Below are 113,500 nucleotides of genomic sequence, written 5' to 3' on the forward strand. Positions count from 1 at the left end.
CCTCGTAGTGCTCTTGCAGCTTGGCGTATGCGCGCGCCCTGCGCTCCTCCTCGGCCCGGTCGAGCTGCGCCTTGATGCCGTCCGCGGCCTCGTCGATGATGGCCGTGATCTGCCTGCACCTCTTCTCGAAGGCGTCGAGGGGCTTGCTGTACTCGCGCTTTACGGCCTTGCGGCGCTCCTCGATCTCCTTCTTCAGGCCGTTGAGGTAGCTGCGGTCGTGCTTGGCCTCGCGCACCGCGTCGGCGCTCGCGAGGTCGTACACCGCCCCCTCGTAGTCGGCCACGACGGCCCGCACGCGCTCCTCCAGCGCGTCGAAGTTCGCCTGGATCACCGACGGCGTGTACGTCACGGAGAGCGACCTCTCCTCCACGGCCCCGGCCTTCTTCTCGGTTCCCATCTGCTACTCCTCCTCTTCCAGAAGCTCCGGCCCTCCCGCGAGCATCGCCGCGAAGGTCCTGAGCGTCATCGTCACGTACTGCTCGGCGGGGTCCGCCGTGCCCCGCCTCTTCCAGACCACCACGCCGTAGGCGGCGTCGGCGTTGCCGCGCTCGGCCTCGGCCTCGCGCAGCCACTGCGGCAGGTCGTGCCTGCCCCCGTAGTCCTTGCACTCGACGGCCACCCTGCCGCCGCGCATGAGCACGCCGCGGATGTCCCCGACGTCGCGCCTGCCCACCTTGACCTGGCGGTCGATGCCGCCGTCGCCGAGCAGGCCCGCGAGGTAGTCGGCCACCGCGCGCTCGAACCTGGTGCCCGCGTCGCGGGCGCTCCTTCTCGTCCTTCCCATCTGGCCTCCCATCACAGCCCCCACAGCACGGCCGCGGCGAGCGCCGCGCCCACCGCCAGCGCCGTGAGGACGCCCCAGGCGAAGCCCGAGGCGAAGATGCGCCGCTCCCTCGCGAGCCTCACGTCAGAGGGCAGCGCGTAGTGCCTTCCCCGATCTCTCAAACCGACCTCCTAGCAGCGCCCCAGCGCCCTCGCGACGGCGATGACCGCCGCCTCGAACAGCTGGATCCCGGCCATCAGCAGGCCCGCCGAGGCGAGCGCGATCAGGCCGCGCAGCACTCTCTCATCCACCTGTCCACCTCCTTCACGCTTATGAGCGCGCCCCTCGAGTTGCCCTCCGGCAGCACGAAGCGCATGCGCCCCTCGTCCCTCTCGCGGTACAGCTGCTTGACGCTCACGCCCGTGTACCGGGACGTCTCGCTGACCGTGTAGGCCATCTGCGGGGGCAGCCCCGCCGCGACCGCGTAGCCGAGCGCCTCGCTGCCGCACATCTCAACGCCGCGCGTCTCCACCGTCCGCCTGAAGGCCCCCAGGGCCTCGTCCAGGGCGTCCGACAGCGCCTCGTAGGCGTCGCGCGGCACCGCCGCGATCCTCGTGTCCATCCCATATCTCCCTTCATAGTCCGCAGCCCCGGCCGGGCGGCGCGCCGGAACGGCCCCGGGCGAGGGGGAGACACGTCCCTCCCCCGGGGCCCGCGCCGTCCGGGCGGGGCTGCGGCCCTCCGGCTACTCCCCCGCCTCCGCCTCGCACGGCCTCTCGACCTCCGGCGAGGCCTTGCGCCGGCGGCGCAGCCACCGGCCCTCCTCGATGCGCACCGAGCGCGGCGCCACGCCCGTGTCGATGGCGTCCAGCGCGCTCATCGTGACCGTGCGGTCGATGTAGAGCATCGACGCCTCGTCGCCGCCCGCCAGCTCACCCAGCCTCACGCGCGCGTCGGCGAACCGCTCGAACGCCTCGCGGTGCCAGGTCCCGTCGGCGACGAGCCACCCGACGATCGCCTAGATGGCCCCGAAGCCGTCCGGGCACGCGATCTCGAAGTGCCCTCCCGTGTGTCTGCTGTCAGTCATTGTTTCCTCCGTCTCAATGCAAACTTTAACTTTCCTCTGTGGTCAAAAAAATATCCCCGCGGGAGACACCAAGAAACGAAAGAACCCTTTCAAGGTCTTTAGCCCGCATCTCTCCTGGATACAGTTCATAGCGGTCGTAGGTCGGCTGACTTACACCAAGCATGCGCTGAACTGCGACTTTCTTAACCCCTTTGTTCTCGCGAACTTCACGCAGGGTCTTCACTTGCCCTCCCTTCTCTTGCTGCCATCAATAGTAAGTCTTTCTTTGCATCGTGTAAACAAAAACTTTTCTAGATTGAAAGATTTTCTTTTCTAAAATGATAAGTAAAGTTTTGCATAGGCAAGGAGACGCCCATGGAGATTGGTGACAACCTGCGACGCTTGCGCACGTGTGCTGGATTAACTCAGCAAGAAATCGCCGACAAACTAGATGTATCGAGAGTGGCAATCGGTCAATGGGAAGCCGACAAGTCCATGCCTCGAAAAGGAAATCTTGAACAGCTCGCCGACCTCTTCAACGTCACCGTCGCCGACCTCATGGGCGAGGAGGCCCAGGGCGTGCGCCCGCGCCCGGCGGAGTACGCGACGCTGCCCGTGCTCGTGGCGGGCCACGCCGGGGAGTTCACGGACGAGTTCGGCCCCGACGAGGTTGCCGACGTGCCGCTGTCGGTCCTGGAGCGCGTGAACGACCCGGACGCCTACCTCATGCGCGTGCGCGGCGACTGCATGAACCGCCGATTCTGCGACGGCGAGAACGCCCTGCTCTCCCCCAGGTGCGAGCCTCGCAACGGCGACGCGGTGGCCGCGGAGTACAACGGCGAGATGATCCTGCGCAGCTACTACCGCGGGGCGTCGACGCTCGTGCTGTCGCCCGACAGCTACGAGGAGGGCTTCACGGACATCGTGTTCGACGACCCCGAGAGCGCACCGGTCGAGCTCCGCGGCGTCGTCAAGTGGCACCAGGCCAGCGAGGTGCGGAGGTACTAGGGGCGGGGATGGAAATCCGGTGGTGCGTTGACTCGCGCGCCGGATTCGCTATAGTTGAGGCAGTGATGAGTCACCCCTAATCTACGTGAATCGGTGACAAAGGAAGGGTCGCTGCCCCGATGACGGGCGGCGGCCCTTCTGATTTTGGAGCATCATGAAAGAGTTCAAGACAGTAGACGAGCAGATACTCCTCCTCGAGTCCAGGGGCGTGCGGTGCGGCGAGGGGACGGCCGACGCGCTGAGGCGCGAGGGCTACTACGCGATCGTGAACGGCTACAAGGACACGTTCCTCGACCGCGACGCGATGCAGAGGTCGCCGGGCGACGTGTACCTGCACGGCACCACCTTCAAGATGATCTACGACATGTTCCTGTTCGACCGCGCTATGCGCAACGCGGTCATGCCCAGCCTCATCGAGGCCGAGTCCACGCTCAAGAACGCCGTGGTCTACGCGTTCTGCAACGAGCACAGGGGAACCGCCGACTACCTCGACAGGGCCAACTACGTGTCCGCCCGCGACATGCTCGTACCCAACGGGTTCAGGGGAGACAAGGCCAAGGAACACGCCAGGAACCTCAACTCGCTCCTCAGCCGCCTGAACAACAAGCTCACCCCCAGCAAGACCATGAAGCCCTTCACGAGGCACTACGTAGAGACGTACGGAATGGTCCCCCTGTGGGTCCTGCAGAACGACCTCACCTTCGGGAACATATCCCACTTCTATCAGCTGCAGAAGCGCGGGATACAGAACGCCGCCGCCAGGTCGGTATCGGCCTCGAGCGGCGCGAGAGGCAGGATCGGCGCGAAGGAGCTTCTCAGGATATTCGACGTCCTGGTCGGTTTCAGGAACATCTGCGCGCACGACGACCGCCTCTACTGCGCAAGCGTCAGCGGGGCTCACTTCGACGCCGCCCTGACGTCCCTGTACCGTATCCTCAACGATAGCCAGCGGGCAAGGCTGTCCGCCTCGATAGGAGAGGTCACGATGGAGTTCATGGGAAGGATACGCCCCTCCTCCCTGAACTCCATGTACACGGATCCCGATGACATCCCGGAGGAGTTCAGGGAGCCCAACGGGTCCGGACCGCTTGGAAGCCGGGCGGGTGCCCAAGTTGTCAAAGAATCTTTGGCAGCTCCAGACATAAAGAAACCCCGTGCGTCGATCTAGGCGGATCCTCACGATCAAGTAAGGTCCGCCTAGGCATTCAACGGAAAGGAAGACATATGGAAGACCCCATTCAAGCCGAGATCGTCCTGTACCAGTCCGAGGGGGCAAACGTGCCGGTGCAGGTGCGCTACATGGACGAGACGCTCTGGATGCCCCAGAAGGAAATCGCCGAGCTGTTCGACAAGGACAAGTCGACCATCTCGCGCCACATGAAGAACATCTTCGAAGAGGGTGAGCTTGCCCGAGACTCAGTTGTTGCAAAAATTGCAACAACTGCCTCAGATGGCAAGACATATACGGTCGACTTCTACGCGCTCGATGCCATCATCGCCGTCGGGTACCGTGTCAACTCTATGCGCGCGACCCGCTTTCGCCAGTGGGCGACGGCGACCCTCAAGGAGTACATCACCAAGGGATTCGTCCTCAACGACGACATGCTCAAGAACGGCCGAGCCTTCGGCGAGGACTACTTCGACGAGCTGCTCGCGCGCATCCGCGACATCCGCGCGAGCGAGCGGCGCGTGTGGCTCAAGATCACCGACATCTTCCAGGAGTGCAGCTTCGACTACGACAAGGACTCGGCCATGGCCAAGAACTTCTACGCCGCGGTCCAGAACAAGATGCACTACGCCGTCACCGGGCACACCGCGGCAGAGATCGTCCAGGGGCGCTCCGACCCCTCCAAGCCCAACATGGGGCTCACGTCGTGGAATGGAGGCCCCGAGGGCCGCATCCACTCCTCGGACGTCACCGTGGCCAAGAACTACCTGTCCGAGGACGAGATCAGGCAGCTGAACCGCCTCGTCACGATGCTGCTCGACACGCTCGAGGACAGGGCCGAACAGCATGTCCTGACGAGCATGGAGGACTGCGAGCACCTGCTCGACGGCTTCCTGACATTCAGCGGGCGCGAGGTGCTCAAGGGCCTCGGCAACCGCAACAAGAAGACGGCGGACAAAATCGCCAAGGAGCGCTTCCACGAGTTCCAGAAGCTCCAGGACAAGACCTACGAGAACGACTTCGAGCTCATGGCGAAGCGCCTGGACGGCAAGGAGTGAAGGGCCTCCGCCGAAGCGTAAAGAAAAAGCCCCTCGCGCGAGTTCCGGATCATCGCGAGGGGCCTATCCCGGAGACGGAGAATCTCAGAAGGGACGTGACCATTATGCCACACGGGACGCGCTCGTCGTGGGGATGCATTCAGAAGATCGGGCCGCGCGACTTCCGGCTGCGCTGGACCCAATGGGAGGGCCGCGAGCAGCGCAGACGGTCCAAGACGCTGCACGGCGTGTGCAGGCGCGAGGCGGACGCGGAGATGCACCGCCTGTGGGAGCTGCACCACGTGAAGCCGTGGGAGGCGGAGCGCCCGTGCCCGACCTTCAGGCAGTGCTGGGACGAGTGGTACATGCCGGAGATAGCGTCCAGGCTCGAGTCTGGCGAGATCGCGAGGAACACCGCGAGCAACTACATCGGGCTATGGCGGAAGCACGTCTCGCCGCTCTGGGGCGCGACCGTCATGTCGTCCGTCAGGGAGGAGGAGTACCAGGCATGGCTCCTCTCGCTGTCGAGGTCGAACGCCCGCCTGTGCAACATCCTCGTCGGGAACATGGTCAACTGCGCCCGCCTCCACGGGATACGGGACGTAACGTTCCGCGACGCGAGGTACAAGATGCCGCAGGACAGGGAGAGGCCGTCCGGCCTCGAGGTCTACACGCTCCCCGAGACGGACGCCTTGCTCGAGGACCTGCGCGGCAGCGGGCTCGAGGCCATGGCCATACTCATGGCCAAGGGGTCGTGCCGCAACGGCGAGGCCCTGGCGGCGTCGACATCGGACATCGGCTACGCGACGCGCGGCGAGGGGAAGCGTGAGCGCCTGTACGCCGTCTACGACCTCACCCGGCAGTACGAGAGCGCGAAGACCGGCTTCATGCCGTGCAAGACACCTGAGAGCGTCAGGCCCGTGATCGTGCCGCCGCCGTGGAGCGGCCGGATACGCGAGATAGCCGCCGAGCGCGAGGCGCATGGCCTCGCCTTCCTCACCGACGGCGGGAAGGGCGCGCCGATGGCGCGCGGGCGGGCGAACTGGGCCTGGAGGAAGCTCTTCTCCGACGGGGTGACGACGCAGCGGTACCTGCCGATGCAGAAGCTGCGCAACAGCTGGGCCACGGCGATGCTGTGGAAGCACGGCATGCCCTCGCAGATGGTGGACAAGATGATGGGCCACAGCGTGGGCACGGTGCTGGGCAGGCACTACGACAGGCCGGACGAGGAGCTGTTCATAGAGGCGCTCGACCGGGCGCTCTTCCCGGATGAGCCGGAAAACCAGTTAGGTACCCTCAGGGACATTTAAGGACGAAGGGGCCTCGAAAGGCCCCTTCTAGCTGCGCTTTTGTCAGTAGGAGATACTACTGGATGTTGTCGCGAATACCGAGCTCCTTGATGAGGGCACGATACTCGAAGACGTCGTTCTTCTTGATATAGGAGAGAAGACGACGGCGACGGCCGACGAGCATGAGCAGACCACGACGGGTGTGGAAGTCCTTCTGGTGGCTCTTCATGTGCTCGGTGAGCTCCTTGATGCGCTCGGAGAGGATGGCAACCTGAACCTTGGGGTTACCAGTGTCGACGGGGGTGTTGCCGAACTGAGCGGTGAGCTCGGCCTTGCGCTCCTTGGAAACAGTCATGTTTCACCTTTCGTTTACGGCTTTGCAATCAAAGCCTCGATTCGCCCCGGGCTGGGAAGCCGCCGGTGATGCGTGCATCCAAGATCGGGGTACCAACAGGTCGATATAATAGCACAGCCGCGGCCCTTCGCACGAACTGCACATGTACTTCCCTACCTGCCCAAAGCGAACTCAAGCGCACGAAGGCGACAATCGAGATGCGTAGCCGCCCATAGGTGAGCAAATGAAAGAAGCATCGACGCCGTCGAGGCATCGATATCAACTTTGGCCAGTTCGTCGAAACGCAAGGCAATGAGCGAGCGCAGCCAGTTAACGGCCGCGGCGTCGACAGGCTCCGCCGCAGGAACGCTCGCCGCGCACGAGGCGCACAGGAGTCCACCCGCAAGCGGTGAGAAATAGGAAAGCGCGGGGTCACCGCAAGATACGCACGCCGAAAAATCAGGTCGATAGCCGATATGCGACAGGAGTTTGAATACGTATGCCGCTAGCAAAAGATCGAGATGAACCTCATCGAGCTGCGGCGAACCCAAAAGCTCCAGAGCGCGCTGAGTAATGGGAAAGATATATCGATCCTCGGCGTCCTCAAATGAGCAGCGCTTGGCGACTTCTGCCACCGCACTCGCCGCCATAAGCCGTGCGTAGTTGGGACCCGCCCCCAAAGGCGCTTCCAGCAACTCGGCCTGAGAGACGATATCCAACGAGCGGCCACGGGCAAGCAAAAGGTCAACGGTGCAAAAAAGCTCACAACGTGCAGCCAGCCGTCCGCCCGGTTTACGAGCCCCCTTTGCAACTGCCTGAAGCTGCCGACCATCAGAAGCAAGGAGCGTCAGGATAAGGTCACACTCTTTGAGTTTCACCTTATCGAGGACGACCGCAGATACACGATATGTCTTTCCGCCCGCCAAGAATTACTCGTCAGCCGCATACCCGAAGCGACGAATCTGCGCAGCATCATCACGCCAGCCCGCCTTGACCTTGACGTCCAACTCCAAGAACACCTTGGAATCAAAAAGTCGCTCCAAATCCAAACGAGCATCGGTTCCGATACGCTTGATCATCTCGCCCTTATGGCCGATGATGATGCCTTTTTGGCCATCGCGCTCGACAAAGATGATGGCATGAATGCGCACGACTTTCTTTGTACGCTCAAAATAATCGCAGATAACGCCTACAGAATGCGGGATTTCTTCGCGCGTGTGAAGCAGCACCTTCTCGCGCACGAACTCGGCAACCTGAACTTCATCGGTAGTATCGGTACCCATTCCCTCCGGGAACCACATGGGTCCCTCGGGAAGATAGGAGCATAGCAAGTCGATGAACTCATCGACATTGAAGCGCTCGTTGGCCGAGGTTACGATGACGTCTTCGAAGTCAACCTCCTCGCGGGCCGCATCGATTTGAGCCATGACCTGAGCCTGATCGGCGCGATCGGCCTTAGTGATAACGAGCACCTTGTGGGCAGAAGACTGCTTGACCCTTTCCGCAACCCAGGCATCTCCACGCCCAAATGGCTTAGTGGCATCGAGGGTGAAACACACGACGTCGACATCATTGAGCTCGGACAAGGCACTGCGATTGAGCTCGGAGCCCAAACCGTCTTTAGGCTTGTGGATACCGGGGGTATCCACAAAGACAAGCTGATAGCCCGGACGGTTGACGACGGCACGCATGCGTCGACGGGTCGTTTGAGCCACCGGCGAGGTGATGGCCACCTTTTGACCATAGCACGCGTTCATCAGAGTCGATTTGCCCGCATTCGGACGACCAACCAGCGCGACAAAACCACTTCGGAAGCCTTGCGCGCGATCTGCAGCAGGAGCCTCCTCGACGTCGATACCATCAAAACCAGCACCCTGCGCGAGCAGGGCATCGAGCTCGTCGTCGCTCAGGTCCTCAAAGGGATCGAACTCTTCAATATCAGACATGGGAACTCCTAAATCAGGTGTAGGGCGTGAGCGAACACGAGAATGCCCACAACGGCAGCGGTAATCGACAACACATACACCGAAGCCGCGGCGATATCCTTGGCGCGTTTTGCCAAAGGATGCATCTCGCTCGTGGCAAGATCGACAACGGCCTCGATGGCGGTATTGCACAGCTCCGCATGAATAACAAGTCCGCAGCAAATAGCGATAATACACCACGAGGTAAGGTCAAGGCCGACAACAAGGCCTGCAATGACGGTAAGGGCGCCAACGAGCAGCATCACGTTGATGTTGCGCTCCGTGCGCACCGCAGTAATAAACCCCTCGATGGCATACCCAAATGAACGGACAAACGACGGATGGTCCTTGGAAGAACCGGGGATCATGGGTACTCCTTAATCGTGAGTATGGCGAGTAATGGGGCCAACCTCTATTGAGGCGGGGTCATCGCCGCGTGCCGCGGCCAAAAGGCGCAATAGTTCGTCCTCACGCGCCTCCATCGCCTCAGCCTCATCGTCTTCAATGTGGTCGTAGCCAAGAAGATGCAACATGCCATGCACGAGCATGAGGCGGCACTCATCTTGAGCCGAGTTGCCAAATTCCGGGGCCTGGCGTGCTATCACCTGGGGTGCCAAGATGATATCACCGAGTTCGAGCGCCTCATCAAGAGGAATATCCTCGTCAAAGGCGGAATCGCATTCAAACGACAACACATCCGTAGTCTTATCTATGCCGCGCCATTGACGATTGAGACCGTGCATCTCCTCTTCGTCGACAAAGGAAAGGGATATCTCGACCTCGCGGGTGACTCCCTCCGCCTCGAGAACAAAATGAACGATATGTTCGATCTCGGCAGTATCGAGCAGCTGCTCGAGCTTTGCATCGTTACTGATGAGCACGCCCATGAACGCTCCCCTTTCCGTGTCGCCCGCCCCCGGCGGCGCGTTTTTGTTCATAAGAGTCATATGCCTCGACGATGCGTCCCACAAGCGAGTGGCGCACGACATCGGCACTGTCCAGGTGAATGAAAGAAATCTGATCAAGATCGCCCAAAATGTCTTGAATATGAGAGAGGCCATCAGGCCGCCCGATAAGGTCGCGCTGCGAGGCGTCTCCCGTAATCACGAACGTCGAATTGAAACCCAGGCGAGTCAAGAACATCTTCATCTGCTCGGGCGTAGTATTTTGCGCCTCATCCAGGACAACGAAAGCGTCGTTGAGTGTACGCCCACGCATATACGCCAAGGGGGCGATCTCGATAACGCCTCGCTCCACCAGTTGGGACGCGCGCTCGGAATCCATCATATCGAGCAGTGCATCAAAGAGCGGACGCACATAAGGATCAACCTTGTCTTCAAGCGTGCCAGGCAAGAAGCCGAGGTTCTCGCCGGCTTCGACAACTGGTCGGGTTAGGACGATTCGGCCAACATCGTGGCGCTGAAGTGCAGCGATGGCCATAGCCATGGCAAGGTATGTCTTGCCAGTGCCCGCCGGCCCAATGCAAAAAGTCATGGCATGGGAACGTATGGCTTCGATGTAGCGTTTCTGACCCACCGTCTTTGGGCGAATGCACTTGCCGCGATAGGTAAGGATAACGTCTTGAGCCATGCCCGATGCGTCTCCGCCTCGCTTGAGAAGCGAATCAAGAAGGCGCACGGAATCCTCGACATTAGGAGCATCACCAAAGGCGGCAAGCTCAAATAGATGCTCAAATAGCTTGACGAGCGCCTCGCAGCAGCGCGCTGGACCCATTATAGAAATGGTCGCGCCGCGTACGGTTATCTCAGCCCGAGCACGCTTCTCGAGAGCACGGATCAAGCTGTCTTGCGGACCGGTGATGAGACCGGCATCGATTCCCTCGGGCACCGTTACGCGCACTTGAGTCGAATTCAAGAAGCTCCCCCTTCCCAAGCGTCATCAAACCAGATGGGCATGAAGCATCCCAGAGTCGTCCAGCGAGTCAATGCAAACATGGACCAGCGATCCCTCTTGCGCCACGTCCGCATCATCCACGACAACGCGATGGAACGACCCCAGTGTACCGCGATTCCCATATTCGAGCACAGCGCGCTCAATCGTGGAGATGCGCCGTACGGCGTCGCGTTGCGAAGACCGCTGCACAAGCTCGCGAACGCGAGCAGAACGAGCAGCTGCAACCTGTGGATCGATCTGATCGGGATACGTTGCAGCGGGCGTACCCGGGCGTGCGCTATAGCGAAAAACATGGAGCCGGGCAAAGCCGATCTTCTCGATAACCTCGAGCGTGGCATCGAATTCCTTGTCGGTTTCACCCGGAAATCCCACGATCAAATCACCCGAAAGGGCGATTTCGGGAACGTAGCGGCGAATCTTAGCAATGAGAGCAAGCAGGTCTTCGGCAGAATAGGGTCTGCCCATACGACGAAGCGTCTCGGAGCAACCAGATTGAATGGGCAGATGCAAAAACGGGGCTACACGATCGGGCGACTCCCCCATACGCTTAAGCAGGGCTTCGGAAACGTCCATCGGCTCGATGGAAGAAAGGCGAACCTGCTGCACAGAGGTCTCACGCAAAATGCGATCGAGCAGCTCGTCGATCTCGACGTGTGCATCTCCCGAACCCTCCGCGTCATAAGCGCCGAGATTCACACCCGTAAGAACCACCTCGGGGATATTGGCCTGGACCGCATCGTCAATCTGTTTCAAAACAGCCGAAACGGGAACAGAACGCTCGGGACCACGCGCTTTCCAGACAATGCAATATGTGCATCGGTGGTTGCATCCGTCCTGGATCTTGACGCCCCAACGCGAACGACCAAGCATATCAGCAAGATCGCGGGGAGCCGGTCCTTGAGAAGTGCAGGCTAAAAGACGTGCATCATACGAAAGGAGCTCACGCGCACGGTCGACAACAGCAACCTTGGAAGGCTCTGCGGTGACACGCGGCGAGATGTCGGTAAGGACATCTGGATGCAGGTTAACCACGCAACCCGTGACGATAACAAGAGGCTCATTCGGAAGTGAGAGCGTATGACGAACTGCCTTGCGCGTCTTTGCCTCGGCCTCCCCCGTCACGGCACAGGTGTTGATAACAACAAGCTGCGCATCCTCGGGGTCAACAAGGCAAAAACCCGCACGGGCCAAATCCGCGCTGATACGGTCACTTTCGACACGGTTGACACGACAACCAAGGTTGATTACAGAAACAAACGGTGCAGCCACGTACTTCCTCGCTAGTCGATGATGTCGTCGATGGCGTCACGAATTCGATCGCCCACGGACCGCGGAGCTTCGAACTCATCGCCCACAGCACGAGCATACTTCTCAAGAGCTTCACGAGCCTCGCGGTTGAGCTTCTTGGGCACGGTAATAACAACGCGAGCGTACAGAGAGCCGCGCGCGCCGTCGCCGGAGCGCGGCATGCCAAACTCGGCGGCCTTAACCATCTCACCATACTGAGTGCCAGCAGGAACGGTCACGGTCGCAGTCTCGTCGGGCATGATTCCCGTCACCAGGACTTTGCAACCCAGTGCCGCTTGCGCGATTGAAACGGCGACATCGCAGTACAGGTCGTCGCCGCGACGTACGAAGCGTTCATGCTCCTCAACCTGAATGGTAACGATAAGGTCGCCGGAAGGCGCCCCGCGAAGGCCCGCCTCGCCGTAGCCCTTAACGCGGAGTTGACGGCCGGTGGAAACGCCTGCAGGGACATCGATATCGAGTTTTTCGTGCGTGGGAACCCTGCCCTGACCTCCGCAGACATCGCAGGGATGATCGATGATGCTGCCCTCGCCATGGCAATCCGGGCAAGGAGAGGAAGACTGAACATAGCCAAAAAGGGAACGCTGGGCCTTGGTCACATAGCCCGAGCCGCCGCAACGCGTACAGGTGACGAGCTTGCCGCCGTCGGTGGCACCGGCGCCGTTACAATCTTCGCATGTAGCAAGTCGCTCATAGTTAATGGTCTTCGTGCAGCCACAGGCGGCCTCTTCAAGCGTTACAGAAAGAGCGATGGCCATATCGCGACCGTTCTTTCGAACACTTGCACCGCGTCCAGAGCGCGCATTGCCCCCAAAGAAGGACGAGAAAATATCGTCGCCCATTCCGCCAAAGATATCGCTGATGTCAACGAAACCAGAACCCATGGGGCCGTCTGCCGTACCGTATTGGTCATAGTTCGCGCGCTTCTGCTCATCAGAAAGAACGGAATACGCCTCGTTAAGCTCTTTGAATTTCTCTTCGGCCTCAGGATCGTCCGAGACGTCGGGATGAACGAGACGAGCCTTCTTGAGGAACGCTTTCTTGATAGTTCGCTGATCGGCATCCTTATCGACACCGAGTACCTCGTAGTAGTCCCTGCTCTCCGACACGACTTATATCCTCCCCAAACCATTACAAACACAGGGCGCATCCGCGCCAACGCAAACGTCTATACCCATATCATGCAGGCCCAAAACACTCAAGTGAACCAAGCGCACTGCTAGCGAATACCCGTCATCATCGATGCCCCGCAACGTGTGAAGCCGACGGACATGATAGCGAACAAAAGTCCGTTAACAAATCCATTGACAAGCTGCGCGCCGCCCCGCTTCCACCAAAGACCACTGCGATGCATGATGCCATCGGAGACAACAAGAACCACGCCAAAGATCAGCGGCAAAACAAGCACGCTAAAATAGGCAAACACGCCGGTTAACGCTGAGAGAACCAAAAATGGCAAGACGACGCCCGTGATATAAAAACCAATGGCCGCCTTTCCCTCAAGGCGTTCCGCCGAAACGCGCGCGCGGCCAACGAGGTCGCCGCCGCTCGCTCCGTTGGTGCCGGCATGACCCATCTGAGAAACGCGAATAAGGTCGCCGTCATGAGTGCCGGCAGGAAACTCAATAACGGCCTCGGTCACAACGGGTGTGCGCCCCGTGCCTGCGCAGTCCGGGCAAGGATCGGAAATGACCTTGCCGGAGCCGCCGCACTCGGGGCATACGATCCTAAAGGTGCCGCCGCCAAAGAGGAAGGTCATATCGGTCTCGATGGCACCCGAACCCCCGCAACTAGGGCACGTGTGCGAATGCTCAGAGGATACAGAGCCCATGCCCGAGCAGCGCGTGCACGGTTCATATCTGCGATATTTGACCGCACGGCGGGCGCCGTTTTTTGCCTGCTCGGCGCTAAGGTCAACATCCACCACAACGTCGGCACCTGCCTCGGGATTAAATGCCGAGGAACCTCGGCGGGAGCCATAGCCCGCTCCATCAAATGGGAAGCCAAAGGGGAACCCGCCCATGCCGCCTGCATAGCCGCCCCGATACGGAGATGCAGAGGGTCCCTGCGCGCCCGCGAAGGGGTTGCCCGATCTCATGGCATCGTATCGAGCGCGCTTCTGCTCGTCGGACAAGACCGCATAAGCCTCGGAGACCTCTTTGAATTTCTCCTCGGCATCGGGCTCTTTGTTGATATCGGGATGAAGCTTGCGCGCTTTGAGCTGAAAAGCCTTTTGAATCTCTTTCGCCGTGGCGTCTTTGGATACGCCCAGGATGGCGTAATAGTCTTTTTCGTTCATCGTAGCCATAGAGGGCTACCTTTCTAGCCGAGTCCAGCCTTACCGCAGATGAACGCTATTGTAGCGAACCATCATGCCAAATTCCAAAAGAGCCCAAAGAGCTCATTGCCCTCAAGCCACCCTTGTTGTGTGGGGGCAAGCGCACCAGGGAAAAGGCCCACGCCCCCGCTTGGGGCATCAACGTAGTTTTCCCCGTCAGGCGCCTCCCATGTCGCCAAACCGAGTTCGATCGCCCGTGCGCACGTATCCGCCACAATTTGCTTCCCAAAGACAGCAGAAGCCCGAAGAAGCAGCTCTTGAGGTATACCACGAGTCATACGGCATGCAAGCATCAAGTCCTCGGCCATGGCCTCCCGAATGCCAAGCTGCTCAATCTCAAAGGCAGAAGCAGCATCATCCGTTTGGAGCACGCGAATGCGAGCTGCGCCGTCGCGAGGCGCAAGATCGGAAAATAACGATGAAGACATCCGAAACGTATCACGAGAAAGCATGCTAGCAGCCGAGCGACCAAGCCCCAGATACTCAATGCCGGTCCAATATGCGATGTTGTGTCTGCAAGCATGCCCTGGCAAGGCATAACTTGCAACCTCATAGGGGGCAAAACCCGCCTCCACAAGAAAACGCCTCGCGAGCTCCATTTCGTCTGCCTGTTCATCCTCATCAGGAAGAACCAGCCTACCCGAATCCACCTTCAAGGCAAGGGGCGTACCGTCTTCGACAGTCAAAGGATAGATTGAGATATGGCAAGGTCCGGCTTCGATCAAGCCAGCCACGCTCTTTGCCCAGCTGTCTCGAGTCTGGAGAGGAAGTCCGCACATCAAATCGCACGAAACATCGAGTCCCGCATCTTTCGCATAGCAAATCGCATCGAGCGCCTGCGTTGCGCTATGGATACGGCCAACGGCCTTGAGCTCCTCCTCCTGCAGGCTTTGGACACCCAAAGAGATACGCGTTACGCCGGCGCGTGCAAGTTGTAATGCAAGCGAGCTCGTGAATGACTCGGGGTTTGCCTCACAGGTAAACTCCTCGGGTGCACACCATTGCATCACCGAACGCACCAGTTCGACCAAACGCATCCCTAAAAGCGAAGGCGTGCCTCCACCTATGTAGACGGTGCGAACGCCATCGAGCAAACCCGCGGTACCAAAAGCATCGACACGATTTGTGAGCCGATCAAGATAGCAAGCTTGCGCCGTGCGAGCATCATCGAGGCTGCATGCAGCCACCGAGTCGAAATCGCAATAGGCACATTTCGATTGGCAGAAGGGAATGTGCAGATAAAGGGCCTCAATCGCCATGGTTTACATCTCAAAGAGCGCAGGCACGGCCTGTCCCTCAGCCTTGAGGGCGGCACAAACGCGCACGTCTTCCTCAATAAGATCGACCAGCTGCATGAAGTCCTCAAACGTCTGGCAGCGAACAACCCGCCCGCGCCATGCGGCGGCGTGCGCCATCCCTTTGAGATACCACGTTGCAAAGGTGCGGGCACGGGCCATATGGGCATCGTGTGCATGAAGAAGGCGAAGGTGCTCGCGCAACGCATCAAGACGTTCCAGCTCCGTATGAGGCCGCACGGGATTACTTTGAAGCATATTCATGGCATCTTCGAACACCCATGGGTTGCCATAGGTACCGCGCGCAATGAATACGCCACTCGCTGCAGTCGTCGTCAGCATGCGGACGGCATCCTCAGCAGAAAAGACGTCGCCCGAACCGACAACGGGAATATCGATGCGCGACGCCACATCGTCGATAATCGACCAGTCGGCGTCGCCGGTATACAACTGCGTCGCAAACCTACCATGAACGGCAACACCGGAAACTCCAGCCTGCTCCAAGCGTGCCGCGAAATCGGGAGCAACACGCTCGCCGGCGGCATACCCGATACGCATCTTGCAAGTCACGGGAACATGCGCCCTGCCTACAGCGGCAGCCGCAATCTGGGCCGCAAGCTCAGGATCTCTCATAAGCGCCGAGCCCTCGCCCTTGGTAACGACCTTTCGAGCAGGACACGCCATATTGATGTCGATGGAGGAGAGCTTCTCCCCCACCCGTTCCTCAACAGCCTCGACGGCAGAAGCGAACTGCTCGGGCTTGGAGCCAAAAAGCTGTACGCAAATCTGGGGCTCCTCCGCCGCCGGCAACACAAGATCCCAAGTCTTTTCGCTCTTGTAAGCAAGACCCGCGACGCTCACCATCTCGGAAAAGGCCATTTTTGCACCATGGCGACGACACATGATGCGATATGCAGCATCGGTCACGCCCGCCATGGGCGCAAGCAAAAACGGCTGCTCGCGATAATAGAGACGCATGCGCTCCGATGCGGAAGAAACCGTCTTCAATTATTCGTCCACCTTGAGAATCGCCAGGAATGCTTCTTGCGGGACCTCGACAGAGCCGATGGCCTTCATGCGCTTCTTGCCCTCTTTTTGCTTCTCGAGCAGTTTGCGCTTACGCGAGATGTCGCCGCCGTAGCACTTGGCAAGAACGTCCTTGCGGCGCGCCTTGACCGTCGAACGAGCAATAACCTTGTTGCCGATAGCACCTTGGATGGGAACCTCGAAGAGCTGACGCGGGATAATCTCCTTGAGCTTATCGCACAGTCCACGAGCAAGACCGTATGCCTTGTCCTTATGGACAATAAAGGAGAGCGCGTCCACCTCGTCGCCCGAAAGCAAGATATCAAGCTTGACAAGGTCGCTCACGCGGTACTCCGAGAACTCGTAATCAAGCGAGGCATACCCCTTGGTACGGCTCTTAAGCTGATCGAAGAAATCAAGAATGAGCTCTGCAAGCGGCATGTCGAAATGCATCTCAACCGATTTGCTCGTCAGATGGATCATATCGGTAGTGATGCCGCGATGCTCAATAGCAAGCTGCATGACCGCACCGGTGTACTCGGGCGGGCAGATGATCTTGGCGTGCAAGAACGGCTCCTCGATATGATCGATGCGCGTGACATCGGGAAGGTCTTGCGGACTGCGAACGTCCAGCATCTCGCCATCGGTCTTAAAGACGTGATAGTCCACACTGGGGCTCGTGGCGATAAGCTCGAGGGCAAACTCTCGCTCGAGTCTCTCCTTGACAACCTCCATGTGCAGCAAACCCAAGAAACCAACACGGAAACCAAAGCCAAGCGCCACGGAGGTCTCCGGCTCCCAGATAAGCGAGGGATCGTTAACGTGCAGCTTCTCGAGCGCGTCGCGAAGATTCTCGTAATCCTTGTTGTCGATGGGGAAGATGCCGGTGTAGACCATAGGCTTGGCCTCGCGGTAACCAGGCAAGGGAGCGTCGCAAGAGCGATCCCGAGCCGTCAGGGTATCGCCCACATGAACAGCCTCGGGGTCCTTTAGGCCCGTGACGACAAAGCCGACTTCGCCCACGGACAGCGAATCGACGGGGACCTCGGCAGGGCACTTTACACCCACTCCATCCACCATGAAGGGAACATCTGCCTGCATCATCACAAGCTGATCGCCCTTTGAGATCGAGCCATCAAAAACGCGTACCGTAGCGACGACGCCACGATACTCATCGAAATAGGAATCGAGGATAAGGGCCTTGAGCGGAGCGTTGGCATCGCCCTTCGGAGGCGAGATCAGAAAAACGATAGCCTCAAGCAAATCGTGGATGCCCTCGCCGGTCTTGCCCGAAACGCACACGGCGTCATCGGCGGGAATGGCGAGCTCATCTTCAATCTCGGTCTTCACCTCATCGGGATGGGCGCTGGGCAGATCGATCTTGTTGATTGCGGGAACAATGTCGAGATTGGCGTTCATGGCAAGCGAGGCGTTGGAGACCGTTTGGGCCTCAACACCTTGCGTGGCGTCCACAACGAGCACCGCACCTTCGCACGCCGCAAGGGAGCGCGAGACCTCGTACGTAAAGTCAACGTGGCCGGGTGTGTCGATCAAATTGAACTGATAGGTCTCCCCGTCGTCGGCGGTATAGTCGACACGAACGGCATTGCTCTTAATGGTGATGCCGCGTTCGCGCTCGATATCCATCGAGTCGAGAAGCTGCGCCTCCATGTCACGCTCATCGACCGTATTCGTCAGCTCGAGAATGCGGTCCGAAATCGTCGACTTACCGTGATCGATATGCGCGACGATGGAGAAATTTCTGATATGTGAAGTATTTTGAGTATCCATGCGGCATATCATACCCGAACCATAGGGAGCAAAACAGCTACGCGCTCATGCATATATCGTGAGAAACACGGCTATTCCATAGCATTCGCGCTTCTCATGCAGCATTTCCCGTGCTATACTTCCCGCTTGTGACCTCAATAACCGTGTCTCAGAGGCCGGATAGAAGGCGGAAGAGAAACCGAAAGGAAATCCAGAAGTGGCAAACATCAAGTCTCAGAAGAAGCGCATCCGCACCAATGAGATCGCTCGCGTTCGCAACAAGGCGATTCGTTCCGAGCTGAAGACCCTGACCAAGCACGTTCAGGCTGCTGTCGAGGCTGGCGACAAGGCCGCTGCCTCCGCTGCTTGCACCCGCGCTTCCCGCGCCCTCGACAAGGCTGTCGCCAAGGGCGTCATCCACAAGAACCAGGCTGCCAACCGCAAGTCCGGTCTCCAGAACCTGGTCAACGGTCTTAACTAACCTACAGGTTGCACATATTCGTGCGCTATACGGGTCCGCAGCAATGTGGGCCCGTTCTTTATGAAACCCGCGAAACGTGACGCTCACGCTTCGCGGGTTTTTCTAGCTTCGTTCGATGAGCGATATAATCCAAAGGCGCAAGGCAAGCTCGGAATCTGCAGACCCCTTGAGTGCCGCCTCAACATCAACGGCAGTACGCAAGGCGCAAACGAGCTCATCCATACTGTACTTGCGCGCCCAGCCAACATGGTTTCGGACCTGCCAGCCCTGGAGGCCCAAAACCTGTGCGAGGTTCCTGCCCTCCCCGCGAGCATCAAGCGCTTTGGCACAGATAAGCTCGCGTAGACGCGTAACCAAAAGCGAAAAAAGTCGAACCTCGTTGCGCGGCGGCTGGAGCTGATAGAGCTCAAGCGCCCGCTTCATATCGCGCGCCGAAATCGCGTTGAGCAAGTCCCATGGCTTGACCTCGGCGGTTCGAGCGACCAGCGCCTCGATATCGGAGCGCGAGATGCTCTCCCCCTCCAACATGGCGGAAAGCCGCTTGAGCTCGTTGTCGAGCATGCGGGAATTCTCGCCGACTCTGCTCACCAGTTCCTCGGCGCCCATGATGTCGATCGTCTTGCCGTAGGCCCGAGCCATAGAGACAACTTGCTGCGGAACTTCTCGGCCCTTTTTGGGCGCGCAATCAACAAGGGCTTTGGGCCCAAGCTTTGCCACCGCCTTGTATAGACGTGTGCTTTTTGCAAGGGTGTTGGCCACAACCAGGCAAACGGTTGTGGGCGAAGGGTTCTCAAAATAAGAGACCAAAGGCTCACTTACCGCCTTGGGCAACTTGTCGCAACCATTGAGAATCACAAGACGAAAATCAGACCCCATGGGAAGGGTGTTTAGAGAGGCAATGATGTCGGCAATCTGCGGATCATGCGTCATATCGCGCTCATCGAGATTGAATGCGGCCATGCCGCTTCTCTCCAAGCGCGCTTTCATGCGGGCCACGGCGCGAGAACGCTTGAGCTCATCGGCACCGACAATCAGATAGCCGCAAAGCAGTGGAGCTTCCGCCACGATACCTCCTCTATATCATCGTTTCGCTGTGCCTATTCTAACGCGGCGCTCCTTGAGCCAGAGCAATGCACACGTATTCCCCGTGCGTCAGGAAAAAACGAAACCGAGCCATCGTCAATCGTGCAGTAAAAGCGCGCACCGTAGTTTTGAAGTGCAGCGACGCACTCGTCCGCAGGATGACCGTAGCTGTTACGAGCCCCCGCCGATGCTATCGCAACCTCCGGATCGAGCACCTCAAGCAACGACATGTCAACCGATTTAGCAGAGCCGTGATGCCCCAACTTCAGGATATCGATATCACCTACTGCGGGCGCATATTCATGCTCCTGATCAACCTCGGAGTCTCCCGTTAACAACATGCTGAGATGTGCCGAACCTTCGACATATCGCGCAAGCAGTACAAGGGAGTCCTCGTTATCGTCCCCGTCAACCGTCTCACAGGGCCACATTACGGTGCAGTCAAACCTACCCACATGGATAGTATCGCCTCGTTCGACCTCAACGAGATTCAAACCGCTACCTTCAATCTCGGAAGGCGCCTGCTGAGCAGCCCCTTGAGCCACGATGACCTCTCCCACAGAATATCGTTTTGCAATATCGCATAGCCCTCCGTAGTGATCTTTATCCCAATGCGTTACCAAAACGGCGTCTAAAGAAAGGACGTGCTCGGAAGCCAACGCTTCAAGCACGGTATCGTCTACCCCCGCATCAATCAAAACGCAGCGGTCCCCATCACGAATAAGGATGGAATCGGCCTGACCAACATCGAGAACGGTGATTTGCGGTGGAGCAAAGTGCCCCCAATAGAGGAGGTCGATGCCAACAAACGCAACCACAAGCGAAAACAATACGAGGACAATTCGTCCGCTTGGCCGAGGCCACGACCAATAAAGCAAAACAGCGCAAGCTAGTGGTACAAGCCAGGCATAAGGTAGTGGAGAAACATACAGGCTCGCAAAGGGGACCGCAGCCAAAGCGCTAACAAAAAAGAGAATGACACGTGAGCACAAATGAAGAAGCAATGCCATAAAAGCCGATATGCCAGGAATCCAAAGGACCGTCGCCGCAACGACCCCTAAAACCAAAAGAATCGAAATAAGAGGCGCGATAATCACATTCGCAACCGGCGCTAAAAGAGATATCTGGCCGAATACCGACGTCGTCAAGGGAAGCGTCGCGATCTGGGCCGTCAGCGTAATGCCCATGCCCTCGGCAATAAACGATGGAAGCCGCAGCACGTGCAATGCATAGGACACGTAGCGTCCAAATATCAAAATCGACGCGACGCTCAACGCCGATAGCTGAAACCCCAAATCGAATACGAGATTTGGCCAGATGACCAACATGACGATCAGCGTTAAAGAAAGCGATGAGAGGGCGTGAGAGCGGCGACCGGATCCCATCGAAACATTTGTACAGCCAACCATACAAGCCGAACGAATTGTCGATGGCGCCGCACCGGTAAGCAATGTGTAAAAGCAACAGGCTCCAAGCATAAGGACACGCGATTTACGCGAATCGAGACCGCACTGCCAAAGCACGTTTTGTACAAGACACGCAACAATCGCCAGATGGCTTCCCGAAACAGCAATCAGATGAGATAGGCCGCATGCAGCAAAATCTTCCCGAATCGACCCGCGATTCAGCTCGGTCGTATAGCCACAAAGAACACCAGTGATCAAAGAGCCCTCTTCAGTAGAATCCGGATTCAGACGATTCAAAAGAAAACGTCGTACCCGCTGGACAACATCGTTGGACACCTCATGCTCTGCCGGATAACACGTGCGCAGCGATAGACGTGCCACCTCACCTTTAAAAAACCGAGAACGCGCCCAATCGGAATCGCCAAGAGCAGCAAAGTTGCCAACAGCGCAAAACCGATCGCCGCGCATTTGGCCCTTCTCTCCCGTCGCACGTACGCGAAAGGTCGTGCCTGATCCGTCTTTTCGTTTTGCCACTGCAGTATAGGAAAAACCGTGCTCCCCTGGATTAGAATCGCCGATAACCTCAAAGACATAGGAGCTTGCCGTCCCTTTGACCTCTTCAATCTGAGTGGCCATACCATTCGACCACAGGCATACCGACCAGACGAGCGCAATCAAGCACAGACAAGCAAGATGCAACGCCTTCAATAAGCTTGCAGCCTTGCAATGACGCATAACACGGGTGCACACCAGACAGGCAATGCAAACCAAAGAAACAACAACCGGCAGGATAAAAGAAAAGCCGCACCATCTTCCCGCCCCAGCTCGTTCCCATGTATTCTCGAGCATTGTCATCGATATAACGATGGAACCTAGCGCGCACCAGAAAAGCGGCGGTATAAAGGGGCGTGGAGGATACTCGGGCAGGCGCTTCACACGCATATCGCGTCCTTGATCTTCGCAAACTTCTTATCACCAATGCCCGAGACGCGCATCAGGTCTTCTGTGGTAGCAAAAAGGCCGTTTTCCTCACGGTCGGCGATAATCGCCTCGGCCGTCGATGGGCCAACCCCATTCAGTGTTTGAAGCTCTTCTGACGAGGCGGTATTGATATTGATCAGAGATTTTGCCGTAGATGCATCCGAAGAAACCTGTGCATCTCCAACAGCCGGAGAGCCTTCCCGAGCCGCCTCTCCTTGGCGAGGAACCGTTATCTTCATCCCATCAGATAGAAGTGAGGCACGATTGAGGACAGAAGTGTCGGCATCTTCTGACAATCCCCCCGCCGCCTGAATGGCGTCGTCAACCCGAGAGCCTTCCTTAAGTTTATATACTCCGGGATTCAAAACGGCGCCCGAAACATCGACAATAAGCACAGCGCTCTCCGAAGAAGAATCCGGAGAGGGAGATGCCTTTGACTCAGCGGACGGCAATGGCACGGCCTCGTCACTCGAGCACTCAATTAAAGCATCGCGATCTCCGCGAGCGGCAGCGGTCCCACAAAAAAGTGCAATAAGAAAACCAAGCAAGACAAGCAGCGCAAGCAAAAGATAGCGCGGCCTTTGACGAGCAAGCGCAAATGCCCTCGTGAGCAAAGCCTTGTTATGAACATGTTGAGCCAAGAAACATCCCCCTCCTCTCTACCCATATTTGCAAAGGAAGAGAAAAGGGGGATGGGCAACATCAAATACCGAAGCGCAACCTTACAAGAATCTCAACGAAATCTAACAGGCCTGCTCAGCGGGGGCAAGACTGGTATGGATCTGTGAAAGCTCCTTGGGACGACGGTAACATGAGGTCTTGAAGTCGATATATTCGACATGCTTGACCAGATGCTCAATCATCGCCTCATGGTCAAACATATCCCAGGCTTCATGCACGGCATCTAAGCGTGCGTGGGTCTCGGGGCGCTTGGGCATAAACAGCGTGCAACAATCCGGAGCAGACTGCGTGGAAATATCAAACGTACCGATGGATTGGGCGCGCTCGATAATCTCTTGCTTGTCGGAACCGATAAGCGGGCGAAAAACAGGAATATCCACAACCTCGTTGACCGCCATAATGTTCTCGAGCGTTTGCGAGGCAACCTGGCCCAGGGACTCTCCGGTGACGATTGCCTTTGCTCCCTCAATTTGAGCGATGCGTTCTGCCACAGAATACATGATACGTCGGTACATGATCACGCGCAGGGCGTTAGGACAGGCAATCGAAATCTCGCGCTGACAATCGCCAAACGGAACAACGTAGACGCGACCGATTTGAACCTCGGGTCCAAGTGCACGAACAATATCCTGAACCAGGTACTCACTGGTATCGGCAGTCTGCGGACGGCCGGAGAAATGAACAGGCACCGGCACGGCACCGCGACGAGCGAGCATCCAGGTAGAAACAGGAGAATCGATACCAGAGGAAAGAAGCGTAACAACCTTACCGGCACTCCCCTGAGGAAGACCGCCACAGCCGCGTTCGCTCTTTGCGTACACGTACACGCTTCCTTGCACCACGAGTACGTGAACCGTGGCATCGGGATCATGCATCTGCACTTTTTTATCGGGAAAAGCCTCGCAGAGCACCTCCCCCACCTGACGATTAAGATCGATTGACGTCAGGGGGTAATCCGTATTGGAGCGCCTTGCCGCGACTTTAAACGTTTGAAACTCGCCAAACTCGCCAAGAGCCTTAACGGCCGCATCGCAATACTCCGCAGGCTCACGGTTAGTATGGAACGCCAGCGATACACGAGCCACACCGGGGACACGAAGCATGTGGTCAAATGCCTCTTCTGCCTGACCCGCCTCGGAAAACGTGACGAGAATATGCCCAGAGATTCGAACGATGGTCGAGACTGAAAAGGCGGCCAAGGCCGCCTTCAGGTTATCCATGAGGATGCGTTCGAAATGGGCGCGATTCTTGCCTTTAAGCCCTATCTCGTGATAGTGCACCAGACATACGCGACTTGCCATCGGCTACTCCGAGACCTTATGACCCATAGCGGTTTCAAAACGGTCATGATCGTAGGAGATGTTACCGTTTTCAATCTCTTCCATAGCCATAGAAATCGTGTCCTTGCCGGACATGGCGATAGTGATATCGTCGACATCCTGGACGGCAAGCACGCGATTGTGCTGGCCGCGCAGCATGCTATTGATATCGCATGCGCGCTTAGAAGCGAGAGCGGCGAGCAGGAAACGGTTCTCGTCGGTCTTCTCAAGCAGATCGTCAATACGAGGCTTAACAACAGACATGATGGCCTCAATTCCTTTCGTGCTGTTGGATGACATTCAGCAACTCGGCTGTCGCATCGTCCAAATCGTCGTTGACCACAACGTCATCGTAGCGGTCGCTCAGTTCAATCTCGTGGCTGGCATTGGCAAGGCGAAGCGAGAGGGACTCCTCCGTCTCGGTGCCGCGATTGCGCAGGCGCTCGGCCAAAACCTCAAGAGAAGGAGGCATGATAAAAATCAAAACAGCTTCGGGGAAACGTTCCTTGACCTGGAAGGCTCCCTGAACATCGATCTCGATAATCAGGGAATTTCCCGCATCGAGATTCTTTTTGACCTCAGAAGCAGGAGTGCCGTACATATGTCCATGGACATTTGCCCATTCGATAAATTCATCGGCATCGATGCGATGGCGGAAGTCTTCCTCGGATAAGAAGTGATAATTAACCCCATCGACCTCGCCGGGACGAGGCTCTCTTGTGGTAGCGGAAACCGTCAGGCCCAGGTTAGGGTGAAGGTCGCGCACCCGCGCGACCAACGTTCCCTTTCCTGCACCTGACGGTCCGGAAATCACAAAAAGCTTGGGCGTGAAAGCACTCACTTACTTGGTGAGCTGCTCAAGCAGCTGCTCGCGCTGACGAACGCCGAGGCCCTGAACACGACGAGTGGCGGAAATGCCAAGCTCCTCCATGATCTTTGCAGCCTTAGCCTTGCCATAGCCGGGAAGGGACTCGATGAGGGTGGAAACCTTCATGCGGGAAGCGATGGGATCATCGGAGTTGAGCACGGACTCGAGGGAGACGTCACCCTTCTTAATCTTCTCACGAAGCTCTGCACGCGCATGGCGGGCAGCAGCAGCCTTCTCGAGAGCGGCCTTGCGCTGTTCATCAGTGAGCTGAGGGAGCGGCATTCGAACCTCCAAATAGGATTGGTTTTATGAACGATAGTAGCGTTTTGCAGGGAAAATGCCTGTCAAACGGCTTTTGCAGGAACTTACTTTAGACGAACGGGGCATAAAGTACAAGCAGGCAAATAAAAACATGCAGCTTATGGACGTTATTCCATAGAATGCACGCGCACTGCCTGCATATTTAATGCCCCGTATTCGCCTTGTGCCCTATTCGACCTTCTCAACCAGCTCGGAAACAATAGCCTCGTAGGCAGCAAGGGGGTCGGAAGATGCAGTGATGGGCCTGCCAACAACAATATGGCTGGCACCGGCGCTGATCGCGTCGGACGGCGTAGCGACGCGGCTTTGATCGCCCAAATCCGCGCCCGCAGGGCGCACGCCCGGAGTGACGACGAGCGCATCGGGCCCAAGAAGCTCACGCATGTGTGCGGCCTCGCGCGGAGAGCAAACGACGCCGTCGATGCCTGAGGCCTGCGCCAGACGTGCAAGACGATCCGCTTGCTCGGCCACGGGATGGTCAACACCGATCTCGGTCAGGCAATCCTGATCCATGCTTGTAAGAACGGTGATGGCAACTAAGCGCGGACGATCACCGCGAACGGTTGCAGCTTGCTCGGCACCCTCACGACAAGCGCGCAACATAGCGGAAGCGCCGGAGCCATGGACGGATAGCAAGTCGGCGCCGGCAAGCGCCGCAGAGCGCGCAGCGCCCTCGACCTGATGCGGAATGTCATAAAACTTGAGGTCCAAAAAGACCTTGAACCCAAGGGACTTGAACTCCTCGACGATCGCAGGACCCTCGGCATAATACAAGGTCATGCCAATCTTGATCCACGATGCCTTACCGGCAAGGGCATGTCCAAGCTCCAATGCTCGATCGCGGTCGCAATCGAGGGCGATAATCACGCGATCGCGTGCGTCTGCGTCTAGCATTCGAATGCACCCACCAGCTCGTTAATATCGGATACGCCCTGGGACTCTGCCCACTGCTCGAGCTCGCCTGCGATGCGCAAGGAGGCCGTCGGATCGACGAAGTTTGCCATGCCAACAGAAACGCAAGTAGCACCCGCAAGGATAAACTCAGCGGCATCCTCGCCGGTCATAACGCCACCGACGCCGTTGATGGGCAGGTCGACCGCCTGGGCAACCTCCCACACCATTCGGACCGCGATGGGATGACAAAGGGGACCCGAAAGGCCGCCCTTAGGCTTTGCGACCCTGGACCTACGAGTATTGACATCGATAGCCATACCCTGGATAGAGTTGATGATGGAAAGGCCATCGGCACCCTCAGCCTCGAGAGCGCGCGCTACATCGACAACGTTGGCCGGAGCCATCTTTACGAAGAGGGGGCGATCGGTAACCTTACGGCAGGCACGCATGACCTCGCCCGCACCCTCGGGAGTAGAACCGCAGGCAGCGCCGCCGGCAGCGATATTGGGGCAGCTGACATTGATTTCAAAGCCCGCAGCCCAAGGGCACAGCTCATCAAAGAGTTCGAGCGCGCGCACGTACTCGGGAGTAGAATGGCCGCACACCTGGCAGATAACCTGGCAGCCATCTTTGCTCAGCTGGTTAAGCCAAGGACCGGACTCCTCGGCAAACGCGCGAACGCCGGGGTTTTGCAGACCGACGGAGTTGATCATGCCGCCACGGACCTCAGCCATACGCGGAGCGGGGTTGCCAGGCCAGGGCTCGGCAGCGCAGCCCTTGGTGGTGATGGCTCCAAGCTTGGAGACATCGAAGAAATTTTGGAACTGCCAGCCGTAGCCAAAGGTGCCGGCTGCGGTGTTAATGGGGTTTTGCATCTTAACGCCGCCGAAATCGACAGCCATGTTAACGCTCATTTAGAAGACCACCACCTTGGAGGCATCAAAGACGGGGCCGCACATGCAGGCACCCTTCATGCCATCGACCGTTTCGACATTACAGGTATTGCAGGCACCAAAGCCGCAGCTCATCATGCGCTCGAGGGAGACCTCACAGTAGACGCCGGCATCGGCAGCTGCCTGCGCGACCTTCTTCATCATGGGAGCAGGACCGCAAGAGGCGACATAGTCGTAGCCGCCCTTGGCAAGAAGCGCCGCAGCGGGATCGGTGCAAAAACCGCAAGTGCCGGCAGTGCCGTCATCGGTGGAGATGCTCACAGACTCGGCACCAAGCGCACAAAGCTCGTCGACGCCCACGATCTTGGAAGCGCTAGCCGCACCAAGGCAAACGTCAAAAGCCACGCCCATCTGGGAAAGGATGGTCGCGGCGCCCAGAATGGGCGGAACGCCGATGCCGCCGGCAACGAGCAGCGCACGGCCCGCACCCTCGGGAACGCGCCAGCCATGGCCACCAGGGCCCAAGAGGTTGGAGGTGGAGCCGGGCTCCATAAGAGAAAGGTTACGCGTGCCCTCCCCTACAACGGCATACCAGATCTCAACGGTTCCGGCTTCAGGGTCTGCCTTGGCGTAGCTCAACGGTACGCGAAGCAGATTTGCCGAGACGCCGGGGACGGCGATGTTGACGAACTGACCAGGCTCGAGCATTGTAGCGAGCTTGGGAGCCGAAATGACGATCGAGTAGATGCCGTCGGCGATCTTGTCGTTCGAAACGACCTCGAAGTCATGGATTCGGGCAGGAGATGGTGTGGGCATGGACACTCCAATCCTCTCACAGACGCATTGGATCGAAATAAAAATGGGCGGCATCCCATCAAGGGCGCCGCCCATGTGACGAAAGCAATCTTAGCAGACTGCGCCGCCAGCGAGGGTCTGCTTGCCGCCAACAAACACGTCGGTAGCACGTCCGGTAAGCTCAACGCCGGTAAAGCCGGAATTAGCAGCCTTGGACTCAAAGCCGTCCTCGCCCACAGTCCAGGTGAGCTCAGGATCGAACACGGTAATATCGGCAACGGAGCCAGGACGGATGGAGACGGGATCTAGGCCCAGAATACGGCGAGGCGCGATGCTCATGGCCTCGACCAGGCGATCATAGCCCATCTTGCCGGTACGCACCATGTTGGTGAGGACAAGTGCAAGGGAGGTCTCCAGACCGATCATGCCAAAGGGAGCGAGCTCAAACTCACGCGACTTCTCCCATGCGGCATGGGGAGCGTGATCGGTAACGATGGCGTCAACCGTACCGTCGATAACGCCCTGGCGAATCGCCTCGGCATCTGCCTGGGTGCGCAGCGGAGGATTGACCTTGAGAGAGGTGTTGTAGGTCTCGTCAAGATCGTCCTCGGACAGGAACATGTGATGCGGGGTCGCCTCGCAGGTAACCTCGACGCCCTCTTCCTTGGCGCGGCGAACAAGCTCGAGTCCGTAAGCGGTGGAAATGTGCTGGATATGCAGCTTGGCACCGGTAAGCTTAGCGAGCTCGATATCGCGAGCGATCTGAATCTCCTCACCCTGCGCCGGCCAGCCGAGCAGGCCCAGACGCGTGGAAACGGCGCCCTCGTTGATTTGGCCGTCGCCCACAAGGTCCTCGTCCTGGCAGTGGCTCATAAAGACCTTGCCGAACATCTTGCCGTAATCCATGCAGCGGCGCATCATGCCAGCACCCTGGACACCGCGGCCGTCATCGGTAAAGGCAACGGCACCGTGAGCGACCATGTCGCCCATCTCGGAAAGAGCCTCGCCCTTAAGGCCACGCGAGCAAGCGCCCGAAGGGAAGACGCGGCAATGGCCGACAGCGGCAGCGCGAGCCTTCACATACTCGATAACAGAGCCGTTATCGGCAACAGGATCGGTGTTGGGCATGGAGCAAACGCCCGTGAAGCCGCCTTTGGCAGCAGCGCGGGTACCGCTCTCGATATCCTCTTTATGCTCGTAGCCGGGCTCGCGAAGATGAACATGCATATCGACAAGACCGGGAACAAGATACTTGCCCGACATATCGAGGACGGTGGCGTCCCCGGCTTCGAGGCTGGGTGCAACAGCAGCGATCTTGTCGCCCTCGATCAAGACATCGCAGACTTCGTCAAGGCCGGCAGCAGGGTCGACCACATGGGCGGATTTAAGCAGAAAGGCCATTATCGGAACCTCCAAGCAGCAAGTATAGGGCAGCCATACGCACGCAGATACCGGAGTAGACCTGCTCCAGGATCACCGAGCGCGACGGGTTATCGGCCATATAGGAATCGAGCTCGACGCCGCGATTGATAGGACCGGGGTGGCAGACGATCGCATCGGGCTTCATCAGCGGCTCGCGAAAACGCGTAAGACCAAACAGGTTGTGGTACTCGCGAATGCTGGGGAACGGCGAGCCCTCGAGACGCTCCTGCTGCACGCGCAGCATGTAGACAACGTCAAGCTCGGGAAGGACGTCATCGAGCGAAGAGGAAACGTGATCGATGCCCAAAACCTCCGGCGCGGGCGGAAGAAGGGTGCCCGGAGCGATGGCGTACGTCTCGCAGCCCATGATCTTCAGCGCGGGAAGCAGGGAGCCGCAAACACGGGAGTGGTTGATGTCGCCCACTAAGCCGACCTTCAGGCCCTCGAAGCTGCCCTTGTGCTCCCAGATGGTGTAAAGGTCAAGCAGAGCTTGGGTGGGGTGATTGTGCTTGCCGTCGCCAGCGCAGATAACGCTTGCGGGTGTATTCTGGCTCACGATGTAGGGAGCGCCCGCGTGCTTGTCGCGCACAACGATGCAATCGATCTTGTATGCGTTGAGCGTCTCGACGGTATCGATCAGGCTCTCGCCCTTGACCGTCGAGGTGGAAGATCCGCCAAAGTTCAGGCTGTCGGCCGAAAGGCGCTTCTCGGCAAGCTCAAAAGAGCTGCGCGTGCGCGTAGAGGGCTCGTTGAACATGTTGACGATGGTCTTGCCCTTAAGGGTCGGGACCTTCTTGATGGCACGCTCATTCACAGCCGAGAACGCCTTTGCGGTCTCGAGAATCGTCATGATATCGACATCGGAATACTCAGTGATGTCGATGAGGTGTTTATGGTTGAAGGACATTCGCTACTCCCCTCCCAGCGGAGCTGAACCGACGCGGTCGCCCGGCTTAACATCGAAGATCTCGACCGCGGTGTGCGAGTCGGGCCCCTTCAGATACAGACGTACGTTCTCCTCATGGGACGAGGGGACGTTCTTACCAACAAAATCCGGAGAGATGGGCAGCTCGCGATGACCACGATCGACAAGGACAGCCAACTCGATACGAGAGGGGCGACCCAAGTCCATCAGCGCATCAAGAGCCGAGCGGATGGTTCGACCGGTGTAGAGGATGTCGTCGACAAGCACGATGCGCTTATCGTTAACATCGAAGGGGATGTCGGTCGCGTGAACCTCAGGAGAGAAATGCGTGAGGTAATCGTCGCGATAGAAGCTGATGTCGAGGCGTCCCAGAGGAACCTTGACGCCCTCGATCTCCTCGATCTGGCGTGCAAGCTCCTTTGCCAGCAGGTCGCCACGGGTAACGATGCCAACGAGTGCGAGGTCTTCGCATCCTTCGTTGCGCTCGACGATCTCATGCGCGATGCGTTTGATAGCACGCGAGACGGCGACTTCGTCCATGATGATCGCTTTGGGTGAAGACTGTTCCATCGATCTCCTTCCCGATTCATGCGTACAGGGCGCATAAAAAATAGATGCCGACCACCAAGGCGAACGGCATCTCGAAAGACAGATGAACACTCAATGAGGTTGTCTCCATGCGAGCATCTCGTACGCGCTTAATGGTCGTATTCAGTCTAGACTGCCCCGCACGCTTGTCAAGCGAACTTAGACGAAAGCATCAAGGCAACGACAAACGGCCTTTCCCGCCAAACGGACGGCAACCAATTGATTGAATTCCGGTTCAACAGTAACTAAAAATGAATGCCAAAAAAATTTTAAAATAGTTCTTGCATCCCCAAAACTTTCCCCTATACTAAATTTTGTTGCTCAGCAGCACACACCATTCCTCGATAGCTCAATGGTAGAGCACGCGGCTGTTAACCGCGCTGTTGTAGGTTCGAGTCCTACTCGAGGAGCCAGAAACTTCAAGCCCGCCTTTCGAGGTGGGCTTTTTTATTATCCCCCGATTTTCAAACTCAAAACAGGAGCGATATCACCCTAGATGTCGCTCCTGTTTTCATAAAAAAGCCCCGTCATAAGACAGGGCTTTGAAATTTAGGACTCGATATAGTCCTTGAGTTTGCTCGAACGGCTAGGATGGCGCAGCTTCGCCAACGTCTTGGACTCGATTTGACGAATACGCTCACGCGTAACGCCAAATTCGCGACCAACTTCCTCGAGCGTACGAGGATGCCCGTCAACAAGGCCAAAGCGAAGCTCAATAACCTTGCGCTCACGATCAGCCAAGCTATCGAGGACCTGCGTGAGCTGCTCCTGAAGCATCGAGAAGCTCGCCGCATCGGGCGGAACGACCGCTTGGGAGTCCTCGATGAAGTCGCCCAGCTGAGAATCCTCTTCCTCACCGATAGGAGTCTCAAGGGAAACGGGCTCCTGGCTGATCTTTTGGATCTCGCGTACGCGGTCGGCGCTCATGTCCATCTCGGCGCCGATCTCTTCCGGGGTCGGGTCGCGACCGAGGTCCTGCAAAAGCTGACGCTGCACGCGGACAAGCTTATTGATGGTCTCGACCATGTGGACCGGGATACGAATGGTACGAGCCTGATCCGCAATGGCACGGGTAATAGCCTGGCGAATCCACCACGTGGCATACGTGGAGAACTTAAAGCCCTTCTCATAGTCGAACTTCTCGACCGCGCGAATCAAGCCAAGGTTGCCCTCCTGAATCAAATCGAGGAAGAGCATGCCACGGCCAACATAGCGCTTGGCGATAGAAACAACCAGACGCAAGTTTGCGCTGATAAGCGCCTGCTTGGCCTCAAGGCCCACGTTCTCGACACGTGTAAGACGGCGCATCTCGGCGCGCGTGAGCTCGATCTCGCCATTCTCGGCAGCCTCAAGCTTGTTCGACGCCTCAAGACCAGCCTCGATCTTCATAGCCAAGTCGACCTCATCGGCAGCGGTGAGCAGGTCAACCTTACCGATCTCTTTGAGATACATGCGCACCGGGTCGCCGGTGAGCATGACGGTCGAAGCGTCAACGCCACGCGTGCGAGAACGAGAACGGCTCGTACGCGAACGCGATTTCTTTTTAGGCTTGGCAGCAGCCATCTCGGCATCAGCGCGCTTAGCTACCCTGATGTCATGGTCCTCGTTGTCCTCGTCATCCAGATCGTCGTCAAGGTCATCGGTACCGGCGCTAAGGTCATCGTCATCGGCACCAATCACAGCGTCGTCGTCATCTGCGGACACAACACTGATACCCTGTTCACGGAGAATGCCATAGACGGCGTTGAGCTGCTCTTCACTGACGCTGATATCCTTGAGCATTCCCTGGACATCGTCTTCGGTAACACTACCGTTCTCAGCACCCTTGAGAAGAAGCGTGGCGATTTGAGATTTGATCTCGTTCCCCATGCTCTCAGTCTTATTTGGCACAGATTCTCCCTTCATAGCACACAGGACACATTACTTTAGCACAGGCTTGTATACCCCATGTGGGATAATTCAACCTGCCCAACACAACTTCACGCATTAGACGCGGCGCTTGGTTGATTCAGTTGCTCTGAAAGCGTCCGAAACGGGTCGGCAACGCCCTCGACGGCAGAGGCAAGCTCGCGAGCGCGGGCGGCATCTTGCGTTGCCTGAATTGCCAGCTCTCGACGCGTCGCGGCGTCCATGCCCGAATCTGAACGCAAGCGCGCCTGCGCCGTTCGCATGCGGCGGCGCAACGTGTTGAGTTCAAGCGTATCGAGCAGAAACACGATGTTCGTCTCGGTTGGGTGCTCGCTGGTCACGCCAATGGTACCGGCACTCACAAGGGAGGCCGCATCCTCGCAAACGGCACGAGCCGCATCCATGACCTCGGCGGGTCCGGCACCTTCCGGTGTTGCAAGAACAGCCCAAGCGATAGCCTCATGGCGTGGATCGACCCAGTCGATCTCGCAGATTCTATCCCCATACGGTCTAAAGCTATCCAGATGACTCGTCATAAGACAGAGCAGCTCACGCTCCCCCGCAAGCGAGCGACGCTCGAGGTCCGTATAAATCGGGGCCGCGGCAGCTGGCGCCACGGGCAAGACGGAAGACTCGGCAAAAGGAACAGACACCGCACCCTGGGCCTCTGCAGGTAGATAGTCATAAGGCTCATAAGGCTCTTCGTCGACAGGAGGGATGCCGGGGGCAAAATCGGCAGCGGGCATCGGCTCTCGGCTAGCGCGCAGCGTAGATCTTGAGGCGTTTTGCTGATAGCGTTCCCGAGCAGCCTCACGCTGCTGAGCCTGCTCTTCCTCACGAGCAACGTCATTGAACACGCGCTTGGAAGCCGTGCGCACCATATCGACATCGACACCCAAAAGATCGGCAATACGCACAAAATACGTGTCGATCATATAGCTTGCGCGCAGCGGGTAGATCAAACGGCACGCATCCTCAAGGGCGCGTGCACGCCCCGCAGGAGTAGAAGCGTCGGCACGCTGTTCGAGTTTGCGAAACACAAAGTCGAGCAACGGTTCGGACTCGTCGAGCAGCTGGCGCAAAGCAGAACCGCCGTTGGCGTTAACGTAGTCGTTCGGGTCCATATTGTCTGGCAAAATGACGCAGCGCAAATCAATAGAGCCCGTCTCGACAAACTGGATGGCGCGCTCGGCTGCCTTCTGACCTGCATTGTCGCCGTCGAACAGGTAAATAATCTTCTTGGCAAAACGCGTAAGCGTCTTGACGTGATGCTCTGTGAGCGCTGTGCCCAATGTGGCGACGACATTTTTAATGCCGCCTTCCCAGCAGGCGATGGCATCGGTGTAGCCCTCGACCACAACGGCCTCGTTGGCGGCAACGATATGCTCTTTTGCCCAGTTAAAACCATAGAGATTTCGCTTCTTATGAAAAAGCGGGGTCTCGGACGTATTGAGATACTTGGGCTCCCCCGCCCCCATGATGCGCCCACCAAAGGCAATGCATTTTCCCTGCTCATCAAAGATGGGAAACATGTCGCGATCGTAGAAGCGATCGGCAAGGCCTCCGCGGCGGTCGATGGCAACATTCGCATCGATCATCTCACGAGGCGAAAAACCCTGGGAGCGCAGATGGTTGACGAGTGCGCCACGACCCGGAGCAAAACCGAGTCGATAGCGCTGACACACATCCGAACCCAAACCGCGGCTCGCAAAATACTCGCGTCCGCGACCGTCCTTGCCGCGCATGAGCATCGTATGGTAAAAGTCGCACGTCGCCTCGCACACTTCGACAAGACGCGCGCGCTTCGTACCGCGACGCGTAAAGGATGCTTCTTCCTGAAGCTCGATGCCCGCGCGCTCCGCAAGATAGCGAATGGACTCGGGAAACGAAAGGTTCTCGCGCTTCATGATGTAGGTAAAGCAGTCTCCACCCTCACCGCAGCCAAAGCAGTGCCACACCTGCGTCGCAGGGATGATATGAAACGAAGGGGTTTTCTCGCCATGGAAGGGACAGCAGCCCCAAAACTCATGGCCGCGGGGACGAAGCTCCACGGTCTCTTGAACGAGCGCAACCAAATCGGTCGCTGCGCGAACACGATTTTTATCTTCATCACTGATCATGCGCGAAGATCGTACCTCCCCTCGCCATAGAGATCGCGAACATCTTGAATATTGCCCTCGACCGTCGCGATAAGCTCGTCGAGCGAATCGAACGGACGGGAGCGGCGCAACTGTTTAGTGAACGAGAGGGCGATGTCTCGTTCATAGATATCGGCCGAAAAACCGACAATATTGGCTTCGAGCTTTGCCGAGCCTGGGGCACCCTTGAACGTCGGCGGCAAACCAACGTTGATAGCCGCAGGCCATGCCTCCTCGCCAAGACAGGCAAAGCCGGCATAGACCCCTTCTTGAGGAGCGAGAATGTTCGAATCAATCACAACATTGGCCGTAGGAAAGCCCATCTTGTGCCCCTCGCCGCGACCGCGAGCGACACGTCCGCGCACCGCATACGTACGGCCAAGCTCTGCCGCAGCCATCTCCATAGAACCAGACGAGATTAGCGAACGAATACGCGTTGCGCTCACAACGTCACCGTCATCACACACAAGCTCGTGTCCAAAAACCTCGATCCCTCTGCCACGCGCCCAATCACGGATAGCATTCACATCGGAAGCCCCACGATATCCCAGGCGGAAGTTCGAACCCACATGAACTGAACGAATATCGAGAACCGGAAGGAGAACGCGCGTAAAAAAGGCATCGTGGTCCAAGGACGCGAGGGCGGAGTCAAAGGGAACCACACAGACGGCATCGACACCCGACGAGGCGAGCAGACGAAGTCGGTCGGCGACGAGCGTCAGCTTGGGCGCAGGAGCAGCAGACACTACGGTATCGGGATCGGGATCGAAGGTTACCGCAATAGCAGCGATTCCGTGCTCATGTGCATCGGCAACCATCTGGTTAATAAGATGCCGATGTCCACGATGCACGCCGTCAAACGCACCGATAGCGACCGCACATGCGCAACGCGAAAGAGCGGCGGCGTCCTTGAGGGCATAGATAGGTGCCAAAGCTTTGCCGAGTATGAAGTCGCGCCTTAATGAAAATGCATCGGGATGACTCATGACACACCTTCGATACCCTGCGGAAACACGTCGCGCATAACATAACGCCGCTGCTCTAAGCAGGCAATGGCGCGCATCTGCCCTTCGATCACAAGAGCACAAGGAGACCCCTCGGGCAGACATTCACCAAAAGAGCCAGCGTCGATGGTCCGACCGTTAAGAATGCGAGCGAGCGCTTCGGACGGCAAATCGACTCTACCCAAGCCCAGCGAGGAGACAGGATCGATGGCATGCGCACGAAGAGCATCTGCACTCACGCCTTCAAGCTCAATTGCATGAGCCAGGGAAATGGAGCCCGAGGCGCTACGTCGCAGCGAGACGATATGAGCCGCACTCTGGGCAGCACGCCCGATATCGCGCGCAAGTGAGCGGATATAGGTGCCCTTACTCACCGTACAGGCGATATTCCAAACTACCTGCTCCCCGTCAACCAGAACCGAGAGGAGCTGAAGCTCGAAAATCTCGACAGGACGGGCGGGAAGATCCACGTTCTCTCCCGCTCGCGCACGCTTGTAGGCGCGAACGCCATTGACGGAAATCGCCGAGAATGCTGGCGGAACCTGCATCTGAGGCCCCACAAACGAATCCAAGACGCCGCGGGCATACGCCTCGTCCTTGAGCTTAGCGTCAACAGGTGCCGTGCGCGTGACCTCGCCCTCGGAGTCATCGGTGTTGGTTTCGCTTCCAAAGGAAACGGAAGCAATATAGCTTTTGCGATCGAGCGTAAGCATGCCAAGCAGACGCGTCGCCTGCCCAACACCAAGCACCATGACACCGGTGGCCAACGGGTCGAGCGTGCCCGCATGGCCCACACGACGAACCCCCAAGGCCCGCCTCACGCGCGAAACGACATCGTGAGACGTGCACCCGAGGGGCTTGTCGACGGCAAATAAAAGATTGATATCAGAAGGAATGCGCTTAACCATGCATCACCTTTACGCATCGAGCGTGTGAACAAGTTCGATCAGCTCGGGAAGAAGGGCGTCCAACGCCTCCTCCACCGTGCCATAGAAAGTAAATCCGGCAGCGGCCGCGTGGCCACCGCCATCGTGCCGAGCGGCGATTTGCGAGACATCGAGCGAGCACTTTGAACGCAAGTTGCCGCGAATCTCGCCCTCCCCCACCTCGCGCAGGAACAAGCAGACAATAGATCCATCGATGGCCCTCACGACGTCAACCAAGCCATCGCACTCATCGGGAGAAACGCCATGCTTGGCAAGATCGGAAGCAAGCGCATAGCTATAGGTGATGCGCCCCTCCGCTGCAGCCTCGATACGGCCCATGACGACGCTTTCCAGGTGCAGATACTCCAAGCGCTGGCTCTGATAGACGCGAAGGGCTACAAGAGCGGGATCGGCACCGGCATGGACCAGTCGCGAAGCGCAGGTAAACGCCTCGCAATTGGCATTTTGATACTGAAAGCGTCCTGTGTCGGTAACAAGGCCCGTAAGCAGGCAGTTTGCCACATCGGGATCAACCGGATAGCCGGCAAAGATCAAGAAATCATCGATGATGACCGCGCAGGCAGCAGCCTCGGGACGACGCACTACAACGTCACCGAATTCCGAGCGGGCGGGATGATGGTCGATCGTGACCACATACTCCGAGCGCATCGCAATCGCAGCCGCATCGCCCAAACGCTCAATCGTCGGAACATCCACCGAGATGAAGAGGTCAGGATCGAGCGGATAGGAAGATGCCGGGGTCATGTCGGTCGCTCCCGGCAAGAAGCGATAAACGCGCGGAACGGGCGCCTCGGTGGGCAGAAGACATGAAATGGCCTTCTGAGGATAGCGCCGGCGCAAGGATTGACCAAGCGCCAGCGTCGAACCGATGGCATCGCCGTCGGGATTGACATGGCCGCAGATGACGATCGTCTCGGCATCTTCGATTTTTTCGACAACACTGTCCCACACGAAGGAAGGCTCGGGAGCGTCCAAGCCCTCTTCGCCGCAGGAGCAGGAGATACTACTCATGGTCGGTATCGCCCTCCAGCGAAACGAAATCCACGATGGGGTAGCCTTCCTCATCTTTCTCGATCGACATAGTCTCGGGCACGACCTTGAGTGCCTCGGCGATAGCCTCGGCCTGATCGGTGGAACGGTCAATCTTGAAATCGAGCTGAGGAACCACACGCCAATCGAGTGCGCGAGACAACAGCTTACGAATCTTGCCCTTAGCGCTATCCAGCGCCTCGAGCACTTCATCGTAGCGATCGGCTTCACATGAGACGTAAACGCGCGCGAAGGAGCGGTCCACGCTGACCTCGCAACCCGTAAGGGTCACAAGGTCAAGACGCGGATCGGAGATCTCGAACAGCAAGATGGTGCCGAGCTTTTCGCGCAGTTGCTCGCCAGTACGGCGAGTGGCGGCGTTTTGCTTCACGATACCCTCTGTTTCCTACTCGGTACGGGCAACCTGATCGATGCGGTAACCCTCGATCTGGTCGCCAGGCTTGATGTCCTGGAAGTTCTCGAGGCCGATACCGCCCTCGGTACCGCTGCGAAGGCTCTTGGCCTCGTCCTTGTAGTGGCGCATCGATGCGATCTTACCGTTGAAGACAACGATACCGTCGCGCACGAGGCGCACGGAGTCGGTTGCGGCAATCTCGCCCTCTTCGACGCGGACACCGGCGGCAATGCCAACCTTGGGCACCTTAAAGGTGTCGACAACAGTGGCAAGACCGGTGGAAACCTCAACCTCGGTCGGCTTGAGCATGCCGATACGAGCAGCGTCGAGGTCCTCAAGCGCCTTATAGATAACATCGTAGCAGCGAATCTCGACACCCTGATGCTCGGCGGCAGAACGGGCCTTGCCGTCGGGACGCACGCCAAAGCCAATGATAATGGCGTTGGAGGCATCGGCGAGGACGACGTCGGTCTCGTTGATGGCACCGACGGCGGCGTGGATCGTGTTGATGCGGACCTCGGACTGGTCCATCTTGTCCAGCGAGTCCTTGAGGGCCTCGATGGAACCCTGGACATCGGCCTTGATGATGAGGTTGAGTTCCTTGACCTCGGCATCGGCCATGGTGTCGAAGAGGTTTTCGAGCGTAACGTGCTTAACGTGGCTCTGCTCCTCGATACGCGCCTTGAGCGAGCGCTGCTCGGCAAGCGCGCGGGCCTCGCGCTCGTCCTCGAACACACGGAATTCGTCGCCTGCGTTCGGGACGGACTGAAGACCAAGGATCTCGACAGCGTCGGAGGGGCCTGCCTCGGTGACGGGACGGCCCTTGGGGTCGAGCATGGCGCGAACACGGCCATAGGTAAGACCGGCCACAAGAGTGTCGCCCACGTGCAGGGTACCGCGGGTCACAAGCACGGTGGCAACAGAGCCGCGGCCCTTGTCGAGCTTGGCCTCGAGGACATTGCCCGAAGCGAAGGTGTCGGGGTTGGCCTTAAGCTCAAGGACGTCGGCCTGGAGAATGACGGTTTCGAGAAGCTCATCGATACCGATCTTCTTCTTGGCCGAGATGTTGACGAACATGTTCTGTCCGCCCCACTCCTCGGGGATGATGCCGTACTCGGTGAGCTCCTGGCGAACCTTATCGGGGTTCGCACCGGGCTTATCAATCTTGTTGACGGCAACGACAATGGGTACGCCAGCGGCCTTCGCATGGTTGATGGACTCGATGGTCTGGGGCATAACGCCGTCATCGGCAGCAACGATCAGGATGACGATGTCGGTCACCTTGGCGCCACGGGCACGCATTGCCGTAAAGGTGGCGTGACCAGGGGTATCGATGAAGGTGATTTTGCGACCGTTGATAAAGACCTGGGAAGCACCGATGGCCTGCGTGATGCCACCGGCCTCGCCAGCGGCGACGCCGGTGTTACGGATGGCGTCGAGCAACGACGTCTTGCCGTGGTCGACGTGACCCATGACGGTAACAACCGGGGCACGGCTCTTAAGGTCTGCCGGGTCGTCATAGAACGAGAAGGTGTTCTCCTCCTCCGGAGTGATGATCTTGACCTGACGGCCCAGGTCGTCAGCCACGAGCTCGACAAGGTCGTCGCTCATGGTCTGCGTCATGGTAAGCGGAGTGCCCAGCAGGAACAGGCGCTTGATGATGTCGTTGGCGGGGACCTCGAGGGCCTCGGCGAGCTCGGCTACGGTCACGCCCTGGGAGACGCGGACGGCATCAAGCTCCTCGGGATTGATGCCCTGAGCCAAAGCCTCCTCGATCTTCTTCTCCTCCTGGACGCGAGCTGCCTCGCGCTCACGCTTCTCCTTGCGCTTTTTGCGGCGACCGGTAGACTCACGCGAAGCCTCCTCGACGGCGGCACGAGCCTCCTCGAGAACCTTCTCGCGGCTGTATTCCTCAGCCTCGCGAGCCATACGGGAGTAGCGGTCCTCCTCGCCAGCTGCGTGACCCTTGTGCTGCTTCTTGCCCTTGCCCTGCTTATCGGGGTTGGGGAAGTCCATACCGGCAGGCATAGAGGGAGTGCTTGAACGACGGGGGCTGCGAGCGGGAGCGTCCTCGGACTTCTGGGGAGCACGGCGACCGCCACGACGGTTGTTGTCGCGGTTGCCACGACGATCCTCGCGAGTCTCCTCCTTCTTGGCGCTCTCCTGCTTCTTCTCCTTCAAGACCTCTTCCTGAGCGGCGATCTGGTCCAGAAGGGAGCGGAAACGAGAGCCGGAATCACTTGCGGGAACGGCGCGACGCTTCGCCTCGAGCTCTGCCTCGCGGCGCTCGGCCTCGGCCTTCTCGCGGGCAATGCGCTCTGCCTCGGCGGCAGCGGCGCGGGCGGCCTCCTCGGCAGCACGCGCAGCCTCGGAAATCTTGCGCTCTTCCTCACGGCGGGCCTCGGCAGCAATGCGCTCGCGCTCGGCCTCCTCGGCGGCACGCTTTGCCTCCTCGGCAGCAGCCTCCTCCTCGGCGCGCTTCTCGGCCTCGATCTCGGCAGCACGGGCCTCAAGAATCGGAGCGAGCTTCTTGCGCACCATGGATACGTATGCGTCCTCAAGGGCAGACGATGCGCCCTTGGCGGGAATCTTCATCTCCGCGAGATGCCCCAGCATCTCTTTGGAGGTCATTCCAAATTCTTTGGCGAGGGTTGAAACACGAACCTTTGCCATAAACACCTACCTTTCGGGCGCACAGGGCGCCCATGATCTTGCGGGTTCCTTTCAGACAAGCGGCTGGGCGCAATCGCGCCTTCCCGCTAGATCAGATCCTCGGCTTCCGAGATGTAATCGGACTCGCCCTCACCCATGTTCACGGGATCGTGCACGCCGCAGAATCGCGAACCGGGACGAGCCTGGTTGCGGCAGCGGATGCCGTCCTCGTTGACATACGCACAGCGCTCGGGCTCATCGTCGGACAGCAGGTCGTCTGCCGGCTGCTCCTCGATAACGGGAACGTTCTTCAAGATATCGGCTGCGAGCGTCTCGTTCTTGATGTCGATGTGCCAGCCAGTCAGGCGGGCAGCAAGGCGTGCGTTTTGGCCCTCTTTACCAATGGCAAGAGAAAGCTGGTCGTCGGGAACGATGACGCCGGCGTAGTTCTTCTCCTCGTCAATCAACACGCGAGTGACCTTGGCCGGGGACAATGCGTTGGCAACGTAGACGGCGGGATCGGCATTCCACAAAATGACGTCCACGCGCTCACCGCGAAGCTCACCCACGACAGCGCGGACGCGGCTGCCCTTGGGGCCAACGCAGGCGCCCACGGGATCAAGACGATCGTCCAGGGAGTGGACGGCGACCTTGGATCGCTGGCCCGGCTCGCGGGCGATGGACTTGACCTCAACGGTGCCCTCGTAGATCTCGGGCACCTCCTGCTCGAAGAGACGCTTGATGAGGGCCGGGTGCGTACGGGAGATGACGATGGGCGGACGGCTGTGCTCGCCGCGCACGGGCGGCACGGTGGAGTTGGGGTCGCGCACGTCGATGATAACGGCCTTCAGACGCTGGTTGTGCAGGTAGCGCTCACCCATGGGGCGCTCATTGCGCTCGTCCTCGTAGCGGTGAAGGTCGAAGTGCGGAAGCTCGGCCTCGACGCCCTCGCGGATCTTGACAATCGTGAAGTCGGGCGTGGACTGCAGCACGGTACCGGTGATGATATCGCCGATACGGCCAGAGAACTCCTCGTAGATCTGCTCGCGAGCAGAATTGCGCACGATGGCGTTGATCTCTGCCTTGGCGTGCTGGGCTGCGATGCGAGAGGTGTCCTTCGGGGTGACGTCAATCTCCTCGAAACGAGTGTAATTGCCCTCTTCGTCCATGGAGTCGTCGTCGGGAATCAGCTTGTACACGTAGATCTTGCCGGTGGAGCGGTCGATGGTGACCTTCGCGCCCCAATCCAGGTGAAGAATCTCAGCGTAGCTCTTAGCGAGCGACTGCTCCAGACGATCGATGAGGTAAAGCTGATCGATATGCCTCTCCTGGCACAGGGCCATGAGGGCTTCCATCATCTCGGATGCTGCCATATCTATTTACCGCCCTTCTCTTTCTTGAAGTCGAAGGTCGGCTTCAAGGTACCTTTCTTCACGTCGTCAAAGGAGATGCTCGTCTGCTCCCCATCCTCGGTCTCGAGGGTGACAGAAGCCTCGTCGGCCGCAGCGATGATGCCCTTATATCGACGCTGGCCCTCGGTTGCAATGGCCGAAAGCTCGCAGCGCTCACCAATGAACTTCTGGAAGTCCGAAGGACGACGCAGGGGACGAGCCATACCCGGGGAAGAGACCTCGAGCGTATAGCTGCTCGAAATGGGATCCAAACCCTCGACAACATCACTTACCCAGCTGCTCTGCGCGGTCACCTCATCGAGCGAAATGGACTCGCCATCGAGATTATCGATCCTCACGCGGACACACGGCGCCTTGGTGGCACCTACGACCTCGACGTCGACGATATCGACACCGTGGTCGGCGGCTACTGCCTCGAGCGCATCGATGATGCTCTGCTCTACCTTGGTCTTGACCATGCAACACCTCCTCATACAAAAAAGAAGCGGGGTCGAAACCCCACTTCTCACGGCTTAACTTCAATTGCTAAGCAAGTATAGCAAACCTGCAGCTAGATGCAAAGAAATCAAATGATACCAACGTTGGCGGCACCGATTTGCATCACATTATTTGCACAAATCGCTATTTAACCACCAGGTTCACAAGCTTTCCGGGAACGCAAATGGCCTTGACGACCGTCTTGCCCTCAAGCCACTTGGAGGCAACGCTTTCGGCGGCCGCCTGCATCTGCTCGGGCGTGGCACCGGTCGGAACCTTAGTGTGTGCGCGCATCTTACCGAGCACCTGGACTGCAATCTCCACCTCGTCCTCAACGGCCTCGCTCAAATCGAACTCCGGCCAAGGAGCGGTGTAGACGCTGCCCTCGTTGTGAAGGGCCTCATGCCACAGCTCGTCTCCCCAGAAGGGGCACACGGGAGCCAAAACCGACACGATGTCGGTGGCAACAAGCCTGCACAGAGCAGCGTTGCGCTCGCCAGCAGCCACGGCATTGAGATAGGTGCTAGCGGCATTGACGAGCTCCATTACGGCAGAAATTGCCGTGTTGAACTGCTGACGGTCAAAGTCCTGGGTGCAGCGGGCAATCGTGCGATGACGCTCGCGATAGAGCTTCATGTCGGCATCGGAGAACACGGACGTGTCGAGCACAGCGTTCGCGTCGCCATCGTTTGCAAGCCGCCACACGATGTTCCAGGCGCGCTTGATAAAGCGATTGGCACCGGCCACAGCCTTGGGATCCCAGTCGAAGTCTTTCTCGGGCGGAGCGATGAAGAGAATCGCCAAGCGCATGGTATCGGCACCATAGGGCTCGATCACGCTCGAAGGAGGTACGACGTTGCCCTTCGACTTGGACATGGTGTCGCCGTTCTCGTCCTTGACCATGCCCTGGCACAGCAGGTTGGTGAAAGGCTCGTCCACATCGAGGAAACCCATATCGCGCAGCGCCTTGGTAAAGAAGCGGCTGTAGAGCAGATGCAGGATAGCGTGCTCGATACCGCCGATATAGTTATCGACCGGCATCCAATGGTTCGCGGCATCCTTGCTAAACGGGAGTTCGGTGTTGTGCGGGTCGGTATAGCGCAGATAGTACCAGCTGGAACACGTAAAGGTATCCATGGTATCCGTCTCACGACGAGCGGGGGCACCGCACACCGGGCAGGTGGTCTCGTAGAAATCGCGACACTCGGCAAGCGTCTCGCCAGCACCGAGGTCGAGGTTCTCGGGCAACGTCACCGGCAGCTGGTCCTCGGGAACAGGAACGATGCCGCAGTGCTCGCAGTGAATGGCAGGGATGGGGTTGCCCCAGTAGCGCTGACGCGAGATGAGCCAGTCGCGCAGGCGATACTGCACGGAGCGCTTACCGGTGCCGGCAGCCTCGAGGTCGGCGACGATAGCCGCTTCGCCCTCGGAGTGCTTGCCACCCACCATGCCGGTGTACTTACCAGATTGGACAAGTGTGCCTTCGCAGGTAAGGGCCTCATCCCAGTCAACCGAGGTGACAACCGTGGACTTCTCGTCCTTGAGCTGGTCATACAAGGGGTCGTCATCGGAGAGGATGATGGGCACGATGGGAAGATCGTACTTCTTGGCAAACTCAAAGTCGCGCTGGTCGCCGCAGGGAACGGCCATAACGGCACCGGTGCCGTAGTCGGAGATGACGTAGTCGGCAACCCAAACCGGCACCTTGGCACCAGAAACAGGGTTCACGACATAGCGACCCGTAAAGGCACCATGCTTTTCCAAGGTACCCTGAGCGCGCTCGACGGCAGAGATGTGCTTGGCACCCTCTACGACCTCGCGCACAGCGTCCTCGTACTCGGTACCCTCGACCATCTCCATCAGGCCCTTGTACTCGGGCGCAAGCAGGAAGAACGTATTGCCAAACAGAGTGTCGGCACGCGTGGTGAAGACGGTGATCTTGCCCTCGTCGCCCTCGATGGGGTTGCCCTCGGCATCGCAAAGGGTGAAGTCTACTTCGGCGCCCTCGGAACGGCCGATCCAGTTTGCCTGCATCTGCTTGACGCGCTCGGGCCAACCGGGAAGCTTCTCCAGGTCGTCGAGGAGCTCCTGTGCGTACGCAGTGATCTTGATGTACCACTGCTCGAGATCGCGCTTTTCCACCTCGGAATCGCAACGCCAGCAACGGCCCTCGGTCACCTGTTCGTTAGCAAGTACCGTCTCGCACTTGGGGCACCAATTGACCGGGTTCTTCTTGCGATAGACCAGTCCGCGCTCCCAAAGCTTCTCAAAAATCCACTGGCCCCAGCGATAGTAATCGGGGCTGCAGGTCTTGACCAAGCGATCCATGTCATAGGAAAAGCCCATGCGCTTCATCGTGGCGAGCGCCTGATCCATATTCTTATAGGTCCAAGCCGCAGCCTGGGTATTGTGCTTGATAGCGGCGTTCTCGGCGGGCAGGCCAAAGGCGTCAAAACCGATGGGATGCAGCACGTCAAAGCCACGCATGCGAGCCTGGCGCGCCATGGCGTCGCCAATGGTGTAGTTGCGCGCATGGCCCATGTGAAGGTCGCCCGAGGGGTACGGGAACATCTCGAGCACGTACTTCTTGGGCTTAGCCGGATCGGTATCGACGGCAAAAAGGTTCTCGTCGTCCCAGGCCTTCACCCATTTTTCCTCAATGGTTTTCGCATCGTAGGCAGGAATCTCTTCCTTATGATCTGTGCAGTCGCACATATCGGCTCCTTTTAACTTGATTGGGGTCGGTCGGCCAGGCTTTACTCACCGCTGCGGACAGTCCTGCTCGCACGAAGGCCACATTAAGTGACCTTCGGCTCGTGCGGAACTTGCAGCGAGCAAAGCCTGGCCGACCGACCCTAGGGTTAACTTGGTTGATGATAGCAAATACGACAAGCGAGATGCCTGCGACTTGCAGGCATCTCGCTTTATCTCAATAACGTGGCGAAAATTCAGCCTTTGCTTGAAACCCATTCAAAACAGACGGGCTTCTCGGTACCGCAGATGCACCAATTGAAGGTGCGCTTAGCGATAGCTCACCGTCTGCTGAGTGTCCTTGACCACGACGTCGTGGGCGCCGCCCTCGACGATAGAGGTGGAGGAAACTAGGGTTAGGCGGGCCTTCTCCTGCAGCTCGGGGATGGAAAGCGCACCGCAGTTGCACATCGTGGACTTGACCTTGTAGAGCGTACCGTTGACGCCGTCCTTAAGGGAGCCGGCGTAGGGCACATAAGAGTCGACACCCTCGACAAAGCTGAGCTTCGCGGCGCCGCCCAGGTCATAGCGCTGCCAGTTGCGGGCGCGCGCAGAGCCCTCGCCCCAGTACTCTTTCATGTACTGGCCGTTGACGTTCACGCGATCGGTCGGGCTCTCGTCAAAGCGAGCGAAGTAACGGCCGAGCATCATGAAGTCGGCACCCATAGCGAGCGCGAGCGTCATGTGATAGTCATAAACGATGCCGCCGTCGGAGCACACAGGCACGTAAACGCCGGTCTCCTCGAAGTACTCGTCGCGAGCACGGCAAACGTCGATCAGAGCGGTGGCCTGGCCACGACCGATGCCCTTGGTCTCGCGGGTAATGCAGATGGAACCGCCACCGATACCGACCTTGATGAAGTCGGCACCGCAGTCGGCCAGGAAGCGGAAGCCCTCGGCGTCGACAACGTTACCGGCGCCTACCTTGACATCCTCGCCGTAGTTGGCGCGGACCCACTCGATGGTGCGCTTCTGCCACTCAGAGAAGCCCTCGGAAGAGTCGATGCACAAGACATCGGCACCGGCCTCGACCAGCAGGGGCACACGCTCAGCATAATCGCGGGTATTGATGCCGGCGCCAACCATGTAGCGCTTGTTGGAATCAAGCAGCTCGTTGGGATTGGTCTTGTGGCTGTCATAGTCCTTGCGGAACACGATGCCAATCAGGTGATCGTAATCATCGACGACAGGAAGAGCGTTGAGCTTGTTCTCCCAGATGACGTCGTTTGCCTTTTTAAGGGTGATATTCTTGTCGCCCACGATGAGCTTCTCGCGCGGGGTCATGAAGGTTTCGACCAAAGCGGAGTGATCGTCACGGGAAGGACGGTAATCGCGGCTGGTCACGATACCCAGAAGCTTGCCACGAGGGGTGCCATCGTCGGTGACGGGCATGGTGGAGTGGCCCGTCTTCTCCTTAAGGGCCATGACCTCGGACATCGTCATCTTAGGGGTGAGCGTGGAATCGGACTCGACGAAGCCGGCCTTATGATCCTTAACGGCCTTGACCATAGCGGCCTCGGACTCGGGGGTCTGAGATCCGTAAATGAAGGACATGCCACCCTCGGTGGCCAGGGCAACGCCCATGTCCACGCCGGAAACGGACTGCATGATGGCCGAAACCATGGGGATGTTAAGGGTGATTGCGGGCTTCTCGCCGCGCTTGAAACGCGTCAGCGGCGTCTTGAGAGAAACGTTGTTGGGGATGCATTCCGATGAGGAATAGCCAGGTACGAGCAGATACTCAGAAAAAGTGTGGGACTCACCGGGAAAGAACGTTGCCATGTTTCTCCTTCTAACATCGCCGACGACTAGCTGCAAGCCTCGTGGACCCAGCCCTACCGTCGCGCCCTATATATAGCTTTGTTATCTTAACGCGCGACGCCATGACAAAACAGCTTTTTGCCTAAAGTCCACGGAGTCTTCGACACCGGAGATGAAACTTGGTACGCAGGCTAAATGGCGCATCCAAGCAGTCACTATCCCTTTGCAGAAATTAGATGAGCAGCGCTTTAAGACCGATGCAAACCAGCACCGCGCCGCCCGCCACCTGAGCATGGACGCCAAAACGCTCTCCAAGCTTTTTGCCCAGCACAAGCACCGCAAGGCAGCATCCAAAGGTCGTGGCACCGATCATCGAGCCGTACAGGACAATGCTCTTACCCGTTGCGGCAAACGAAACGCCAACGATAAAGGCATCGATGGAGGTGGCGATGGATTCGACAAAGAGCCCACACCAGGTAAGGTGCGAGGATGCGGCTTCACCTGGGCTGCGCATCTCCTGTAACGCTTCCCAAATCATCTTGCCGCCCACGATGCCGAGGATAACAAACGAAACGATACCGGCATAGGCATCGATATACGAAGCCACCAGCATACCGCCAAAGTATCCAAGCACGGGCATGGCCATCTGAAAGACGGCGAATGCAAGCGGCATGGCAATCTTTTTTGCCTTCGGCATATGAGGTTCTGCCAGCAAGTTGGCCAGCGTGACCGCCATGGCATCCATGGCAAGCGCCACGCCTAAAAAGACGCTCTCAACAATATCGGCGCTATCAAAGAACATTGCCGCCCCTCCCCAGAAGCAAACGATGAGCGCAAGCGTATACACCGCACGGTGACGCTATCTGATTAGCTAACTCAAACCTTACGAAGAGCGTTATCAACCTGATCGATAAGCTCGAACACGTTACCTTCACCCATGTTGAAAAGAAGATATGAGCCGCTCTCCCCTTTTATAAGAGTCACCGTCGTGCCACCCAAAAGATGTAACTGTTCCGCCTCGGTGCCGCCAAGAAGCTGAAAAACTCGAAGTGAACTGCTTTCGCCAGAAAGTCCAATAGAAACAAGAGAGCCAAAACCATGACGAAGCAGGCTTGCTGCGGCAGCATGGTCGGGATGCGAAGCTAGCCCCGGATACCAGCAGGAATCAATTAGCGGATTCGCCGCGGCGTACTCAGCAAAGGCACGCGCAAAGTCAAACCGCTTCTGAAGACTTTGTTGATACGAAGAGCTGCACACGTGCTCAAGAGCATCCCGACAGGCGGGAGAGATATCTCCTTCTGGCACGAGCGAACGGAATGCCTGCTCGGCATACGAGTCGAAAACACGACCTCGCTTTCCCGAGCGTGCTACACAAACTGCATAGACCCCGGCGCGCAAGCGCTCAACGCAAACCGATGCGCCGGCATCAAGCGGATCACAACCAAATGAAGTAAGACTGGAGATATCGAGCACCAAAGAGGCATGCGCCTCATGCGCGGCAGCAGCCAACGAACGCATATCGGGCACCCGAAGATGCTCGCCATGCACGGCATCTTCAAGGAAAAAGAGCGGTGGTTCGCCCACCAAAGAAAACGCAGGCTTGCATATCTCGGGAACTTCTCCGTTTACAAAGACACCAACAACGGTGCCCTCCCTCAAGATACCAACCTTCCGCAGCGCCTCCAGAGAGCTTGCTGCCTCGCACACCCGCACGGCGCGGGCATGCAGCCGATTTGCATAATGTTCCAGCGCAGTCAAAAAAACTCCTCTATCGACCTATACGCAAAACGCCCGGCGGAATAAATCCGCCGGGCGCATCAATTACATCATTCGTTCGCCAAGGCAGAATCGCACAAAAGCACTACGCGCGCGTGCGAATCTCCTCGGTAACCTTGGCGATAAACTCGTCGACCGTGGAGGGAACCGTCTCGTTGGAGCGATCGCGAACGGAAATGTTGCCGGCCTCGGCCTCTTTCTCGCCCAGGATGAGCATATAGGGAACGCGATCGATACCGCGAGCCTCGCGGATCTTGTAGCCGATCTTCTCGTCGCGGTTATCGACCTTCACGCGAATACCAGCGGCATCGAGCTTAGCTGCGACCTCGTTGGCGTAGGCGCGGCTCTTCTCAGAGACGGGAAGGACATCCACCTGCACCGGAGCAAGCCACGTGGGGAACTTGCCCGCATAGTGCTCGATCAAAATGCCAATAAAGCGCTCGATGGAGCCAAAGCACACGCGATGCAGCATGATGGGGCGCTTCTTGGAACCATCGGCATCGGTGTACTCGAGGTTGAAGTTGATAGGCATCTGGAAGTCCAGCTGCACGGTACCGCACTGCCAGGTACGACCGAGCGAATCCTCCAGATGGAAGTCGATCTTGGGGCCGTAGAAGGCGCCGTCGCCCTCGTTGACCTCGTAGTCCTTGCCAAGCTGTTTGAGGGCATCGCGCAGGCCCTGCTCGGCACGCTCCCAGTCCTCATCCGAGCCCATGGAGTCATCGGGGCGCGTGGAGAGCTCCAGGTGATACTTGAAGCCAAACTTCTGGTACACGGAGTCAATCAGATTCACGACGCCCACGATTTCGTCGGTGAGCTGGTCGGGGCGTACAAACAGGTGCGCATCATCCTGATTAAAGCAGCGAACGCGGAACAGGCCATGCAAGGCACCGCGCAGCTCATGACGATGGACAAGGCCAATCTCGCCCGCACGAATGGGCAGCTCGCGATAAGAGTGCGGCTTAGCGGCGTACACAAGCACGCCACCAGGGCAGTTCATGGGCTTGATGCAGTACTCCTCGTCATCGATAAGGGTGGAGTACATATTGTCCTTGTAGTGATCCCAGTGACCGGAGGTCTTCCAAAGCTGCTTGTTCATGATAAGCGGCGTAGAAATCTCGACGTAGCCGGCATCGTGATGGATCTCGCGCCAGTAATCGAGCAGGGTATTCTTAAGGACCATGCCGTTGGGCAAGAAGAACGGGAAGCCCGGTGCCTCATCGCGCATCATGAAGAGGTCCATCTCGGCGCCAATCTTGCGATGGTCGCGCTTCTTGGCCTCCTCGAGCAGGCGCATGTGCTCGTCAAGCTCCTCCTTGGTGGCAAAGGCAACGCCGTTCACGCGCGTGAGCATCTTGTTGTCCTTGTCGTTTTTCCAATAGGCACCGGAAACGCCGGTGAGCTTGAAGGCCTTGAGCGCTTTGGTATAGCAGACGTGGGGACCGACGCACATGTCGATGTACTCGCCCTGCTGATAGAAGGTGATGCGAGCGTCCTCATCGAGGTCGCCGATGTGCTCGACCTTATACTTCTCGCCGCGCTCCTCCATAAGGGCGATAGCCTCGGCGCGGGGCAGCTCGTACACGCTGAACTTGAGGTTCTCCTTCACGATCTTTTTCATCTCGTCCTCGATGGCGGGGAAATCGTTCTCGGAGATCTTCTGGCCATCGGGCAAATCGATATCGTAGTAGAAGCCGTTGTCGGTAGCAGGACCATAGGCAAAATCGGCCTCGGGATAGAGGCGCTTGATAGCCTGGGCCATGACATGGGCAGCAGAGTGACGAACAACGTGCGTTACCTCGTCCTCGGGCAGCTCGGCCACCGTTCCATCGTTATAGAGGGCCTTCATACGATTGTTCCTTCCGTATCGAGTAATCGCTCACGTTACGCAAGCGATGATTATACAAGTGCCCGCCGCTCCGTGTTGGAGCGGCGGGCAAACACTGGCGCACTTTTACAACCGGCAAGCGGCGCGTGCGCTATTGAATGTGAGTTCGGCAGTAGGGGCACACCTTCCAGTGGGCATCGAGGGGACGATGGCAGCTGGGGCAGACGTTGCGCACCTGGGTGTTGCACACGGGGCACACCACAAAGTCCTTCTCGATGGGGCTGCCGCACTTGGGGCAGCTGCCGTACTGGGCAAGCTGGCGCTCGCGCAGCGCCATATCGAGTTCTTGCTCCTCGCGGTCTGCAATATAAGAGTTGGGACGCAGCACCAGATAAGCGATAAGACCCACGAACGGGATAAGAGAGACGATGCCCCAGGCCCAAAAAGCGTTAACGCCACGGCGCTTGGCATCGATAAACACATACACCACGGAAAGGATGTACAGAGCGGCGATAAAACCAACGAACAGATAAATCGCCATCATGAGTTGCGGCGACATGAGCTCTTGGATGTACTTAGACATGCGAGTTACCTTTCGAATCCCCCAGCGAGCAGGAAGGTCAGAATTGCTTTGCTATTCTACTCCCCCTCTCGCCAATCTCCTAATGCAGACACGCTATTGACATAGATACCGGGAAAATATCTGCAAGAATCCCTAGCGATGCGTCAGCGGTCCGTATGCCCAAACGACGATTTTAATAGCCTACATGGGGTACCATGGAAGGCAGAGTTCGGCATCAGGGAATCGAGGCCTCATGCAACGCTATGACATCGCAATTATCGGCGGCGGTATCGTTGGATGCTGTATCGCTCGCCAGCTTGCCCGCTACGACGTGAATGTCGCCGTGGTCGAAGCCGCAAACGATATTGCGTGCGGCAGCAGCAAGGCCAACGGCGGGCTGGTCCACGGTGGATACGACCCCAAGCCAGATTCTATGAAAGCCCAGGTCAATGCACGTGGATGCGAGCTCTATTCCCAATGGTCCCAAGAACTCGGCTTTGCTTTCGAGCGTCCAGGGTCCATGGTTCTCGCATTTAATGACGAAGATAGGCACACGCTCGATCGCCTGCGCACACAGGGCGTGAAAAACGGGGTACGCGGTCTTGCAATCGTTGGTCCCAAGCGCATCCACGAACTCGAGCCCCGTGCAAGCGAGATGGCGGTTGCCGCCCTTTGGTGTACGCAGACGGGCTATGTCGACCCCTTTGACGTTGCGATCAGCGCCGCAGAAAACGCCGCAGCGAATGGAGTCGATTTCCTACGCGGTCACAAGGTCACGCAAATCGCGGCGAAAAATGATGGATTCGAGATCGAGACGAGCGCCGGAAGTCTCTGGGCACGGCGTATCGTCAACGCCGCAGGTAACGGTTGCGCCGAAATCTCGCGCATGGCAGGTGCCGAGAAATTCAATCTCGTATGGAGACAAGGCAATATCCTCGTGCTCGACCGCGAGGTGCACCCGTACATGCCGCTCTACCCCACCCCCACTCCCGTGAGCAAGGGCGTGATCGTTACCGGAACCGTTCACGGCAACACGGTTGTCACCGCCACCGCCGCCATCCGCGAGCCAGGCGATACCGACACTTATGCAGCCGATATGCAAAAGCTGCTGGACGGAGCGCAAAAACTCGCTCCCTCGCTCGATACGCGCCGTGTAATCCGCGCCTTTGCCGGAGGACGCGCCGTCATCGATGGCCTCAACGACTTCCTCATCCGCCGCTCCACACTCGTGCCCGGTTTTATTCAAGTCGCAGGCATTCAGTCGCCCGGCGTGGCGAGCGCGCCCGCCATTGCTCAAAAGGTCGAGGGGCTGCTGCGCGAAGACGGAGCCGTACTGCATGAGCGTGCAGACTATCAGCCCCTCCGTCGGCCGCCAGTCGACTTTGACCAGCTGGATATCGACGCGCAAGACGAGCTCATCCAAAAAGACCATTTCTGGGGAAAGATAGTTTGCCGCTGCGAAACCGTGCCCGAGGCGGAGGTCATCGCAGCCATCCATCGCACACCCGGGGCGGTTTCGGTCGAAGGCGTTAAGCGCCGTTGCCGTGCGGGGATGGGCCGCTGCCAAAGCGGTTTTTGCCAAAGCCGCGTCGTCGAGATTCTTGCTCGCGAGCTCAATTGCACACCGGAGGATGTGCTGCTCGAAGACGCTGGTTCGCAGATTGTGAGCGGTCCCGTAAAGTAATTGCCCATCCAAGCATCACGATGCAGTAAACCCGATTGGAGTTTTCTCATGGCACAGGTGAATATGGAGCGCGTCGAGCGCATGCTGAAGAATCTTGAAGCATCGCATGCCGATGCCCAGATATTGATTAATGATCCGTGGTCGATTTATTACCTCACGGGGTTTTATGCCGATATGTTCGAGCGCTTTTGCGGTGTGCTACTTGCGCGCGGCAAAGAGCCCGTCATCATGGTTAACGCTTTGCATCAGCTACCAGAGTATGAAAACGCGCGCGTTGCCTACCATACCGATACCGATGTTGTTGCCAAAGCCATCGCGCAAGAAATCGATCCCGCAAAGCCGCTCGGAATCGATGAAGTCATGCGCTCCGGCTTTTTGATGCCCCTGATCGAGCGCCATGCCGCAAGCGAATTCTTCCTGGGAAGTTCTGCCGTCACCGCCGCGCGAGCAATCAAAGACGAGGAAGAGCAAAACCTGATGCGTATCTCTTCCGCTGCAAACGACGCTGTGATAGCCGATGCCATCCAGCTTGTGCACGAAGGCGTAACGGAGCGCGAGATAGCCGATCAGATGCTCGAGCTCTATCGCAACCACGGCTGCAACGCGTTCTCGTTTCCTCCCATCGTGAGCTTTGGCGCCAATGCGAGCGACCCGCATCATGAGCCCGATGACACTGTGCTCAAGCGAGGCGATGTGGTGCTGTTCGATATCGGTGGACGCTACCGCAATTACTGTTCGGACATGACGCGCACGTTCTTTTGGGGAGAGCCCGACGAGGAGACGACGCGCGTCTATGACGTGGTACGCCGCGCAAACGAAGCCGCCGAGGCGCTCATTGCCCCCGGTGTGCGGTTCTGCGACCTCGATCGTGCTGCACGCGACGTTATTGAGCAGGCAGGCTACGGAGAGTATTTCACGCACCGCCTGGGTCACTCGATTGGCCTGCAAGACCACGAGCCGGGCGACGTCTCGCTTGCCAATACCGATACGGTACAGCCAGGCATGACGTTTTCCATCGAGCCGGGCATCTATCTTCCCGGCCGCACCGGCGTGCGCATCGAAGACCTAGCCCTCGTCACCGAAGATGGCGTAGAGATTCTCAACAGCTACTCTCACGCCCCCATCACCCTCCGTGACAGCTAGTCGATATGTGACAAAAAGACGACAGGTTTAATCTGTCACATTCTGCCATTTGACGAAAGCTGATGAAAAAGGACCGCCGATACAATCGACGGTCCTTTTGACGTTTTATGTAAGCAGTCGCCTTAGAGGAAACGGTACTGAACAGTGCCCACGCCCACGGAAAGGAACCCGAGCGCGCGCGCCACAGCGGGCTGCATGTCGATCACACGCCCATGAACGTACGGGCCGCGGTCATTAACCACCGCGATAACAGAACGTCCACCATAGCTGATCTCGACATAGGTGCCGAGCGGCACGTTGAGCATGGCTACGCCCATCGAAGACTCGGTAACAATAGCACCAGACGCAGTCGTGCCACCCATAAAGCCATCGCCGATGCCGTAATACGAAGCAACGCCGGATTTCCAGCTGCTCGTGGACGTAGTGCCAGAAGAAGAACCGCCGGTACCGGAAGGCTGCTGAGTCGAAGAACCGGAGCTAGCACTCCCAGCATTTCCACCATTTCCAGCATTGCTGCCCTGACTGCTACCGTTAGAGCTAGAGACGCTACCCTGCTGCTGCATCTGAGCGGTCGTAGCGGCTGCCTCCTCGGCGGCCTTGCGAGCTGCCTCAGCCTCAGCGGCATCCTCGCTCTGTGCGCGAGCTGCCATCTGGGCCTGAGCGGACTGAGCGGAAGTCAAGGCGTCGGAAGCCTTTTGCTGCTCCTGCTCGGCCTCGTCCTTAGCTGCAGAGAGTTTTTCCATCTTTGACTCAAGCTCTTCATGCATAGCATTGAGGCGCTCGAGCTCGGCAGTATTGTCGTCCTGAATAGTGGTGAGGTACTTGCCCTGCGTGATAAGGTCGCCCAGAGAAGCGGAATTGAGCAGCATCGACATGACATTGGGAGATGCAACGTGCAGCTTATAGAGATTGGCCGCAGCATCAGATGCCTTCTGCTGCTGCTCAGGCAGCTTGTTCTGCTCGAAATCCAGAATCTCATCAGCCATTTCGCTGATCTGCTCGTTGAGCTCGTTGACCCTATCGGTTGCCTGCTGATACGTGGTGGCAGCAGAGTTAACCTGCTGGGTCAAAGCTGCAAGCTCTGCCTCGGTCTGCGCGGTGGCAGCATATGCGCTACGCGGAGCCACACCCAGGCAGCTTCCCCCCACAAGCACAGCCGTCAGACCGGCAACGCACGCGATGCGCGCAAAGCCACTCTTACGGGAGTTAGAGGTTGCCGAATACACATGCATAGGAGACGTACCACCTTGATAGTCGTTATTTCGTCGATATCAGTATAGCGTTACGACTCAACTTCAACCTGAGCTTCAAGGTTCTATACAGATGCACCATATCTCAACCTCAACTTTAAGGTTAATTTGACTTGAGGTTGAACCTTAAAGAACAATTTGCCCGCGCGCAGGCAAACGCGAAAGGCTAGCCACGCATGATGCCCGCGACCTCGCCGGCAAGGGTGATGGTGCCGGCAGCCACAAAGGCCTCCCCCGCCGCGGCCAAACGCTCCACCGCATCCGATACGGACGGCACGACTTCTATCAGATCGGAGGAGGGACGGCCAAGCTCCTCAAGCTTATCAAGAACAAGTTGAGCCAGGTCCTGGGCGGGAATCGCTCGATCGCTCATCGTCTGTGTCACAACAATGCGCGGAAACGCAGGAACCAAAACATCGACAATACCGCTCACGTCTTTATCGGCAAGGGCCGCGGTAAGCAACAGAGGGCGCAGCGCCGCATTGGGATTGATCTCGTCAAGCGAGGAGACAAAATTCTCGCAGCTCTGCGGGTTATGGCAAGCGTCGATAAGAATCAGCGGCTCGTTTTGCAGCACATCAAAGCGACCAGGCGTAGGACATGCGGCAAGCGAAGCGTCCAACGCCTCCGTGTCGAGGGCACGGCCCAAATACTCCTCCGCAACAAAAATGGCACACGATGCATTTTGCGCCTGGTAGAGAGGCTTATAGAGGGAACATTCATAACGGGCTCGTAAAGTCTCGCAGGCAAAATCAAGCGTGTCGCCCAAATGCGCCGGACGCTTCAAAATCTCATGCGAGGACACGACGGGTGAAACCTCGCACTCATGGCAACGATCCTCCATAACGCGCCACACACTGGGCTCATGCACGCCCTCGCCCAAGATGACAGAGCGTCCCGGCTTGATAACGGCAGCCTTCTCTCCTGCGATCTCGGCAAGCGTGTTACCCAGGATACGCATGTGATCGAGACCAATGCCGGTGATGGCAACAACATGTGGGTCGGTAGCGCTCGTGGCATCCCAGCGGCCACCCATGCCCACCTCGAGCACGGCAACGTCGACACCTTCGAGAGCGTAAACAGTCAAAGCTGCCACCGTGAGCAGGTCAAAGGGTGTAATGGTAAAAATATTCTCCCCCGCCGCGGCGCGTCGCTCGTTAACGCGTCGGCCAGCCTCATATGCAGCCGAAATACCCTGCGTGAACAAATCATCCGAGATGGGAGCACCGTCGATCTCCATGCGCTCGGGGTAACGGACGAGCTGTGGAGAGGTATAGAGCGCACAACGCAGGCCCTCGCCGCGAAGAATCGCTGCGGTAAAGCGGGTCGTAGAGGTCTTGCCGTTGGTACCTGCAATCTGAATGCAATCAAAGTGAGCATCCGGTCGTTCAAGCTCATCGAGCATCTCGACGACCGTTTCCAGCAACGGTCCCGCATCGCTCGAAATCACGCCGGTATCGCAGGCAAGCGAAACAGCCTTCTCGAACGAAAGCACGGGATAGGAAAACGGAACCGTATACATAGGGCGCAAGACCTTTCGTTGGCGATGAACAAAGAGCGCGCCAGCCAAGCCAGCGCGCTCTCAATTACCCAAAACGTGACACTTAGAAGACAGGTTTATTCTGTCACATTTTCACATCGAGTCCCCACATGTGGACAAGTGATGAAAATGTGACGAATTAAACCTGTCGACTTTCTGTCACATCTGTTATTCGAAGTCGGCGAGCTGGGACTGGAGAGCGGTGATAGTCTCCTTGAGCTCGGCGGCACGGTCGCGCTTCTTTTGCACGACCTCGGGGGCAGCCTTAGCCACAAAGCCCTCGTTGGCAAGCGTACGCTCGGCAGCGGTGAGCTCCTTAGTGGCAGAGGCAATCTCCTTCTCCATGCGAGCACGCTCGGCAGCCAGGTCGACCTTGCCCTCGAGCACGATGAAGACCTCGACGCCGCCGTCAACCACGCCGATAGAGGCAGCCGGTTTGACAGCATCCTCACCTGCAACCGTAAGCTCCAGATTGCCCAGGCTTGCAGCAAGGTCGGTCATGGTCGAGAAACGCTGCTGATCCTCGACGCCCATGCGAGCGAGGGCAACCAGCTGCTCCTTGGGGCTCAGGCGATAGCGAGCGCGCGTAGAGCGGGCAGCAGAGACAACGGAACGAAGCAGCTCGAAGGAACGCTCGGCGTCCTCGTCGATGAACTTCTCGTACTTCGCGGGCTCGGGCCAAGCAGCGATCATCAAAGCCTCGGCGCGCTCGAGCACACCATCCTTCTCGTCGAGCACAGAGGCGGGCATGGTGTCCCAAATGGCCTCGGTTACAAACGGCATAAGCGGATGCATCAGGCGCAGGGACGTATCGAGCACGAACATGAGGTTGCGCTGAGCCTGCAGGCGGGTGGAATCGTCCTTGAGACGCGCCTTGGTTACCTCGACGTACCAGTCGCAGACCTCATTCCAGAAGAAGGTCTGAACGCCGCGCGCCATGTCGCCAAAGGTGTAGTTCTCGATACCCTCGGTAACCATCTTCACGGCCTTGGCCAGGCGGCTGAACATCCAGGCATCGGCTGCGGTCTCTGCCACAGGCTCGCCGGGCGTGTAGCCCTCCATGTTCATAAGCAAAAAGCGGCTTGCGTTCCAAATCTTGGTTACAAAGCTCTTTGCCTGATCGGTGCGGGGGCTGTCGATGAGCTGCTTGGTCTTCTTATCGATATTGGCGTCGAACTTTACGTCCTGATTGGTGGTGCACAGCGTAAGCAGGTTGAAACGCATAGCGTCGGCGCCATACATACCGATAAGGTCCATGGGGTCCACGCCGTTGCCCTTAGATTTGGACATGCGGCTGCCGTCCTTGGCAAGAATCGTCGGGTAAATGACAACGTCCTTGAAGGGGACCTCGTCCAGGAAGTACAGCGAGCTCATGATCATGCGAGCAACCCACAAGGCGATGATGTCGCGCGCGGTGACAAGTGCCGTGGTGGGATGATGGCCCTCAAGCTGCTCGGGCTTTTGCGGCCAACCCTGGGTGGCAAAGGTCCACAGCTGAGAAGAGAACCAGGTATCAAGCACGTTCTCGTCCTGATGCACATGGTGTCCGCCACACTTGGGGCACACGTCGGTATCCTCGAGCAGGGCATCTTCCCAACCGCAGTCGTCGCAGTAGAAGACAGGGATGCGATGGCCCCACCACAGCTGGCGGGAGATGCACCAGTCTTTAAGGTTCTCCATCCAAGTGGTGTAGGTCTGCGTCCAGCGCGCGGGGTGGAACGTCACCTTGCCGGAGTTGACGGCATCGAGCGCCGGCCCTTTGAGCTTATCGACAGCGACAAACCACTGCTCGGAAAGCCAGGGCTCAAGCGCAGCGTCGCAACGATAGCAATGCATAACGGAGTGGTCGAGATCTTCAACGTGATCGAGCAGGCCGTGCTCCTCGAACCATGCGACAACGGCCTCGCGGCACTCATCTCGGTTCATGCCCGAGAACTCGCCGTAGCCCTTGACGACCACCGCATGCTCGTCAAAGATATTAATCTGCGGCAGGTTGTGAGCCTGGCCCATAGCATAGTCGTTGGGGTCGTGCGCGGGAGTGACCTTGACGAAGCCGGAACCGAAGTTCGCGTCCACGTGGTAATCGGAGAAGATGGGGATCTCGCGGTCGACGATAGGCAGCTTGACGGTCTTGCCCACAAAGGCGGCCTTCTCGGGATCCTTGGGAGAGACGGCCACGCCGGTATCGCCCAGCATGGTCTCTGGACGCGTGGTGGCAACAACAATGTAATCCTGACCATTCACCGGCTCGGTGAGCGGGTAGCGCAGGTGCCACAGATGGCCGTGCTCGTCATGGTATTCGGCCTCGTCGTCCGAGATAGCGGTGGTGCAGTTGGGGCACCAGTTGACGATGCGCTTACCGCGATAGATCAAGCCGTTATGATACCAATCGCAAAACACGCGACGCACGGCCTCGGCATAATCGGCATCCATGGTAAAGCGCTCGTTGTCGAAGTCGACCGAGCAGCCCATGCGCTTGATCTGCTCGACGATGATGCCGCCGTACTCATGGGTCCAATCCCAGCAGGCGTCGATAAACTTGTCGCGACCGATCTCCAGGCGGCTGATGCCCTCGCTCTTGAGCTTCTTATCGACCTTGGTCTGCGTGGCAATACCCGCGTGATCGGTACCGAGCACCCAGCGCGTGGACTTACCGCGCATGCGCGCCATACGGATGATGGCATCCTGGATAGAGTCGTCGGTAGCGTGACCCATGTGGAGCTTACCGGTGACATTGGGGGGCGGAATGGTGACGGTGCAGTCGCCCACGCCAGCGCGACGCTTGTAGTAGCCGCCATCGAGCCACTTTTGCAAGATCTTGGGCTCGTTCTCAGACGGGTCGTAAACCTTTGGCATTTCTTCAGTCATATCTCGCTCCCCTTCTCGGGGAGAAATCCCGTTTTCCTTTCGCTCGGTCAAGTCCTGCTCGCACGAAGGCGCCACCGGCGCCTTCGGCTCGTGCAGAATCTACGAAAGGCAAACGGGATTTCTCCCGGGCGTCAAGTACTTCGTAGCAATAAAAAATGAGCGCGCCACACGTGGCGCCCATAGAAGAATACCACACGTCAACGACACAAAAGCAGCGGTACGCACGGCAACAAAAAACGGGTTCAAAAGGGTGAACCTCTTGAACCCGTTGATACGTGTGAGCCGCGGCGAGCCGCCTCGCGAGCGCTTACGCTGCGATGATGCGACGCGGTTGCTCTTCACCGCGCACGGCGGCGGGAGTCACCACGACCTTGACAACATTCTCCTCGCTGGGGAGGTCGAACATCGTCTGCTGCAGCAGGTCCTCGCAGATAGAGCGAAGGCCGCGAGCGCCCGTCTTGCGTGCGAGTGCCAGCTTGGCGATCTCGCGCAGGGCCTCGGGCTCAAACTCAAGCTCGCAGCCCTCCAGGCGAAACATGCGGCGGTACTGCTTGACGATGGCGTTCTTGGGCTCGGTAAGAATCGAGATCAAGTCGTCCTCGGAAAGCGCGCAGGTCTGTGTGATCACCGGCGTACGGCCGATAAACTCGGGGATCATGCCAAAGGCGTTGAGGTCCTCGGGCAGCACCTGGTGAAGCAGGGTGTTCTCATCGGTGGAAGAGGGGCCGGCGATCTCGGAGTTAAAGCCAACGCCCTTGTTGCCCACGCGGTCAGAAATGATCTTATCCAGGCCCACAAAGGCACCACCGCAGATAAACAGGATGTTTGTGGTGTCAATCTGCAAAAGCTCCTGTTGGGGATGCTTGCGTCCACCCGTAGGCGGAACGCTCGCAACGGTGCCCTCGAGAATCTTGAGAAGCGCCTGCTGCACGCCCTCGCCCGAAACGTCACGCGTGATGGAGAGGTTTTCGGCCTTGCGAGCGATCTTATCGATCTCGTCCACGTAGATAATGCCAATCTGCGCACGCTCGATATCGCCATCGGCGGCAGTGATGAGCTTAAGCAGGATGTTCTCCACGTCCTCTCCCACGTAACCAGCCTCGGTAAGAGCAGTGGCGTCGGCAATGGCGAAGGGAACCTCAAGAATGCGCGCGAGCGTCTGTGCAAGCAGGGTCTTACCGGTACCGGTAGGACCAAGCAGCAAGATGTTGCTCTTTGCAAGCTCGACGGTGTCCACGTCATCCGCAGCATCGACCGCATGCTTGCCCAAAGGAGCGTCGTCGGTCGCATTCTCAGATGCAGCCTCGCCCTCAAGTACGCGGCGATAGTGGTTGTATACCGCCACGGACATGGCGCGCTTGGCGTCCTCCTGACCCATCACATAAGCGGAGAGCTCATCGTAAATCTCGTGCGGGGTGGGCACGCGCCTGATGAGACTCGAGGCGACCGGAGTCTCATAGCCCTCGTCCTCAACCTCAAACTCCTGCTCGAGCTCGGAAAGGTCAGGCATGCCCTGGGCCATAAAGTCCTGGGCAAGCGACTCCTCGAGAATCTCGGAGCAGGCAGCTACGCACTCATCGCAAATAAAGATATTGCTGGGACCGCGAACGAGCTTGCGTACCTGGTCTTGGGTCTTGCCGCAAAACGAACAATGGATAGGAGCGAAGTTGTCCTGATCCGGCGTCGTATTCTTTGCCATCGTTAGTTAGTTCCCTTCGCGGCCTCGGCGCGGGAAGAAACGATGCGGTCAATCAGACCATACTCAAGAGCCTCATCGGCGGTGAGGTAATGATCGCGCTCGGTATCGGCCTGGACCTTCTCGAAAGGCTGACCAGAGGTATCGGCCAAGATCTTGTTGAGCTTGGCACGAGTGGCCTTGATCTGCTGCGCAGCAATCTCGATCTCGGTCTGCTGGCCCTGGGCGCCACCGCTGGGCTGGTGAATCATCACGAGCGAGTTGGGCAGGCAGAAACGCTTACCCGGAGCACCGCAAGAAAGCAGGACAGCAGCCATAGAAGCAGCCATGCCCACGCAAATAGTGGAGACCTGCGGCTTGATGAAGTTCATGGTGTCGAGGATAGCCAGACCGGCCGTGACCTCGCCGCCAGGCGAATTGATGTAGATCGAGATGTCCTTCTCGGCATCCTGGCTCTCCAGGTGAAGCAGCTGGGCAATCACCAGGTTGGCAGAAACGGAGTTGATCTCTTCACCCAAAAAGATGATGCGATCGTTCAACAGGCGCGAATAGATGTCGTAGCTGCGCTCACCGCGCGGGGTCTGCTCGATAACATAGGGCACGAGCGAAGACTGAATGTGCTGCATGGCAACTCCTTTCATACATACTCGATAGAAACGTACGGTGCCCCGGATGCGCCGGAGCGCAGAGTCGAAGCACCGTACAGATATACCGGCTTGCCGGTATCATAGCCTATTTTTAGGAGCGAGAGTTACTCAGCGTCCTTCTTGGCGTACTCGTCAACCTCGGTAACCTTGGCGTTCTCGACCAACCAGTCAACAGCCTTGGAACGACGGATGGAGTCGCGCACGGCGGGCATACGGCCGTCAGCCACGAACTGAGCCTTGGAAGCCTCGACGTCCTCGACGCCAGCGTCGACAAACTCCTTGTCAACATCCTCGTCGGAGACCTCGATCTCCAGGTGGCGGGCAAGAGCGTCGAGAGCCAGGGACTCACGGGCAACATCGTTAGCCTGACGATGCAGGTCAGCGATGAAGGCCTCGGAAGTGAGGCCGGAGGCCTGCAGCCAGACGTCGAGGGTCATGCCGCGAGAAGAGAGGTTCTGCAGGAAGGTCTGACCAAGCTCGGAGAAGACGGACTGCTCGTAATCCTCGTCGACCTTCTCGAGCTCCAGGCGCTCGGACAGAGCGGCCACGGCGCGATTCTCCTTGAGGCCGGGGAGCTTGGAGGTCTTGTCGCCCTCGAGCTCTTCCTTAACGCCGTCACGCATGGCAGCGATGGTGTCGAAGCCAAAGTTCTCCTTCACGAACTCATCGGTGAGCTCGGGGAGCTTGCGCTCCTTGACGTTGTTGATGGTGACCTCAATGGTGATCTCCTCGGCGTCCTCGCCCATGAGAGTCCAGGAGATCTCCTTGGACTCGTCCTTCTTCATGCCCACGAGACCCTCGTTGACCTCGGTCGGGAAGTTCTCGGAACCAACAACGAACATGCGATTCTCGCCAGCAAAGCGGGTAGCGCCCTTGATGTCCTTGACGGCGGCGGTGACGTAGTCGTCGTTCTGGACGGGACGGTCAACCTCCTCGAAGGTGGCGTGATAGCCCATGAGCATCTCGATTTGAGCGTCAATCTCGCCCTCGGTGACCTCCGCGGGAGGCATCTCGATCTCGACGGGCTCATAGGAGTTGAGCTCGACGGACTGACGCAGAGAGAAGGTCACGGTGTAGGTGTAGTCCTCGTGATCCTTGACGAGGTCCAGCTCCTTGTAATCGCCCTCCTTGAGGGGAACGATATCCAGCTCATTGAGAACGGCAGGCTCGTTAGCAGCGAGGATGTCGTTGGTGGCCTGAGCGAGGGTGGCCTCCTTGCCCAGCATGTTATCGATGACGGGACGCGGAGCGCGGCCAGCGCGGAAGCCCGGGAAGCGGTACTTGTTGGCAGCGTCCTTGTAAGCCTTCTTGATGGCGGCATCTACATCGGCGGCCGGGATGGTGACCGTAGCGGTAAGCTTGGCGTCTTGCACGTCAGAAGCGGTGATGTTCAACGTTCCTCCTATAAAACCTGCTCGGCAAACGTCGGGTGCCGATAGCCCTTGGTAACAAAGTTCGTGCGATTGGTGCGGGCGAAAGGACTCGAACCTTCACGGGAATCCCACCAGAACCTAAATCTGGCGCGTCTACCAATTCCGCCACGCCCGCATAAAGACGCACAGCCTAAGCATGATAGCAGATAGCAAGCCACTTTGGTGAGCAAAGCTTCAGCTAACGTAGGCAACACGAGGGATACACGATATGGGGGTCGATTACCCCCTGCGCAGATGTCTAGATGGCGCTCTTGCAGCGCCTCGCGTGCGAGCCGTTGGCCCTCGATAGACTGGTCGAGCTGACGCTGATAGTACGTAAGCCCCGCATCGATCAGATGGTAGTAGCCTACCTCTGCCTGCACGTAGAGGCCGAGCGCGCGCTCGGGATCGGGCCCCATCACGCCGTCGATACCGCACATGAGGTAATCGGCCATATGGTGCGCCGCGCGGGCAGCAAGGGGGCTCTTGCCGGCAAGCTCGTAAGCCTTTGAATAGAGCTGCCACGCAATACGGTCGCTCTTGCGCACGCCCTTACCCGAGGCGTAGAGGTCGCCGAGCTTCCAACAGGCCTCGGGGTTGGTGTCGGTGAGCGCCGCGCGAGCATAGCACTCGTAGGCACGTGTGTAATCCCTCTCGCACCCACGGCCGTAGTAATAGATGTAGCCCAGGTTGATCATGCTTTGCGTGTCGCCGCGATCGGAGCCCAGCTCGTAGAGTTCAACCGCATGGGTGTAATCCTCCGCACTCCCCCGCCCGCTCGTATTGTGATAGAGATTTGCCAGGTTGCAGCAGCAACCGGCATCGCCGCTGGCCACGCCGTGCTCATACAGGCGTTTGACGATGCACGCAAAAGCGCCTTTGGCATCCATCTCGCGCGCAAGGAGAGCCTGGTCGAGGTAGAGGTCTTGAAGCATCTCTTCAAAGTAGCCGCTCTGGGCGTCGTCGCAGGCATTGGCAAGAACGTTGTAAGCTTTCTCGCTCATCTCCCCTGCGTAGGCAGAATCCTTGTATTCCACGTCGAAATTAGGCAGGGTTGCAAATTCCTGAGCATCGATCTTCTTAAGCTCCATGACGGACCTTCTTTCTCAAATGGCACGCGGCCGATGCCGGCTGCATTGCCATTGAGTGTACGCGCTCGTGGAGACATGGGATGCATATCGTTTCGCAAGAGAAGAAGAGCGCAAACAACCCACGGCATCTGCGCCCACCTCAAACATATAGCCAATTACTCGGTCCCCTGAATTACATTGAGCAAGTCTTGATAGCTATGAACAACATCGTAGCGCACGTCCTCGCCAGAACACACCACTGCACAATTGACGCCGGCCCCGACAACGCCCGCATCTACAGGATCGAGTTCGACGTGTTTTATCGATAGCCGTTTTCTTGCCTCGACCGCAACGAGTGCGCCGTGCAAGTAATCTGCATGGCGCCCTCGTCTATTAGCATAAGGGCTCCTTGACAAAGACTCACTTATGAGATGCTCGGCCCTTTGCCCTTACAGGTACAACCGTACACAACATCACCGGGGCGCTCGACCGTCTGCTTGCCGCACGCGCGACACTTCACAAGCAGCAGGTCATCCCCCGATTGCTTTCCAGAGATAAGGTCGATCAGATCGAAACCGTTTTCCTCCGCAAGATCGCGCGCCTGGGAAAGACGCAAGGCGGTTCCTTCGTCCATCACGCCCTGTTTAACCAGGTCGTTATAACTGTAACCCTGAGAAAGCAACGATTGAATCGCCTCGTCTCTCAAAACGCGGCAATCGGCATACCAGTCCGTCCAGTAGCAAGCGCGGCAAACCTTCTCGCCTATATCGTTTTTATCCAAGATGTACTTGAGACGGTAATGAGCCTGAGTCCCACACGTCTTGCAGCGAGTGAACAGGTACTGGCCCTTTAGGTATTTCCCTTTCTCATCATACGGTTGCGCGAGCTCAAGCCCCGCTTTATCAAGGATTGAATCAAGTTCCACATTCGTCAGCTCCATTGCCCTACCCCCTACTTAGGCTTAACCGTAAACTCGCGGTGACACGACCTGCAGATCATCTTGTTCTTACCAGGGTTTTTAAAGCCGCAGAGCGCACCCAGCGCCGCACTGCCCGAAAGCATGCCAAACACGAGCACGTGCCCGACCGAATACGACTTGCGCGTGGTTCCCAGCTGGATGACGTTTTCCGAGTCGCAATACGGGCACATAAGACCAGTCCTCTTCATGCACTTCTTGTATTCCTGCTCGCGCAATTTTTCTGCCTGGGCCTCGTATTCGATACGTTTTTTCTCGTCCTCGATACGTTTTCTCTCACGCTCAAGCTCCTTTTGCTGGAGCTCCTCGGCAGTGGGTACGGTCTTGAACGCTTGCCCCACAAAGTAGAGAACAATGCCCGAGACAAACCAGACCGACGCGCTGGCATAGTTGCCGCGCACCATGCAGATAAACGCCATGATCGACGAGGCAAAGAGAGCCAATGCAAGCGCCAGCCTAAACGCAGCTCCCAAAAGCCCTCCGATAAGAATGGCAAAGTATTAAGCGGCACCTCTGAGACCATAACTCGCGATCGTGAACAAGATGAATCCCAACAGCGGCACGGCAAGGCCCAAGCTTATGTACATAGAGGTATTGGCCCTATAGGGCGCAGCTGACCCGCTAAATGCATGGGCGCACGCCGCAAAGAAGAGAAAACCAACCCCCGCAACGAGCGAAAGCCCAAAGATTATTGCAGCCACTTGCTCAAACAAGCTTTTCTTATCCTTCACGGAACATCCTTAGCTTAGGCGACACTTTGATTCTAATCCCTTGCGCAGACACGATTCGCGAGTTCGTGCAGTGCAGGCTCAGGCGGCGTGTCCAGGCGAAAGACTATTGTTTAGAGGGGTTATTATGGGTTTCCATAAATCGATAAGAACGGACAGCGCCATGGCAACCGACAAGAAGAACAATCTCAGCGCTCGCAAGCGAGCACTGCTCGTAATCGTTGCCATGGTGATTATCGCGCTCGATATCTGGTGGGTTGTCAGCGGCCAGACTCGTGACGTCTTCTTCCCGCAGCCCGTCGCCGAGGCCAAGCCCGCGCGCAAGATGTATGTCGAACTGCGCGGTCCTCTCTCCGGAGATATGGAGTGGGGCATCACCCTGCGACCGGAGGTTTATAACTTCCCGCAAGGAGCCATCGAGTCCCGGTCTTGGGAGATCTCGCGAGATCTAGGCGCCACATGGCAGCCCTGGGATTGCGAACCCGATGAGCTCACACAGTGGGTGGTTGCATCGGAAGATACAGTTGGCTGTTTGATTCGTGTTACCGAACATGCCAAGCTTGAAGACAGCTCGGACGTTTCGTGCACAAGTGCGCCTTTTGGCCCCATCGAGGAGCAGCGGGGTTTTGGCCTTGGAGGCCCGGCCGCGCAGGGCAAGGGGGAGTCTGCTTCGTCCAGCAGCAGCGTGCCCGCCGAGCCCGTGGTCTACGTTTGCGAGAGTGCAGGAAACGCCTACTATCACGCCTACGATTGCGACGAGCTGAGCCTGCTTCGCCAGCGCGGCTATCCCACCAGCGAGATAACTTTGAGCGAAGCAAGCAAGCTCTACCAGCCGTGCCCTGTCTGCCAGAGATAGTTTCCGCTGACGGGATGTCGCGCAGTACAAGTGGTAATCCAGCTCTCAGTGCCACCTCCCCCCCTGCCGCTCACGGCCCGCTTTCAACCATGCCGCATGATCTGAGTATATTTCACCCTCGTAGGTGGCATATGGCTATCAAACCAACTTGATGCGAGGGGACCATGGCAAAATCAACGCAACCAAGCCATATCATCATCTGCGACGCTTCTGCCTTCCGCGCCCTGCGCTGCGAGCGTCGCCGATACCAAAACCTTGGTTGGACGCCTCTGAGTTCCCGAGAGATTCAACTTGCCGTTTCCCGCAGCAGCGCTAACGCCGATTGCATCGATTACGACCTTTTGGAACAGCTGGGCGTCTGGAGTCCAGGTGAGAAGCTGCATTTGTTGGTTGGCAGTTCAGCCAAGAGGAGATACACCAAACCCGTATATCCACACGCTCTCACAAAACCGTTACCCGCAGGATCTCTTTACATTATTGCTCCGGGGATTGATGTTCTTTCGCCAACAATGATTGCGACACAGTATGCAAGCCGTCATTCATTTGGACAAACATATGCGTTCTTCGAAGAACTCTGTAGCGAAATTACGCTGGCTGAACCGGGCTATGAAGAATGGCTCCCGGGAGATATCGAAAACGAAATGTCGACCGCAGAAGACGACACATCAAACAAAACGGTGTCAATCCCTATAATCAGCTGCTTCAAAAGCGAACCGGCGCTCTCCCCCAGCGAACTGACCAACTGGCTTAAAAAAGTCAATTACCTGCCAGGATTGAAGCAAGCACACGCCGTGGCACCTTATGTTTTGGGAAATGCACGCTCGCCCATGGAGATCATGATGTTTGGCATGTTCTGTCTACCAATGCTACGAGGAGGCTTTGCCTGTAAGGGCGGCATATCAAACTATCGCATCGACTTTGAAGAAGAGGCGATTGCGGTATCTGGTATGCCATATGCGATTGGAGACCTCGTGTTTCCGTCTAGCAGGGAAATTCTTGAGTATAAAGGCCATCCTCACGATTCAAAGGAGTCACGGATCGGAGACGAGAAGCGAGAAGCTGGATTGAGCGCAATGGGCTTTAGGACCACATCTATTAACAGCGAACAGATAAAAGATGCCGCAGCGCTCGAGGCCATAGCTAAGCGATTGTATCGCCAGGCAGGGTTGCGTTTTCGCTGCACTGTTGACGCCAGCAGAACAAGGCAATACAAGCTCATGAAGGAACTAACTGCTTGGATGAAAGACGAAAATGAATAGAATCAGCCTGTATGTGCATAGTCATAATTGAAACCGCAGTGAACAGAGCGAAATCGAGCCCAAACATATATTACCGTTCAAAATACATATTACTTTTTGGCAAAAAAGCTCTGAAATGCGCGATGAAAGCCTTGAAATATAGGCTCTAACCAGTCGGTACGCTGGTAAAGGCGAGCTTTTCAGGGCTCGAGCCCAGACAAAAGGCTTTATGCATAAAAATCAAGACTATTTGACTGCTCGATCGGACTTCAAATCGCGCAATTCTTAACTTTTTTGCCAAAACAGAAGCCCTCGCCTGCAATCGAGGCGCGCAATCGGTGAAAGAGTATGTACAAAACTTCAGGAAAGCCCGCAGCGACCCATTTGGCAAAAAACGGCTCTTCCCACTGTGTGGGAAGAGCCGTTCTAGCGAAGCTAAAAGCGACGAAACCTAGCAGACGCCCTGCGCGAGCATGGCGTCGGCGACCTTCTCGAAGCCAGCGATGTTTGCACCCATTACGAAGTTGCCTTCATGGCCATACTTCTTGGCAGTGTCGTCCACATTGTGGAACATACCGCGCATAAGCTGCTCGAGCTTGCCGTCGACCTCCTCAAAGGTCCAGGAAAGGTGCTCAGCGTTTTGGCTCATCTCGAGGCCAGACACAAGCACGCCGCCGGCGTTAGCTGCCTTACCAGGCATAAAGGCAACACCGTTAGCCTGGAAGTACTCAGTGGCATCGATCGTGGTGGGCATGTTTGCGCCCTCGCCCACAACCTTGCAGCCGTTAGCAACCAGAGCCTTGGCATCCTCAAGGTGCAGGGTGTTCTCGCGAGCGCAGGGTAGCGCGATGTCGCAGGGAAGCTGCCAAACGCCGCGGCCGTCGCCCTCGTGCCAGGTGGCATTCGGACGCTCGTCGACGTACATAGCAAGGCTCACGCCCTTATCGTGACCGGAGCGCTTCTTGTTGTAGATGCCCTCGAGCACGGTGTAGTCGATGCCGTCGGGATCCTCGACCCAGCCCTTGGTGTCAGAGCAGGCCAGGACCTTGCCGCCCAGCTGAGCGACCTTCTGCACAGCATAAATAGCTACGTTACCGGAGCCGTGAACAACAACGTTCTTGCCCTCGAAGGAGTCACCGTTGCCCTTAAGGTACTCGTCAACAAAGTACACCAGGCCGTAGCCGGTGGCCTCGGTACGAGCGAGCGAGCCGCCAAAGCTCAGACCTTTGCCCGTAAGGACGCCGGTCCACTCGTTGCGCAGACGCTTGTACTGACCAAACAGGTAAGCGACCTCGCGGCCGCCAACACCCAGGTCACCGGCGGGAACGTCGGTGTTGGGGCCGATGTGGCGATACAGCTCGGTCATGAAGGACTGGCAGAAATGCATGATCTCGTTGTTGGACTTGCCCTTGGGGTCAAAGTCGGAGCCGCCCTTACCGCCGCCCATGGGAAGGGTGGTCAGAGAGTTCTTAAGAATCTGCTCAAGGCCCAGGAACTTGAGCATGCCCAACGTAACGGTGGGGTTAAAGCGCAGGCCGCCCTTGTAGGGTCCGATTGCAGAGTTGAACTCAACGCGGTAGCCACGGTTGACCTGAACCTTGCCGGAATCGTCGATCCAGGGAACGCGGAACATCACAATGCGCTCGGGCTCGACGAGACGCTCAAGAATGGCAGCCTCCTCGTACTCGGGATGAGCATCGAGAGCGGGCTGCAAGGTGCCCAAAATTTCAGTAGCAGCCTGGATGAACTCGGTCTGCTCCGGGTAACGAGCCTTGAGGTCCTCGAGGACCGTCTGGGTGTAGCTCATGTAAGCCTCCAAAGTTAGTGTTAAAAGCCTGAGCTATCATACGACGAGGTTTCGTATCGGTAACAAACAAGATGGGTCCGTTTTCTTATGTTTCACAACGCCGCAGGTAGAAGGCCTATTTTATTCTGTTAATGTCTTGTTTCGTTTCCTGCGTGTTACAAGATGCTGAAGGCCTTTGGAAGCAGAACCGCCAGGAAGAACGCTAGAGAAACAACTTGAGGGCAATGCCGTGACACAACGGAGATGACCTTACGAGAGCAACTGGTCGCAAGACCGCAAGCTCGCTGCCGCAGCCAAAACAACGCAAAACCATTTCAGACGAATCTTGGCCTCAAATAAAAACGAGTCAAAAAAGAAGAGCCACTCGAGGCGGATGCTCAAGCGGCTCCCTGCTCCTATCCGTCATCGGCGAAGTGGCTTTGGCCCTGTTCATCAAGGTCGTTGCACCGAAAGACGGAACAAGTAAAGAATACCGCCAGAATAACCAAGGGAAAGTGCCTTGTTCTACGAACTGGCCAAACGAAAGGACAAGCAGTACCAAAGGAACGTTTTCAACTTATTTTGCGACTGTTCATTGCGACTAAAAAACAGGCCAAAAGCGTTACCGCTTCTGACCTGCAAATTTCCTGGAGCGGGCGACGGGAATCGAACCCGCGTCATCAGCTTGGAAGGCTGGGGTTCTACCATTGAACTACGCCCGCAAGAATATGGTCGGGACGACAGGATTCGAACCTGCGACATCCTGCTCCCAAAGCAGGCGCGCTACCAAACTGCGCCACGTCCCGAAGAACCTAGGCAGCTCGAGTCAATAGACCCTGCTTGTCCCAAGGCTTTTGAATTCTAATATATCGTGCAATATATGGCAACGGGCAAAAGGATTTCGCCCACGCAAACATCAAGAATGCTCAGACGCCTATAATGCAGACGTCCACCCCATCACAGCAAACGCGCAGGAACGAACATCATGGCATCCAACGACACCCCAACATCCGCCAAGGAACGCATCCACTCCCCCGCCTCATCCCTCAAACACGAGCTTCACGTTGGCAAGGGCATCGCATCGCGCATTGCTTCCAAAGACGCCATGCGCGACCTCCACAACATGAAGGCGAGCCTCCGCCTCCTGTTGCTCGTACTGCTCGTCTCGGCCCTTATGGGTATCGCTGCCTGGGCCTTCCTTGCCTCGCTCGACTTTGTTACCGAGCAACGCGAAGCGCACCTCTGGCTCTTTGCGCTGCTGCCCATCGTGAGCGTTGCCACCGCCTGGGTCTACCGCACCCACGGCCTACGTGCGGCACGCGGCAACAATCTCGTGATTGACAGCTCCCTTACCGGCACGCCCATCCATGCACGCATGGCAGGCCTCACCTTCGTGTGCTCCGTTGCCACGCATCTGGCGGGCGGATCTGCCGGCCGCGAGGGAACGGCGGTGCAGATTGGCGGCACTATAGCAAGTAACGTGGCCCAGCTCTTCAAGCTCTCCGGACGCGATCGCAAAGACCTCATGCTCGCGGGCATCTCCGCTGCCTTTGGCGGCGTCTTTGGCACACCGCTTGCCGGCGCCTTTTTTGGCATGGAGATGTGCACCCTGGGCAAGCTCACCTACAGCGCGGGCATGTATTGCCTTGTTGCCTCCTTTGCAGGCGACGGCATGGCGCGTCTTCTGGGCACGCAGCACTCCTTCCAGCCCATTGCCCATGTCCCCACCATGACGCCTTCCACCGTTGCGCTCGTCCTTATCTGCGCCGTTGTGTTTGGTCTGACGGCGCGTCTGTTCTCGTTCTCCATACGCGTGGTCAAAAAGTTTTGGAGGCATCGCGTGCGTAGCTATCTCCTGGCAGCTTTGCTCTCCTCGCTCGTCCTTATGGGCACGTACATGATCTTTGGGCTCCAGCGCTACGGCGGACTTTCGGAATGGATGGTCGCTTCGGGCTTTAAGGGGCAAACAACCTGGTACGATCCCGCCCTCAAGCTACTCTGCACAGCACTCACTCTGGGCGCTGGCTACCAAGGCGGAGAGGTCACTCCCCTGTTTGGCATCGGCGCCTCGCTTGGCGGGTGGATCGCCACCATCACCGGAAGCGATCCGAGCTTTATGGCCGCACTTGGCCTCCTGGGCGTCTTTGGAGCCGCGCTCAATGTTCCCATCACCACTATCATGCTGGGCATCGACATGTTCAGCGGCAAGGCGGCTGCCTACTTTGTGATTGTTGCATTTGTGAGCTACCTCGTCGCGGGCCATCGCGGCGTGTACCCAGCGCAGCGCATCGTCACGCCCAAACGTCGCTCCCTCGAGTTTGACGAAGGCGATACCGTCGAGCACGCAATCGAGCGCCACCATGAGATAGTCATCGAAGGCGAACCTGCAAACACCGTCAGCAACGATAACAAATAACGCTCCATTCACGCTCACCGGGCTCCCATGGCATTAATAGCCCATCTGCCCCATACTTGTGCAGATGGACATTGCACGGAAAGGACCAAAAGGATGCAGCTTCGAGATAGTGGCTCGCTGGGAAAGACGCTCATCATCGCCAACCCCGCCGCCCAGTCAGGAGCCGCACGTGGGGTAGCCGAGCGCATGCAGCGCTTCTGCGCGCTCTACTCCCATGAAACCGATGCGTTCTCGCTTATCTGCACGGAACATGCGGGCCACGCCACCCAGCTCGCCCGCGAGGCCGAAGGCTTTGACACCGTTCTCGCCTTGGGCGGAGACGGCGTGGTCCACGAGGTCGCCTGCGGGCTTATGCAGATCGATACCGCCTTGCGCCCTCACCTGGGCGTAGTGCCCGTGGGATCGGGCAACGACTACGCGCGCACCCTGGGTATTCCCGCAAACCAAGCGTCCTCCATCGAGCAGATCTTTGACTATGAAGCCGCGCGCATGGACGTGGGCAAAATCGAATATGTACCATCTGGAATAGATGCCAAAAGCGCTACCGCACGCACGGAATACTTTGTTCAGACGCTCTCGTTTGGCCTCGACGCGGCTATTGCCATCGACACCGTGGAGCGTCGCCAGCGCACGGGCCTTACCGGCGGCGCGCTCTACACGGCAAGCGGGCTTGACGTCTTTGGTAGGCGTTTTCGCACATATCCCACAAATGTACAGGTAGATGGTGCCAACCTGGGCCGCTTGCGCTCTCTTATCTTTGCGGTACAGCTTGGCCCCACGTATGGCTCTGGCTTTAAGGTTTGCCCCGACGCAGACCCCACAGACGGCCTCTTCGACATCTGCTATGCCGCCGGATCTATCCCCCGCGGCGTAGCGCTGCCTTTGTTCCTGCGTGCAAAGAACGGTGGGCATGTAAAGTCCAGGCTCATCCACCTTCTGCGCGGCGAGCGTCTGGTACTTGATTTTGAGGGTGACGACTACCCCATCCAGGCCGATGGCGAGCAAATCCGCGCGCACAAGGCAACCGTCAGCGTCCTGCCCGGAGCCCTCACTGTGCTCAAGCCCCGCCACGATGTGACAAAATAAACCTGAGGACTTTTTGTCACATTATTCGTCGCCGGTGATGCGGCGGCGCGAGGCCTTGAGGTCGGAGCGCATGCGTTTGTCCTTAAGGCGGCGACGGCGCTGAGAGGCCGGGACCTTGGTTACGTGGCGCACCTTGGGCGGCACGGCGCGACGACGAAACTCCTCCTGGAGTTTGCGGACGCACGATGCTCGATTTTGAAACTGGCTGCGGCTTTCACGCGCGGTTACCACGATCCCTGTGGGAACATGGCGCATGCGCACGACCGAATCGGTGGTATTAACGCCCTGCCCTCCCGGACCGGTGGCGCGAAAGACATCAACCTCGCAGTCACGGGCAACCTCAGCCGCCGTTTGATGCACAAGCACGGCATACTCTCGATATGTCAGGCGTTTTTCTTCCATGAGCCCCAGCCTAGCACGCTAGCGCCGCGCACGACGGGCACGTACCAGGCACAGCACAAAACCCACGGCCACAAGGGCAGCGACGCTCATGAGCGCCCAGCGGTAACCATAGAAAAAGATATCCGGCCTGCCGGCAACATAGCCTGCCACGGGCCTTCCCGCAGCCTCGCCCATCTTGCCGTATAGAATCGCCATGCCGCCCGAGATGCCCAAAGCCATACCCATGTTTTGCGAAAGGCCGGAAAGGCTCCCCACAAAACCCAGGGCATCCAGAGGCGCCGCGCTCATGAACAGCGAGTTGTTGGGCGACTGAAACGTCGAGGTGCCCAAAGACATCAACGCAACGGCAGCAATAATCACCGGAAGCGGGCTGTTCTCATTGAGAAACCCTACCGCAGCAAGACCAAGGGAGTAGATAAACAGGCCCACACAGGTGGGAATATGCGAGCCTACCCGATCGGATAAAGAGCCCGAAAGCGGACCCACCACAATGTTCACCAGGGGAATCACCGCAAAGAGAAAACCGGAGAGACTCGGTGAGAATCCATGCGCATCCTGGAAATAAAACGGCAGGATGATCTCGCTCGCACCGATAGCGATAAAGCTGATGAGCGTCGCGAGCACGTTGATGTTGAAGGTAAGGCTGCTAAAGACGCTCAGGCGCGCAAGCGGCTGTTCCGCATGAAGCTCAATGTGAACAAACAACGCCATGAGCAGCAGGCCGGCCAGCAGCATGCCTGCGATCTTGAGGGAGGCTCCCTCGCCCATAAAGGTGATCGAGCACAGCAGCAAAACCAGCGCAGGCACGAGCGCGCAGGCACCAGGCAGATCGAACTTGATACCACGACGGTCGGGGCACACATGCGGTAGCGTCTTGAGACCCGCGGCGAAACATGCAACGCCTACCGGCACGTTGATGAGGAAGATATACTCCCACGGCAAGGACGACACGATCACGCCGCCCAGCACAGGGCCGCACATCATCCCTAAGGCCACAAAGCTCGCGAGCAGACCCAAAGCACGCCCACGCTCCTTGGCGGGAAATGACTCGGTGATGATGCCCATGTTATTTGCCATAGCCGCCGCAGCTCCGATGCCCTGCACGCAGCGCGAAACCAACAGCATCGCAAATGCATGCGAAAGGCCGCACAAAAGCGAGCCGATTGCAAAGAGCGCCACACCCGCTTGGAAGAGCCAGACTTTGCCGAACATATCGCCCAGGCGCCCAAAGATAAGCATCGAGGCACAAATGGCCACGAGATAGACCGTAGAGACCCACTGGATATCGCTCAGACTTACGGCAAGGGCCTTTTGCATCACGGGAAGCGCCACGTTGACAATGCTCGAATCAAGCGTGGACATGAAGGTCATGACCAGCACGGTGAACAGAATCGCCCATTTGTTCTTGCCATGGGTATCGCCCTCAAGGGCAATGCGGCGTCGCTCCTCGACAGAAGGTCCGCACGCGTCCACGTTCGCGACCTCGCTGTGAGCATCCTTTGCGGGCGTTGTATTCAAACGCTCGTTGTCCATCGTTCGCATCTCCTATCGATCGACAGCCGCACGGCGGCAACGAATACACAAAAAGGCGGGCCCCTCACTCATAGCAGCATGAGCTGGGAACCCGCCTTTGGTTCATTGCCCTCTTTTGTACCATGAATCCACTGCCTTCACAAAAAGTAACGAAGAGCACACCAGGGGACACGATCCGGGCACGCCCTCCAACCGTCATAGCGCTGGGAGCATCCCGCGCCCCCGCTCGCATCGCCCGAGCACGAGCGTCAGCCAGTGACGGCGCCCGTGTGCACGCCATACTCAACATCACCTGATCGATAGCCAACACAACCATGATGTTTACAGGCTTGTCAGACGCCCGTAAAGAGACACGAGTTGCGGTAAACTTTCCTTTGTCTATAACTACCAAACACACTGCGAGGAATACCATGCTCAGGGTTGGACTTCTCACCAGCGGCGGCGACTGCCAGGCGCTGAACGCTACCATGCGAGGAATCGTCAAGACGCTCACCAACTGCTCCCCGAAACCCGTTGAGTTCTACGGCTTTGAGGATGGCTATCAGGGCCTCATCTACAGCCGTTTTCGCGTTATGACGTCTGCAGACTTCAGCGGCATCCTCACGCGCGGCGGAACCATCCTGGGAACGAGCCGCACGCCGTTCAAGCAGCTGGATACCCCCGAAGCCGACGGCGTGGAAAAGGTTCCTGCCATGGTGCATACCTACCACAAGCTCAAGCTCGATTGTTTGTTCATGCTGGGCGGCAACGGTTCCACCAAGACGGCGAACCGCCTGCGCCAAGAAGGCCTTAACGTCATCGCCCTTCCCAAGACCATCGACAACGACACCTGGGGCACCGACATGACTTTTGGCTTCACCAGCGCAGTCGAGGTCGCCACCAAGTGCATCGACGACATCCACACCACCGCCTCGAGCCATGGCCGCGTCTTTGTGATCGAGATCATGGGCCACAAGGTAGGCTGGATCCCCTTGTATGCTGGCGTTGCAGGCGGCGCCGACATCATCTTGATCCCCGAGATTCCCTACGACCTCAAGGCCGTAGAGCGAAGCATCGAGCAGCGTATCGAAAACGGCGGTCGCTTTGCTATCGTCGTGGTTGCAGAAGGTGCCATCTCCAAGGAGGACGCCGCGCTCTCCAAGAAGGAGTACAAGAAGAAACTTGCGGCGCGCACCTCCCCCTCCATTGCCTACGACCTCGCCGCAGACATCGAGCGCGTCACCGGGCGCGAAACGCGCGTCGCCATTCCCGGCCATACCCAACGCGGCGGCGAGCCCGATGCCCAAGATCGCGTTTTTGCCACCCAGTGCGGCGTCGAGGCCGCCCGCGGCTGCCTCGAGGGCGAATTTGGCTTCATGGTGGCACAGCGCAATGGGAAAATGTGCCGAACCCCTCTTGAAGAAGTCGCCGGTAAGCTAAAGTGTGTCAATCCCAGTAGCGATTTGGTGCGCGAGGCAAAGATGCTCGGCATCGGCTTTGGCGACGAATAGGGGTAGCCAGTCATGGCAAGCGGGAAAAAAGGCATTCTTACCGAGTTCCAAGAGTTCATCAGCCGTGGTAACGTAATGGACCTCGCCGTCGGCGTGATCATCGGCGGCGCGTTTACCGCGATCGTCAACTCCCTGGTGACAAACGTCATCAGCCCCCTCATCTCGTTTATCACCGGTGGCAGCACCGAGGTACCCGGCATGGCGGTGTCCCTTGGCGGGAACACCATCGACTTCGGAGCGTTTTTGGGCGCCGTCATCAACTTCTTGATTACGGCAGCGGCCGTGTTTGCAATCGTCAAGTCTTTGAACGCCCTCAATGAGATGAAGGACAAGGCAGCACACAAGGTGGGACTTGTTAAAGATGAGGAAAAAGAGGAGCCTCCCGCCCCGCGTCTGTGCCCCTTCTGCCGCCAAGAGATTCCCGAGGACGCGACGCGCTGTCCGTACTGCACTTCAAAGCTCGATGGCTACAAGAACGATCAGGACACCCGTCACCTCTGTTAAGGTCCATCCCTCTACAATTCGCCCACATAAACGGCGCGCGCTAGAGACCTTGCTCACCCAGCCAAAAGACGCAATCCGCATACATGTCCTGACGAATGGGCTCGTTGAGAATCTCGTGGCGCGCGCCTTCGTATATCTTGAGGTCAACGCGCTCGACGCCCGCGTCTCGATACTCTTTTACGGCAGCACGCACTCCGCGCCCGCAATCGCCTACCGGATCCTCGGCGCCGGCGATAAACAGCAGGGGCAGACCCTTGGGCACGCGCTGCGCCCCCTTGCTCGAAACGGCCTCTTTGACAAGGGTTGCCAGCGTGGCATATGCACCCACGCTAAACATCTGGCCACAGCGGGGGTCGGCAATGTACTCGTCGACCACAGCCTCATCGGTCGAGAGCCAATCAAGCGGCGTGCGCGCATCCTTAATCGCCTTGCTATAGGCACCCGCGCCTAGAGAATCGGCGAGCTTGCTGCGATAGCGCTCGCCGCGGGCACGCGCGATGAGCCCGGTAATGGCGCGCCCGGCCACCGCCATAAGCATGGGTTGCTGGCCCGTGCCGCAAATCAGCGCGGCATCGACCCCAAAAGCATGACGCGTAAGGTATACGCGAGTAACGAAGCTACCCATCGAGTGCCCAAAGATCGCATATGGGATATGAGAATCGGGATAGGTGGCCGCAAAGCTCTCCATCACGCGGCAGCGCAGCTCGTGCACGTCGGCAACGAGAATATCGGCACCACCTCGCAGGGGCATGTGTCCCAAGTCTTCTTCGCAAGACACTGACTTCCCGTGACCCACGTGGTCGTTTGCACAGACGGCAAAACCTTGCGAGCACAGATACGCTGCAAAATCTGCATAGCGCTCAACATGCTCCGACATACCGTGAACCAGCTGGATCAAGCCGCGTGGGGCACGCAGGCCGTCGTGAACATCTTGGGGCTCCCATAAGAGGGCGCGAATCGCAGAAGAGCCGTCGTGGCTGGGATAGCTAATGCTCGTGGTCACCATGGGCACTCCTCGTAAAAGAAAAAGGGAACAAGAGGTTCATGCCCCTCTTGTTCCCCATAGCGCCTACTGCAAGTCTTCCAGCCTGCCGTGTTTCTCGTAACGCGTGATGCGCGATGCCTTGTTATCGTCGTCCACGAAGACCACGCGCGGTTTCATCTGAGCGGCCTCACGCTCATCTACCTGTGCATAGCACATGATGATCACCTTGTCGCCCACCTCAACATAATGCGCGGCGGCACCGTTAAGGCAAATCATGCCGCTACCCGGCTCACCGGCGATCACATAGGTCTCCAGGCGCTTGCCGTTATTGACGTCTGCAACCTGAACCTTCTCGTACTCCAAAATGCCAGCGGCCTCCATCAGCTCCGAATCGATGGTGATCGAGCCAATGTAATCGACCTCGGCCTGCTTGACCGTTGCGCGATGAATTTTGCCTTTGAGCATAGTGAGCATCATGCGAGAGAGTCTCCCCTTGTTGCGTTGGTGTGGTTGCGCTAACGTTGCGCCGCAATACGGTACAACACATTAGTCAGAAGCTGGTAGATCTGTCGATCATCTCCAGAAAGACAGCTCAGATGAGCCTCGATAGTCCGAGTGTCCCCTCGGGCAGCGGGTCCGGTAAGTGCCGCGGCGCAACCGTTGTGGGCGATGTGCTCCGCGTTGCCCAAGAACAGCGAGGCCAGGGCGGCTTCGGCGTCGTCCTGGCTCAAACCGCATGCGGCAAGCTGCGAAGCCGCCTCGTGATACAGGCCAACGACCAAATTTGACGCCATGACGGCAGCCGCGTGATAGCGCACCTTGTCCGCCGCATCAATACGTGCATGCTTGTTGCCAAGCCTATCGAGGATGGCCTCGAGCAGGCAGACAGCCTCATCATCGCCCTCAAGCGAAAACCACGCATGCCCAAGCTCGCGCCAGCACTCAAAGCGGCTACTCACCGCATAGAGCGGGTGCATGGAGGCAATGTGCGCGCCGGCTTCGCGGCACGCCGTAAGTGCATCGGACGAAGTCGCACCCGAGCAGTGCATAACAATCTTTCCGGTAAGGTCCACGCCGCAGTCGGCAAGCCCTTCCGCAAGCTCGCGAATGGCACCATCGGGCACCGTCAGAAAGATGAGCCGGTTGTCGTGGGCAAGGCCTGCCAATGAGTCGTACGCAAAGCCCTCGCAAAACTTCGCCGCCTCGCGGGCGTGCTCCGCCGACCTGCTAAAGAACCCCGGCTGTCCAAGCATCGGCTCTTGTTGCAGATAGCGCGCAAGCGAGCAGCCCACCTTTCCAGCCCCCACAAATCCAACCGGCGTGAGCATGTCCTACGCCTTCGGATCAAAGATAAAGTTATCGATCAAGCGCGTCTTGCCAATGTAGACAGCCATAGCGCACAAGACAGGCTCGTCGCCGATCTTTTCGATCTGCACGATGTTCTCGAAGTCGACCATCTTCACATAGTCGATCTTGGCAAGCGGCTCGGCCTCGATAATGGCCCTCATTGCGTCGAGCACCGTCGCGGCGTCACGTTCGCCCTCCTCGACCATCTTCTGGCCGGCAAACACGGCGCGCGAAAGGCACAGCGCCGCCACGCGCTCCTCGGCGGAAAGATACGTGTTGCGCGAGCTCTTGGCCAGGCCATCCTCCTCGCGGATGATTGGGCAGCCCACAATCTGGATGCCAAAATTAAGGTCGCGAACCATACGACGGATGACAGCGAGCTGCTGGGCGTCCTTCTGGCCAAAGTAGGCGCGGTCGGGGCACACGATATTAAAAAGCTTGGAGACGACAGTGCACACGCCACGGAAGTGGATCGGGCGCGTAAGGCCACAGAGCTCATGCGTGAGCTCGTCCATGTTCACATAGGTGCAGGCGTTAGGCGCATACATCTCGGAGGGATCGGGATGAAAGACCAGTGCGGCGCCGGCCTCCTCGCAGAGCTTGCAGTCGCGATCGAAATCGCGCGGGTAGCTCTCCAGATCCTCGGTAGGACCAAATTGCGTGGGGTTCACGAAGTCGGACACGACAACGCGATCGTTCTCGGCCGCAGCGCGCACGATCAGGCTCTTGTGGCCCTCGTGCAAAAATCCCATGGTGGGAACGAGTCCGATCGTCAGGCCTTCACGCTTCCATGCGCGCACCTGCTCGCGGACCTCGGCAACGGTAGCTGCTGTTTGCATCATTAACTCCTCGATAACGGTAACGTTAGATGATCAGCCGACCTCGTTATTTGGCGGCGCGAAGCTCCTCCATCACGGCGGGATCGATCTTGTAGCTTTCGGCGGCAGCGGGGAAATCTCCCGACTGGACAGCTTCATCATAGGCGCGATAGGCCTGCTTCATGGCCTCGCCGATCTGTCCAAACTGACGCACCATCTTGGGCTTGAATCCGCCCGTGGTCATACCGAGCAGGTCCTGCGCGACAAGCACCTGGCCGTCCGTGCCGCTACCGGCACCGATGCCGATCGTGAATGCCGAGCTCAACTGCTCGGTCACATAGGTGGCAAGGTCTGCCGGCACGCACTCGAGCACAATCGAGAAAGCGCCCGCGGCCTCGATGGCCAAGGCATCCTCGACGAGCTGCTTGGCCGCCTCCACAGACTTGCCTTGCACCTTAAAGCCGCCAAAGGCATTGACGGACTGCGGTGTGAGGCCGATATGCCCCACCACGGGAATACCCGCCTGCGTCATCGCGCGGATCTGCTCGCAAACGGTCACGCCGCCTTCAAGCTTAACGGCCTGGCAACGGCCCTCCTTCATAAGACGCGCAGCGTTTGCCACAGCAGTGGGAATGTCGGTTTGGTAAGAGCCAAAAGGCATGTCGCCCACCACAAAGGTGTCATTGCAGGCGCGCGTAACGCAACGCGTATGATGAACCATGTCGTCCATAGTCACGGGCAAGGTCGAATCGTAGCCCATCATGGTCATGCCCAGAGAATCGCCCACGAGGATCATATCGATACCGGCTTCTTCGACAAGCGCCGCCATCGTGTAGTCATAGCTGGTCACCATGGTGACCTTACCGCCCTCGTCAACTTTCTTCTTGAGCGTCAAAACGGTGTTCTTTGCCATATATGCTCCTCTTTACGGTCTCGGCGCGCGAGGGGCAACCACGCGCGCCGAAGGCACCGAATATTCCGCTTTATTCTACTACGCAGGCCGATTCATGCCCCGAAAGCATGGCAAGAACACGACACCCGCACCTCGCGCACGACTCGCTTTTCTAGACAAGCGAAAGGGCGTGCTCGATATCGGCAATCAGGTCCTGCGAGGACTCGAGGCCGCAGGACAGGCGCACCATATCGGGGCTGATGCCACAGGCCTCAAGCTCGGCATCGTTCATCTGGCGATGCGTTGCATTTGCGGGATGCAGGCAGCAGGTACGAGCATCGGCCACGTGCGTAGCGATTTGGCAAAGGGAGAGGTTCTTCATGAAAGTCTCTGCTGCGGCGCGGCCACCCTCAAAGCCAAAGCTCACAACACCGCAGGTGCCGTTGGGCATGTACTTCTTCGCAGTCTCGTAATAAGGATCGCCTTCAAGGCCCGGGTAGCTCACAAAGCGGATCTTGGGATGGTTATTGAGGTACGTTGCCACAGCCAGGCCGTTTTCGCAGTGGCGCGGCATGCGCACGTGCAGGCTCTCGAGCGAGCTGTTGAGGAAGAACGCAGCCTGCGGATTCTGCATGGGGCCCAGATCGCGCATGAGCTGCGCGGTCGCCTTGGTGATGAAGGCGCCTTCAAGGCCGAACTTCTCGGCATAGGTCACGCCGTGGTAGCTCTCGTCGGGCGTAGTGAGGCCCGGGAACGTATCGGCATGAGCCATCCAGTCGAACTTGCCAGCATCCACGATCACACCGCCCAGGTAGGCGGCATGACCATCCATGTACTTGGTGGTTGAGTGCGTAACGATATCGGCGCCCCATTCGATAGGGCGACACATCACGGGCGTGGGGAACGTGTTGTCGACCATCAGAGGTACGCCGTGCTCATGCGCCGCCGCGGCGAAGCGCTCGATATCGAGTACGGCAAGGGCCGGGTTCGCGATGGTCTCGCCAAAAACGAGCTTGGTGTTGGGCCTAAAAGCTGCCTCGAGCTCCTCGTCAGAGCAATCGGGTGCCACGAAGGTGCAGGTAAGGCCCATGCGCTTCATGGTATGCGATAGCAGGTTATATGTACCGCCGTAGATAGCGGAGCTTGCCACCACATGGTCGCCCGCCTCGGCGATATTGAAAATGGCAAGGAAGTTCGCTGCCATGCCGGAGCTGGTGAGCATGGCCGCAGAGCCGCCCTCCATCTCGGCGATCTTTGCCGCCACGAGGTCGCAGGTGGGGTTCTGCAGACGGCTGTAGAAATAACCGCTCTCCTCCAGGTCGAACAAACGGCCCATATGCTCGGAAGTGTCGTACTTCCATGTGGTGGACTGGTAGATGGGAACCTGGCGCGGCTCGGCATCGCCCGGATGATATCCACCCTGGACGCAAATGGTATCCATACGCTGTTCGGTCATTAGATGCTCCTTTGTTTGTGCGGAATAGGAAAAAGATACTCCCCGGCTTTACCCTGCTCAACCCATAAATTGCATAGGATTATCCCGCATCGCGAGGCGCTTGACCAGCCGCCATGCGGCACCATAAACCGCATCCCCCGCCGCCCAAAATGCGAGTACAATGTCGAGCGAACGAAATAGCCAGCGAAAGGAGTAACCATGAACGCCATCGACATGACCAAACTCGACCTCGAGGCCTGCAAGGCTCAGGCAGCCGCCTACCATAAACAGGGATTCAACTGCGCTCAAGCCGTCGCCTGCTCGCTTGCCCCGGCACTGGGTTTTGATACCAATACCGCGTTTCGTATTCTCGAGGGATTCGGCGCGGGCATGGGTGGCATGACAGAGACCTGCGGTGCCCTCTCGGGAGCCGTCGCCATCTTGGGCCTGTTGAACAGCGAGGGCATGGCGAACCCCACAACCAAGCGACACTCCTATAAGCTCTCCCGCGAGGCCGCCGCGCGCTTCAAGGATAAAAACACGACGACCATCTGTCGAGAGCTTAAGGGCGTAGGTTCCGATGCCGGCCCTATCCGCAGCTGTCCCGGCTGCATCGACGACGCCGTCGAGATCGCCATTCAGATCATCGGCGAGCAGCAGGCGTAGCCCAGCTGTCTATAGACGATATGCATAGCAAGGTCCCGCCCAGAACGTTTTCCAACGCCTGGGCGGGACCTTCTTCATGCATATGACAAGCAACCTTGGCGCACGACCTACTGGCGCGTAAACTCGGCAAAGTGCGCCGGAGCCACCAAGATCTCTTCGTGCCCCGCCATGAGCTCGCGCATCTTGTCGCAAAACGGAAGTTCCTCACCCGAGCGAAATACAAGGTGCAAGACCACACGATCGGTAAAATCGGTCGAGGCAACAGCGGCACCCAGGCCTTCGGCTATATGGAGAACTTGCTCGTATTGAGCATAATCAAGAGTGACATCGACCGGCGTCACACTCGTCATCTCGACGAGCATGCCCGCCTCGCGCGCATGCGCCACCGCCGCCTGCGCCGCAGCGGTATAGGCGCGCACCAGGCCACCGGGGCCCAAAAGGGTTCCGCCAAAGTAACGCGTGGTCACACAGCAGACGTCCTTAAGGCCCTCACCACGCAGCACCTCGAGCGTGGGCATCCCGCTCGTTCGGCTAGGCTCGCCGTCGTCGGATTGTCGCTCGCGACCATCGGTGGAAATCCAAGCGGGGACGTTATGGCGCGCATCGTAATGGCGCGCGCGAACGGCAGCGATGAAGTCGTTTGCCTCTTCCTCGGATTCAATATGGACCAACTGGGCGATAAAGCGGCTTTTACGATCGACAAACTCCCCGGTTGCCTCGACGCCCGCGCGCAACGTGAAATAGCTCTCCACAAACGCCTACCCAAGCTTCACGATCTTGGTGCCATGCACCTCGGAGACGCCCACGGCACTCGCAACCTGCTCGGCATTGGCATAGGTAATGCCTGCGCCCGGGAGAATGATCAGACTGCCCGCAGCGTACTCGGCAAGCTCCTGCAGACGGGGGATGTTGTCATCGATGTTGGTGCCGGCAAGACCACCATGGGTCAGGATGCGATCGACGCCATGTTCGGAAAGCCAATCGATTGCGTCGAACTGAAGCTCGGCAGGCATAGCGTCAAAGGCCATGTGGAAGGTAATGCGCATGCCGCGCTCAGACTCTACCGTGGGAACATGCGCCATGGCGATCAGGCGCTCGAGTGCAGGGATGTCCAACTCCCCCGCCTCGGTCAGGCAGCCAAAGACAACACCCGTGCTGCCCAGGCTGCGCGCCACCTCGATATCGTCCAACATCATCTCGACTTCTTCGTCGGAGTAGACAAAGTTGCCACCGCGCGGGCGAATCATCGTCATCACAGCCACGCCATGAGACAAGGCGTACTCACAGGTGTGCGCGATCACGCCGTACGAAGGCGTGGTTCCACCCACAGCCAGGTTGTCGCACAGCTCGATTCGCTTGGCGCCAGCATCGATTGCCTCGGCAACATGCTCGAAGTTCTCGGCACAGAATTCTTTAATCAACATAGGCGCATCGACCTTTCGTCTCGTATCAGCCATGCGCGAGCCCATAATCCATTTGTGCAAATGAAGTTGCGGCGCGCGTCGTATATCTGCATGCATTATAGCGTGTGCTACAATGCTTCCCTGCGAAGTGGGCCAGGCGATCGCGCGTACGCAGTCCCGTCAGGGGCATGTCGTCCGTGAGGAAAGTCCGGGCTCCGCAGGGCAGGATGCTGGCTAACGGCCAGGCGGGGTGACCCGACGGATTAGTGCCGCAGAAAAGAAGACTCCCACCTGCGCGCGCCTTGGCGCACGTAAAGGGAAAAGCTGAAACGGTGGTGTAAGAGACCACCAGCGCCGCGGTGACGCGGCGGCTTGGTAAACCCCATCCGGAGCAAACGCGAATAGGAACGCTATGGGCTGGCCCGGTCCGCGTTCGGGTTGCGTGCGACTACTGCACCGCGCACCTTGGTGTGCGGGCAAAGATAAATGATCGTCCACGACAGAACCCGGCTTATCGGCCCACTTCGTCTTTCTCTTTCCCAAAACGCTTAAAACGCTTTACCAAATCGTCGATTGCCGAGAAAATAGCTACGCCCGCAAACATCGACCGTGCGTCAGGGTCGTGTAACGGGTATCTTAGTTCACGTTTGTATCGAAATTCGATTAAGGCGGACGTCGTGGGAATCTCTCTTGCGTCTTTTCTCCAACAGGTAACCTCGAATCCTGTTTTGGCAATCACCGTTGCCCTTACGTTGGGCGTCATCTTCGTCAACGGCTGGACCGATGCCCCTAATGCCATCGCCACCTGCGTCACCACGCGGTGCATGCGCGTACGATCGGCCATTATCATGAGCGCCATCTGCAACTTCTTTGGCGTTCTTATCATGACCCATATCAACGCGAGCGTAGCCTCGACCATCAGCAATATGGTCGACTTTGGCGGAGATACGACCATGGCGCTTATAGCGCTGTGCGCAGCGCTCTTCTCCATTGTGGTCTATAGCGTGGGCGCCTCTATCTTTGGTATCCCAACCAGCGAAAGCCACAGCCTCATCGCCGGTCTCACCGGAGCCGCCATTGCCCTGGGAGGCGCCGGCGGCGTCAATATGGACGAATGGATCAAGGTCATCTATGGCTTGGTGATGAGCCTGTTCTTTGGCTTTGCGATTGGCTGGGCAACCGCAAAAGTGGTTACCGTTATTTGCGCAGGCCTCGACCGTCGGCGTACCGACACGTTCTTTAAGTACGCACAGATCTTTGGCGCCGCAACCATGAGCTTTATGCATGGCGCGCAAGACGGCCAGAAGTTTATCGGCGTGCTCTTCCTGGGCGTGGCATTTGCCTCTGGCCAGCCCGATGTTGCCGGAGCCGTAATCCCCGTATGGCTTATGGTGCTTTGCAGCGCAACCATGGGCCTGGGCACGAGCGTGGGCGGCGAGAAGATCATCAAGTCCGTAGGCATGGACATGGTGAAACTCGAAAAATACCAGGGTTTTTCTGCCGACCTCTCCAGCTCTCTGTGCCTTTTGGTCATGACCGTGCTGGGCATTCCCGTATCGACCACGCACACCAAGACAAGTGCCATCATGGGCGTCGGTGCGGTTCGCCGTCTTTCTGCCATTAACTTTGGCGTCGTTAAAGACATGATGCTCACCTGGATTTTCACGTTCCCCGGATGCGGCATCATCAGCTACGCGATGGCAAAGCTCTTCATGTTCCTGTTCTAGACCGTCAGTTAAGGATTCATCATGGCTAAAAAGAACGATACGTTTTTCTTCGACAACTATCGCGCCTGCGCGGACCGCTCTTGCAAGGCAGCCGAGTTTCTCGCCAACATCATGAGCTCGTTTAACCCCGGCGAAATTCGCGGAAAGCTCGACGAGATGCACGCCATCGAACAATCGGCCGACGAGCTGCGCCACCAGATGTCCGACGCCCTTGTCAAGGCGTTCATCACGCCAATGGAGCGCGAGGACATGGAGGTTCTAAGCAACCAGCTCGACGCGGTGACCGATCACGTCGAAGGCGTCCTTCACCGCCTGTACTTTGACAATATCCTTGAGATTCGCCCCGACGCACTCCAGATGGTCGATACCGTCGTGCGCGGCTGCAAGGAGATGCGCGCCCTGATGGACGAGCTCCCGCAGTTTAAGAAATCCAAGACCCTCCAGCAGCGCGTCATTGCCATCAACTCCATCGAGGAGGAAGCCGATGACTTGTATGTCCATGCGATGCGCGAGCTGCACACCACCTGCAGCGACCCCCTGCAAGTTATCGCATGGCGCGACGTCTACACGTTCCTGGAGCTCTGCGCCGACTCCCTTGAGCATGTCGCCGAAACCGCTGCGACGATTGCCATGAAAAACAGCTAAGGCATCCCCTCGGTTCATGCGACTCCTATCGCGCTACAATTGAATGACGAATCATGCCGGCGCTTCTTGAAAGGAATTGCCATGTCTTTTGAAGATCTTACGCGCGCTCGTTTCTCCTGCCGTCGCTACGAAGACCGCCCTGTTGAAGATGACGTGCTCGCGCGCGTAATCGAAGCCGGACGAATTGCCCCTTCTGCCTGCAACAAACACCCGACGCGAATCAAGGTATGCACGAGCAAAGACGATCTTGCACGCGCCGCCCTCGCCTGCCCGCGTTTTGAGCGCAACGGCAGCATCTTTGGAGCTCCCGCAATCATCATCGCCTGTGCCGAGACCGAACGCGCCTGGGTTCGCAAGTACGACCAGATGAACTCAAGCGAGATCGACACCTCTATCGTTGTGGACCAGATGATGATGGCAGCAACAGAGCAGGGGCTGGGAACCTGCTGGGTTTGCGCATTTGACCCACAGGTCATCAAAGAGCAGTTCGGCCTGCCTGCAGGCCTGCGCCCCATCAGTATGCTCCCGCTTGGTTATCCCGCCGAGATAATCGCCGCGCCCGAGGCACGCGAGACTCGCTGCATCTCGCCCGAGGATTTCACCATCTAACAAAAAAACCGCTCAGCACTTACATGCTGAGCGGCACCAACGACAATCTATTTATACCAGAGCGGCAAAATCCCAGCTCAACGGCATCGGTAGACGGTCATTTTCCCGGTTAAACGGCAAATGGGGGTCTTTTCGGCAATTCGAAAAGACCCCCGTTTTGCGTATCGTGAATATAAACTGTGATTGCTAGTCCAGATCGTCCATGCCAAAGTTGTCAATCGGAGCAAACGGATCGGCAACAGCAGCAGGCGCGGCGACGGGAGCGGCGGGAGCCGGAGCGGCAACCGGGGCTGCAGGAGCAGCTGCCACGGGAGCAGCAGCGGAACCAGTAGGCGTAGAGCTCATCAGATCGCGCGGGAAGGAGTTTTGTGCCTCGTCCATGAAGTGCTGAACGAGCTTCATGTACTCGTTCTTAAAGTCCTCACGGGAAGCCTTCAGGCGATCGATCTCCTCAATCTCGTTTTGCTTCTCGGCGAGAGCCTGACGAATGACCTCGCGTGCCTTGGCGTCGGCCTCGTTCTTGATGCGCTCGGCATTCTCACGAGCCTCGCTAACAATGTTGTCGGCAGTCTGCTGGGCAGCGATAAGAGCGGCAGAGATCTGACGCTCGCTAGCGGTGTAATCAGGCGCAACGGGAGCAGGAGCGGGCGCGGGAGCCGGAGCGGCCTGGGCCTGCGCAAGCTGATTCTGCGCATCGGTAAGCTGCTGCTCGGTGGCGGTCAAACGATTCTTAAGGTCCACGATCTTGTTAAGCATCGCATCGACCTCAGCAGAAACCTGCTCCAGGAAAACATCGACCTCACCGGGATCATAGCCGCGCTTGGCCTCGGAGAAAGTCTGAGCCTGAATATCAGCTGGTGTAATAGCCATCTAAAACATTCCTTTCATTCGCCATGCTCAAGGTCGTCGTTGCCAAGAGCACTCGCGTCCTCACAAAATTATACTAATCAGCAAACGTTCCGCCACGGTCAACGCAAGAACTGCAATTACCGGAGAGAAATCGATACCCATCGTCGAAGGCATCATTTTCCGAAACAGGTTGAGATACGGATTGACCAGAGATCCAATCACGGCGGCGATGTCGGCAAGCAAGCCATCCCGCTTCATGGGAATCCATGTGAGCAGGCACCAAATCACGATCAGCGTGCTGTAGAAGTTGACCAGGGTATTAATGAGATTAACGATAGTATAAGGATTCACGCACTCACCTAGCTCTTGAGATAGCCATCGGCGCGCAGCTTGGCCAGGTCGGAATCCTTAACCTCGCAGCCCTGGGGCAGCACCATGAACACACGGTCGCCCACCTCGCGCACGGAAGCGCCCAGCCCACAGGCAAAACCATAGGAGAAGTCGAGCACACGCTTGGCAACTTCGGTGCGAACGCCCACGAACACCAGGGCAACGGGCTGCTTGGTGCGCACGCGACGAACCACGGTCTCGACATCGTCATAGCTCTCGGGGCGCAAGACATAAGCCGGAAGCTGCGGCGTACCGTTAATCACAGCATCGACACGAGCCGCGGTCGCAGCCGCGGAGGACGTCTGAGCCGGTGTGGAAGGGGCCGCAGAATGCATGCCGCCCGCGTAGCTCGAAGGGGTGTCATAGGCACCCGGACGATATGCAACAGCATCCTGCGAGCGCGCGGGAGGATTATACGTAGTTGCATGACGATCGGCATCGCCAACAAGCTGACCGCTGCGCGTATACACTGCTACAGACTCAGCCTCGCCACGACGCGTCTGGCCAAGAACCCCGTTACTGGGCTCGTCATCATACCCATAGCTGCCCGACGAACCATAAGAGCCGGCGCCATAGGAATCATCTGGATAGCCGCCTTCTGGCGCATCATCATAATAGGCATCGTCGTAGCCCTCTTCTGCGCCGTAATCATCTTCGGGATAAGCCCCCGCCTGGCCGAAGGGGAGCTTGTTCTTGAGTTCATCTAGAAAGCCCACGATGGTACCTTTCTGCCCGTAGTGCGATTGATGTATAGGTGGGTGTATGGTCAAACCACACGCATCAGCCTGTGGTTATTGTAGTGCAAAGGATGGGTTAAATGCCACCCTACCAAGGCGAATGAGGGTAGAGCCCTCTTCAATGGCTACATCGAAATCCTCACTCATGCCGCACGAGAGTTCGCTGAGCGTCAAAGAGGGATAGACCCCCTCAAGCTCATCGCGAAGCTCGCGCAGACCGGCGAAGGTCTTTGCAGCCACCTCTTTGCTACCCCGTGGGGCCATTGTCATAAGCCCACGAACGGAAATGCCAGAAAGCTCCATGAGATCCTCGATGCATGCGCGAAGAGCCTCGGGCGCAAACCCCGACTTCGACTCCTCGCCGCTCACATTAACCTCCAAAAGAACCTGCTGAGGAGCAAAAAACTCCCCCGCCTCCAAGCGACGAGAGACGCGCTGGGATACCGCACGAGCCAGGTCGAGCGATTCGATAGAATGAATCACCTCGGCATGACCGAGCACGGCATTAATCTTATTCTTCTGCAAGTTGCCAATCATATCCAGACGGACCTGGGGCAAATCATCGATAGCATGCAAGCCCTCGAATTTACGCACGAGCTCCTGCGGGCGGTTCTCCCCCAGCAAGGTATAACCCGCGCGCACGGCATCGGCTGCGGCATCAATATCAACCGTCTTGGACACCGCCATGATCTTGACGTCCTCGCGGGAGCGGCCAGCGTGGCCAAGCGCGATATCAACCCGCTCAAGAATCTCCTCGCGGCGACGACGCAGATCATCAAGATATGTCTGAGCCATGCTCATCATCCCGTCCACCTTAGGGTTTACGACTTTTTGCCATACTAACGCAAAGGCGCGGTACCGCTGCGGGCACCGCGCCTAAATTCATAAACCTTAGTTTATTTGCATGCCAAGTGGCAGAGAGCGAATGACTACTCCTCAGTAGCTACGGCCTCGTCATCATCGGCATCGACTTCGTCGTCATCATTCAAAGACTCGATTAGACGACGGAGCTGCTCGCCCACCTCATCCAGTGGAAGCTTAGCAACGTACTGTGCATCGGTCTTGGGGTCCAAGACCACGCCCTCGCCGGAAGGAACGCGCATGCTCTCCAGCTCATCCTCGTCGATATCAGCGAGGTCGGAAGCGGTCAGACGCTGGCCGGTGAGCAGGAAGGTCAAACGGCATGCTGCATCGATGGAGATGGAGGCAGCACGGTCCAGATAGCGTGACACCATGATCGTGCGGCGCAGGTCGTCATAGGAGTTATCGTCCGAGAGCTCGGGGGCGCTCATACGATTGTACGTGCGGAAGAACTCTTCGTAGATCTGGTGCACAGGTTCGTCCTGGTCGGAAAGGCCACAAACGATGCTCATATCGTTGTTCACAAGTGCAGAGATGGAAGAGCCCACAACGCGATAGACGCAATCGGCCTCGCGCAAAATCAGGTCGTTGAGTTCGGAAGGCAGCTCGATATCGGCCTTAACCTTATGCTTTGCCGCACGAGCGATCTGGCGCACCTTATCGGTCATGCGCTGCAGGTTGAAATCGATATAGATGATGGTCTGCAGCAAACGGAAGTCGGATGCCACCGGGCCCTGCGTCGCGATGAGGTTGTAGCACACGGCTTCAAGATTGGCGCAGCGCGCATCGATCTGAAGCGTCGATTTCTTGGTCTTATTGGCGAGCTTCTTGTCGCTTGTCAAAAAAGCGGTGACAGCATCGTGAAGCGTTAGGTCGACGGCCTCGTAGATGGAAAGCATCTCGTGGCGCGCCTCGACAAGTTGACGCGAAAAGAGCTTGCGCATGGTTTTCTCCAATCAGACAGATGCGAGCATGTGCAACTCGCAAGAAACGGGCACCGGACGCGAATCAGCCAAAACGACCGGTGATGTAGTCTTCCGTGCGACGATCCATGGGACTAGTAAAGATCGCGTCGGTTTGACCATACTCGATAAGTGTAGCAGGCTCGCCCGCAACTTCTTGTAAGAAGAATGCCGTGTAATCGGAGATTCGTGCTGCCTGCTGCATGCTATGCGTGACGATGATGATCGTCATCTCGGGCGCAAGCTCGGCCATCAGGTCCTCGACCTTCTGAACGGAGGTGGGATCGATGGCGGAGCAAGGCTCGTCCATCAGGAGAACGTCCGGCTGCACAGCCAGAACGCGAGCGATGCACAGTCGCTGCTGCTGGCCACCAGAGAGCGCCAAGCCGTCTTTCGAGAGCTGATTGGAGACCTCTTTCCATAGGTTGGCGCGCTTTAAGGACTCTTCGACGATATCGTCGAGGTCGCTTTTGCTAGTCACGCCCTGCAGTCGGGGGCCAAAAGCGACATTCTCGTAAATGGATTTAGGGAAAGGATTGGGCTGCTGGAAGATCATGCCCACGCGACGGCGCAAATCGACAGGGTCCACGCCCGGAGCGTAGATGTTGTTACCGTCGAGCGACATCGAGCCGCTCACGTGCGTTCCCTCGATCAGATCGTTCATGCGATTCATACAGCGCAGGAAGGTCGACTTGCCACAACCCGAAGGACCGATAAACGCAGTGATCTTGTTGCGGGCGATATTGACATCAAGGCCGGTGAGCGCATGGAAATCTCCGTACCAGAAGTCAAAATCCTTGGCGATAATGGCGCTCGACTCGGGCGTGGGCGCGGACTGATAGACAGACATGGGACTCCTTTGGGCGACTTATCGGCTTCGACGCGACAGATAGCGAGAGAACAGGTTGAACGCAAGAATGATAATCATCAGCAAAAGCGCGGTGCCATAGGCTGCATTCATGTTGATACCATCGTTGGCAAGCAGGTACAGGTGAACGGTCATGGGGCGACCGGAATCAAGCGGCGTGATAGGCATATTGATAGCCTGGCCCATGGTGTAGAGCACGACAGCGGTCTCTCCGATGGCGCGGCCGATGGCAAGCACGATGCCCGTGGCAATACGGCCAAAGGCAGAAGGAAGCACGATCTTACTCACGACCTGCCACTTGGTGGCACCCAATCCATATGCACCCCAGCGAATATAGCGCGGCACGGCGCGGATGGCCTCCTCGGTCGTGCGCATGACGATGGGGAGCATGAGCAACGCCAGAGACATAGCAGCGGAGAGCATGGAGAGACCCAGGCCCATAGCCTCAACGAACAGCGCGTAGCCAAACAGGCCCATGACGATCGAGGGTACCGAAGCCAGGGCATCGGCTGCGTATCGAATGATATTGACCAAACGTCCCTGCTTGGCGTACTCGGCAAGATAGACGGCTGCAAGCACGGCGATAGGCGTGCAGATGAGCATGGCAAGCGCCGTGACGTAGATGGTGGAGACGATGGTGGGCCAGATACCGCCCTCGGCATTGACGCCCTCGGGCCAGCCAAAGATGAAATCGGGCGAGATGTGCGGTAAGCCGTTGATCACCACATAAGCGATGATGGCAACGAGCACCAGCGTCGTGATATAGGCCGCGGCACGAAAAACACCGAGCATCACCTTGTTGGACGTGTCCTTGGAGATGCGACCGGCCTTGCCATGAGAGAGGGCGCGCTTAATGCGCTTGCGCGAGGTAAGCTCATCGGTCTGAGCGGATTGGTCAGCCATGCCCTACCTCCTCTTCTTCGAAATCAAGCGCACGATGCCCACGAGCGCAGCGGAAATAATGAACAAAACCACGCCCATACCAAACAGGGCAGAACGGTGAAGACCGCTCGAATAGCTCATATCGAGCGCAATCTGACTCGTGAGCGTAGAGATGGGGCTCGCGATGGAAGACGGGATAACGGGAGCGTTGCCCACCACCATAAGAACCGCCATGGTCTCGCCGATAGCACGGCCCATGCCAAGAACGATGGCGTCGACGATGCCGAGCTTAGCGGCAGGAAGAACAACCTTGTAGATGGTCTGCCACTTGGTGGCGCCCATAGCGTAGCTCGCCTCTCGAATGCCCATGGGGATGGAGTTCAAAGCATCCATGGTAAGCGTGGTAATCGTAGGAACGATCATGATGGCAAGAACAAACCACGCGGTAAGCGCGCCAAAACCCAGTCCGTCAGAAATCTGAGCCACGAACGGGCGGATAATCACCATGCCAAAGAAGCCGTAGATGATCGAAGGAATGCCTGCCAGCAGGTCAACTGCAGGGCTGATGATCTTGCGAACGCGATCGCTCGCAATCTCCACCAGGTACACTGCCGTTCCCACGCCAAGCGGCACGCCCATGACAAGCGCGCCAACAGTCACAAGGCCGGAGCCCGCAAGCAGCGAGACGATACCATACTCGCCCTCGCTCGGAGCCCAGGTAAGGCTAAAAAAGTTGGCAAGCCCAATATCGGTAAAAACGGGGAATGCACTGTACGTGGTGAACGCGAAGATCAAGATAACCGTCACAACCGCCAAAAACGCACAGGCGAAAAAGAGGTACTGGAGAGCTTTCTCCTTAACATACGTTGCATGCGAAACGAGCGCGAGCTCGCGTTTGGGAGCCGCGCTGGGCGTCTCTTCCATGGTCTGGTCCTCCATGCACTCACTCCCCCGAAGATTCGTCGTCGGTCACGGGAATAAAGCCCGCGTCGCGCACGATGGAATCCATCTTGTCGGAGATCACGTAGTCGATATATGCCTGAGCCTCGGGGTTCGGCGTTCCCTTGACGTAAAAATACAAATCGCGGGAAATAGGATAACCACCCGAGGCAATTGTCTTCTCGGAGGGCTCGACGTGGTTCACGCTAATGGCGCGTACGGCGGTCTGAGCGAACTTGGACTCCACAAAGCCAAGAGAAATGTAACCGATGGCACCCGCACTGCGGCTCACGACATCGCGCACTTGACCGGTACCGGAAAGGACAGCGGCGCGGCGATCAAAGGAGGCCCCGTCCATGACGATGGATTTGAAGGCCTCGCGCGTACCGGATGCCTCATCGCGGTTGACGAGCTGAATCGTTAGATCATCGCCGCCCACTTGACTCCAATTGGTGATCTTGCCGGCATAGATGTCGCGCAGCTGATCGGTCGAGAGATTCTGCACGGGATTATCGGTGTTAACGATCACGGCGATGCCATCGTGAGCGATAACGATCTCGGTGAGGCCGAGTTTCTGCTCGTCGGCATTTACTTGACGCGAAGACGAGGCGATGTCTGCCGTGCCGTTTGCGACGGCCTCGATGCCCGCGGAAGAACCCAGGCCACTCACCAGCACCGAGACGCCGGTCTCATCCTGGTAACCCTCGGCGGCAGACTCGGCGATGGGCAGGCAGGTGGTAGAACCCGCCACGGTAATTTGCTTGGACGAGGACGCAGATGTATGGCAACCGGTGAGCGGAAGCATCAAACCAGCGGCTACGCATGCCAAAAAGGAACGTCGACTTACCGCATAAGAGCCAGGGCAGCATGACGGCCGCACATTCCCTGCTCTTTGCGATACGAGTAAAACCTCTCGTTGAGGCTCATGGTCGAGAGACGTGTATCGTGAATCCCGCACAGAGGAACTCCCACTTCTACAAGGGACTGTTCAATGGCGCGTACAAGATCAAGCTTGCGCGACGCAGATTCTTTAATGCTATCAAATTGTAAAGCGAATGTATGCAGCAAATCAGACGATACCTCGTATTCATCTCCAAGAATATGCGGTCCGATATACGCATGGACTTGCTCAATGGGCATGCATGTCGCCCCAGAAAGGACACGGGCGGCAGATGCGGCGATGCGCGCATACGTGCCGCGCCAGCCGGAATGCACCACTGCAAAGCCTCCCGGGCAGGTCAGGATAACCGGTACGCAATCGGCAAAGCAAAGCATGACGGGCACCTGCGCCTGCGTGCAAACGATAGCATCGGCCCCTTTGGCAATGCGGGCGCGCACGGAGTCGAGAACGGATGCATCGGCAGAATCGACTACGACGACATTGTCTCCATGAACTTGATTGGGCACTAGCAGGCAATCAAGATAGGCCTCCCCTCCCAAAGCAGCAAGCGCACGACGACGGTTCTCGGCAACCGCCAGCGGATCGTCGCCAACATGGGTTCCCAAATTCAAGGAAGCGTACGGAGAAGCAGAGACACCACCGGTGCGCTCGGTAAACCCAAATGCGATACCGTACTCCTCACCGCCCACGACCGTCACGCCGTTATTTGTCAGGCGCTCAAGCTTAATTGGCTGTCCGCACGCCATGCCATGCTCCCTTCGAGAGATGCGATCACCCTAAAGAGGAGACCGATTGAAATAAATGCAGAACAGGGGGTGCGGAATATCGTATCCGCACCCCCTGTGGTTCAAACTATCCCGCAGGAAACATCCTGCAAAAAGCTGTTAGAAATTGCCGCGCTTCAAGAAATCGGGCAGCTCAAACTGCTCGTTGCCAAAGTTGGGAAGCTCAGAGCCGCCCACGTTGCGCGTTGCTGCGGGGGCAGCATGCGCCGGCGTGGAGGCATCGCTTGCAGACTTCGAGGCAGAAGACTGGGTCTGGCCAAACAGCTGATCTTGACGGTTGACGTTGGCATCGCTAAAGCCAGTAGCGATAACGGTGATGCGAACCTGGTCACCCAGGGATTCGTCGACAACGGTACCGAAGATGATGTTGGCCTCGGGGTCGACAGCGTTGGCCACAAGGTCGGCAGCGTCGTTGATCTCCTGGATGCCCAGGTCCTTGGAGCCGGCAATGGAAAGAAGCACGCGCGTGGCGCCATCGATGGAGCTCTCGAGCAGGCGGCTGGAAATGGCCTGCTGAGCAGCGTCCACGGCGCGGGTGTCGCCGGATGCGGTGCCAATGCCCATCATGGCGGTACCAGCCTGCTTCATGATGGTCTTGACGTCAGCGAAGTCCAGGTTAATGATGCCCGGGACGGTGATGAGGTCCGTAATGCCCTGGGTACCCTGAGAAAGCACGCCATCGGCAGTAGCGAATGCCTCAAGCATCGTGGTCTTCTTCTCGGCGATGTCGAGCAGCTTGTCGTTAGGAATAACGATCATGGTGTCAACGCACTCGGAAAGCGTCTTGATACCCTCTTCGGCAGAAGACTTGCGTTTGCGGCCCTCGAAGGTGAAGGGCTTGGTCACAACAGCGACGGTAAGCGCGCCAACTTCGTTCATAGCGATATCGGCAACGATGGGAGCGGCTCCGGTACCGGTGCCACCGCCCTCGCCGCACGTAATGAACACCATGTCGGCGCCGGCGAGCGCCTCGGAGATATCGTCGCGGCTCTCGTCTGCTGCCTTACGGCCAACCTCGGGGTTCGCGCCTGCGCCCAGACCACGGGTAAGGTCGGTACCGATGTGAACCTTGATGTCAGCATCGGAAATAGCCAATGCCTGCGCATCGGTGTTGATAGCGACGAACTCGACGCCGCGAATGCCCTCTTCGATCATGCGGTTGACGGCGTTGGTGCCACCGCCACCTACACCCACCACCTTGATGACGGCAAGATAATTATTGATCTCGTTCTCGTGCATTTGACGGTCCTCCGAACAGTGGGTAAGGCGCTTTGCGTTTATACGACGTTAACCCTCAAGTAGAGATTAAATGTCGAGGTAAACCATGGTATGTTTGCACATTGAGGGCAAATAAGTCAAACCCCCGTAATCAAAAATATGGATTTCGCAGGTAAACGGCTATGCCGCTCACGGAACTCAAGCTCAGGCGCTCGAGCGCCCCTACAGATCGACCGAACGATATGTGTAGGCGTCGGGCGTTCTCACATTAATATAGGTAACCCCCTTCTGCTCCTCCAAAAGCTTGGTCACGATGCGTTCCTTCTTTTGAATGTCGTCGGCATCGCCCAAGGAAACCTCAACGCCGTTGTCGAGGTTGCAGGCAAGAGCCTGAACCGAGGGGACCGAGAAACTTTTGACCTGCGCCAGGAAATCAGGCGAGAAACCCGCGATATACTTGAGCGCCGCAGCCAAGCCCTCCCCCTTTACCTTCGAGCCGCTCAAAGGCGAAACATCGGTACCCATATTGGTGAGAAGCACGGCATTGAGCTGCTGCGCCACCGCGCGAGCGGCATCCTCGCCCGAAAGCAGGGTTACGCCGTCGGCAGTTTTGACGGGCTCCTGGCCATCTTTTGCATCCGCAGCGTCTGCCTGGGCATCGGGCACATCGCTACTGTCAGAATCATCCATCGAATCGGAGGAGACGTCCTGGCTATCGTCGGAGGCGTCTTCCGATGAAGAATCGTCCGTGTGGTTATCGGCTGCCGGCGCAGCAAGTCCCGTTGCATCCACCACGTTGCCATCGGCATCAAGGCCCACGGCAAGCGAAACGGGCGCGATCCAGGTATCGTCATCTCCGATGGCCCAAGCCACATTATCGGCAGAGATATAGGCAACGGCCACGACCTTGCGCTCGGTAGGCGTGATGATGAGCTTATGGGGGAACTCGCGCTTTACATCCACGCCCTTCACCCAAGGACTCTTTTTAAGACTCTGGACAATCGCATCGCTATCGACGTTGAGCAACGTCGTGTCGTCGGGGAGGTCGATAAGCTTTTGAGCGGTCTCCTTCGAAATATGCTCCGAACCGTTGATCTCGATATCCGTGGCGGCAAAGAGGCTCGACTTGAACAGAATGGTCCCAACGATAAAAAGAACCACGACCACGGCAGCGGCGGCGCTTGCAACAAGACGAGCTGAAGAGGACAGCTGCGGCAGATGAATTGAAGAGGCGACAGAGCGAATAGCGCCGAGAACCGGGTTTTCCCGCTTTGTATTGCCCCGAGAAAGCGAACCGGTGGAGCGGCGGTCGGGCATTTTGAGTCTCGAGGAAGATTGTGGGCGAGCCGCCACGCCACGACCGATAGGTGTCATCTGCGAGCGCGAAGCAGGACGCTGCGGACGCACGGGAGGTGTAGGCGACATGGTGCGGCGGAGGGAAACGTTTCCGCGACGCGCAAGGCTCGCCGTCCGCCGCGCGGACGGTTGGGTGTGCGGACGAGCCGACGGGCGACCGGCACTCGGACGCGCCGAAGCCGGACGCGCAAGCTGACGACCGGCGCTCGATTGACGCGGTATCGGACGCGCTCCCTGAGGACGCGAGGACGGACGGGGCCGCTTGGCTATGGACTGTGACTGACGAGCCTGATGAGGGCGCCCTGTGGAACGAGAAGACGAAGGCCCCAACGAAGACGTGCGAGGACGAGAAGACGACGTTACGGCACGACGAGGCGTCGGCTTCCCATTAGAAGCCGAGGAATTTGACTTCCGGCTGTAGCTCGACGCCATACGTTTCCTTAACCTTCGCGTGCACGTGCTGAATCACGGACAGAACATCTTTGGCCGTTGCCGACCCATTATTGACAATAAAGTTAGCGTGAACGGGAGAAACCTCCGCGCCGCCAACCGAAAAACCCTTCAATCCACAGTCGTCAATCATAGCGCCGACACTTTTATCGGATGGATTACGAAAAACAGAACCGCACGAAGCCTTACCGATAGGCTGCGAGCGACGCCGACGCCCCAGATAGCGCTCCATGCGCTCGCGGATGTCATCTTTTTTACCAGGCTTCAAAACAAGGGTTGCCTCAAGAACGATCTCGGAACCGGGAAGACCCGTCTCGCGATAGCCCCAATAGATATCGTCATGATCGTAATAGCGCAAGCCCTCGCCCGGAACATACGTGACAAGGGACTCGACCAGCTGGCCAATCCATTCGCGTCGAGTGCCTGCGTTCATAGAGACGGCACCGCCCACGGTACCGGGAATGCCCACAGTGAACTCCAGGCCCGAAAGCCCGCGCGACATCATTTCGTTAACAAGGCGCGAGAGCACAGTCGCCGCACCCACCGTGACGTGAACGCCGTCTTCGGCGATAACAGTGCGCTGGAACTCACGTCCCAAAACGATCACAGCCCCCTGGTATCCGTCATCGGAAACGAGAATATTCGATCCCCTTCCCAAAAGAACCCAGGGAATCTGCTCGCGCGAGAGCACTTCAACCGCACGTCGCAAACCATGGTAGCTCTGGCAGGTTATGAACAGCGAGGCAGGACCACCTACACGGTAGGTGGTATGGCGCGACATGCGCTCGTCCTCGATGATATCGATGTCCGCGGCACCCGAAAGCGCCATGATGGCGTTGAACAGGCCCATAGCCTACTGCGCGTCCTTCGACTGCTCCTGAGCATGCTCAAGATACTCCGGACCCACCGCGGTAACGTCGCCCGCACCCATAGTGATCAACAGGTCGCCCTCATGCGCGTTCTCGTCGATGAGCTTCATGAGCGCCGGACGGTCGGGGGCATAGAATACGGGCTTTCCAGGATGACGCTCAGCGATCAGGTCTGCGAGCATCTTGGAGGTAGCGCCGGGGATGGGCATCTCGCCCGCCGAGAATACGTCAATCAGGATAACGGCATCAGCATCGGCGAAGGCATCGGCAAAATCGCTGGCAAGCGCCTGCAAACGCGAATAGCGGTGCGGCTGAAACACCACAACAACGTGCTTGAAGTCGAGCGTCTTTGCGGCCTTGAGCGTAGCGCCCACCTCGGTGGGATGGTGACCGTAATCATCGACCACGCAAACGCCGCGCGTATCGCCCACGTGGGTGAAACGGCGACGGACGCCATCGAACGTGGAGAGCGAAGCTGCCGCAGCATCGACATCGAGGCCGAGCACGGAAGCAACGATGAGGGACGCGCACGCGTTGAGCATATTGTGGCGGCCCGGATTGTTCTTGATGGAAACGCGGCGCTGCACGCCGTCCACGGTAGCGACAAAGCTGCCGCCAAGCGCATGCGTACAGGCATCGGGCTTGACCACGACGTCGTTCTCGTTGGCAAAACCATAGGTAATGACATGCAATCCCGTGCTGTGAGCGAGCTCGGCCAGACGCGGGGAGTCGCCGCAGACAATGATGGTTCCGTCCTCGCCCACGAGCTTCATGAACTTGACGAACGTAGCCTCGATCTCTTCGAGAGAGCCGTAGTGATCAAGATGATCGGCCTCAACGTTGGTAACAACCACCACATTGGGGTCGAGATACAAAAACGAGCTGTCGGATTCATCGGCCTCGCATACAAAATACTCGCTCGAGCCATTGCGACCGTTGGTGTCATAGCCCTCGACGATACCGCCGATCAAGAAGCTGGGGTCAAGGCCCATGCGATCGAGCATCGTGGCGCACATGGAAGACGTAGTCGTCTTGCCATGGGTGCCCGCAACGGCAACCGTCGTATGGCCATGGCCCAAGGCAGAAAGCATCTTTGCGCGGGGCCAAACGGGAATACCCAATTCGCGAGCACGAATCAACTCGGGATTTGACTCGGGAATAGCCGTGGAGACAACCACGACATCGGGCTGTACCTCATCGATGGTTTTGGCATCATGGCCCACGTGGATATCGACGCCGGCGCGCGTGAGCTGGCGAATATAGCGAGAGGTCTTAAGATCGGAACCCGTCACGACAAAGCCACGCTCGTGCAGCACGAGAGCGATACCGCTCATACCAGCGCCGCCAATCCCGATAAAGTGGGCGCGCTTAAACGTCGGCTCGCTGGATGCATTCTGGATATCTGCCATAGGTCCATCTACTCCTTGCAGCGAATAAACAATCTTCAACCTGCTTACTGTACCGCAACTCGTCCAGACAGACCAAAGCGATGCGTTATCTGCGCAATCCCTCTATGGCATCAGCAAGAGTCGAAGCAGCCCGATCTTGTGCAAGTCCGCGCGCCGCGTCGTGCATATCTGCACGGCGAGCAGGATCATCCAGCAGCTCAAGCACGGTGTGCTTGAAGTTTTCGCCATCGATATCGGCATCGGCAAACATAACGGCGGCGTTCGCATCAACCAGGAAGCGAGCGTTGGTCGTTTGATGATCGGCCGTAGCAAGCGGGTACGGCACGAGCACAGAAGGAACGGCCAGAGCCGCGATTTCGGCGACGCTTGAAGCGCCGGAGCGGGAAAGAACAAGGTCTGCCGCGCTCAGCATATCGCCCATATTGTCGATATAAGGCATCAGGCGATATCGATGCTTGTCGGTTTCGGTAAGGGCAAGCGCTGCCGCCGTGTCATCATAGCCGTCCGCACCGGTGGAATGAACCACATAGAGGTTCTCGCGTGCTAAGAGTTCAGACTTAAGCGAAGCCATGCGCTCGTTGAGATGCTTGGCGCCAAGCGAGCCGCCAAAGACCAAAAGCACCGTAGCATCGTGCGGAATATCCAACGCCTCACGCCCACGCATCCGATCGCCGGCAAGCACGGAAGCGCGCACGGGATTGCCCGTGAACTCGATACGCTTCGCACCCGCGTGCTCAAAAATGGGGCGCACGCTCGGCTGCGCGATCGCAACAAGGCTTGCGATCTTTGCGGACTGCTTATTGGCAAGGCCGGGAACGGAGTTCTGCTCGTGCAGGACCACAGGGATACCGAGTTTTGCCGCTGCCCGCACCAAAGGAAGCTCGACATAGGCGCCAAAGCCAATCGCCACATCGGGCTTGAGAGCAGGATTTTGCTTGAAGGTGCGCACCAGACGACGCTCCTCGCGCGAAAGATGTGCGAGAGCAGTGATAAGCGTCCAGGGGCGCGCACGGTCAAAACCAGTCACCTCCACCGGAAAGAAGTCGAATCCGGCCTCGGGAACCAACTTGCCCTCGAGACGACGCGTCTCGCCAAAGAAACGAACGTCGTGCCCGCGTGAGGCGAGTTCGTCTGCCAGTGCAAGCGCGGGATTGACATGGCCGGCGGTGCCGCCGGCGGCAATTGCAATCGACATCTTATCGGTCATAACGGTCCCTTCTGTAATCCGACCTGCGACGCGGCTGTCCATCACGCCCATCGCCGCGCAGGCGATCGGTGGGGTCGGCGTTCAAATCAACTCGGTTCCATCCCCCATTAGTGCGAGAAGAAGGTCTTCTTGAGTAGGAGCCCTGCGATCGAGCGGCGCGGGTGCGGGGCTCCTGGGCGCTCTTTCCGTCCATCACCGTGAATCCCGCTCGCCCATTCGACACCGCACGGCCAGAACGCGTGCGAACGCGGCCCGCAGTACTCACACCGATATGATCGGAAACGTCTTCATCTTCGTCCATAACGGCAAAGCTACGACGACGAGCATCGTAGACGGTGCGAGCGTTGCTCTCGACGGACACGCGAATGATCAAGCCGGCCAAAATGAGGGAGGATATCATCGACGATCCGCCATAGCTGATAAAGGGCATTGTCTTTCCCGACATGGGAATGATGTTCAAAACGCCCGCAGCGTTGATAAAGAACTGAAGCGCGAGCATAAGGGCAGATCCCTGCGCAATCATACGCCCCTTGAGGTCAGGTGCCTGGCGGCCAATCTGGAATGCAGCGTAGATAAGCACAGCAAAGACAGCTAAGAACAGCATGGTGCCCACAAAACCAAGCTCTTCGCCGATGATCGAGAAAATATAGTCGTTATGGGCCTCGGGCAGATAACTGTATTTCATCGTAGAGTTGCCGATGCCGCGCCCGAACAGACCGCCCGAGGTAAACGCCATAATAGCGAGCGTGGCTTGAAAACCGCTGCCGTATTTATCGAGCCAAGGGTCGGATTGCACCAAGAATCGCTCAAGTCGGTACGGGGTAAGCGCAATCATGCCCACCAAAAGAATCACGATAAAGCCGACGGCGCCCCAAACCACCTTCCATGAAAGGCCGCAGAGAAAAAGCATCGCGAACACCGTGGCAAAAATAATCATGAACGTGCCCGTGTCCGGCTCAAACAGGATGAGCAGCGCGGGAACACCAACAACAAACGCAAGCTGCTTCAAAAGGCCATTGGAATCGATCTGTTCTTTATTGTAAAAAACGTCCAGCACACCCGCGACCATGATGACGATCAAGGGCTTGATGAACTCAGAGGGCTGAAACAGGAAACCTGCAAAAAGCCTGATCCAGCGCCTCGCGCCACCGGCGCCAGCACCAACAAACAGGACCAGCAGAAGGACGAACGTAAGGGTGCCCCAAACGGCCTTTGCTAGCGTTTTTGTAGCGAAATCCCACGGTATCGCGCGAAACGAGATGAGTGCGCACAGCACAGAACCTACAGCAGCGAAGCCGAACTGTCGTTTAAAGAAATACAAAGCATCGCCTTGCTCAGACAGGGCCTCGACCGAAGATGCGGAGAAAACCATAAGCAAACCAAAGGCGACAAGCGCCACAAGGCAAGCAATGAACACAAGGCGTGGACGCATAATGCGGGCGGGAACGCCCGCGATTAGCTTATCGCCCCAGGAAGAATGCTCGGGAGAGGCATCGCGCGTCACGCGGTCGCCCTTATGACGCTTCACAGCGCCCTGGGCTCGCCCCGCCGATCCATCGCGCATGCCAGCGTTAGTTTCTCGCACGCTCTCCCCTAGCCCTCGATAGCAGCGGCATCGGCCGCACGAAGCTCGTCGAGATAGGATTTGAATGCGCGTCCACGCTCTTCGTAACCAGAGAACTCGTCAAACGAAGAGCAGGCGGGAGAGAACAGCACAACATCATCAGCATGGGCAAGTGTACGAGCAACGTCAACGGCATCGCGCATATGCTCCGCGCGCGCAAGCGTCACGCCGCTGCCCTTTGCGCCGGCAAATTCAAGCGCGTGCTCAAAGCGCTCGGCAGCCTCGCCAAAGCAAACAACAGCAACGACGTGCTGACACACGATACGCGAAAAATCCTCCAAGGGAGTCCCCTTGTCGTGACCGCCCAAAAGCAAGATCACGCGGTCGCGAGGAAATGCCGTGAGGGCCTTTTCGACTGCGTCGGTGTTGGTTGCCTTTGAATCGTTGTAAAAGCGAACGCCCGCGATAGAGCCTGCGGGCTCGATACGATGCTCGAGCGGCGCAAAGTTCACAAGCCCCGCACGCACCGAAGCCGCAGAAGTGCCGCAAGCGAGGGCTGCTGCGGCCGCGGCCAATGCGTTGATAACATTGTGGTGACCGGCGATCTGCAAGTCCGCCGTGGAAACCAGCTCGTTTTCCACGCCCGCCAGGCGCACGACCATACGACCATCACGCACAAAGGCAGCGTCATCGGCGCCGCTGTCCTCGCAGGAGAGCGAAAGCACACGTCGACCGGACTTGAAAATCTCATCGCGATGGGCCATGTTGCCCTCGTCCTCGACATCGACGATAGCCAGATCGCACTCGTCCATATTCTGGAACAAGCGAATCTTGGCTTCGGCATAGTTTTCGTGCGTACGATGCCATGCCAGATGGTCGTCCGTGATATTGAGCAGAATCGCTACGCGCGGATGGAGCTCCTTTGTGGTGGCAATCTGATAGCTCGAAAGCTCAGCGCAAAACCAGGAGCCATCTGCGCGGCCATCGACCTCGTTAATAGGAGGGTTGCCAATATTGCCAACGGCAACGCTGGGGATATCGGCAAAACGAAGCAGATGGTCGACAAGCGACGTAGTGGTGGTCTTACCGTTGGTCCCCGTCACCGCACACCAGTTGCTCGGCGAAAGACGGAAGGCGAACTCGGGCTCGCCCATAATTTCATTCGAATGAGCACGGCCGGCGGCAAAAAAGTCGCTAAATTCAGAAATACCGGGGCTGGAAACGCAGATGTCGTATGCACCCTCGACGTCCTCGGTGCCAAAAACAAAGCGAGCGCCCGCACGCTCAAGCTCGCGAGTGCGATCGTTGGGCTGCGCTTTTGCTCCACCGTACATGGTTACGTCAGATACACGGTCGCCCAGATGGGAACATGCCCACTGGACAACATCGAGACCCGAAGAGCCCTGGCCTAAGACCAGAAGCGAGAACGTCTGCGGCAATGGCATAAGAAATCACTATCCCAGCTGGAAGAAAAGAGCAAGACCGAGCGCGCCAAAGGCGGCGGCCACGATCCAAAAACGAATGACAACCTTGGTCTCCGCCCAGCCCTTCTGCTCAAAATGATGATGAATGGGAGCCATGAGGAATACGCGCTTCTTGGTGAAGTGGTAGCTCACGACCTGAATCATGACAGAAAGCGCCTCGACGATGAAAAGACCACCGATAATGAGCGAAGACACCTCGGTATTGGTGACAATGCCCATGCAGGCAAAGCCGGTGCCCAAAGCAAGAGAACCGGTATCGCCCATAAAGATACTCGCTGGATAGCAGTTAAACCAAAGGAAGCCAAGGCATCCGCCCGCAGCAGCAGCGCCAAAGATAGCAAGGTTGGAATCACCGCAAAGAAACGCGATGGCAGCCATGATAAGCAAGGCGATCATCGACGTGCCGCCGGCGAGTCCGTCCAGGCCGTCCGTAAGGTTGACGGCGTTGGAGAAACCAGCGATCAAAAGCCAAGTAAAAACAACAAAAAGCCAGGGCACGGTAAATGGCGTACCCGCAACGTCAAACGTCGTAGAGAGCACGGAAAGATCGATGGCAAAACCGCCCGGAAAGCGCACCTCGGCGGGAACTCCGCAAAAATTGACGGCACCCAAGCAAAAGATGATGCAGATCAGGGTAAGGCCAAACATCTTGGCGCGCGGCGTCAAGCCAAGCGAGCGCCCGTGCGTTACCGACGTGAGGTCGTCAATCAGGCCGAGCACGCCAGTGGCAACCGTAGCGATAAGCACAAGCAACATCTCGGTCGTGTGCTTTGCCATGATCAAGCAGGTGAGCACGATGGCGATGAGAATCACCACGCCGCCCATGGTGGGCGTTCCCTGCTTGACGAGGTGGCGCTTGGGGCCATCGGCGCGAACCTGCTGACCGATGCTTTCGTACTTGAGAATCTTAATCCACAGGGGCATGAGGACAATCGTGATAAGAGCGGCGATGCCCAGAGCCAAGAAAGCCTGATACGTGGGGTAAGACGCGTTGCCTAGCATGCGCAGACCTCCTCAACAAAACGATCGAGCCCAACGGCGCGAGAGCCCTTGGCAAGAACCAAGTCGGACGCGCAGAATGACGAGGAGAAGCGCTCGATAAGCTGATCGGTATCGCTCACGATGAAGATCTGATCGTCGGGCATTCCCATGAGCTTTGCAGCGGCAGCCATCGCAGCGGCGGCTTCGCCGCCAACGCATACGAGCGTCGAAAGCTTCTTAGCGGCGGCATAGGCGCCCGTCAGGGCATGAAGGCGCTCCGTGTCGTCGCCAAGCTCGCCCATCTCGCCCAAAATGGCAATGCGAGCGCCCTCGCACGGCAAGGAGCACAGCAGGTCAAGGGCAGCTGCCATCGACTCGGGGGCAGCATTGTAGGTGTCGTCGATGACGCGAGCGCCGCAGGCGGCACGGCGAACTTCCTGACGACGACCGGTGATCTGCAGAGACGTCAAGACCGAATCGATTTCCTTGGCGCTCACACCCAAACGATGAGCAATGGAAGCAGCATACACAACATTGATAACAGCCTGCGCACCGGGAAGGGCCACATGGGTGTCCAGAGAAGTGCCATCAGCAAAGGTGAGCGTGAAATAGGGCTGCCCCTCATCGCTCACGCGAACATCGCTCACACGCACGTCGTCGCTAGCAGCCGAGCCGCACAGAAGCACATCGACACCGGCAGGATCGGCAAATCCCCTGCGGATAAACGGGGTGAAATCGTCCTCGCCATTCATGACCAGAAGAGGGGTCTCGCCTTCACGCGCAGGCACCATGCCAGAGATTATCTCGGCCTTTGCGCGCGCGATGTTCTCGCGGCTGCCAAGCATGCCGATGTGCGACGTGCCCACCTTGGTGATCACCGCGTAAGCCGGGCGGGCGCATGCCGTAAGACGAGCGATCTCGCCCGTGGCGTTCATACCCATCTCGAGCACAAGCATCTCGGTATCGGCAGGTGCTGCAAGAATCGTCAAGGGCATACCGATGAGATTGTTGAAGTTACCGCTCGTCACATGGACACGGTAACGGCAGGCAAGCATCTTTGCCAACGAGTCCTTCGTGGTGGTTTTGCCGATGGAACCCGTCACGCCGATAACGGTGGCATTGAGACCCATGCGGTAGTGGTGCGCCAGGGAAAGCAAGAACTCCATTGGGTCTTCGCAGGTAAACAGCGCGCAACCATGTTCGTTTGCAAGGTCAATCAAATCCGACGTGGGCTCGACCGTAAGAACAACTGCTCCGGCGCCGGCCTCGATGGCCGCAGGCGCAAACGAGTTTCCGTCTACGCGCTCGCCCGAAAAGGCGACGAAGATCGAATCGGGCTGAACCTGGCGCGAATCGATAACGCACCCTTTACAAATGCGATTCTCGTCACCGGACTTGCGCTGCACATCGCACACGCGCTCAATGTCCTTGACTGCGATTTCTATCATGCATGCTCCTTTGCGAGCCAATATTCCAGCCGATTATTGTACCGTTGCCATGCACCTTTGTGGTGCAGGCCCTGTGTGAATGCGGGCGCAAACAGCGCAGTCCAGCTTCTATGAAGTGGGCTGAATGTCCAAAATAGTCAAAGCGCTCTCCATAACGGTGGCGAAGGGCGGTGCGGCAGCCGTGGAGATATAGGGCGTTCCATCGAGCGTCACATAGGCCATCACCTGGGGGTCGTCTGTGGGGGCAAAACCGATAAACGAAGACATATAGACATCTTTTTGATAACCGCCATCCTCGCTCGCGCGCTGTGCGGTGCCCGTTTTTCCCGACACGTCATAGCCGGGAACCTGGCCAAGCGTACCCGTTCCCTCGTCAACAACGGTCTTCATCATATCGGCAACTTGCCTAACGGTCTCCTTGGAAAAAACGCGCTTTTCCTTATCCGACCAGTCCTTTTCCTCGCCGCCACAGGACTTGAGAAAATGCGGAACAGTCATAATGCCCTTGTTCGCGATAGCACTCATACCGTGAAGCACACTCACGGGAGAAAGGGAGATTGCCTGACCAAAAGACATAGCGGCGACGCTTGCGCCATCGTATTCGTCGCGGTCTTTAACGATGCCCAAACTCTCACCGGGAAAATCGACCCCTACTTTTTTGCCAAAACCAAACTTCTTTATATATTTGCCAAAGAGGTCGGCTCCTATTTGCTTGCCCACGAGCACCATGCCGGTATTGGAAGAGCGGCGTAGGATTTCACGCATGGTCATGGTCATGGCGTAATCACGTAAATCGGAATCATACACGTCGTCGTCGCCGGCTTTGACAGTCGAAGGGACCTCGTAGGTCGTATCGGGACCGGCGATGCCCTCTTCGATAGACATGCCGCATACAAACGTCTTGAAAACGGAGCCGGGCTCGTAGGCATCGGTCACGACGCGTAGATTCATATCCTCGGCACGCGCAGTCGAAAGATCGCTGGGATTGTACGTGGGATACGAGCAGGCTGCGAAGATGTCACCAGTTCGAGGGTCGGACACGATGATGGAACCATAGTTCGCGTCCGCTCGCTCGACAGCCTCGGCCAGAGCCTCCTCCGCCGCCTGCTGGATATTGACGTCAATTGTCAAAACGATATCGGCACCGTCTTTTGCAGCCACCTTCTTGTAGGCACCGCCCGCCACATAGCTGCCATCGGCTGCATGCTCGCGTACGATGGAACCGTTTGTGCCCATCAACGTATCCTCATACTGGAGTTCGAGTCCAGAAATGCCATTATGCTCGGTATCGGTTACGCCCAGCAGCTGGGCGCAGGCGCTCCCAAAGGGATAAACGCGCTTCATAGAGGGCTCAAGCACGATGCCGGCAAGGCCGTACTTCTCGAGCTTCTCGCCCTCCTCGGTATCTACTTTTCGCTGGATATAGGTATAGGAGCGTCCGTTGACCGCCGCATTGCAGGTTTCCTCATCCACATCCAAGACATCCATCAAGGCGCGGATTACCTTGTTCTTCTTATCGACCTGACTTGGGTTAACCGCGATGTCATAGCAGTTCTCGCTCGAAGTAAGGACATTGCCATTGCGATCGTAGATAGTTCCACGCTTGGCGTAGAGAGTCTGGTTGTAGACGCGGCGCCAATACAGCTCATTCTCGGCACGATCGTCACCAAACACTTGGTATCTTCCAAGCTGGAATCCGCATGCAGCGCCCGCAACGCCAAGAAGCGCCAAAACGAACGTGCGCCTTGACACAGGCTCATGTGACACGTCCGCATGCAGCAGGTCGGTCTTCGGTGTAGCCCTGCGAGCACGCATAGCGCTACGTTGGGCCGACTGCGAGGTCCGAAGACGCGTTACGGCATCGTTGTTATGGTGGTTTCGATTTTGTGGCATGAAGCACCCGGGATCTAGAGCTTTTGACTACAGCATCCTATCACGGTTATTCGGCAGCAGGCGCCTGCTCCGCAGAAGCAGCATCCGATCCGGCATCCGCCGTCTGATCGCCCGAGAAATCGAGCGTGGTAGTGTCGTCGTCCCCAGCGCTCACCATACCAAGTGTTCCGGTAGCAAGATCGCGGATGCGCGTTTCGGAACCGTAGACGGAGCGCATGACCTGCAAGTTCGAGCTCTCTTGATGCGCCTGCTCAAGTGAAGTCGCCGCTTGTGCGTTGTTGTTGAGAAGAGCGGTAGTTGCGCCAGCGAGCGCAATACGGGCAAAGCCCACAATGCAGAAGAGCGCCACGAACACGAAGGCAAGCTTCATGACATGCGTGAAGTATGGGCTTACAGCCTGGTTGGCCTCGAGGCCCTCGCCCGATACAACATCGAGTCGCGGACGTTCGGGTGCTACCGGAGCCGGAGCTGCCGTGCGATTGGGATAGGAGACGGGTTGCGCCTCGTACATATCATAGGCGTATGCGGCATTTGAAGCGCGATAAGCCATGGCTGCAACCCCTCCTTCAACATCGTGGTGCTACATTTCAAGTTCGTTTAAACGTGCGCGGAGAAGGGCTGCTCGATGGACTTGCCGGAGTTATTAAATCCTCTCGGCAACGCGAATCTTCGCAGACCTCGCCCGCGGGTTGCGCTCTACCTCTTCGGCAGACGCAGCCAGGGGTTTTCGGGTAATGACCTTGACTATCGGCACATGACCGCACACGCAAACCGGAATATCCGGCGGGCATATGCACCCTTGGCTCTTTTCCTGGAACAGACGCTTGGTGATACGATCCTCAAGCGAGTGATACGAAATCACACAGATACGACCGCCAGGATTTGCCCAGCGAATCGCCGCTTCTAAGCCGCTCTCCAAGACATCGAGCTCATGGTTGACCTCGATGCGGATCGCTTGAAAGCTGCGACGCGCAGGATGTTTTCCGTGACGCCTCGCCGCAGCGGGGATCGCCGCCTTGATAACGTCCACGAAATCGTACGTGGTGCGAATCGGTTTCTCGGCGCGCACGCGAACGATCTCGCGGGCGATCTGCCGGGCGAACTTCTCCTCGCCGTACACGCGAAGAATGCGAGCGAGGTCTGCTTCGTTATACGTGTTTATGACCTCAGCTGCGTTTAAGGGATTGTTACTCGCATCCATCCGCATATCTAAGGGAGCATCTTCGTGATACGAAAAGCCCCTTCCAGGGAAATCGAGTTGCGGGCTCGATACGCCCAGGTCGAACAGGAAGGCGTCCACGCCAGGAACCTGTGCCGAGCAAAGCAGGCGGTCCAGGTCTCCAAAGTTGCCCTTGAGCAGCTTATGTGGGGTGCCAGGAGCCTCGGTGTCGAGTCGCTTTCCCGCGGCCTCCAGCGCCATGTCATCCTGATCGATACCCAGAAGCAGGCCAGTCTCCCCCACCTGCGCGGCCATCTTCACCGAGTGACCAGCGCCGCCGAGCGTGCAATCGCACACAACGGACCCGGGTTTGAGATCAAGGCCCTCGAGCACCTCGGGGAGCATTACGGGTTCATGCCGATATTCAGGTGTCAAAGTGCCCTCTCCCATACATGTCTCCTTAGGCGCCGTTAATGATGTCGACTAGCGATCGAAGAAGTTCGCCAGAGCGTCATCGACATCGGCCTGATGCTCCGCGTAAGCCTGACGATTCCAAATCGTAAGGCGGTCGCCGTCACCGGCGATTGTTACCTCGCGATCGAGATTCACCCGGTTGCGGTCTGCCTCCGGCAGGCTGATACGTGCGGCGGAGTCTATTTCGAGTGTGGTTGCCGCACCATTCAGTCCGCTTCTGACAGCACGATGATCTTTGCGGGTGGGGTCGTAACCACCATCTCGCTCGAACACGGCGTCAAGCCAAGCCTTGAAGGTGTCCTCGGTGAACACATACAGGGCATCGACTTCCTTTTCAGGAGCGGGAAGCACACGCACACTCTCACTGAGCTGCTTACGGAAGGCGGGCGGCAGAGAAAGGCGGCCTTTAGCATCGAGATTACGCTCGTACGTACCGCTTAAATACACTGCTGCACACCCCCTAGGCTTACTCGTGGGCGAATGCGGGAGCCACCCCGCTGTCGACGCTTTCAATATTATGGTCTGTGGGCACTTTTCGCAACACTTTTTCCCACTTTCTCCCCCACCGTCCCCCCACCGCCCCACGCCACACCCCATCCGTCCCGTTTAACGCTTTCAATGAAACACAAGATGTTGTGTTTAAAAACAGCGCTGCGTCAATAACTCGCCCTTCCCTGTTCGATGATCGCGTAGAAAAGGGGCGGGACTTTTTTCTGAAAAAAGGGGTTAATTGTGACGAAACTGTTTAACCCGCAGGTAGAGAGCTTAAAGAACCGCAACGCACCTGTGGTGGGAGAAAATGGGGGCAATTTATGGGGACTCGATCGAACCATTATCTATATATAGTGAAAAAGCCAAAAAAACGATTCGCACGCTAAATAAAACTGGCGCGATTATTCAGCCCTTTACGCTTGAAGCGAACTTCCCGCCCAACTTTTAGAGCCCCATGGGAACCAATCCCATAGACGCAAACGAACGGCAGCTCTTGGTGCATGCCGCGGCACGTGTCGGGTAGACTTCGATGGGATCTGCGACGAACAAGGCACCCTTTTGCTGCATATCGCAACAGGCTCAGCCATTGATCGGCGCCTTTCGAACAAATTCCCGCCGCATCAATCGAGCGGCCTGTTGCTTTTGGCAGATCGCCCATTGAGTGGCAGCTTTTCAAACACATCCCGCGGCATCAGCCAAAAGAATGGCGGTTTTTGAAGCAGACCTTGGCAGCACGGCCCAAATGAGGTCGCGTCACTAATTTTGGTGTAAAAGGCCTCCCGGCGACGCGCCGGGAGGCCCGGCCGTTCCCTAGAATCGTGGGTCACCACAACTTACGGTCCTAGAGAAAGGAACGGCCAGATGGATACCATA

Annotated in this window: 105 protein-coding genes, 4 tRNA genes, 1 other RNA gene and 2 pseudogenes (1 of these 112 only partly in view); 20 read left to right on the forward strand and 92 right to left on the reverse strand. The window is 57.8% G+C overall.

The window, feature by feature from the left end; genetic code table 11:
- The 5 genes from HF320_RS05115 to HF320_RS05135 form a co-directional block, all read right to left on the reverse strand.
- Positions 1 to 397, reverse strand: the 5' portion of a protein-coding gene (locus tag HF320_RS05115) for a DUF1351 domain-containing protein (protein ID WP_169277333.1). Its footprint begins 575 nt before the window's first position; 397 of the gene's 972 nt are visible here — the first part of the coding sequence; it begins with the start codon at positions 395 to 397; the stop codon falls past the left edge of the window.
- A 3-nt stretch (positions 398 to 400) separates the two neighbouring features.
- The gene (locus HF320_RS05120) at positions 401 to 784 is read right to left on the reverse strand and encodes a hypothetical protein (protein WP_169277334.1); all 384 of its coding nucleotides are present in this window, start codon (positions 782 to 784) and stop codon (positions 401 to 403) included.
- A gap of 262 nt (positions 785 to 1,046) precedes the next feature.
- Positions 1,047 to 1,385, reverse strand: a complete 339-nt coding sequence (locus HF320_RS05125; RefSeq protein WP_169277335.1) for a helix-turn-helix domain-containing protein — start codon at positions 1,383 to 1,385, stop codon at positions 1,047 to 1,049.
- 123 nt (positions 1,386 to 1,508) lie between these two features.
- Positions 1,509 to 1,670, reverse strand: coding sequence for a hypothetical protein (locus HF320_RS05130; protein WP_169277336.1), 162 nt, complete (start codon positions 1,668 to 1,670; stop codon positions 1,509 to 1,511).
- A 205-nt stretch (positions 1,671 to 1,875) separates the two neighbouring features.
- Positions 1,876 to 2,073, reverse strand: a complete 198-nt coding sequence (locus tag HF320_RS05135; protein ID WP_169277337.1) for a helix-turn-helix domain-containing protein — start codon at positions 2,071 to 2,073, stop codon at positions 1,876 to 1,878.
- 131 nt (positions 2,074 to 2,204) lie between these two features.
- Here HF320_RS05135 and HF320_RS05140 point away from each other — a divergent pair, with 131 nt between their 5' ends.
- The 4 genes from HF320_RS05140 (at position 2,205) to HF320_RS05155 (ending at position 6,352) form a co-directional block, all read left to right on the forward strand.
- Positions 2,205 to 2,837 (forward strand): helix-turn-helix domain-containing protein, encoded by a 633-nt coding sequence (locus tag HF320_RS05140; protein WP_169277338.1) that lies wholly within the window; start codon positions 2,205 to 2,207, stop codon positions 2,835 to 2,837.
- Positions 2,838 to 2,991: 154 nt separating this feature from the next.
- A complete protein-coding gene (locus HF320_RS05145) occupies positions 2,992 to 4,005 on the forward strand; it encodes an Abi family protein (protein WP_169277339.1) in 1,014 nt (337 codons plus the stop codon).
- Between the two features lie 56 nt (positions 4,006 to 4,061).
- Positions 4,062 to 5,063: a virulence RhuM family protein gene (locus HF320_RS05150; RefSeq protein WP_169277340.1), complete on the forward strand. Its 1,002-nt coding sequence runs from the start codon at positions 4,062 to 4,064 to the stop codon at positions 5,061 to 5,063.
- 344 nt (positions 5,064 to 5,407) lie between these two features.
- Complete coding sequence (locus HF320_RS05155) at positions 5,408 to 6,352, forward strand: site-specific integrase (RefSeq protein WP_169277341.1); 945 nt, start codon at positions 5,408 to 5,410, stop codon at positions 6,350 to 6,352.
- 55 nt (positions 6,353 to 6,407) lie between these two features.
- Here HF320_RS05155 and rpsO read toward each other — a convergent pair whose 3' ends face one another.
- From rpsO to lepA, 12 genes are all read right to left on the reverse strand, one after another.
- Positions 6,408 to 6,686: a 30S ribosomal protein S15 gene (rpsO, locus tag HF320_RS05160; RefSeq protein ID WP_169277342.1), complete on the reverse strand. Its 279-nt coding sequence runs from the start codon at positions 6,684 to 6,686 to the stop codon at positions 6,408 to 6,410.
- A gap of 152 nt (positions 6,687 to 6,838) precedes the next feature.
- Positions 6,839 to 7,591, reverse strand: a complete 753-nt coding sequence (recO, locus tag HF320_RS05165) for a DNA repair protein RecO (protein ID WP_169277343.1) — start codon at positions 7,589 to 7,591, stop codon at positions 6,839 to 6,841.
- A gap of 3 nt (positions 7,592 to 7,594) precedes the next feature.
- Entirely contained in the window at positions 7,595 to 8,611 is a 1,017-nt protein-coding gene (gene era / locus HF320_RS05170) for a GTPase Era (protein ID WP_169277344.1), read from the reverse strand.
- Between the two features lie 8 nt (positions 8,612 to 8,619).
- A complete protein-coding gene (locus tag HF320_RS05175; RefSeq protein WP_169277345.1) occupies positions 8,620 to 8,997 on the reverse strand; it encodes a diacylglycerol kinase family protein in 378 nt (125 codons plus the stop codon).
- A 9-nt stretch (positions 8,998 to 9,006) separates the two neighbouring features.
- Positions 9,007 to 9,516 carry an rRNA maturation RNase YbeY gene (ybeY, locus tag HF320_RS05180; RefSeq protein WP_169277346.1) on the reverse strand — a complete coding sequence of 170 codons (510 nt, stop codon included), beginning with the start codon at positions 9,514 to 9,516 and terminating at the stop codon, positions 9,007 to 9,009.
- Entirely contained in the window at positions 9,497 to 10,504 is a 1,008-nt protein-coding gene (locus tag HF320_RS05185) for a PhoH family protein (RefSeq protein WP_169277347.1), read from the reverse strand. Before HF320_RS05185 ends, ybeY begins: the two co-directional genes overlap by 20 nt.
- 24 nt (positions 10,505 to 10,528) lie before the next feature.
- A complete protein-coding gene (locus HF320_RS05190) occupies positions 10,529 to 11,812 on the reverse strand; it encodes a MiaB/RimO family radical SAM methylthiotransferase (RefSeq protein ID WP_169277348.1) in 1,284 nt (427 codons plus the stop codon).
- 11 nt (positions 11,813 to 11,823) lie between these two features.
- Positions 11,824 to 12,960, reverse strand: a complete 1,137-nt coding sequence (gene dnaJ, locus HF320_RS05195; RefSeq protein ID WP_169277349.1) for a molecular chaperone DnaJ — start codon at positions 12,958 to 12,960, stop codon at positions 11,824 to 11,826.
- Between the two features lie 110 nt (positions 12,961 to 13,070).
- The gene (locus tag HF320_RS05200) at positions 13,071 to 14,159 is read right to left on the reverse strand and encodes a DnaJ domain-containing protein (RefSeq protein ID WP_211158954.1); all 1,089 of its coding nucleotides are present in this window, start codon (positions 14,157 to 14,159) and stop codon (positions 13,071 to 13,073) included.
- A 62-nt stretch (positions 14,160 to 14,221) separates the two neighbouring features.
- A complete protein-coding gene (hemW, locus tag HF320_RS05205; RefSeq protein WP_169277350.1) occupies positions 14,222 to 15,448 on the reverse strand; it encodes a radical SAM family heme chaperone HemW in 1,227 nt (408 codons plus the stop codon).
- 3 nt (positions 15,449 to 15,451) lie between these two features.
- Entirely contained in the window at positions 15,452 to 16,492 is a 1,041-nt protein-coding gene (dusB, locus tag HF320_RS05210) for a tRNA dihydrouridine synthase DusB (protein WP_349290706.1), read from the reverse strand.
- Positions 16,493 to 18,301: a translation elongation factor 4 gene (lepA, locus tag HF320_RS05215; protein WP_169277351.1), complete on the reverse strand. Its 1,809-nt coding sequence runs from the start codon at positions 18,299 to 18,301 to the stop codon at positions 16,493 to 16,495.
- A gap of 196 nt (positions 18,302 to 18,497) precedes the next feature.
- Here lepA and rpsT point away from each other — a divergent pair, with 196 nt between their 5' ends.
- Positions 18,498 to 18,761, forward strand: a complete 264-nt coding sequence (rpsT, locus tag HF320_RS05220) for a 30S ribosomal protein S20 (RefSeq protein WP_022387348.1) — start codon at positions 18,498 to 18,500, stop codon at positions 18,759 to 18,761.
- 102 nt (positions 18,762 to 18,863) lie between these two features.
- Here rpsT and holA read toward each other — a convergent pair whose 3' ends face one another.
- From holA to pyrR, 13 genes are all read right to left on the reverse strand, one after another.
- The gene (gene holA / locus HF320_RS05225) at positions 18,864 to 19,826 is read right to left on the reverse strand and encodes a DNA polymerase III subunit delta (protein WP_169277352.1); all 963 of its coding nucleotides are present in this window, start codon (positions 19,824 to 19,826) and stop codon (positions 18,864 to 18,866) included.
- Between the two features lie 32 nt (positions 19,827 to 19,858).
- A complete protein-coding gene (locus tag HF320_RS05230; RefSeq protein ID WP_169277353.1) occupies positions 19,859 to 21,886 on the reverse strand; it encodes a DNA internalization-related competence protein ComEC/Rec2 in 2,028 nt (675 codons plus the stop codon).
- A gap of 296 nt (positions 21,887 to 22,182) precedes the next feature.
- On the reverse strand, positions 22,183 to 22,872 hold the full coding sequence (locus tag HF320_RS05235; protein ID WP_169277354.1) for a helix-hairpin-helix domain-containing protein: 690 nt from the start codon (positions 22,870 to 22,872) through the stop codon (positions 22,183 to 22,185).
- A gap of 102 nt (positions 22,873 to 22,974) precedes the next feature.
- Positions 22,975 to 24,213: a tRNA uracil 4-sulfurtransferase ThiI gene (gene thiI / locus HF320_RS05240; protein ID WP_022387344.1), complete on the reverse strand. Its 1,239-nt coding sequence runs from the start codon at positions 24,211 to 24,213 to the stop codon at positions 22,975 to 22,977.
- 3 nt (positions 24,214 to 24,216) lie between these two features.
- Positions 24,217 to 24,495 (reverse strand): DNA-directed RNA polymerase subunit omega, encoded by a 279-nt coding sequence (locus tag HF320_RS05245; RefSeq protein ID WP_022387343.1) that lies wholly within the window; start codon positions 24,493 to 24,495, stop codon positions 24,217 to 24,219.
- 7 nt (positions 24,496 to 24,502) lie between these two features.
- Positions 24,503 to 25,072, reverse strand: coding sequence for a guanylate kinase (gene gmk, locus HF320_RS05250; RefSeq protein ID WP_169277355.1), 570 nt, complete (start codon positions 25,070 to 25,072; stop codon positions 24,503 to 24,505).
- The gene (gene mihF / locus HF320_RS05255) at positions 25,073 to 25,381 is read right to left on the reverse strand and encodes an integration host factor, actinobacterial type (protein WP_022387341.1); all 309 of its coding nucleotides are present in this window, start codon (positions 25,379 to 25,381) and stop codon (positions 25,073 to 25,075) included.
- A 207-nt stretch (positions 25,382 to 25,588) separates the two neighbouring features.
- A complete protein-coding gene (pyrF, locus tag HF320_RS05260) occupies positions 25,589 to 26,314 on the reverse strand; it encodes an orotidine-5'-phosphate decarboxylase (protein WP_169277356.1) in 726 nt (241 codons plus the stop codon).
- Entirely contained in the window at positions 26,308 to 27,216 is a 909-nt protein-coding gene (locus HF320_RS05265) for a dihydroorotate dehydrogenase (RefSeq protein ID WP_248276606.1), read from the reverse strand. Before HF320_RS05265 ends, pyrF begins: the two co-directional genes overlap by 7 nt.
- Positions 27,217 to 27,228: 12 nt before the next feature.
- Positions 27,229 to 28,023: a dihydroorotate dehydrogenase electron transfer subunit gene (locus HF320_RS05270; protein WP_211158955.1), complete on the reverse strand. Its 795-nt coding sequence runs from the start codon at positions 28,021 to 28,023 to the stop codon at positions 27,229 to 27,231.
- A 90-nt stretch (positions 28,024 to 28,113) separates the two neighbouring features.
- Positions 28,114 to 29,403 carry a dihydroorotase gene (locus tag HF320_RS05275; protein WP_169277358.1) on the reverse strand — a complete coding sequence of 430 codons (1,290 nt, stop codon included), beginning with the start codon at positions 29,401 to 29,403 and terminating at the stop codon, positions 28,114 to 28,116.
- Complete coding sequence (locus HF320_RS05280; protein WP_040220393.1) at positions 29,387 to 30,331, reverse strand: aspartate carbamoyltransferase catalytic subunit; 945 nt, start codon at positions 30,329 to 30,331, stop codon at positions 29,387 to 29,389. Before HF320_RS05280 ends, HF320_RS05275 begins: the two co-directional genes overlap by 17 nt.
- Before the next feature lie 3 nt (positions 30,332 to 30,334).
- Entirely contained in the window at positions 30,335 to 30,919 is a 585-nt protein-coding gene (pyrR, locus tag HF320_RS05285) for a bifunctional pyr operon transcriptional regulator/uracil phosphoribosyltransferase PyrR (RefSeq protein WP_022387335.1), read from the reverse strand.
- Positions 30,920 to 31,275: 356 nt separating this feature from the next.
- Here pyrR and HF320_RS05290 point away from each other — a divergent pair.
- Positions 31,276 to 31,350: transfer RNA gene (locus HF320_RS05290), tRNA-Asn, on the forward strand.
- Positions 31,351 to 31,486: 136 nt separating this feature from the next.
- Here HF320_RS05290 and rpoD read toward each other — a convergent pair.
- From rpoD to HF320_RS05365, 15 genes are all read right to left on the reverse strand, one after another.
- Entirely contained in the window at positions 31,487 to 32,827 is a 1,341-nt protein-coding gene (gene rpoD / locus HF320_RS05295) for an RNA polymerase sigma factor RpoD (RefSeq protein WP_432417936.1), read from the reverse strand.
- Positions 32,828 to 32,916: 89 nt separating this feature from the next.
- Complete coding sequence (gene dnaG, locus HF320_RS05300; RefSeq protein ID WP_169277359.1) at positions 32,917 to 34,965, reverse strand: DNA primase; 2,049 nt, start codon at positions 34,963 to 34,965, stop codon at positions 32,917 to 32,919.
- On the reverse strand, positions 34,962 to 35,915 hold the full coding sequence (gene ribF, locus HF320_RS05305) for a riboflavin biosynthesis protein RibF (protein ID WP_248276607.1): 954 nt from the start codon (positions 35,913 to 35,915) through the stop codon (positions 34,962 to 34,964). The genes dnaG and ribF overlap by 4 nt, the downstream gene beginning before the upstream one ends.
- A gap of 50 nt (positions 35,916 to 35,965) precedes the next feature.
- Positions 35,966 to 36,895: a tRNA pseudouridine(55) synthase TruB gene (gene truB / locus HF320_RS05310; protein ID WP_169277361.1), complete on the reverse strand. Its 930-nt coding sequence runs from the start codon at positions 36,893 to 36,895 to the stop codon at positions 35,966 to 35,968.
- Between the two features lie 9 nt (positions 36,896 to 36,904).
- On the reverse strand, positions 36,905 to 37,945 hold the full coding sequence (locus tag HF320_RS05315; RefSeq protein WP_169277362.1) for a DHH family phosphoesterase: 1,041 nt from the start codon (positions 37,943 to 37,945) through the stop codon (positions 36,905 to 36,907).
- Entirely contained in the window at positions 37,938 to 38,354 is a 417-nt protein-coding gene (rbfA, locus tag HF320_RS05320; RefSeq protein ID WP_022387329.1) for a 30S ribosome-binding factor RbfA, read from the reverse strand. The genes HF320_RS05315 and rbfA overlap by 8 nt, the downstream gene beginning before the upstream one ends.
- A 15-nt stretch (positions 38,355 to 38,369) precedes the next feature.
- Positions 38,370 to 41,051: a translation initiation factor IF-2 gene (gene infB, locus HF320_RS05325; RefSeq protein ID WP_169277363.1), complete on the reverse strand. Its 2,682-nt coding sequence runs from the start codon at positions 41,049 to 41,051 to the stop codon at positions 38,370 to 38,372.
- Between the two features lie 86 nt (positions 41,052 to 41,137).
- Positions 41,138 to 42,403 (reverse strand): transcription termination factor NusA, encoded by a 1,266-nt coding sequence (nusA, locus tag HF320_RS05330; protein WP_022386934.1) that lies wholly within the window; start codon positions 42,401 to 42,403, stop codon positions 41,138 to 41,140.
- A 2-nt stretch (positions 42,404 to 42,405) separates the two neighbouring features.
- Complete coding sequence (gene rimP / locus HF320_RS05335; RefSeq protein WP_169277364.1) at positions 42,406 to 42,900, reverse strand: ribosome maturation factor RimP; 495 nt, start codon at positions 42,898 to 42,900, stop codon at positions 42,406 to 42,408.
- A gap of 163 nt (positions 42,901 to 43,063) precedes the next feature.
- On the reverse strand, positions 43,064 to 45,634 hold the full coding sequence (gene leuS / locus HF320_RS05340) for a leucine--tRNA ligase (protein WP_169277365.1): 2,571 nt from the start codon (positions 45,632 to 45,634) through the stop codon (positions 43,064 to 43,066).
- A 306-nt stretch (positions 45,635 to 45,940) separates the two neighbouring features.
- Positions 45,941 to 47,452 (reverse strand): IMP dehydrogenase, encoded by a 1,512-nt coding sequence (locus HF320_RS05345; protein WP_169277366.1) that lies wholly within the window; start codon positions 47,450 to 47,452, stop codon positions 45,941 to 45,943.
- Between the two features lie 211 nt (positions 47,453 to 47,663).
- On the reverse strand, positions 47,664 to 48,233 hold the full coding sequence (locus HF320_RS05350; protein WP_169277367.1) for a manganese efflux pump MntP: 570 nt from the start codon (positions 48,231 to 48,233) through the stop codon (positions 47,664 to 47,666).
- A gap of 74 nt (positions 48,234 to 48,307) precedes the next feature.
- Entirely contained in the window at positions 48,308 to 49,189 is an 882-nt protein-coding gene (locus HF320_RS05355) for a PLP-dependent aminotransferase family protein (protein WP_169277368.1), read from the reverse strand.
- A gap of 103 nt (positions 49,190 to 49,292) precedes the next feature.
- The gene (gene thrS, locus HF320_RS05360) at positions 49,293 to 51,056 is read right to left on the reverse strand and encodes a threonine--tRNA ligase (RefSeq protein ID WP_169277369.1); all 1,764 of its coding nucleotides are present in this window, start codon (positions 51,054 to 51,056) and stop codon (positions 49,293 to 49,295) included.
- Positions 51,057 to 51,186: 130 nt separating this feature from the next.
- A complete protein-coding gene (locus tag HF320_RS05365; RefSeq protein ID WP_022386941.1) occupies positions 51,187 to 51,618 on the reverse strand; it encodes a double zinc ribbon domain-containing protein in 432 nt (143 codons plus the stop codon).
- A 232-nt stretch (positions 51,619 to 51,850) separates the two neighbouring features.
- On the opposite strand from HF320_RS05365, the gene HF320_RS05370 reads away from it, so the two are divergent.
- On the forward strand, positions 51,851 to 53,281 hold the full coding sequence (locus HF320_RS05370; protein WP_169277370.1) for an NAD(P)/FAD-dependent oxidoreductase: 1,431 nt from the start codon (positions 51,851 to 51,853) through the stop codon (positions 53,279 to 53,281).
- Between the two features lie 48 nt (positions 53,282 to 53,329).
- Positions 53,330 to 54,424, forward strand: coding sequence for a M24 family metallopeptidase (locus tag HF320_RS05375; protein ID WP_211158957.1), 1,095 nt, complete (start codon positions 53,330 to 53,332; stop codon positions 54,422 to 54,424).
- Between the two features lie 122 nt (positions 54,425 to 54,546).
- Here the strand turns inward: HF320_RS05375 and HF320_RS05380 are convergent, their stop codons facing one another.
- The 8 genes and pseudogenes from HF320_RS05380 to HF320_RS09205 all read right to left on the reverse strand — a co-directional run.
- Positions 54,547 to 55,656, reverse strand: coding sequence for a septal ring lytic transglycosylase RlpA family protein (locus tag HF320_RS05380; protein WP_169277371.1), 1,110 nt, complete (start codon positions 55,654 to 55,656; stop codon positions 54,547 to 54,549).
- A gap of 184 nt (positions 55,657 to 55,840) precedes the next feature.
- Positions 55,841 to 57,196: a bifunctional folylpolyglutamate synthase/dihydrofolate synthase gene (locus HF320_RS05385; protein WP_169277372.1), complete on the reverse strand. Its 1,356-nt coding sequence runs from the start codon at positions 57,194 to 57,196 to the stop codon at positions 55,841 to 55,843.
- Positions 57,197 to 57,382: 186 nt separating this feature from the next.
- On the reverse strand, positions 57,383 to 60,082 hold the full coding sequence (locus HF320_RS05390) for a valine--tRNA ligase (protein ID WP_169277373.1): 2,700 nt from the start codon (positions 60,080 to 60,082) through the stop codon (positions 57,383 to 57,385).
- Between the two features lie 307 nt (positions 60,083 to 60,389).
- Positions 60,390 to 61,781: an ATP-dependent Clp protease ATP-binding subunit ClpX gene (clpX, locus tag HF320_RS05395; protein WP_169277374.1), complete on the reverse strand. Its 1,392-nt coding sequence runs from the start codon at positions 61,779 to 61,781 to the stop codon at positions 60,390 to 60,392.
- A gap of 2 nt (positions 61,782 to 61,783) precedes the next feature.
- A complete protein-coding gene (locus HF320_RS05400) occupies positions 61,784 to 62,404 on the reverse strand; it encodes an ATP-dependent Clp protease proteolytic subunit (RefSeq protein WP_022386948.1) in 621 nt (206 codons plus the stop codon).
- 125 nt (positions 62,405 to 62,529) lie between these two features.
- Positions 62,530 to 63,819 (reverse strand): trigger factor, encoded by a 1,290-nt coding sequence (gene tig, locus HF320_RS05405; protein ID WP_169277375.1) that lies wholly within the window; start codon positions 63,817 to 63,819, stop codon positions 62,530 to 62,532.
- 70 nt (positions 63,820 to 63,889) lie between these two features.
- Positions 63,890 to 63,973 (reverse strand) — tRNA-Leu (locus tag HF320_RS05410).
- A gap of 370 nt (positions 63,974 to 64,343) precedes the next feature.
- Positions 64,344 to 64,535 (reverse strand): annotated as a pseudogene (locus tag HF320_RS09205) (tetratricopeptide repeat protein); the annotation flags it as partial.
- A gap of 48 nt (positions 64,536 to 64,583) precedes the next feature.
- Between HF320_RS09205 and HF320_RS05420 the strand changes: the two are divergent.
- Positions 64,584 to 65,099: a hypothetical protein gene (locus HF320_RS05420; RefSeq protein ID WP_169277376.1), complete on the forward strand. Its 516-nt coding sequence runs from the start codon at positions 64,584 to 64,586 to the stop codon at positions 65,097 to 65,099.
- Between the two features lie 232 nt (positions 65,100 to 65,331).
- On the opposite strand, the gene HF320_RS05425 is transcribed toward HF320_RS05420, so the two are convergent.
- From HF320_RS05425 to HF320_RS05435, 3 genes are read right to left on the reverse strand one after another with little or no spacing between them, the layout of a single operon-like run.
- Positions 65,332 to 65,847 carry a hypothetical protein gene (locus tag HF320_RS05425; RefSeq protein WP_169277377.1) on the reverse strand — a complete coding sequence of 172 codons (516 nt, stop codon included), beginning with the start codon at positions 65,845 to 65,847 and terminating at the stop codon, positions 65,332 to 65,334.
- Between the two features lie 11 nt (positions 65,848 to 65,858).
- Positions 65,859 to 66,356: a hypothetical protein gene (locus HF320_RS05430; protein ID WP_169277378.1), complete on the reverse strand. Its 498-nt coding sequence runs from the start codon at positions 66,354 to 66,356 to the stop codon at positions 65,859 to 65,861.
- Between the two features lie 27 nt (positions 66,357 to 66,383).
- A complete protein-coding gene (locus tag HF320_RS05435) occupies positions 66,384 to 66,614 on the reverse strand; it encodes a hypothetical protein (protein WP_169277379.1) in 231 nt (76 codons plus the stop codon).
- Between the two features lie 160 nt (positions 66,615 to 66,774).
- Here HF320_RS05435 and HF320_RS05440 point away from each other — a divergent pair, with 160 nt between their 5' ends.
- Positions 66,775 to 67,467: a hypothetical protein gene (locus tag HF320_RS05440; RefSeq protein ID WP_169277380.1), complete on the forward strand. Its 693-nt coding sequence runs from the start codon at positions 66,775 to 66,777 to the stop codon at positions 67,465 to 67,467.
- A gap of 164 nt (positions 67,468 to 67,631) precedes the next feature.
- The gene (locus HF320_RS05445) at positions 67,632 to 68,726 is read left to right on the forward strand and encodes a hypothetical protein (RefSeq protein ID WP_169277381.1); all 1,095 of its coding nucleotides are present in this window, start codon (positions 67,632 to 67,634) and stop codon (positions 68,724 to 68,726) included.
- Between the two features lie 430 nt (positions 68,727 to 69,156).
- Here the strand turns inward: HF320_RS05445 and gdhA are convergent, their stop codons facing one another.
- The 3 genes from gdhA to HF320_RS05460 form a co-directional block, all read right to left on the reverse strand.
- Positions 69,157 to 70,512, reverse strand: coding sequence for an NADP-specific glutamate dehydrogenase (gene gdhA / locus HF320_RS05450; RefSeq protein ID WP_169277382.1), 1,356 nt, complete (start codon positions 70,510 to 70,512; stop codon positions 69,157 to 69,159).
- A 627-nt stretch (positions 70,513 to 71,139) separates the two neighbouring features.
- A tRNA-Gly gene (locus HF320_RS05455) sits at positions 71,140 to 71,213 on the reverse strand.
- A gap of 7 nt (positions 71,214 to 71,220) precedes the next feature.
- Positions 71,221 to 71,297: transfer RNA gene (locus HF320_RS05460), tRNA-Pro, on the reverse strand.
- 179 nt (positions 71,298 to 71,476) lie between these two features.
- On the opposite strand from HF320_RS05460, the gene HF320_RS05465 reads away from it, so the two are divergent.
- Entirely contained in the window at positions 71,477 to 72,907 is a 1,431-nt protein-coding gene (locus tag HF320_RS05465) for a chloride channel protein (RefSeq protein ID WP_169277383.1), read from the forward strand.
- 93 nt (positions 72,908 to 73,000) lie between these two features.
- Entirely contained in the window at positions 73,001 to 73,993 is a 993-nt protein-coding gene (locus tag HF320_RS05470; protein ID WP_169277384.1) for a diacylglycerol/lipid kinase family protein, read from the forward strand.
- 21 nt (positions 73,994 to 74,014) lie between these two features.
- Here HF320_RS05470 and HF320_RS05475 read toward each other — a convergent pair.
- Positions 74,015 to 74,326 (reverse strand): annotated as a pseudogene (locus tag HF320_RS05475) (peptide chain release factor-like protein); the annotation flags it as partial.
- Between the two features lie 87 nt (positions 74,327 to 74,413).
- Complete coding sequence (locus HF320_RS05480; protein ID WP_169277385.1) at positions 74,414 to 75,928, reverse strand: MFS transporter; 1,515 nt, start codon at positions 75,926 to 75,928, stop codon at positions 74,414 to 74,416.
- Positions 75,929 to 76,338: 410 nt separating this feature from the next.
- Here HF320_RS05480 and HF320_RS05485 point away from each other — a divergent pair, with 410 nt between their 5' ends.
- Positions 76,339 to 77,418, forward strand: coding sequence for a 6-phosphofructokinase (locus HF320_RS05485; protein WP_169277386.1), 1,080 nt, complete (start codon positions 76,339 to 76,341; stop codon positions 77,416 to 77,418).
- 12 nt (positions 77,419 to 77,430) lie between these two features.
- Complete coding sequence (gene mscL / locus HF320_RS05490; RefSeq protein ID WP_169277387.1) at positions 77,431 to 77,922, forward strand: large conductance mechanosensitive channel protein MscL; 492 nt, start codon at positions 77,431 to 77,433, stop codon at positions 77,920 to 77,922.
- Positions 77,923 to 77,962: 40 nt separating this feature from the next.
- Here mscL and HF320_RS05495 read toward each other — a convergent pair whose 3' ends face one another.
- The 6 genes from HF320_RS05495 to HF320_RS05520 form a co-directional block, all read right to left on the reverse strand.
- On the reverse strand, positions 77,963 to 78,928 hold the full coding sequence (locus HF320_RS05495) for an alpha/beta fold hydrolase (RefSeq protein WP_169277388.1): 966 nt from the start codon (positions 78,926 to 78,928) through the stop codon (positions 77,963 to 77,965).
- Between the two features lie 63 nt (positions 78,929 to 78,991).
- Complete coding sequence (gene panD, locus HF320_RS05500) at positions 78,992 to 79,384, reverse strand: aspartate 1-decarboxylase (RefSeq protein WP_169277389.1); 393 nt, start codon at positions 79,382 to 79,384, stop codon at positions 78,992 to 78,994.
- 38 nt (positions 79,385 to 79,422) lie between these two features.
- A complete protein-coding gene (locus HF320_RS05505) occupies positions 79,423 to 80,235 on the reverse strand; it encodes a Rossmann-like and DUF2520 domain-containing protein (protein WP_169277390.1) in 813 nt (270 codons plus the stop codon).
- A gap of 3 nt (positions 80,236 to 80,238) precedes the next feature.
- Complete coding sequence (gene panC / locus HF320_RS05510) at positions 80,239 to 81,096, reverse strand: pantoate--beta-alanine ligase (RefSeq protein ID WP_248276608.1); 858 nt, start codon at positions 81,094 to 81,096, stop codon at positions 80,239 to 80,241.
- A gap of 43 nt (positions 81,097 to 81,139) precedes the next feature.
- The gene (gene panB, locus HF320_RS05515) at positions 81,140 to 81,985 is read right to left on the reverse strand and encodes a 3-methyl-2-oxobutanoate hydroxymethyltransferase (RefSeq protein WP_022386969.1); all 846 of its coding nucleotides are present in this window, start codon (positions 81,983 to 81,985) and stop codon (positions 81,140 to 81,142) included.
- 151 nt (positions 81,986 to 82,136) lie between these two features.
- Complete coding sequence (locus HF320_RS05520) at positions 82,137 to 83,420, reverse strand: O-acetylhomoserine aminocarboxypropyltransferase/cysteine synthase family protein (protein ID WP_169277391.1); 1,284 nt, start codon at positions 83,418 to 83,420, stop codon at positions 82,137 to 82,139.
- A gap of 198 nt (positions 83,421 to 83,618) precedes the next feature.
- Here HF320_RS05520 and HF320_RS05525 point away from each other — a divergent pair, with 198 nt between their 5' ends.
- The gene (locus HF320_RS05525; protein ID WP_211158959.1) at positions 83,619 to 84,065 is read left to right on the forward strand and encodes a C-GCAxxG-C-C family protein; all 447 of its coding nucleotides are present in this window, start codon (positions 83,619 to 83,621) and stop codon (positions 84,063 to 84,065) included.
- 107 nt (positions 84,066 to 84,172) lie between these two features.
- Here HF320_RS05525 and HF320_RS05530 read toward each other — a convergent pair whose 3' ends face one another.
- The gene (locus HF320_RS05530) at positions 84,173 to 84,817 is read right to left on the reverse strand and encodes a YigZ family protein (RefSeq protein ID WP_169277392.1); all 645 of its coding nucleotides are present in this window, start codon (positions 84,815 to 84,817) and stop codon (positions 84,173 to 84,175) included.
- A gap of 6 nt (positions 84,818 to 84,823) precedes the next feature.
- Complete coding sequence (locus tag HF320_RS05535) at positions 84,824 to 85,522, reverse strand: copper homeostasis protein CutC (protein WP_284697864.1); 699 nt, start codon at positions 85,520 to 85,522, stop codon at positions 84,824 to 84,826.
- Between the two features lie 91 nt (positions 85,523 to 85,613).
- Here HF320_RS05535 and rnpB point away from each other — a divergent pair.
- The 4 genes from rnpB (at position 85,614) to HF320_RS05555 (ending at position 88,449) form a co-directional block, all read left to right on the forward strand.
- An RNA gene (gene rnpB, locus HF320_RS05540) (RNase P RNA component class A) lies at positions 85,614 to 85,998 on the forward strand.
- Positions 85,999 to 86,145: 147 nt separating this feature from the next.
- Positions 86,146 to 87,195: an inorganic phosphate transporter gene (locus HF320_RS05545; protein WP_169277393.1), complete on the forward strand. Its 1,050-nt coding sequence runs from the start codon at positions 86,146 to 86,148 to the stop codon at positions 87,193 to 87,195.
- Between the two features lie 21 nt (positions 87,196 to 87,216).
- Positions 87,217 to 87,840 carry a DUF47 domain-containing protein gene (locus HF320_RS05550; protein WP_169277394.1) on the forward strand — a complete coding sequence of 208 codons (624 nt, stop codon included), beginning with the start codon at positions 87,217 to 87,219 and terminating at the stop codon, positions 87,838 to 87,840.
- 81 nt (positions 87,841 to 87,921) lie between these two features.
- On the forward strand, positions 87,922 to 88,449 hold the full coding sequence (locus HF320_RS05555) for a nitroreductase family protein (protein WP_169277395.1): 528 nt from the start codon (positions 87,922 to 87,924) through the stop codon (positions 88,447 to 88,449).
- Between the two features lie 186 nt (positions 88,450 to 88,635).
- Here HF320_RS05555 and HF320_RS05560 read toward each other — a convergent pair whose 3' ends face one another.
- From HF320_RS05560 to HF320_RS05670, 23 genes are all read right to left on the reverse strand, one after another.
- Positions 88,636 to 89,319 carry a DivIVA domain-containing protein gene (locus HF320_RS05560; protein ID WP_169277396.1) on the reverse strand — a complete coding sequence of 228 codons (684 nt, stop codon included), beginning with the start codon at positions 89,317 to 89,319 and terminating at the stop codon, positions 88,636 to 88,638.
- Between the two features lie 60 nt (positions 89,320 to 89,379).
- The gene (locus HF320_RS05565; RefSeq protein WP_022386977.1) at positions 89,380 to 89,649 is read right to left on the reverse strand and encodes a YggT family protein; all 270 of its coding nucleotides are present in this window, start codon (positions 89,647 to 89,649) and stop codon (positions 89,380 to 89,382) included.
- 8 nt (positions 89,650 to 89,657) lie between these two features.
- The gene (locus HF320_RS05570) at positions 89,658 to 90,404 is read right to left on the reverse strand and encodes a cell division protein SepF (RefSeq protein WP_169277397.1); all 747 of its coding nucleotides are present in this window, start codon (positions 90,402 to 90,404) and stop codon (positions 89,658 to 89,660) included.
- A 75-nt stretch (positions 90,405 to 90,479) separates the two neighbouring features.
- The gene (locus tag HF320_RS05575) at positions 90,480 to 91,220 is read right to left on the reverse strand and encodes a YggS family pyridoxal phosphate-dependent enzyme (RefSeq protein ID WP_432417937.1); all 741 of its coding nucleotides are present in this window, start codon (positions 91,218 to 91,220) and stop codon (positions 90,480 to 90,482) included.
- Positions 91,221 to 91,354: 134 nt separating this feature from the next.
- Entirely contained in the window at positions 91,355 to 92,230 is an 876-nt protein-coding gene (locus tag HF320_RS05580; RefSeq protein ID WP_169277398.1) for a phosphate signaling complex PhoU family protein, read from the reverse strand.
- A gap of 64 nt (positions 92,231 to 92,294) precedes the next feature.
- A complete protein-coding gene (gene pstB, locus HF320_RS05585) occupies positions 92,295 to 93,098 on the reverse strand; it encodes a phosphate ABC transporter ATP-binding protein PstB (protein ID WP_022386981.1) in 804 nt (267 codons plus the stop codon).
- 18 nt (positions 93,099 to 93,116) lie between these two features.
- Positions 93,117 to 94,019 carry a phosphate ABC transporter permease PstA gene (gene pstA, locus HF320_RS05590; RefSeq protein WP_169277399.1) on the reverse strand — a complete coding sequence of 301 codons (903 nt, stop codon included), beginning with the start codon at positions 94,017 to 94,019 and terminating at the stop codon, positions 93,117 to 93,119.
- Between the two features lie 3 nt (positions 94,020 to 94,022).
- Positions 94,023 to 94,937 carry a phosphate ABC transporter permease subunit PstC gene (gene pstC, locus HF320_RS05595; protein WP_169277400.1) on the reverse strand — a complete coding sequence of 305 codons (915 nt, stop codon included), beginning with the start codon at positions 94,935 to 94,937 and terminating at the stop codon, positions 94,023 to 94,025.
- A gap of 4 nt (positions 94,938 to 94,941) precedes the next feature.
- Positions 94,942 to 95,742, reverse strand: coding sequence for a phosphate ABC transporter substrate-binding protein (locus HF320_RS05600; RefSeq protein ID WP_169277460.1), 801 nt, complete (start codon positions 95,740 to 95,742; stop codon positions 94,942 to 94,944).
- A 38-nt stretch (positions 95,743 to 95,780) separates the two neighbouring features.
- Positions 95,781 to 96,584 carry a purine nucleoside phosphorylase YfiH/LACC1 family protein gene (locus tag HF320_RS05605; RefSeq protein WP_169277401.1) on the reverse strand — a complete coding sequence of 268 codons (804 nt, stop codon included), beginning with the start codon at positions 96,582 to 96,584 and terminating at the stop codon, positions 95,781 to 95,783.
- A 138-nt stretch (positions 96,585 to 96,722) separates the two neighbouring features.
- Positions 96,723 to 97,862: a cell division protein FtsZ gene (ftsZ, locus tag HF320_RS05610; protein WP_169277402.1), complete on the reverse strand. Its 1,140-nt coding sequence runs from the start codon at positions 97,860 to 97,862 to the stop codon at positions 96,723 to 96,725.
- Between the two features lie 201 nt (positions 97,863 to 98,063).
- Complete coding sequence (locus tag HF320_RS05615) at positions 98,064 to 99,158, reverse strand: cell division protein FtsQ/DivIB (protein ID WP_169277403.1); 1,095 nt, start codon at positions 99,156 to 99,158, stop codon at positions 98,064 to 98,066.
- Between the two features lie 427 nt (positions 99,159 to 99,585).
- The gene (gene murB / locus HF320_RS05620; RefSeq protein WP_022386989.1) at positions 99,586 to 100,497 is read right to left on the reverse strand and encodes a UDP-N-acetylmuramate dehydrogenase; all 912 of its coding nucleotides are present in this window, start codon (positions 100,495 to 100,497) and stop codon (positions 99,586 to 99,588) included.
- A gap of 3 nt (positions 100,498 to 100,500) precedes the next feature.
- Positions 100,501 to 101,925 (reverse strand): UDP-N-acetylmuramate--L-alanine ligase, encoded by a 1,425-nt coding sequence (murC, locus tag HF320_RS05625; protein WP_169277404.1) that lies wholly within the window; start codon positions 101,923 to 101,925, stop codon positions 100,501 to 100,503.
- Between the two features lie 85 nt (positions 101,926 to 102,010).
- Positions 102,011 to 103,132 (reverse strand): undecaprenyldiphospho-muramoylpentapeptide beta-N-acetylglucosaminyltransferase, encoded by a 1,122-nt coding sequence (gene murG / locus HF320_RS05630; protein WP_169277405.1) that lies wholly within the window; start codon positions 103,130 to 103,132, stop codon positions 102,011 to 102,013.
- Positions 103,122 to 104,717, reverse strand: coding sequence for an FtsW/RodA/SpoVE family cell cycle protein (locus HF320_RS05635; protein WP_169277406.1), 1,596 nt, complete (start codon positions 104,715 to 104,717; stop codon positions 103,122 to 103,124). Before HF320_RS05635 ends, murG begins: the two co-directional genes overlap by 11 nt.
- A gap of 8 nt (positions 104,718 to 104,725) precedes the next feature.
- On the reverse strand, positions 104,726 to 106,141 hold the full coding sequence (gene murD, locus HF320_RS05640; RefSeq protein ID WP_169277407.1) for a UDP-N-acetylmuramoyl-L-alanine--D-glutamate ligase: 1,416 nt from the start codon (positions 106,139 to 106,141) through the stop codon (positions 104,726 to 104,728).
- Between the two features lie 9 nt (positions 106,142 to 106,150).
- Positions 106,151 to 107,182, reverse strand: coding sequence for a phospho-N-acetylmuramoyl-pentapeptide-transferase (gene mraY / locus HF320_RS05645; RefSeq protein ID WP_040220318.1), 1,032 nt, complete (start codon positions 107,180 to 107,182; stop codon positions 106,151 to 106,153).
- A complete protein-coding gene (locus HF320_RS05650; protein ID WP_169277408.1) occupies positions 107,176 to 108,609 on the reverse strand; it encodes a UDP-N-acetylmuramoyl-tripeptide--D-alanyl-D-alanine ligase in 1,434 nt (477 codons plus the stop codon). Before HF320_RS05650 ends, mraY begins: the two co-directional genes overlap by 7 nt.
- A 108-nt stretch (positions 108,610 to 108,717) precedes the next feature.
- Positions 108,718 to 110,502 carry a peptidoglycan D,D-transpeptidase FtsI family protein gene (locus HF320_RS05655; protein ID WP_248276609.1) on the reverse strand — a complete coding sequence of 595 codons (1,785 nt, stop codon included), beginning with the start codon at positions 110,500 to 110,502 and terminating at the stop codon, positions 108,718 to 108,720.
- Between the two features lie 46 nt (positions 110,503 to 110,548).
- On the reverse strand, positions 110,549 to 111,052 hold the full coding sequence (locus tag HF320_RS05660; protein WP_169277409.1) for an FtsB/FtsL family cell division protein: 504 nt from the start codon (positions 111,050 to 111,052) through the stop codon (positions 110,549 to 110,551).
- A 93-nt stretch (positions 111,053 to 111,145) separates the two neighbouring features.
- Positions 111,146 to 112,111, reverse strand: coding sequence for a 16S rRNA (cytosine(1402)-N(4))-methyltransferase RsmH (gene rsmH / locus HF320_RS05665; RefSeq protein ID WP_022386999.1), 966 nt, complete (start codon positions 112,109 to 112,111; stop codon positions 111,146 to 111,148).
- Positions 112,112 to 112,144: 33 nt separating this feature from the next.
- Positions 112,145 to 112,582 carry a division/cell wall cluster transcriptional repressor MraZ gene (locus HF320_RS05670; protein WP_040220313.1) on the reverse strand — a complete coding sequence of 146 codons (438 nt, stop codon included), beginning with the start codon at positions 112,580 to 112,582 and terminating at the stop codon, positions 112,145 to 112,147.
- Between the last annotated feature and the right edge of the window lie 918 nt (positions 112,583 to 113,500).

This window comes from Collinsella acetigenes (genome assembly GCF_012844445.1).
Lineage (GTDB): Bacteria > Actinomycetota > Coriobacteriia > Coriobacteriales > Coriobacteriaceae > Collinsella > Collinsella acetigenes.

Bases quoted from the DNA above. Each gene is read 5' to 3' on its own strand.
- HF320_RS05120 (WP_169277334.1), bottom strand. From the start codon at position 784: ATGGGAAGGACGAGAAGGAGCGCCCGCGACGCGGGCACCAGGTTCGAG.
- HF320_RS05125 (WP_169277335.1), bottom strand. From the start codon at position 1,385: ATGGACACGAGGATCGCGGCGGTGCCGCGCGACGCCTACGAGGCGCTG.
- HF320_RS05130 (WP_169277336.1), bottom strand. From the start codon at position 1,670: ATGCTCTACATCGACCGCACGGTCACGATGAGCGCGCTGGACGCCATC.
- HF320_RS05140 (WP_169277338.1), top strand. From the start codon at position 2,205: ATGGAGATTGGTGACAACCTGCGACGCTTGCGCACGTGTGCTGGATTA.
- HF320_RS05145 (WP_169277339.1), top strand. From the start codon at position 2,992: ATGAAAGAGTTCAAGACAGTAGACGAGCAGATACTCCTCCTCGAGTCC.
- HF320_RS05150 (WP_169277340.1), top strand. From the start codon at position 4,062: ATGGAAGACCCCATTCAAGCCGAGATCGTCCTGTACCAGTCCGAGGGG.
- HF320_RS05155 (WP_169277341.1), top strand. From the start codon at position 5,408: ATGCCGGAGATAGCGTCCAGGCTCGAGTCTGGCGAGATCGCGAGGAAC.
- rpsO (WP_169277342.1), bottom strand. From the start codon at position 6,686: ATGACTGTTTCCAAGGAGCGCAAGGCCGAGCTCACCGCTCAGTTCGGC.
- era (WP_169277344.1), bottom strand. From the start codon at position 8,611: ATGTCTGATATTGAAGAGTTCGATCCCTTTGAGGACCTGAGCGACGAC.
- HF320_RS05175 (WP_169277345.1), bottom strand. From the start codon at position 8,997: ATGATCCCCGGTTCTTCCAAGGACCATCCGTCGTTTGTCCGTTCATTT.
- ybeY (WP_169277346.1), bottom strand. From the start codon at position 9,516: ATGGGCGTGCTCATCAGTAACGATGCAAAGCTCGAGCAGCTGCTCGAT.
- HF320_RS05200 (WP_211158954.1), bottom strand. From the start codon at position 14,159: ATGGCTACGATGAACGAAAAAGACTATTACGCCATCCTGGGCGTATCC.
- hemW (WP_169277350.1), bottom strand. From the start codon at position 15,448: ATGGCGATTGAGGCCCTTTATCTGCACATTCCCTTCTGCCAATCGAAA.
- lepA (WP_169277351.1), bottom strand. From the start codon at position 18,301: ATGGATACTCAAAATACTTCACATATCAGAAATTTCTCCATCGTCGCG.
- HF320_RS05230 (WP_169277353.1), bottom strand. From the start codon at position 21,886: ATGGCCACTCAGATTGAAGAGGTCAAAGGGACGGCAAGCTCCTATGTC.
- thiI (WP_022387344.1), bottom strand. From the start codon at position 24,213: ATGGCAAGTCGCGTATGTCTGGTGCACTATCACGAGATAGGGCTTAAA.
- HF320_RS05245 (WP_022387343.1), bottom strand. From the start codon at position 24,495: ATGTCTGTTGTTAAGCCTCGTATTGACGATCTGCTTGAGAAGACCGAC.
- mihF (WP_022387341.1), bottom strand. From the start codon at position 25,381: ATGCCGCTCCCTCAGCTCACTGATGAACAGCGCAAGGCCGCTCTCGAG.
- pyrF (WP_169277356.1), bottom strand. From the start codon at position 26,314: ATGCTAGACGCAGACGCACGCGATCGCGTGATTATCGCCCTCGATTGC.
- HF320_RS05265 (WP_248276606.1), bottom strand. From the start codon at position 27,216: ATGGCTGTCGATTTCGGCGGCGTTAAGATGCAAAACCCCATTAACACC.
- HF320_RS05270 (WP_211158955.1), bottom strand. From the start codon at position 28,023: ATGCCCACACCATCTCCTGCCCGAATCCATGACTTCGAGGTCGTTTCG.
- HF320_RS05275 (WP_169277358.1), bottom strand. From the start codon at position 29,403: ATGGCCTTTCTGCTTAAATCCGCCCATGTGGTCGACCCTGCTGCCGGC.
- HF320_RS05280 (WP_040220393.1), bottom strand. From the start codon at position 30,331: ATGTCCTTCAACCATAAACACCTCATCGACATCACTGAGTATTCCGAT.
- pyrR (WP_022387335.1), bottom strand. From the start codon at position 30,919: ATGGAACAGTCTTCACCCAAAGCGATCATCATGGACGAAGTCGCCGTC.
- dnaG (WP_169277359.1), bottom strand. From the start codon at position 34,965: ATGATCAGTGATGAAGATAAAAATCGTGTTCGCGCAGCGACCGATTTG.
- truB (WP_169277361.1), bottom strand. From the start codon at position 36,895: ATGGTTAAGCGCATTCCTTCTGATATCAATCTTTTATTTGCCGTCGAC.
- HF320_RS05315 (WP_169277362.1), bottom strand. From the start codon at position 37,945: ATGAGTAGTATCTCCTGCTCCTGCGGCGAAGAGGGCTTGGACGCTCCC.
- infB (WP_169277363.1), bottom strand. From the start codon at position 41,051: ATGGCAAAGGTTCGTGTTTCAACCCTCGCCAAAGAATTTGGAATGACC.
- nusA (WP_022386934.1), bottom strand. From the start codon at position 42,403: ATGGCAGCATCCGAGATGATGGAAGCCCTCATGGCCCTGTGCCAGGAG.
- rimP (WP_169277364.1), bottom strand. From the start codon at position 42,900: ATGGTCAAGACCAAGGTAGAGCAGAGCATCATCGATGCGCTCGAGGCA.
- leuS (WP_169277365.1), bottom strand. From the start codon at position 45,634: ATGTGCGACTGCACAGATCATAAGGAAGAGATTCCTGCCTACGATGCG.
- HF320_RS05345 (WP_169277366.1), bottom strand. From the start codon at position 47,452: ATGGCAACGTTCTTTCCCGGTGAGTCCCACACTTTTTCTGAGTATCTG.
- HF320_RS05350 (WP_169277367.1), bottom strand. From the start codon at position 48,233: ATGTTCTTTGATAGCGCCGATATTGTTGAGAGCGTCTTTTTAGGCGTG.
- thrS (WP_169277369.1), bottom strand. From the start codon at position 51,056: ATGAAGGCCCTCTATAACGATGGAACGGTGGCCGAGCTGCCCGAGGAC.
- HF320_RS05365 (WP_022386941.1), bottom strand. From the start codon at position 51,618: ATGTCTAAGTACATCCAAGAGCTCATGTCGCCGCAACTCATGATGGCG.
- HF320_RS05370 (WP_169277370.1), top strand. From the start codon at position 51,851: ATGCAACGCTATGACATCGCAATTATCGGCGGCGGTATCGTTGGATGC.
- HF320_RS05375 (WP_211158957.1), top strand. From the start codon at position 53,330: ATGGCACAGGTGAATATGGAGCGCGTCGAGCGCATGCTGAAGAATCTT.
- HF320_RS05380 (WP_169277371.1), bottom strand. From the start codon at position 55,656: ATGCATGTGTATTCGGCAACCTCTAACTCCCGTAAGAGTGGCTTTGCG.
- HF320_RS05385 (WP_169277372.1), bottom strand. From the start codon at position 57,196: ATGTATACGGTTCCGTTTTCCTATCCCGTGCTTTCGTTCGAGAAGGCT.
- HF320_RS05390 (WP_169277373.1), bottom strand. From the start codon at position 60,082: ATGACTGAAGAAATGCCAAAGGTTTACGACCCGTCTGAGAACGAGCCC.
- clpX (WP_169277374.1), bottom strand. From the start codon at position 61,781: ATGGCAAAGAATACGACGCCGGATCAGGACAACTTCGCTCCTATCCAT.
- HF320_RS05400 (WP_022386948.1), bottom strand. From the start codon at position 62,404: ATGCAGCACATTCAGTCTTCGCTCGTGCCCTATGTTATCGAGCAGACC.
- HF320_RS05420 (WP_169277376.1), top strand. From the start codon at position 64,584: ATGGGTGTAATCCTCCGCACTCCCCCGCCCGCTCGTATTGTGATAGAG.
- HF320_RS05425 (WP_169277377.1), bottom strand. From the start codon at position 65,847: ATGGAGCTGACGAATGTGGAACTTGATTCAATCCTTGATAAAGCGGGG.
- HF320_RS05440 (WP_169277380.1), top strand. From the start codon at position 66,775: ATGGCAACCGACAAGAAGAACAATCTCAGCGCTCGCAAGCGAGCACTG.
- HF320_RS05445 (WP_169277381.1), top strand. From the start codon at position 67,632: ATGGCAAAATCAACGCAACCAAGCCATATCATCATCTGCGACGCTTCT.
- gdhA (WP_169277382.1), bottom strand. From the start codon at position 70,512: ATGAGCTACACCCAGACGGTCCTCGAGGACCTCAAGGCTCGTTACCCG.
- HF320_RS05465 (WP_169277383.1), top strand. From the start codon at position 71,477: ATGGCATCCAACGACACCCCAACATCCGCCAAGGAACGCATCCACTCC.
- HF320_RS05470 (WP_169277384.1), top strand. From the start codon at position 73,001: ATGCAGCTTCGAGATAGTGGCTCGCTGGGAAAGACGCTCATCATCGCC.
- HF320_RS05480 (WP_169277385.1), bottom strand. From the start codon at position 75,928: ATGGACAACGAGCGTTTGAATACAACGCCCGCAAAGGATGCTCACAGC.
- HF320_RS05485 (WP_169277386.1), top strand. From the start codon at position 76,339: ATGCTCAGGGTTGGACTTCTCACCAGCGGCGGCGACTGCCAGGCGCTG.
- mscL (WP_169277387.1), top strand. From the start codon at position 77,431: ATGGCAAGCGGGAAAAAAGGCATTCTTACCGAGTTCCAAGAGTTCATC.
- HF320_RS05495 (WP_169277388.1), bottom strand. From the start codon at position 78,928: ATGGTGACCACGAGCATTAGCTATCCCAGCCACGACGGCTCTTCTGCG.
- panD (WP_169277389.1), bottom strand. From the start codon at position 79,384: ATGATGCTCACTATGCTCAAAGGCAAAATTCATCGCGCAACGGTCAAG.
- HF320_RS05505 (WP_169277390.1), bottom strand. From the start codon at position 80,235: ATGCTCACGCCGGTTGGATTTGTGGGGGCTGGAAAGGTGGGCTGCTCG.
- panC (WP_248276608.1), bottom strand. From the start codon at position 81,096: ATGATGCAAACAGCAGCTACCGTTGCCGAGGTCCGCGAGCAGGTGCGC.
- panB (WP_022386969.1), bottom strand. From the start codon at position 81,985: ATGGCAAAGAACACCGTTTTGACGCTCAAGAAGAAAGTTGACGAGGGC.
- HF320_RS05520 (WP_169277391.1), bottom strand. From the start codon at position 83,420: ATGACCGAACAGCGTATGGATACCATTTGCGTCCAGGGTGGATATCAT.
- HF320_RS05525 (WP_211158959.1), top strand. From the start codon at position 83,619: ATGAACGCCATCGACATGACCAAACTCGACCTCGAGGCCTGCAAGGCT.
- HF320_RS05535 (WP_284697864.1), bottom strand. From the start codon at position 85,522: ATGGCTGATACGAGACGAAAGGTCGATGCGCCTATGTTGATTAAAGAA.
- HF320_RS05550 (WP_169277394.1), top strand. From the start codon at position 87,217: ATGGCTAAAAAGAACGATACGTTTTTCTTCGACAACTATCGCGCCTGC.
- HF320_RS05555 (WP_169277395.1), top strand. From the start codon at position 87,922: ATGTCTTTTGAAGATCTTACGCGCGCTCGTTTCTCCTGCCGTCGCTAC.
- HF320_RS05560 (WP_169277396.1), bottom strand. From the start codon at position 89,319: ATGGCTATTACACCAGCTGATATTCAGGCTCAGACTTTCTCCGAGGCC.
- HF320_RS05575 (WP_432417937.1), bottom strand. From the start codon at position 91,220: ATGGCTCAGACATATCTTGATGATCTGCGTCGTCGCCGCGAGGAGATT.
- HF320_RS05580 (WP_169277398.1), bottom strand. From the start codon at position 92,230: ATGCGCAAGCTCTTTTCGCGTCAACTTGTCGAGGCGCGCCACGAGATG.
- pstB (WP_022386981.1), bottom strand. From the start codon at position 93,098: ATGTCTGTCTATCAGTCCGCGCCCACGCCCGAGTCGAGCGCCATTATC.
- pstA (WP_169277399.1), bottom strand. From the start codon at position 94,019: ATGGCTGACCAATCCGCTCAGACCGATGAGCTTACCTCGCGCAAGCGC.
- pstC (WP_169277400.1), bottom strand. From the start codon at position 94,937: ATGGAGGACCAGACCATGGAAGAGACGCCCAGCGCGGCTCCCAAACGC.
- HF320_RS05600 (WP_169277460.1), bottom strand. From the start codon at position 95,742: ATGCTTCCGCTCACCGGTTGCCATACATCTGCGTCCTCGTCCAAGCAA.
- HF320_RS05605 (WP_169277401.1), bottom strand. From the start codon at position 96,584: ATGGCGTGCGGACAGCCAATTAAGCTTGAGCGCCTGACAAATAACGGC.
- ftsZ (WP_169277402.1), bottom strand. From the start codon at position 97,862: ATGCACGAGAACGAGATCAATAATTATCTTGCCGTCATCAAGGTGGTG.
- HF320_RS05615 (WP_169277403.1), bottom strand. From the start codon at position 99,158: ATGCCCGACCGCCGCTCCACCGGTTCGCTTTCTCGGGGCAATACAAAG.
- murB (WP_022386989.1), bottom strand. From the start codon at position 100,497: ATGGGCCTGTTCAACGCCATCATGGCGCTTTCGGGTGCCGCGGACATC.
- murC (WP_169277404.1), bottom strand. From the start codon at position 101,925: ATGGCAGATATCCAGAATGCATCCAGCGAGCCGACGTTTAAGCGCGCC.
- murG (WP_169277405.1), bottom strand. From the start codon at position 103,132: ATGACCGATAAGATGTCGATTGCAATTGCCGCCGGCGGCACCGCCGGC.
- murD (WP_169277407.1), bottom strand. From the start codon at position 106,141: ATGCCATTGCCGCAGACGTTCTCGCTTCTGGTCTTAGGCCAGGGCTCT.
- mraY (WP_040220318.1), bottom strand. From the start codon at position 107,182: ATGCTAGGCAACGCGTCTTACCCCACGTATCAGGCTTTCTTGGCTCTG.
- HF320_RS05650 (WP_169277408.1), bottom strand. From the start codon at position 108,609: ATGATAGAAATCGCAGTCAAGGACATTGAGCGCGTGTGCGATGTGCAG.
- HF320_RS05655 (WP_248276609.1), bottom strand. From the start codon at position 110,502: ATGCCACAAAATCGAAACCACCATAACAACGATGCCGTAACGCGTCTT.
- HF320_RS05660 (WP_169277409.1), bottom strand. From the start codon at position 111,052: ATGGCTTATCGCGCTTCAAATGCCGCATACGCCTATGATATGTACGAG.
- rsmH (WP_022386999.1), bottom strand. From the start codon at position 112,111: ATGGGAGAGGGCACTTTGACACCTGAATATCGGCATGAACCCGTAATG.